Origin of the sequence: Citrobacter sp. RHBSTW-00524, assembly GCF_013747755.1 — a bacterium.
GTDB classification, from domain to species: domain Bacteria; phylum Pseudomonadota; class Gammaproteobacteria; order Enterobacterales; family Enterobacteriaceae; genus Citrobacter; species Citrobacter braakii.
The window spans coordinates 4,139,183-4,254,525 of sequence record NZ_CP056421.1 but is presented as its reverse complement, the minus strand read 5'-3'; the positions used below and the strand labels follow the sequence as shown (position 1 = coordinate 4,254,525).

112 protein-coding genes, 3 tRNA genes and 3 rRNA genes (1 of these 118 cut by a window edge) are annotated in these 115,343 nt (G+C 51.3%); 80 read left to right on the top strand and 38 right to left on the bottom strand.

All coding sequences use genetic code 11. The features are described 5' to 3' along the window. From rnhB to tilS, 6 genes are all read left to right on the top strand, one after another. Window positions 1-407, top strand: the 3' portion of a protein-coding gene (gene rnhB / locus HV229_RS20560; protein ID WP_181546260.1) for a ribonuclease HII. The gene continues 190 nt to the left of window position 1, outside the view; 407 of the gene's 597 nt are visible here — the last part of the coding sequence; its start codon lies off the left edge, out of view; its stop codon occupies window positions 405-407. A gap of 24 nt (window positions 408-431) precedes the next feature. Then, window positions 432-3,914, top strand: coding sequence for a DNA polymerase III subunit alpha (gene dnaE, locus HV229_RS20555; protein WP_047358503.1), 3,483 nt, complete (start codon window positions 432-434; stop codon window positions 3,912-3,914). 12 nt (window positions 3,915-3,926) lie between these two features. Beyond that, a complete protein-coding gene (gene accA / locus HV229_RS20550; RefSeq protein ID WP_003018513.1) occupies window positions 3,927-4,886 on the top strand; it encodes an acetyl-CoA carboxylase carboxyl transferase subunit alpha in 960 nt (319 codons plus the stop codon). 99 nt (window positions 4,887-4,985) lie between these two features. Continuing rightward, window positions 4,986-7,124 carry a lysine decarboxylase LdcC gene (gene ldcC, locus HV229_RS20545; protein WP_046275340.1) on the top strand — a complete coding sequence of 713 codons (2,139 nt, stop codon included), beginning with the start codon at window positions 4,986-4,988 and terminating at the stop codon, window positions 7,122-7,124. Window positions 7,125-7,190: 66 nt separating this feature from the next. Next, window positions 7,191-7,580: a VOC family protein gene (locus tag HV229_RS20540; RefSeq protein WP_016151771.1), complete on the top strand. Its 390-nt coding sequence runs from the start codon at window positions 7,191-7,193 to the stop codon at window positions 7,578-7,580. Between the two features lie 61 nt (window positions 7,581-7,641). Next, window positions 7,642-8,934: a tRNA lysidine(34) synthetase TilS gene (gene tilS / locus HV229_RS20535; RefSeq protein WP_181546258.1), complete on the top strand. Its 1,293-nt coding sequence runs from the start codon at window positions 7,642-7,644 to the stop codon at window positions 8,932-8,934. Window positions 8,935-8,988: 54 nt separating this feature from the next. Here the strand turns inward: tilS and rof are convergent, their stop codons facing one another. Both rof and HV229_RS20525 read right to left on the bottom strand, forming a co-directional pair. Then, window positions 8,989-9,249: a Rho-binding antiterminator gene (gene rof / locus HV229_RS20530; RefSeq protein ID WP_016151773.1), complete on the bottom strand. Its 261-nt coding sequence runs from the start codon at window positions 9,247-9,249 to the stop codon at window positions 8,989-8,991. Further along, a complete protein-coding gene (locus tag HV229_RS20525; RefSeq protein WP_003018499.1) occupies window positions 9,236-9,436 on the bottom strand; it encodes a YaeP family protein in 201 nt (66 codons plus the stop codon). Before HV229_RS20525 ends, rof begins: the two co-directional genes overlap by 14 nt. A gap of 188 nt (window positions 9,437-9,624) precedes the next feature. Here HV229_RS20525 and HV229_RS20520 point away from each other — a divergent pair, with 188 nt between their 5' ends. The 3 genes from HV229_RS20520 to nlpE are packed head-to-tail and all read left to right on the top strand — an operon-like array spanning window position 9,625 to window position 11,321. Beyond that, window positions 9,625-10,167 (top strand): YaeQ family protein, encoded by a 543-nt coding sequence (locus HV229_RS20520; protein ID WP_016151774.1) that lies wholly within the window; start codon window positions 9,625-9,627, stop codon window positions 10,165-10,167. Beyond that, window positions 10,167-10,589 (top strand): alternative ribosome rescue aminoacyl-tRNA hydrolase ArfB, encoded by a 423-nt coding sequence (arfB, locus tag HV229_RS20515; RefSeq protein WP_016151775.1) that lies wholly within the window; start codon window positions 10,167-10,169, stop codon window positions 10,587-10,589. The genes HV229_RS20520 and arfB overlap by 1 nt, the downstream gene beginning before the upstream one ends. A 30-nt stretch (window positions 10,590-10,619) precedes the next feature. Beyond that, on the top strand, window positions 10,620-11,321 hold the full coding sequence (gene nlpE, locus HV229_RS20510) for an envelope stress response activation lipoprotein NlpE (protein WP_087121852.1): 702 nt from the start codon (window positions 10,620-10,622) through the stop codon (window positions 11,319-11,321). Between the two features lie 47 nt (window positions 11,322-11,368). On the opposite strand, the gene HV229_RS20505 is transcribed toward nlpE, so the two are convergent. The 7 genes from HV229_RS20505 to metN form a co-directional block, all read right to left on the bottom strand. Beyond that, a complete protein-coding gene (locus HV229_RS20505) occupies window positions 11,369-12,193 on the bottom strand; it encodes a YaeF family permuted papain-like enzyme (protein WP_053389214.1) in 825 nt (274 codons plus the stop codon). Between the two features lie 52 nt (window positions 12,194-12,245). Further along, window positions 12,246-13,964 (bottom strand): proline--tRNA ligase, encoded by a 1,719-nt coding sequence (gene proS, locus HV229_RS20500; protein WP_016151778.1) that lies wholly within the window; start codon window positions 13,962-13,964, stop codon window positions 12,246-12,248. A 113-nt stretch (window positions 13,965-14,077) separates the two neighbouring features. Continuing rightward, window positions 14,078-14,785, bottom strand: coding sequence for a tRNA (N6-threonylcarbamoyladenosine(37)-N6)-methyltransferase TrmO (gene tsaA, locus HV229_RS20495; RefSeq protein WP_019078410.1), 708 nt, complete (start codon window positions 14,783-14,785; stop codon window positions 14,078-14,080). Next, on the bottom strand, window positions 14,782-15,186 hold the full coding sequence (rcsF, locus tag HV229_RS20490; protein WP_016151780.1) for an Rcs stress response system protein RcsF: 405 nt from the start codon (window positions 15,184-15,186) through the stop codon (window positions 14,782-14,784). Before rcsF ends, tsaA begins: the two co-directional genes overlap by 4 nt. Window positions 15,187-15,302: 116 nt before the next feature. Next, window positions 15,303-16,118, bottom strand: coding sequence for a methionine ABC transporter substrate-binding lipoprotein MetQ (metQ, locus tag HV229_RS20485; protein ID WP_047417107.1), 816 nt, complete (start codon window positions 16,116-16,118; stop codon window positions 15,303-15,305). A 44-nt stretch (window positions 16,119-16,162) separates the two neighbouring features. Further along, window positions 16,163-16,816 carry a methionine ABC transporter permease MetI gene (locus HV229_RS20480; protein ID WP_016151781.1) on the bottom strand — a complete coding sequence of 218 codons (654 nt, stop codon included), beginning with the start codon at window positions 16,814-16,816 and terminating at the stop codon, window positions 16,163-16,165. Then, complete coding sequence (gene metN / locus HV229_RS20475) at window positions 16,809-17,840, bottom strand: methionine ABC transporter ATP-binding protein MetN (protein WP_142418032.1); 1,032 nt, start codon at window positions 17,838-17,840, stop codon at window positions 16,809-16,811. The genes HV229_RS20480 and metN overlap by 8 nt, the downstream gene beginning before the upstream one ends. 189 nt (window positions 17,841-18,029) lie before the next feature. Here metN and gmhB point away from each other — a divergent pair, with 189 nt between their 5' ends. The 7 genes from gmhB (at window position 18,030) to dkgB (ending at window position 25,104) form a co-directional block, all read left to right on the top strand. Further along, entirely contained in the window at window positions 18,030-18,596 is a 567-nt protein-coding gene (gmhB, locus tag HV229_RS20470; protein ID WP_016151783.1) for a D-glycero-beta-D-manno-heptose 1,7-bisphosphate 7-phosphatase, read from the top strand. Between the two features lie 364 nt (window positions 18,597-18,960). Next, a 16S ribosomal RNA gene (locus tag HV229_RS20465) occupies window positions 18,961-20,502 on the top strand. A gap of 85 nt (window positions 20,503-20,587) precedes the next feature. Further along, window positions 20,588-20,663: transfer RNA gene (locus HV229_RS20460), tRNA-Glu, on the top strand. A gap of 220 nt (window positions 20,664-20,883) precedes the next feature. Continuing rightward, window positions 20,884-23,790: ribosomal RNA gene (locus HV229_RS20455) — 23S ribosomal RNA — on the top strand. Between the two features lie 98 nt (window positions 23,791-23,888). Then, window positions 23,889-24,004, top strand: a 5S ribosomal RNA gene (gene rrf, locus HV229_RS20450). The 16S, 23S and 5S rRNA genes sit together here with 2 tRNA genes alongside, the layout of an rRNA operon. A 55-nt stretch (window positions 24,005-24,059) precedes the next feature. Further along, a tRNA-Asp gene (locus HV229_RS20445) sits at window positions 24,060-24,136 on the top strand. A gap of 164 nt (window positions 24,137-24,300) precedes the next feature. Further along, window positions 24,301-25,104, top strand: coding sequence for a 2,5-didehydrogluconate reductase DkgB (dkgB, locus tag HV229_RS20440; RefSeq protein WP_019076057.1), 804 nt, complete (start codon window positions 24,301-24,303; stop codon window positions 25,102-25,104). A 20-nt stretch (window positions 25,105-25,124) separates the two neighbouring features. Here the strand turns inward: dkgB and yafC are convergent, their stop codons facing one another. Further along, complete coding sequence (gene yafC, locus HV229_RS20435; RefSeq protein ID WP_016155740.1) at window positions 25,125-26,039, bottom strand: DNA-binding transcriptional regulator YafC; 915 nt, start codon at window positions 26,037-26,039, stop codon at window positions 25,125-25,127. A 104-nt stretch (window positions 26,040-26,143) separates the two neighbouring features. Between yafC and HV229_RS20430 the strand changes: the two genes are divergently transcribed. The 3 genes from HV229_RS20430 (at window position 26,144) to HV229_RS20420 (ending at window position 29,098) form a co-directional block, all read left to right on the top strand. Further along, window positions 26,144-27,319, top strand: a complete 1,176-nt coding sequence (locus HV229_RS20430) for an MFS transporter (RefSeq protein WP_103284442.1) — start codon at window positions 26,144-26,146, stop codon at window positions 27,317-27,319. A 131-nt stretch (window positions 27,320-27,450) separates the two neighbouring features. Next, window positions 27,451-28,251 carry an endonuclease/exonuclease/phosphatase family protein gene (locus HV229_RS20425; RefSeq protein ID WP_029139415.1) on the top strand — a complete coding sequence of 267 codons (801 nt, stop codon included), beginning with the start codon at window positions 27,451-27,453 and terminating at the stop codon, window positions 28,249-28,251. A 76-nt stretch (window positions 28,252-28,327) separates the two neighbouring features. Next, window positions 28,328-29,098 (top strand): class I SAM-dependent methyltransferase, encoded by a 771-nt coding sequence (locus tag HV229_RS20420; RefSeq protein WP_181546257.1) that lies wholly within the window; start codon window positions 28,328-28,330, stop codon window positions 29,096-29,098. 49 nt (window positions 29,099-29,147) lie between these two features. Here the strand turns inward: HV229_RS20420 and mltD are convergent, their stop codons facing one another. Together mltD and gloB are read right to left on the bottom strand one after the other, a co-directional pair. Further along, a complete protein-coding gene (gene mltD / locus HV229_RS20415) occupies window positions 29,148-30,506 on the bottom strand; it encodes a murein transglycosylase D (protein ID WP_029139416.1) in 1,359 nt (452 codons plus the stop codon). Window positions 30,507-30,577: 71 nt separating this feature from the next. Beyond that, the gene (gloB, locus tag HV229_RS20410) at window positions 30,578-31,333 is read right to left on the bottom strand and encodes a hydroxyacylglutathione hydrolase (RefSeq protein ID WP_046274999.1); all 756 of its coding nucleotides are present in this window, start codon (window positions 31,331-31,333) and stop codon (window positions 30,578-30,580) included. A gap of 33 nt (window positions 31,334-31,366) precedes the next feature. Here gloB and HV229_RS20405 point away from each other — a divergent pair, with 33 nt between their 5' ends. Next, entirely contained in the window at window positions 31,367-32,089 is a 723-nt protein-coding gene (locus tag HV229_RS20405; protein WP_181546255.1) for a class I SAM-dependent methyltransferase, read from the top strand. Here the strand turns inward: HV229_RS20405 and rnhA are convergent. After that, window positions 32,086-32,553, bottom strand: coding sequence for a ribonuclease HI (gene rnhA, locus HV229_RS20400; protein WP_016151805.1), 468 nt, complete (start codon window positions 32,551-32,553; stop codon window positions 32,086-32,088). The genes HV229_RS20405 and rnhA overlap by 4 nt on opposite strands. A gap of 64 nt (window positions 32,554-32,617) precedes the next feature. Between rnhA and dnaQ the strand changes: the two genes are divergently transcribed. Beyond that, complete coding sequence (gene dnaQ / locus HV229_RS20395; protein ID WP_029139417.1) at window positions 32,618-33,346, top strand: DNA polymerase III subunit epsilon; 729 nt, start codon at window positions 32,618-32,620, stop codon at window positions 33,344-33,346. 134 nt (window positions 33,347-33,480) lie between these two features. After that, a tRNA-Asp gene (locus HV229_RS20390) sits at window positions 33,481-33,557 on the top strand. 156 nt (window positions 33,558-33,713) lie between these two features. Here HV229_RS20390 and HV229_RS20385 read toward each other — a convergent pair. The 4 genes from HV229_RS20385 to HV229_RS20375 are packed head-to-tail and all read right to left on the bottom strand — an operon-like array spanning window position 33,714 to window position 36,096. Then, a complete protein-coding gene (locus HV229_RS20385; RefSeq protein WP_016155747.1) occupies window positions 33,714-34,232 on the bottom strand; it encodes a hypothetical protein in 519 nt (172 codons plus the stop codon). A gap of 1 nt (window position 34,233) precedes the next feature. Beyond that, entirely contained in the window at window positions 34,234-34,992 is a 759-nt protein-coding gene (locus HV229_RS20380; RefSeq protein WP_181547744.1) for a winged helix-turn-helix domain-containing protein, read from the bottom strand. Next, window positions 34,949-35,134 carry a hypothetical protein gene (locus HV229_RS26530; RefSeq protein WP_327003680.1) on the bottom strand — a complete coding sequence of 62 codons (186 nt, stop codon included), beginning with the start codon at window positions 35,132-35,134 and terminating at the stop codon, window positions 34,949-34,951. Before HV229_RS26530 ends, HV229_RS20380 begins: the two co-directional genes overlap by 44 nt. Further along, on the bottom strand, window positions 35,116-36,096 hold the full coding sequence (locus HV229_RS20375) for an IS5-like element ISKpn26 family transposase (protein WP_000019445.1): 981 nt from the start codon (window positions 36,094-36,096) through the stop codon (window positions 35,116-35,118). The genes HV229_RS26530 and HV229_RS20375 overlap by 19 nt, the downstream gene beginning before the upstream one ends. Window positions 36,097-36,867: 771 nt before the next feature. On the opposite strand from HV229_RS20375, the gene HV229_RS20370 reads away from it, so the two are divergent. The 9 genes from HV229_RS20370 (at window position 36,868) to HV229_RS20330 (ending at window position 45,971) form a co-directional block, all read left to right on the top strand. Beyond that, window positions 36,868-37,416, top strand: a complete 549-nt coding sequence (locus HV229_RS20370; RefSeq protein WP_016155749.1) for a fimbrial protein — start codon at window positions 36,868-36,870, stop codon at window positions 37,414-37,416. Window positions 37,417-37,485: 69 nt separating this feature from the next. Next, window positions 37,486-38,034, top strand: a complete 549-nt coding sequence (locus tag HV229_RS20365; protein WP_019076063.1) for a fimbrial protein — start codon at window positions 37,486-37,488, stop codon at window positions 38,032-38,034. 41 nt (window positions 38,035-38,075) lie between these two features. Continuing rightward, window positions 38,076-40,547 carry a fimbria/pilus outer membrane usher protein gene (locus HV229_RS20360; protein ID WP_181546253.1) on the top strand — a complete coding sequence of 824 codons (2,472 nt, stop codon included), beginning with the start codon at window positions 38,076-38,078 and terminating at the stop codon, window positions 40,545-40,547. Window positions 40,548-40,573: 26 nt separating this feature from the next. After that, window positions 40,574-41,350, top strand: coding sequence for a fimbria/pilus periplasmic chaperone (locus HV229_RS20355; RefSeq protein ID WP_019076064.1), 777 nt, complete (start codon window positions 40,574-40,576; stop codon window positions 41,348-41,350). Between the two features lie 12 nt (window positions 41,351-41,362). Further along, window positions 41,363-41,968, top strand: a complete 606-nt coding sequence (locus HV229_RS20350) for a fimbrial protein (RefSeq protein ID WP_019076065.1) — start codon at window positions 41,363-41,365, stop codon at window positions 41,966-41,968. Next, window positions 41,965-43,029, top strand: coding sequence for a fimbrial protein (locus tag HV229_RS20345; protein WP_016155754.1), 1,065 nt, complete (start codon window positions 41,965-41,967; stop codon window positions 43,027-43,029). Before HV229_RS20350 ends, HV229_RS20345 begins: the two co-directional genes overlap by 4 nt. Window positions 43,030-43,038: 9 nt before the next feature. Beyond that, window positions 43,039-43,581 (top strand): fimbrial protein, encoded by a 543-nt coding sequence (locus tag HV229_RS20340; protein WP_047357614.1) that lies wholly within the window; start codon window positions 43,039-43,041, stop codon window positions 43,579-43,581. Between the two features lies 1 nt (window position 43,582). Beyond that, the gene (locus HV229_RS20335; protein WP_181546251.1) at window positions 43,583-45,250 is read left to right on the top strand and encodes an O-antigen ligase family protein; all 1,668 of its coding nucleotides are present in this window, start codon (window positions 43,583-43,585) and stop codon (window positions 45,248-45,250) included. 1 nt (window position 45,251) lies between these two features. Next, on the top strand, window positions 45,252-45,971 hold the full coding sequence (locus HV229_RS20330) for an EAL domain-containing protein (protein WP_065554276.1): 720 nt from the start codon (window positions 45,252-45,254) through the stop codon (window positions 45,969-45,971). Window positions 45,972-45,986: 15 nt separating this feature from the next. On the opposite strand, the gene HV229_RS20325 is transcribed toward HV229_RS20330, so the two are convergent. The 3 genes from HV229_RS20325 to fadE all read right to left on the bottom strand — a co-directional run bounded on the left by HV229_RS20325 (window position 45,987) and on the right by fadE (window position 49,897). Further along, on the bottom strand, window positions 45,987-46,397 hold the full coding sequence (locus HV229_RS20325) for a Spy/CpxP family protein refolding chaperone (protein WP_016155758.1): 411 nt from the start codon (window positions 46,395-46,397) through the stop codon (window positions 45,987-45,989). A gap of 177 nt (window positions 46,398-46,574) precedes the next feature. Further along, entirely contained in the window at window positions 46,575-47,342 is a 768-nt protein-coding gene (locus HV229_RS20320; protein WP_016151813.1) for an amidohydrolase, read from the bottom strand. 110 nt (window positions 47,343-47,452) lie between these two features. Next, complete coding sequence (gene fadE, locus HV229_RS20315; protein WP_016151814.1) at window positions 47,453-49,897, bottom strand: acyl-CoA dehydrogenase FadE; 2,445 nt, start codon at window positions 49,895-49,897, stop codon at window positions 47,453-47,455. Between the two features lie 239 nt (window positions 49,898-50,136). Between fadE and lpcA the strand changes: the two genes are divergently transcribed. Then, the gene (lpcA, locus tag HV229_RS20310; protein ID WP_016151815.1) at window positions 50,137-50,715 is read left to right on the top strand and encodes a D-sedoheptulose 7-phosphate isomerase; all 579 of its coding nucleotides are present in this window, start codon (window positions 50,137-50,139) and stop codon (window positions 50,713-50,715) included. Window positions 50,716-50,864: 149 nt separating this feature from the next. Next, entirely contained in the window at window positions 50,865-51,632 is a 768-nt protein-coding gene (locus tag HV229_RS20305) for a class II glutamine amidotransferase (protein WP_016151816.1), read from the top strand. Here HV229_RS20305 and dpaA read toward each other — a convergent pair. Further along, window positions 51,603-52,343 carry a peptidoglycan meso-diaminopimelic acid protein amidase gene (dpaA, locus tag HV229_RS20300; protein ID WP_016151817.1) on the bottom strand — a complete coding sequence of 247 codons (741 nt, stop codon included), beginning with the start codon at window positions 52,341-52,343 and terminating at the stop codon, window positions 51,603-51,605. The two genes, HV229_RS20305 and dpaA, sit on opposite strands and share 30 nt — an antisense overlap. Before the next feature lie 349 nt (window positions 52,344-52,692). Here dpaA and HV229_RS20295 point away from each other — a divergent pair, with 349 nt between their 5' ends. Further along, on the top strand, window positions 52,693-53,454 hold the full coding sequence (locus HV229_RS20295; protein WP_016155761.1) for a C40 family peptidase: 762 nt from the start codon (window positions 52,693-52,695) through the stop codon (window positions 53,452-53,454). Between the two features lie 38 nt (window positions 53,455-53,492). On the opposite strand, the gene HV229_RS20290 is transcribed toward HV229_RS20295, so the two are convergent. From HV229_RS20290 to HV229_RS20260, 7 genes are read right to left on the bottom strand one after another with little or no spacing between them, the layout of a single operon-like run. Further along, window positions 53,493-55,586: a flagellar biosynthesis protein FlhA gene (locus HV229_RS20290; RefSeq protein WP_016151819.1), complete on the bottom strand. Its 2,094-nt coding sequence runs from the start codon at window positions 55,584-55,586 to the stop codon at window positions 53,493-53,495. Then, window positions 55,570-56,709: a flagellar type III secretion system protein FlhB gene (locus HV229_RS20285; protein ID WP_046275395.1), complete on the bottom strand. Its 1,140-nt coding sequence runs from the start codon at window positions 56,707-56,709 to the stop codon at window positions 55,570-55,572. Before HV229_RS20285 ends, HV229_RS20290 begins: the two co-directional genes overlap by 17 nt. Next, entirely contained in the window at window positions 56,699-57,481 is a 783-nt protein-coding gene (fliR, locus tag HV229_RS20280) for a flagellar biosynthetic protein FliR (protein WP_046275396.1), read from the bottom strand. Before fliR ends, HV229_RS20285 begins: the two co-directional genes overlap by 11 nt. A gap of 1 nt (window position 57,482) precedes the next feature. Beyond that, on the bottom strand, window positions 57,483-57,755 hold the full coding sequence (locus HV229_RS20275; RefSeq protein ID WP_016151822.1) for a flagellar biosynthetic protein FliQ: 273 nt from the start codon (window positions 57,753-57,755) through the stop codon (window positions 57,483-57,485). A gap of 12 nt (window positions 57,756-57,767) precedes the next feature. Beyond that, window positions 57,768-58,526, bottom strand: a complete 759-nt coding sequence (gene fliP, locus HV229_RS20270) for a flagellar type III secretion system pore protein FliP (protein ID WP_016151823.1) — start codon at window positions 58,524-58,526, stop codon at window positions 57,768-57,770. Further along, the gene (locus HV229_RS20265; RefSeq protein ID WP_016151824.1) at window positions 58,523-58,894 is read right to left on the bottom strand and encodes a FliM/FliN family flagellar motor switch protein; all 372 of its coding nucleotides are present in this window, start codon (window positions 58,892-58,894) and stop codon (window positions 58,523-58,525) included. Before HV229_RS20265 ends, fliP begins: the two co-directional genes overlap by 4 nt. Next, complete coding sequence (locus tag HV229_RS20260) at window positions 58,887-59,750, bottom strand: FliM/FliN family flagellar motor switch protein (protein WP_019076071.1); 864 nt, start codon at window positions 59,748-59,750, stop codon at window positions 58,887-58,889. The genes HV229_RS20265 and HV229_RS20260 overlap by 8 nt, the downstream gene beginning before the upstream one ends. 594 nt (window positions 59,751-60,344) lie before the next feature. Between HV229_RS20260 and HV229_RS20255 the strand changes: the two genes are divergently transcribed. Genes HV229_RS20255 through HV229_RS20210 form a run of 10 tightly spaced genes read left to right on the top strand, consistent with a single transcriptional unit; the run spans window position 60,345 to window position 70,703 of the window. Next, window positions 60,345-61,331: a sigma-54 dependent transcriptional regulator gene (locus HV229_RS20255; RefSeq protein WP_016151826.1), complete on the top strand. Its 987-nt coding sequence runs from the start codon at window positions 60,345-60,347 to the stop codon at window positions 61,329-61,331. A gap of 47 nt (window positions 61,332-61,378) precedes the next feature. Next, complete coding sequence (locus tag HV229_RS20250) at window positions 61,379-61,741, top strand: flagellar hook-basal body complex protein FliE (RefSeq protein WP_029139418.1); 363 nt, start codon at window positions 61,379-61,381, stop codon at window positions 61,739-61,741. 4 nt (window positions 61,742-61,745) lie between these two features. Next, window positions 61,746-63,425, top strand: a complete 1,680-nt coding sequence (fliF, locus tag HV229_RS20245) for a flagellar basal-body MS-ring/collar protein FliF (protein ID WP_181546249.1) — start codon at window positions 61,746-61,748, stop codon at window positions 63,423-63,425. Beyond that, on the top strand, window positions 63,403-64,419 hold the full coding sequence (locus HV229_RS20240; protein WP_003838846.1) for a flagellar motor switch protein FliG: 1,017 nt from the start codon (window positions 63,403-63,405) through the stop codon (window positions 64,417-64,419). Before fliF ends, HV229_RS20240 begins: the two co-directional genes overlap by 23 nt. A 3-nt stretch (window positions 64,420-64,422) precedes the next feature. After that, window positions 64,423-65,133, top strand: a complete 711-nt coding sequence (fliH, locus tag HV229_RS20235) for a flagellar assembly protein FliH (RefSeq protein WP_181546248.1) — start codon at window positions 64,423-64,425, stop codon at window positions 65,131-65,133. Then, window positions 65,126-66,466 carry a flagellar protein export ATPase FliI gene (fliI, locus tag HV229_RS20230; protein ID WP_019076075.1) on the top strand — a complete coding sequence of 447 codons (1,341 nt, stop codon included), beginning with the start codon at window positions 65,126-65,128 and terminating at the stop codon, window positions 66,464-66,466. Before fliH ends, fliI begins: the two co-directional genes overlap by 8 nt. 2 nt (window positions 66,467-66,468) lie before the next feature. Next, window positions 66,469-66,912, top strand: a complete 444-nt coding sequence (locus tag HV229_RS20225; protein WP_019076076.1) for a flagellar FliJ family protein — start codon at window positions 66,469-66,471, stop codon at window positions 66,910-66,912. Further along, entirely contained in the window at window positions 66,909-67,313 is a 405-nt protein-coding gene (locus HV229_RS20220; protein WP_016151832.1) for an adenylyltransferase/cytidyltransferase family protein, read from the top strand. Before HV229_RS20225 ends, HV229_RS20220 begins: the two co-directional genes overlap by 4 nt. 6 nt (window positions 67,314-67,319) lie before the next feature. Beyond that, a complete protein-coding gene (locus HV229_RS20215; protein WP_249417774.1) occupies window positions 67,320-69,410 on the top strand; it encodes a glycosyltransferase family 9 protein in 2,091 nt (696 codons plus the stop codon). 36 nt (window positions 69,411-69,446) lie between these two features. Next, window positions 69,447-70,703, top strand: coding sequence for a class I SAM-dependent methyltransferase (locus tag HV229_RS20210; protein ID WP_181546246.1), 1,257 nt, complete (start codon window positions 69,447-69,449; stop codon window positions 70,701-70,703). Between the two features lie 52 nt (window positions 70,704-70,755). On the opposite strand, the gene HV229_RS20205 is transcribed toward HV229_RS20210, so the two are convergent. The 5 genes from HV229_RS20205 to flgA all read right to left on the bottom strand — a co-directional run bounded on the left by HV229_RS20205 (window position 70,756) and on the right by flgA (window position 76,049). Continuing rightward, window positions 70,756-73,317 carry a glycosyltransferase gene (locus HV229_RS20205; protein WP_181546244.1) on the bottom strand — a complete coding sequence of 854 codons (2,562 nt, stop codon included), beginning with the start codon at window positions 73,315-73,317 and terminating at the stop codon, window positions 70,756-70,758. A 56-nt stretch (window positions 73,318-73,373) separates the two neighbouring features. After that, a complete protein-coding gene (locus HV229_RS20200) occupies window positions 73,374-74,318 on the bottom strand; it encodes a lysine-N-methylase (RefSeq protein ID WP_080859967.1) in 945 nt (314 codons plus the stop codon). 135 nt (window positions 74,319-74,453) lie between these two features. Further along, a complete protein-coding gene (locus tag HV229_RS20195) occupies window positions 74,454-74,882 on the bottom strand; it encodes a flagellar protein FlgN (RefSeq protein ID WP_181546242.1) in 429 nt (142 codons plus the stop codon). Window positions 74,883-74,894: 12 nt separating this feature from the next. Continuing rightward, window positions 74,895-75,182 carry a flagellar biosynthesis anti-sigma factor FlgM gene (flgM, locus tag HV229_RS20190; protein WP_016151838.1) on the bottom strand — a complete coding sequence of 96 codons (288 nt, stop codon included), beginning with the start codon at window positions 75,180-75,182 and terminating at the stop codon, window positions 74,895-74,897. A gap of 96 nt (window positions 75,183-75,278) precedes the next feature. Then, the gene (gene flgA / locus HV229_RS20185; RefSeq protein WP_095715135.1) at window positions 75,279-76,049 is read right to left on the bottom strand and encodes a flagellar basal body P-ring formation chaperone FlgA; all 771 of its coding nucleotides are present in this window, start codon (window positions 76,047-76,049) and stop codon (window positions 75,279-75,281) included. 82 nt (window positions 76,050-76,131) lie between these two features. On the opposite strand from flgA, the gene flgB reads away from it, so the two are divergent. The 12 genes from flgB to HV229_RS20125 all read left to right on the top strand — a co-directional run bounded on the left by flgB (window position 76,132) and on the right by HV229_RS20125 (window position 86,201). Beyond that, window positions 76,132-76,479: a flagellar basal body rod protein FlgB gene (flgB, locus tag HV229_RS20180; protein WP_016151840.1), complete on the top strand. Its 348-nt coding sequence runs from the start codon at window positions 76,132-76,134 to the stop codon at window positions 76,477-76,479. A 2-nt stretch (window positions 76,480-76,481) separates the two neighbouring features. Next, the gene (gene flgC, locus HV229_RS20175) at window positions 76,482-76,913 is read left to right on the top strand and encodes a flagellar basal body rod protein FlgC (protein WP_016151841.1); all 432 of its coding nucleotides are present in this window, start codon (window positions 76,482-76,484) and stop codon (window positions 76,911-76,913) included. Continuing rightward, window positions 76,913-77,779 carry a flagellar hook capping FlgD N-terminal domain-containing protein gene (locus HV229_RS20170; RefSeq protein ID WP_046275407.1) on the top strand — a complete coding sequence of 289 codons (867 nt, stop codon included), beginning with the start codon at window positions 76,913-76,915 and terminating at the stop codon, window positions 77,777-77,779. The genes flgC and HV229_RS20170 overlap by 1 nt, the downstream gene beginning before the upstream one ends. Window positions 77,780-77,805: 26 nt before the next feature. After that, window positions 77,806-79,008 (top strand): flagellar hook protein FlgE, encoded by a 1,203-nt coding sequence (flgE, locus tag HV229_RS20165; RefSeq protein ID WP_181546240.1) that lies wholly within the window; start codon window positions 77,806-77,808, stop codon window positions 79,006-79,008. Window positions 79,009-79,017: 9 nt separating this feature from the next. Further along, window positions 79,018-79,755 (top strand): flagellar basal body rod protein FlgF, encoded by a 738-nt coding sequence (locus HV229_RS20160; protein ID WP_049040782.1) that lies wholly within the window; start codon window positions 79,018-79,020, stop codon window positions 79,753-79,755. A 30-nt stretch (window positions 79,756-79,785) separates the two neighbouring features. Continuing rightward, window positions 79,786-80,571 carry a flagellar basal-body rod protein FlgG gene (flgG, locus tag HV229_RS20155; RefSeq protein WP_016151845.1) on the top strand — a complete coding sequence of 262 codons (786 nt, stop codon included), beginning with the start codon at window positions 79,786-79,788 and terminating at the stop codon, window positions 80,569-80,571. A gap of 68 nt (window positions 80,572-80,639) precedes the next feature. Continuing rightward, a complete protein-coding gene (gene flgH, locus HV229_RS20150; protein WP_049040809.1) occupies window positions 80,640-81,305 on the top strand; it encodes a flagellar basal body L-ring protein FlgH in 666 nt (221 codons plus the stop codon). Window positions 81,306-81,319: 14 nt separating this feature from the next. After that, on the top strand, window positions 81,320-82,441 hold the full coding sequence (locus HV229_RS20145) for a flagellar basal body P-ring protein FlgI (protein WP_016151847.1): 1,122 nt from the start codon (window positions 81,320-81,322) through the stop codon (window positions 82,439-82,441). Window positions 82,442-82,449: 8 nt separating this feature from the next. Beyond that, complete coding sequence (locus tag HV229_RS20140) at window positions 82,450-82,752, top strand: rod-binding protein (protein ID WP_181547740.1); 303 nt, start codon at window positions 82,450-82,452, stop codon at window positions 82,750-82,752. Window positions 82,753-82,850: 98 nt separating this feature from the next. After that, window positions 82,851-84,227, top strand: a complete 1,377-nt coding sequence (gene flgK, locus HV229_RS20135; protein ID WP_181546238.1) for a flagellar hook-associated protein FlgK — start codon at window positions 82,851-82,853, stop codon at window positions 84,225-84,227. Window positions 84,228-84,244: 17 nt separating this feature from the next. Continuing rightward, complete coding sequence (gene flgL, locus HV229_RS20130; RefSeq protein WP_049281661.1) at window positions 84,245-85,174, top strand: flagellar hook-associated protein FlgL; 930 nt, start codon at window positions 84,245-84,247, stop codon at window positions 85,172-85,174. 25 nt (window positions 85,175-85,199) lie between these two features. Beyond that, entirely contained in the window at window positions 85,200-86,201 is a 1,002-nt protein-coding gene (locus HV229_RS20125) for a hypothetical protein (RefSeq protein ID WP_016151850.1), read from the top strand. Here HV229_RS20125 and HV229_RS20120 read toward each other — a convergent pair. Next, a complete protein-coding gene (locus HV229_RS20120; protein ID WP_181546236.1) occupies window positions 86,198-86,677 on the bottom strand; it encodes a hypothetical protein in 480 nt (159 codons plus the stop codon). The two genes, HV229_RS20125 and HV229_RS20120, sit on opposite strands and share 4 nt — an antisense overlap. Then, the gene (locus HV229_RS20115) at window positions 86,655-87,605 is read right to left on the bottom strand and encodes a winged helix-turn-helix domain-containing protein (protein WP_181546234.1); all 951 of its coding nucleotides are present in this window, start codon (window positions 87,603-87,605) and stop codon (window positions 86,655-86,657) included. The genes HV229_RS20120 and HV229_RS20115 overlap by 23 nt, the downstream gene beginning before the upstream one ends. 555 nt (window positions 87,606-88,160) lie before the next feature. Between HV229_RS20115 and lafA the strand changes: the two genes are divergently transcribed. The 11 genes from lafA to dinB all read left to right on the top strand — a co-directional run bounded on the left by lafA (window position 88,161) and on the right by dinB (window position 97,445). After that, a complete protein-coding gene (gene lafA / locus HV229_RS20110) occupies window positions 88,161-89,075 on the top strand; it encodes a lateral flagellin LafA (RefSeq protein WP_049040787.1) in 915 nt (304 codons plus the stop codon). Window positions 89,076-89,271: 196 nt separating this feature from the next. Beyond that, on the top strand, window positions 89,272-90,597 hold the full coding sequence (gene fliD / locus HV229_RS20105; protein WP_181546232.1) for a flagellar filament capping protein FliD: 1,326 nt from the start codon (window positions 89,272-89,274) through the stop codon (window positions 90,595-90,597). A 33-nt stretch (window positions 90,598-90,630) separates the two neighbouring features. Continuing rightward, window positions 90,631-91,023 (top strand): flagellar export chaperone FliS, encoded by a 393-nt coding sequence (gene fliS / locus HV229_RS20100; protein ID WP_003843794.1) that lies wholly within the window; start codon window positions 90,631-90,633, stop codon window positions 91,021-91,023. Between the two features lie 4 nt (window positions 91,024-91,027). Next, on the top strand, window positions 91,028-91,345 hold the full coding sequence (locus tag HV229_RS20095; RefSeq protein WP_046275414.1) for a hypothetical protein: 318 nt from the start codon (window positions 91,028-91,030) through the stop codon (window positions 91,343-91,345). Beyond that, complete coding sequence (locus tag HV229_RS20090; RefSeq protein ID WP_142417620.1) at window positions 91,342-92,517, top strand: flagellar hook-length control protein FliK; 1,176 nt, start codon at window positions 91,342-91,344, stop codon at window positions 92,515-92,517. Before HV229_RS20095 ends, HV229_RS20090 begins: the two co-directional genes overlap by 4 nt. Window positions 92,518-92,524: 7 nt before the next feature. Further along, the gene (locus HV229_RS20085) at window positions 92,525-92,995 is read left to right on the top strand and encodes a flagellar basal body-associated FliL family protein (RefSeq protein ID WP_047357630.1); all 471 of its coding nucleotides are present in this window, start codon (window positions 92,525-92,527) and stop codon (window positions 92,993-92,995) included. Window positions 92,996-93,015: 20 nt separating this feature from the next. Next, complete coding sequence (locus HV229_RS20080) at window positions 93,016-93,732, top strand: FliA/WhiG family RNA polymerase sigma factor (protein WP_046275416.1); 717 nt, start codon at window positions 93,016-93,018, stop codon at window positions 93,730-93,732. A gap of 29 nt (window positions 93,733-93,761) precedes the next feature. Further along, on the top strand, window positions 93,762-94,625 hold the full coding sequence (gene motA, locus HV229_RS20075; protein ID WP_016151859.1) for a flagellar motor stator protein MotA: 864 nt from the start codon (window positions 93,762-93,764) through the stop codon (window positions 94,623-94,625). 2 nt (window positions 94,626-94,627) lie between these two features. Next, window positions 94,628-95,626, top strand: a complete 999-nt coding sequence (gene lafU / locus HV229_RS20070; RefSeq protein ID WP_049040798.1) for a putative lateral flagellar export/assembly protein LafU — start codon at window positions 94,628-94,630, stop codon at window positions 95,624-95,626. 55 nt (window positions 95,627-95,681) lie between these two features. After that, on the top strand, window positions 95,682-96,323 hold the full coding sequence (locus HV229_RS20065; RefSeq protein ID WP_046275419.1) for a hypothetical protein: 642 nt from the start codon (window positions 95,682-95,684) through the stop codon (window positions 96,321-96,323). A 66-nt stretch (window positions 96,324-96,389) separates the two neighbouring features. Next, window positions 96,390-97,445, top strand: a complete 1,056-nt coding sequence (gene dinB / locus HV229_RS20060; RefSeq protein ID WP_016155765.1) for a DNA polymerase IV — start codon at window positions 96,390-96,392, stop codon at window positions 97,443-97,445. Window positions 97,446-97,498: 53 nt separating this feature from the next. On the opposite strand, the gene pepD is transcribed toward dinB, so the two are convergent. Continuing rightward, window positions 97,499-98,956 (bottom strand): cytosol nonspecific dipeptidase, encoded by a 1,458-nt coding sequence (pepD, locus tag HV229_RS20055; protein WP_016151863.1) that lies wholly within the window; start codon window positions 98,954-98,956, stop codon window positions 97,499-97,501. A 261-nt stretch (window positions 98,957-99,217) separates the two neighbouring features. Here pepD and gpt point away from each other — a divergent pair, with 261 nt between their 5' ends. The 3 genes from gpt (at window position 99,218) to crl (ending at window position 101,478) form a co-directional block, all read left to right on the top strand. Beyond that, window positions 99,218-99,676 (top strand): xanthine phosphoribosyltransferase, encoded by a 459-nt coding sequence (gpt, locus tag HV229_RS20050; RefSeq protein WP_003031380.1) that lies wholly within the window; start codon window positions 99,218-99,220, stop codon window positions 99,674-99,676. A gap of 98 nt (window positions 99,677-99,774) precedes the next feature. Continuing rightward, entirely contained in the window at window positions 99,775-101,019 is a 1,245-nt protein-coding gene (gene frsA / locus HV229_RS20045; RefSeq protein WP_016155767.1) for an esterase FrsA, read from the top strand. Window positions 101,020-101,076: 57 nt separating this feature from the next. After that, on the top strand, window positions 101,077-101,478 hold the full coding sequence (gene crl / locus HV229_RS20040; RefSeq protein ID WP_016151866.1) for a sigma factor-binding protein Crl: 402 nt from the start codon (window positions 101,077-101,079) through the stop codon (window positions 101,476-101,478). 56 nt (window positions 101,479-101,534) lie between these two features. On the opposite strand, the gene phoE is transcribed toward crl, so the two are convergent. After that, window positions 101,535-102,590: a phosphoporin PhoE gene (gene phoE / locus HV229_RS20035; protein ID WP_016151867.1), complete on the bottom strand. Its 1,056-nt coding sequence runs from the start codon at window positions 102,588-102,590 to the stop codon at window positions 101,535-101,537. A 289-nt stretch (window positions 102,591-102,879) separates the two neighbouring features. Here phoE and proB point away from each other — a divergent pair, with 289 nt between their 5' ends. From proB to HV229_RS19990, 9 genes are all read left to right on the top strand, one after another. Continuing rightward, complete coding sequence (proB, locus tag HV229_RS20030) at window positions 102,880-103,983, top strand: glutamate 5-kinase (RefSeq protein ID WP_003031373.1); 1,104 nt, start codon at window positions 102,880-102,882, stop codon at window positions 103,981-103,983. Between the two features lie 11 nt (window positions 103,984-103,994). Beyond that, on the top strand, window positions 103,995-105,248 hold the full coding sequence (proA, locus tag HV229_RS20025) for a glutamate-5-semialdehyde dehydrogenase (protein WP_181546230.1): 1,254 nt from the start codon (window positions 103,995-103,997) through the stop codon (window positions 105,246-105,248). Between the two features lie 281 nt (window positions 105,249-105,529). After that, window positions 105,530-106,249 carry a Crp/Fnr family transcriptional regulator gene (locus HV229_RS20020; RefSeq protein ID WP_181546228.1) on the top strand — a complete coding sequence of 240 codons (720 nt, stop codon included), beginning with the start codon at window positions 105,530-105,532 and terminating at the stop codon, window positions 106,247-106,249. A gap of 594 nt (window positions 106,250-106,843) precedes the next feature. Beyond that, a complete protein-coding gene (locus tag HV229_RS20015) occupies window positions 106,844-107,431 on the top strand; it encodes a common pilus major fimbrillin subunit EcpA (protein ID WP_046276283.1) in 588 nt (195 codons plus the stop codon). A 53-nt stretch (window positions 107,432-107,484) separates the two neighbouring features. Continuing rightward, entirely contained in the window at window positions 107,485-108,162 is a 678-nt protein-coding gene (locus HV229_RS20010) for a hypothetical protein (protein WP_046276284.1), read from the top strand. 47 nt (window positions 108,163-108,209) lie between these two features. After that, window positions 108,210-110,702: a CS1-pili formation C-terminal domain-containing protein gene (locus HV229_RS20005; RefSeq protein ID WP_181546226.1), complete on the top strand. Its 2,493-nt coding sequence runs from the start codon at window positions 108,210-108,212 to the stop codon at window positions 110,700-110,702. A gap of 4 nt (window positions 110,703-110,706) precedes the next feature. Further along, window positions 110,707-112,323 carry a fimbrial protein gene (locus tag HV229_RS20000; RefSeq protein ID WP_181546225.1) on the top strand — a complete coding sequence of 539 codons (1,617 nt, stop codon included), beginning with the start codon at window positions 110,707-110,709 and terminating at the stop codon, window positions 112,321-112,323. Beyond that, window positions 112,320-113,015, top strand: a complete 696-nt coding sequence (locus tag HV229_RS19995; RefSeq protein WP_047417050.1) for a fimbria/pilus periplasmic chaperone — start codon at window positions 112,320-112,322, stop codon at window positions 113,013-113,015. Before HV229_RS20000 ends, HV229_RS19995 begins: the two co-directional genes overlap by 4 nt. Window positions 113,016-113,159: 144 nt before the next feature. Then, window positions 113,160-113,891, top strand: a complete 732-nt coding sequence (locus tag HV229_RS19990; RefSeq protein ID WP_049042188.1) for a winged helix-turn-helix domain-containing protein — start codon at window positions 113,160-113,162, stop codon at window positions 113,889-113,891. 29 nt (window positions 113,892-113,920) lie between these two features. On the opposite strand, the gene HV229_RS19985 is transcribed toward HV229_RS19990, so the two are convergent. After that, a protein-coding gene (locus HV229_RS19985; RefSeq protein ID WP_223335778.1) for an IS1 family transposase occupies window positions 113,921-114,618 on the bottom strand; the annotation gives its coding sequence in 2 pieces (ribosomal slippage) (window positions 113,921-114,369 and window positions 114,369-114,618; 699 coding nt in all). A 57-nt stretch (window positions 114,619-114,675) separates the two neighbouring features. On the opposite strand from HV229_RS19985, the gene HV229_RS26525 reads away from it, so the two are divergent. Next, on the top strand, window positions 114,676-115,116 hold the full coding sequence (locus tag HV229_RS26525) for a hypothetical protein (RefSeq protein ID WP_346655017.1): 441 nt from the start codon (window positions 114,676-114,678) through the stop codon (window positions 115,114-115,116). Window positions 115,117-115,343: the final 227 nt, after the last annotated feature.

The following is a 115,343-nucleotide window of genomic DNA, read 5'->3' as shown; positions in this document are numbered from 1 at the left end:
AAGCGTTAAGCTGGAGCCTGGGGCGTGCTGAACCACATGAAATCGACGAGTTGAATATTTTACATGCCACTATGCTGGCCATGCAGCGTGCGGTTGCGGGTCTGCATATAGCGCCGGAATACGTACTGATCGACGGCAATCGTTGCCCGGCATTACCGGTGCCATCGCTGGCGGTGGTAAAAGGTGATAGCTGTGTGGCGGAGATTAGCGCGGCGTCGATACTGGCAAAAGTCACTCGTGATGCTGAAATGGCGGCCCTGGATACGGTGTTCCCGCAGTATGGCTTTGCACAGCACAAAGGCTATCCAACCGCTTTTCATCTGGAAAAGTTGGCAATGCATGGCGCAACAGAGCACCATCGCCGTAGTTTTGGCCCCGTCAAACGCGCACTGGGACTCACGTCCTGATTCTTGTGTCGAAGGAATCTGAAGATGTCTGAACCTCGTTTCGTCCACCTGCGGGTGCACAGCGACTATTCCATGATCGATGGGCTGGCGAAAACCGGGCCGCTGGTGAAAAAGGCGGCCGCGTTAGGCATGCCTGCGCTGGCGATCACCGATTTTACCAACCTGTGTGGTCTGGTGAAGTTTTACGGAGCGGGTCACGGTGCGGGTATCAAGCCGATAGTTGGCGCAGATTTTCATGTCCGTAGCGATCTGCTGGGCGATGAACTCACGCAGCTCACCGTGCTGGCCGCAAACAATACCGGCTATCAGAACCTGACGTTGTTGATATCGAAAGCCTATCAGCGTGGTTATGGCGCAGAAGGGCCGGTCATTGACCGGGATTGGTTGGCCGAGTTAAAAGAAGGTTTGATTTTGCTCTCCGGCGGCCGCATGGGCGACGTTGGGCGCAGCCTGCTGCGCGGTAATAGCGCACTGGTTGATGAGTGCGTAGCGTTTTACGAAGAACATTTTCCAAATTGCTACTTCCTCGAGCTTATCCGCACCGGCAGGCAAGATGAAGAAAATTATCTGCATGCAGCGGTAGAACTGGCGGAAAGGCGTGGTCTTCCGGTGGTGGCGACCAACGATGTTCGTTTCCTTGAAACCGGTGATTTTGACGCGCATGAAATCCGCGTGGCAATCCATGACGGGTTCACCCTTGACGACCCGAAACGCCCGCGTAATTATTCGCCGCAGCAGTACATGCGTAGCGAAGATGAGATGTGCGAGCTGTTTTCCGATATTCCGGAAGCGCTGCAAAACACCGTTGAGATAGCTAAGCGCTGTAACGTGACGGTACGTCTGGGTGAGTATTTCCTGCCACAGTTCCCGACCGGTGATATGACCACCGAGGATTTCCTCGTGGCGAAATCGCGCGAAGGTCTGGAAGAACGTCTGGCGTTTTTGTTCCCGGACCCTGAAGTTCGCGCGCAGAAGCGCCCGCCTTATGACGAACGTCTGGAAGTTGAACTTAAAGTTATCAACCAGATGGGATTTCCTGGCTACTTCCTGATCGTGATGGAATTTATCCAGTGGTCGAAAGATAACGGCGTACCGGTAGGCCCTGGACGTGGTTCCGGTGCCGGCTCGCTTGTCGCCTATGCGCTGAAAATTACCGACCTGGATCCGCTGGAATTTGACCTGCTGTTCGAACGATTCCTGAACCCGGAACGTGTCTCAATGCCCGACTTCGACGTTGACTTCTGTATGGAGAAACGCGACCAGGTAATTGAACACGTGGCGGAAATGTACGGTCGTGATGCTGTTTCGCAGATTATTACCTTCGGTACGATGGCGGCCAAAGCGGTTATCCGTGACGTGGGGCGCGTGCTGGGACACCCGTACGGCTTCGTTGACCGTATTTCGAAACTGGTGCCACCCGATCCGGGCATGACGCTGGCAAAAGCCTTTGAAGCCGAACCCCAACTGCCGGAAATCTATGAGGCAGATGAAGAGGTTAAAGCGCTGATCGATATGGCGCGTAAGCTGGAAGGCGTCACGCGTAACGCCGGTAAACACGCCGGTGGTGTAGTTATCGCGCCGACCAAAATTACCGATTTTGCGCCGCTGTACTGCGATGAACAGGGGCTGCACCCGGTTACTCAGTTTGATAAGAACGACGTGGAATATGCCGGCCTTGTGAAGTTCGACTTCCTCGGCCTGCGTACGCTCACCATCATCAACTGGGCGCTGGAAATGATTAACGCGCGCCGTGAAAAGAACGGCGAGCCGCCGCTGGATATCGCCGCTATCCCGCTGGATGACAAGAAAAGCTTCGACATGCTGCAACGCTCGGAGACCACGGCGGTCTTCCAGCTTGAATCCCGCGGCATGAAAGATCTTATCAAACGTCTGCAGCCTGACTGCTTCGAAGATATGATCGCCCTGGTGGCCCTGTTCCGTCCCGGTCCGCTACAGTCGGGGATGGTAGATAACTTTATCGACCGTAAGCATGGTCGCGAAGAGATTTCCTACCCGGACGTACAATGGCAGCATGAGTGTCTGAAACCGGTACTGGAGCCGACCTACGGCATTATCCTGTATCAGGAACAGGTTATGCAGATTGCCCAGGAGTTGTCCGGATATACCCTTGGCGGTGCGGACATGTTGCGTCGTGCGATGGGTAAGAAAAAGCCGGAAGAGATGGCTAAGCAGCGCGGCACCTTTGAAGAAGGGGCGAAAAAGCGCGGCGTCGACGGCGAACTGGCGATGAAAATCTTTGACCTGGTGGAGAAATTCGCCGGTTACGGATTTAACAAATCGCACTCCGCTGCCTATGCGCTGGTCTCTTACCAGACGCTATGGCTGAAGGCGCATTACCCCGCCGAGTTTATGGCGGCGGTAATGACCGCCGATATGGATAACACCGAGAAAGTGGTCGGGCTGGTGGATGAATGCTGGCGTATGGGGCTCAAAATCCTGCCGCCGGATATCAACTCCGGGCTTTATCATTTTCACGTGAATGATGATGGCGAAATTGTCTATGGCATCGGCGCGATAAAAGGCGTGGGTGAAGGGCCAATTGAAGCTATTATTGAGGCGCGCAACGAAGGCGGTTACTTCCGCGAGCTGTTTGATCTCTGTGCGCGCACGGACATCAAAAAACTCAACCGCCGGGTGCTGGAAAAGTTAATCATGTCCGGGGCGTTTGACCGCCTTGGTCCGCATCGTGCGGCGCTGATGAATTCGCTCAACGATGCGCTAAAAGCCGCCGATCAGCATGCGAAAGCCGAGGCAACGGGCCAGGCGGACATGTTTGGCGTGCTGGCTGAAGAGCCGGAACAAATTGAACAGTCTTATGCTAACTGTACACCGTGGCCGGAGCAGGTGGTATTAGAAGGGGAACGTGAAACGTTAGGGCTTTACCTGACGGGACACCCCATCAACCAGTATTTAAAAGAAATTGAGCGCTATGTTGGAGGCCACAGGCTGAAAGACATGCATCCGACAGAACGTGGTAAAGTCACCACGGCTGCGGGGCTCGTCATTGCTGCGCGGGTAATGGTCACCAAGCGCGGCAATCGTATCGGCATCTGTACCCTGGATGACCGTTCCGGGCGTCTGGAAGTTATGTTGTTTACCGACGCCCTGGATAAATACCAGCAATTGCTGGAAAAAGACCGCATACTTATCGTCAGCGGACAGGTCAGCTTTGATGACTTCAGCGGCGGGCTTAAAATGATGGCCCGTGAAGTCATGGATATTGACGAAGCCCGGGAAAAATATGCTCGCGGGCTTGCTATCTCGCTGACGGACAGGCAAATTGATGACCAGCTTTTAAACCGACTCCGTCAGTCTCTGGAACCCCACCGCTCGGGGACAATTCCAGTACATCTCTACTATCAGAGGGCGGATGCACGTGCGCGATTGCGTTTTGGCGCAACGTGGCGTGTCTCTCCGAGCGATCGTTTGCTAAACGATCTCCGTGGCCTTATTGGTTCGGAGCAGGTGGAACTGGAGTTTGACTAATACAGGAATACTATGAGTCTGAATTTCCTTGATTTTGAACAGCCGATTGCAGAGCTGGAAGCAAAAATCGATTCTCTGACTGCGGTTAGCCGTCAGGATGAGAAACTGGATATTAACATCGATGAAGAAGTGCATCGTCTGCGTGAAAAAAGCGTAGAGCTGACGCGTAAAATCTTCGCCGATCTTGGCGCATGGCAGGTAGCCCAGCTGGCGCGCCATCCACAGCGTCCGTACACCCTGGATTATGTCCGCCTGGCATTTGATGAATTTGATGAGCTGGCGGGCGATCGTGCCTATGCGGATGATAAAGCTATTGTCGGCGGCATCGCGCGTCTGGATGGCCGTCCGGTGATGATCATTGGTCATCAGAAAGGCCGTGAGACCAAAGAAAAAATTCGTCGTAATTTCGGCATGCCGGCACCGGAAGGCTATCGCAAAGCGCTGCGTCTGATGGAAATGGCCGAGCGTTTCAATATGCCGATCATTACTTTCATCGACACCCCAGGGGCTTATCCGGGCGTGGGCGCGGAAGAACGTGGTCAGTCTGAAGCGATTGCGCGCAACCTGCGTGAAATGTCGCGTCTGAGCGTACCGGTAATCTGCACCGTTATTGGTGAAGGTGGTTCCGGCGGCGCGCTGGCGATCGGCGTAGGCGATAAAGTGAATATGCTGCAATACAGCACCTATTCCGTTATCTCCCCGGAAGGTTGTGCCTCCATTCTGTGGAAAAGCGCCGACAAAGCGCCGCTGGCCGCAGAAGCGATGGGGATTATCGCGCCGCGTCTGAAAGAGCTGAAGCTTATCGACTCTATCATCCCGGAACCGCTGGGCGGCGCGCACCGCAACCCGGAAGTGATGGCTGCGTCCCTGAAAGCACAACTGCTGGCCGATCTCGCCGACCTCGACGTGTTAAGCAAAGATGATTTGAAAAACCGTCGTTACCAGCGTCTGATGAGCTACGGTTACGCGTAAACTGCATTAATTCTGAAAAGGGCCACAACGCTGTGGCCCTTTTTTTTACCTGTGGTTTCACCAGGCTATGATTAACTAAGGTTTTTCCAGGAGGAACGCATGAATATCATTGCCATCATGGGACCGCATGGCGTCTTTTATAAAGATGAGCCCATCAAGGAACTTGAGCGTGCGCTGCAACAGCAGGGGTTTCAGATTATCTGGCCGCAGAATAGCGTCGACCTGCTTAAGTTTATCGAACATAACCCACGAATTTGCGGTGTCATTTTTGACTGGGATGAATACAGCCTGGATCTGTGCAGTGACATCAACCAGCTCAACGAGTATCTCCCGCTCTACGCCTTTATTAATACTCATTCGACGATGGATGTCAGCGCGCACGACCTGCGCATGGCGCTGTGGTTTTTTGAGTATGCGCTGGGCCAGTCTGAAGATATTGCAACCCGCATCCGTCAGTACACCAGCGAATACCTCGATAATATCACGCCTCCTTTCACCAAGGCGCTGTTTACCTATGTGAAGGAAGGAAAGTACACCTTCTGCACGCCCGGACATATGGCGGGAACGGCGTATCAGAAAAGCCCGGTAGGCTGCCTGTTCTATGATTTCTTTGGCGGCAATACGCTGAAGGCCGACGTGTCTATTTCCGTGACTGAACTGGGTTCGCTGCTGGATCATACCGGCCCGCATCTGGAAGCGGAGGAGTATATCGCGCGCACCTTTGGCGCCGAGCAGAGCTATATGGTGACCAACGGCACCTCGACGTCGAACAAGATTGTCGGCATGTATGCCGCGCCTTCAGGCAGTACGCTACTGATTGATCGCAACTGTCATAAGTCGCTGGCGCATTTGCTAATGATGAGCGATGTGGTGCCAATCTGGCTGAAGCCTACGCGCAATGCGCTGGGGATCCTCGGCGGTATACCTCGTCGGGAATTCACCCGCGCAAGCATTGAACGCAAGGTAGAAGAGACCCCTCAGGCACTATGGCCGGTACACGCGGTGATCACCAATTCCACCTATGACGGCCTGTTGTATAACACCAACTGGATCAAGCAAACCCTGGATGTGCCCTCCATTCATTTTGATTCTGCCTGGGTGCCGTATACCCATTTTCACCCGATCTATCAGGGGAAAAGCGGGATGAGCGGCGAACGGGTGCCAGGGAAAGTGATTTTTGAAACCCAGTCAACCCACAAGATGCTGGCGGCACTATCACAGGCTTCTCTGATCCACATTAAGGGCGACTACGACGAAGAGACGTTCAACGAAGCCTTTATGATGCACACCTCCACTTCTCCGAGCTACCCGATTGTCGCGTCGATAGAAACGGCGGCGGCAATGCTGCGTGGCAATTCAGGCAAGCGGTTAATCAATCGTTCGGTGGAGCGGGCGCTGCATTTCCGTAAAGAAGTGCAGCGGCTACGCGAAGAGTCGGATGGCTGGTTCTTTGATATCTGGCAGCCGGAAAGGGTAGATGAGGCGGAGTGCTGGCCGGTAGCGCCTGGTGAAGACTGGCACGGATTTGTTGATGCTGACGCCGACCATATGTTCCTCGACCCGGTGAAGGTCACCATTCTTACGCCGGGAATGGATGAACAGGGAAATATGAGTGAAGAGGGGATCCCTGCGGCGCTGGTGGCGAAATTCCTTGATGAGCGCGGCGTCGTTGTCGAGAAAACGGGACCGTATAATCTCTTGTTCCTGTTCAGTATTGGCATTGATAAAACCCGGGCGATGGGACTACTGCGCGGCCTGACGGAATTTAAACGCTCGTACGATCTGAATTTACGCGTGAAAAATATACTGCCGGATCTGTATGCCGAAGATCCCGATTTCTATCGTAATATGCGTATTCAGGATCTGGCGCAGGGGATCCATAAGCTGATCCGCCAGCACGATCTCTCCGGGCTGATGCTGCGGGCATTTGATACCTTACCGGAAATGAAAATGACCCCGCACCAGGCCTGGCAGCGGCAGATCAAAGGTGAGGTCGAAACGGTGGCGCTCGACCAACTGGTGGGGCGCATTTCTGCCAATATGATTCTGCCTTATCCTCCCGGTGTGCCGCTCTTGATGCCCGGGGAAATGATCACGGCCAAAAGCCGGGCTGTACTCGATTTTCTGCTGATGTTGTGTTCAGTGGGCCATCACTATCCTGGATTTGAAACCGATATCCATGGCGCTAAACTGGGTGAAGATGGCGTGTATCGCGTGCGAGTCCTAAAAATGGCATGACGACTTGCGTGAACCCATTACGCACGAGTAATGTGCTGGCAGAAAAACGAAAGAGGCGATGACGCTATGCTGGGATTAAAACAGGTTCACCATATTGCCATTATTGCGACGGACTACGCGGCGAGTAAGGCATTTTACTGTGATGTGCTTGGCTTTACGCTAATCAGCGAAGCCTACCGGGAAGAACGTGACTCGTGGAAAGGTGATCTGGCATTGAACGGTCAGTATGTGATTGAGCTTTTTTCTTTTCCATTTCCGCCTTGCCGTCCGAGCCGACCGGAAGCCTGCGGTTTACGCCATCTGGCGTTCAGCGTAGATGACGTGGAAAAAGCGATCGCGCATCTGGAAGCTCACCACGTGAAGTGCGAATCCGTGCGTATCGATCCGTTTACCGGCAAACGCTTTACGTTTTTTAACGATCCGGACGGATTACCGCTCGAACTGTACGAGCTGTAAGTCTTATCATTGTGGCATTAGCCTGGCAATGTGCCGGGCAATGCCCTTGTAAGTAACCATCATGACGACACTCACGCTGAACACTTCACTGCTAAATTCTCAATCGATTCTGGTCGCCTTTAGCGGCGGGCTGGACTCCACCGTGCTGCTGCATCAGCTGGTACTGTGGCGAGCGCAAAATCCTGAGGTTGCCTTGCGTGCAATCCATATTCATCACGGATTAAGCCCGCAGGCAGACAGTTGGGTGCAACACTGTGAGTCGGTATGCGCACAGTGGCAGGTGCCGCTGGTGGTTGAACGGGTCCAACTTGAGGATGATGGTCTGGGCATCGAAGCTCAGGCGCGACGCGCGCGCTATCAGGCATTTGCGCAGACCTTACTACCGGGTGAAGTGCTGATGACCGCCCAGCATCTCGACGACCAGTGTGAAACCTTTCTACTGGCGCTTAAGCGCGGCAGTGGTCCTGCCGGGCTTTCCGCCATGGGCGAAAGCTCACCATTTGCCGGAACCCAACTGATTCGACCGCTGCTGGCGCAAACGCGAGAGGCGCTTGAAGTATGGGCGCGACAGCATGAATTATGCTGGATCGAAGATGAAAGTAATCAGGATGATGCCTACGATCGCAATTTTCTCAGATTGCGCGTTACCCCGTTGCTCCAACAACGATGGCCGCACTTCGCGCAAGCCGCAGCCCGTAGCGCCGCGCTGTGCGCCGAGCAGGAGAGTTTACTGGATGAACTGCTGGCCAATGATTTAGCCGACTGCGTGACTGCCCAAGGCACGCTGTTACTGGCACCGTTAATGATGATGAGTGGCGTGCGGCGTGCCGCTCTGCTGCGTCGCTGGCTGGCGGGGTTAAATGCGCCGATGCCTTCCCGGGACGGGCTGGAACGTATCTGGCAGGAAGTGGCGTTGGCGCGAGAAGATGCTTCCCCCTGTTTTCGTCTAGGAGAATATGAGGTCCGTCGCTATCAGTCACAGCTATGGTGGGTTAAATCGGTCGACGGGCAAAGCGAAACAGTCATCCCGTGGTCATGCCGGGAAACGCCGTTGACGCTGCCAGCCGGGTTAGGCTCGGTGCAGCTAATCTCTGCTGGCGAATTGCGCATGCCGCAAGCAGGTGAAGCCGTCAGTATTCGTTTTAAAGCGCCAGGCGTATTGCATATTGTCGGGCGTAACGGTGGACGTAAATTAAAGAAAATCTGGCAGGAGCAGGGGATCCCGCCTTGGAGACGAGATACCACGCCGTTGTTGTTTTACGGTGAAACGTTGATTGCGGCTGCGGGTGTTTTTGTGACGCGTGAGGGTGCGGCGGTAGATGAAGAAGGTATTAGTCTGATTTGGCATGCCTGATGGCGGTGCGATTATCAGGCCTGGTCATTTAGGCCTGATAAGGTGCAAGAAAAGTTAAGATTCGCTGACGACCACGGTACCGATTTGCGGGTGGCTGAAGCTGGCAATTTTATCGAGACGAAGCTCCCGGATTTCACCTGCGACATCTGCGACCAGATACTCCACGTTTTTGCGTGAAACCAGGTCATTCGCTTTCGCCTGCAAAACTTCGCCATCTTTTAGCGCCAGCGTCAGTAACAAATGGTTCTGGCAGGCGAGTTCAAGATTGTCGTAATCATCACAATTGATGGGTTGATACGTTTCATTCATTGACATAATCGCTCACCAGTAAGTTGGCGGCAGCATAGGCCGCTTTTTCCCTGACCGACTCTGGAAGGGCGCTGTCTGCCGCCACTTCATTAAGCACCTTCAATACGCAACCCAGCGCATCCGGGATATACCCTAAGTCTCCGCTGGCGATTTCCGCGTACCGCTTGCGTATTAACTCACAATATTTTTCCACATGCCCTCCTGTCAGCACTCTGACTTAACCGTGGATGCAAGTCTAAGCCTACGAAGATAAACTCTGTTTAGCAAGGTGACTATACCATACTCATTCAAGCAATATCAGCGCCTTGATTGAGGAGCTGTTAGCAGCCTTTTGCCGCGGTTTTCGCTACAATGAGCGCCTGATTCGAAAGGAGTTCTCTCATGGCGCTTAAAGCGACAATTTATAAAGCCGTCGTCAACGTAGCGGATCTCGACCGCAACCAGTTCCTTGACGCGGCCTTGACGCTGGCGCGTCATCCCTCTGAAACCCAGGAGCGCATGATGCTGCGCCTGCTGGCCTGGATTAAATATGCCGATGAACGGCTGCAGTTCACGCGTGGCCTGAGTGCTGAAGACGAGCCTGAAGCATGGCTGCGTAACGACCATCTGGGCATCGATCTCTGGATTGAACTGGGTCTGCCGGATGAGCGTCGTATTAAAAAAGCCTGTACCCAGTCTGGTGAGGTTGCTCTGTTTACTTACAACAGCCGTGCGGCCCAGATCTGGTGGCAGCAAAACCAGAACAAGTGTGCGCAGTTTAAAAATCTCACCGTGTGGTATCTGGATGATGAACAGCTGGCGCAACTGAGTGATTTTGCTGGTCGTACAATGGCGCTGCAGGCAACTATCCAGGATGGCGCTATCTGGCTGTCTGATTCTCAGAACAATCTGGAAATTCATCTGACCGCGTGGCAGCCGCGTTGATGATTGTTATCTCCCGAAACGTCTCTATCCCTGACAGTGAGCTGGAAATCACGGCGATTCGGGCACAGGGCGCGGGCGGTCAGCACGTTAACAAGACCTCCACGGCTATCCATTTGCGCTTTGACATTCGGGCCTCAGGCCTGCCAGAGTATTACAAGGAACGTCTGCTGGCCGCCAGCCATCATCTGATTAGCAGCGATGGCGTTATTATCATAAAGGCGCAGGAATACCGTAGCCAGGAGCTAAATCGGGAAGCGGCAATCTCCCGACTGGTGGCGGTGATAAAAGAATTAACCGCGGTGCAAAAAAGCCGACAGGCAACACGTCCTACGCGCGCCTCGAAAGAGCGCAGGTTGTCATCGAAGGCGCAAAAATCCACAGTGAAAGCACTGCGTGGGAGAGTTCGTCGAACGCAAGACTGACGAGCGGGAATAAAAAATTATAAGGAATTCATAGTGAAAACAGCAATATTGTCCGTGGTCGCTGCATGCACGCTTTTTTCCTTGATCGGCTGTAACAACCGTACTGAAGTCGATGTACTACAGCCGACGCGGGCGGCAGAATTAAAACCGATGCAGCAAAGCTGGCGTGGCATTTTGCCTTGCGCGGACTGCGAAGGAATTGAAACCTCTCTGTTCCTGGAAAAAGACGGCACATGGGTGATGAATGAACGCTATCAGGGCGTGCGAGATGAACCGTCCTCCTTTGCTTCTTATGGTACATGGGCGCGCACTGCCGATAAGCTGGTGCTGACTGACAGCAAAGGTGAGAAGTCGTACTACCGGGCAAAAGGTGAAGCGCTGGAGATGCTCGATCGTGAAGGTAACCCGATTGAGTCACAGTTCAACTACACGCTTGAGCCAGTTTCCGCCAGCTTACCGGTGACGCCAATGCCGATGCGGGGCATGTACTTCTATATGGCTGACGCGGCAACCTTCACTGATTGTGCGACGGGTAAAAGAGTCTCTGTCGCGAACAATGCACAACTGGAGCGAGATTATCTGACTGCGCGTGGTGCAACGGATAAGGCAGTTCTGCTTACTGTGGAAGGGCACTTCACGATGGAAGAAAATCCTGATACAGGCACGCCAGTGAAAACCTTAAGAGCGGATAAAGAAATTAAGTTTATCCCTGGCCAGAGTTGCGATGATTAATCTGCAGCTTATAAAAACTGTCCGGCGATCGCCCGGACAGTTTTTTCTTATCGGATCAATCCAACAAAACGGCTGGTTTTGATATAAATCCCTAACTTCAGGTGGCCGATATACTGTAGCTGCGTTTCAGACTTAAACGCGGAAATGTCACCTTCGCGCATATGCATCAGGTCGGAAGGGCTAATCCAACCCGGCTGCGCCATTGTTAGCGGATGCCCGGCTGTGGCAAACGCATCGGTTACGAATTCGGAGCAAAACCACGCCTTCTTTTCTCCTTCGCTGGTATTGTTCAACTGTGCTTTTGCCAGCCCGCTGACGCATTGCTGGCGAAAATCCTCTGAGAAAGGATTCAATGAACATATTTGCCGGGTCACCATAAACGGAATAAATTCGACGATGCCGCGGTAGTTATAGCCGCTATCTTTGATTTTATAAGCGAATGTTTTGATTTCTTCGGCCTGCTGCGGTGTGAGGTTGGGGACCCGCAGAGCAAAAAGCTTATCGCTGTGATTTTCAGCCTTTTTAAGCGAAATGATTTGTACTCCCGCCCCGGTCGCTTCGGCAACTTCATTATCGCCAAGGTAAACGGCGACATGGCTGACAGAAGAGGTGCTGAACGCGCGAATACCAAATGAGGTCACCCCAAGACTAGAGGAAAACAGCAGGTCGCCCGGCCTGAGGTCGGTATCCGTAATTTCATGCAGCGCTTGATCGGTAAATGAGCTTTGATGCTGGAGTTTTATCTCCCATTTCTTTGCCTGGGCATCAACAGCGGTTGCTGATGAATTTTGCTGACTGACGTCAATCGTGCAGGCTGAAAGCAGAAGAACGAAGGGGAGGAGCAGGCGGTAATACGCCGTTGGTTTAGCCATTTTATACAATCCATGTAAAAAAGGCCCTGATCCTCAGGGCCTTGTGCTGGTATTAGCCTTTAATAGCTTTGACCAGGTAGTCGACGATGTCGCCGGTTTTAATCAGCTCTTTCTCGCCGTTACGACGGTATTTGTATTCGATATCGTCGTTGTCGAGGTTACGGTCGCCCAGCACGATGGTATGCGGAATACCGATGAGCTCCATATCAGCAAACATCACGCCTGGACGCTCTTTACGATCGTCCATCAGCACTTCAATACCCTGCGCGCGCAGCTCCGCGTACAGCTTTTCAGCCAGCTCCTGCACACGGTAGGATTTGTGCATGTTCATCGGCAGAATAGCAACCTGGAACGGGGCAATGGCGTCTGGCCATACAATGCCGCGATCGTCGTAGTTCTGTTCAATCGCAGCAGCCACAACGCGAGTGACCCCGATACCGTAGCAGCCCATGGTCAGCGTCTGGTTACGACCATCTTCTCCCTGAACGGCGGCTTTCATCGCTTCAGAGTACTTGGTACCCAACTGGAAGATGTGGCCCACTTCGATACCGCGTTTGATCATCAGCGTACCTTTGCCATCCGGGCTTGGATCGCCGGCGACCACGTTACGAATGTCAGCCACTTCCGGGGTGGCCACATCGCGATCCCAGTTGATACCGAAATAGTGTTTACCGTCGATGTTGGCACCGGCAGCAAAATCGCTCATTACCGCAACGGTACGGTCGATAACCACCGGAATAGGCATGTTCACCGGACCCAGAGATCCTGGACCTGCTTTAACCAGCGCACGAATTTCTTCTTCGGTGGCGAAGGTCAGCGGGCTGGCAACCTGCGGCAGTTTTTCCGCCTTGACTTCGTTCAGCTCGTGATCGCCACGAACCAGCAGCGCAACCAGCGGGTAGCTGCTGCCTTCAACCGCTTTCACCAGCAGGGTTTTCACGGTTTTCTCGATAGGCAGGTTGAATTGTTCAACCAGCTCGGCGATGGTTTTAGCGTTCGGCGTATCAACCAGCGTCATTTCCTGCGTTGCAGCGGCGCGCGGTTCTTTCGGTGCAACAGCTTCGGCAAACTCGATGTTTGCCGCATAGTCGGAAGAGTCAGAGAAGATCACATCGTCTTCACCGCTCTGCGCCAGCACCTGGAATTCGTGAGAGGCGCTGCCGCCGATAGAACCGGTATCCGCTTGTACCGCACGGAAATCCAGCCCCATACGGCTGAAGATTTTGCTGTACGCAGCGTACATCGCGTCGTAGGTTTCCTGCAGAGATTCCTGAGAGGTGTGGAAAGAGTAGGCATCTTTCATCAGGAATTCGCGGGAACGCATCACGCCGAAGCGCGGACGCACTTCGTCACGGAATTTGGTCTGGATCTGATAGAAGTTCAGCGGCAGCTGTTTGTAAGAGCTCAGCTCATTACGGATCAGGTCGGTGATCACTTCTTCATGCGTTGGGCCGAGTACGAACGAACGATCGCCACGGTCAGCAATACGCAGCAGTTCCGGGCCGTATTGTTCCCAACGGCCGCTCTCTTCCCACAGTTCAGAAGGCTGAACGACCGGCATCAACACCTCGATCGCACCGGCGTTGTTCATCTCTTCACGCACGATGTTTTCGACTTTTTTCAGGACGCGCACGCCGGTCGGCAGCCAGGTATATAACCCAGAGGCCAGCTTGCGGATCATCCCGGCGCGCAGCATCAGCTGGTGGCTGATAACCTCGGCGTCGGCAGGTGTCTCCTTCAGAGTGGAGAGCAGATATTGGCTAGTACGCATGTTGTTACGGTTCCAGTTGAACGATCGAACAGGCTCAAAATGAGCCTGGCACAAAACAAAAGTGGTTTAGTTTACCAGCGAGAAGGGGATGTCAAAAGAGTACGCGATGCAAATTAGCGGGCTTCCAGAGCAAAGACCTCAAATCCTGACGGCGTCACGCGCCAGCGGACGTTAAAGTCCAGCAACCAGACGGCATAGGTTTTGCCTTCTTCCTCGTTTTTACGGTAGGCAGGACGCGGATCCTGCGCCAGCACTTCGGCAATAAACTGACGAAGATGCGGGTAACGCTGTTCGAGCTTTGGGAGTTGCTCAGCGAGCTCTTCACTGAACGTCACGTCTACACTGGCCTGCGGCGCGTCCTGAGCATAGCTGGCGCGAGCATCAGGCAGCGATTCGGCAAACGGCAGATACGGTTTTATATCCACTACCGGCGTGCCATCAACAAGATCCAGCCCGCCGAGCTCAAGGATTACGTGCTCTTTATGGCAACGGATGCCCCGCAGCTCAACCAACGACATGCCAACAGGGTTCGGACGAAACGTTGAACGCGTGGCAAAGACGCCCATTCTGGCATTGCCGCCAAGACGGGGAGGGCGCACGGTTGGACGCCATCCGCCATCCATTGTCTGGTGAAAAACAAAAATCACCCACAAATGGCTGAAGGCTTCCAGGCCGCGAACGGCATCGGCCTGGTTATAAGGTGCGAGCAAATGCAGTTCACCGCTGGCACTTTTCACCAGACCTGGCTGGCGTGGAACGGCGAACTTTTCTTTATAAGGTGAGCGGATAACGCCTATTTGCTCGAACTGAAAATGGCTCATTTCGCCGAAATGTTCAGTGCAGAACCGATGCAAACCGCCTGGCGATAGCAACCCGGCGTTCCGCTGGTTACTTCGCAACTGTGCAGCAATACCGCATTTGCTTTCATTTTAGATGCGTTAATCTGCATGCGTTTGCGTGCGGTTGGAATGCTCGGTGGAGAATCCTGGTTGGATGCCTGGCAGGATTCGCCGCTGACTTCGCCGAGATCGCGGAACGGTTTGCCAACTAAATCTTCAGCGTTAGTAATGATTCTTACCGGCGCCGCGCGCGGTGCTTTGGGTTTTTCCGGCTCCGCTTTAGGCGGGGTAGCGGTGCTTTGAACGGGTTCAACAGGGGATCTGCTTAACATAGAACAGCCGCTCAGCATGAGTGCTACTAAACAGATCGGTAAAGCACGCATAATATTTCCTCAATGAATGATCTAAACGTCAGATATTGAATCAGGTGCTTGCATAAATGACAAGACGGGCAAGCGCCCGTCCTGATGATATTACAGATTCTGGAAACAGCCTAAAATTACCAGCCCTTAACAGCACCGCCGTTGAAGACTTTGTTTGCTGCTTCGTACACTTCGTCAGACTGGTATGCCTGAACGAATTTCTTCACATTCTCAGCATCTTTATTGTCTTCACGAGTCACGATCAGGTTTACGTACGGAGAATCTTTATCTTCAACAAAGATACCGTCTTTAGCCGGGGTCAGGCCGATCTGGCTGGCGTAGGTCGTGTTGATGACCGCCAGTGCGATTTGCGCATCGTCCAGGGAACGCGGCAGCTGCGGCGCTTCCAGTTCAACCAGCTTCAGGTTTTTCGGGTTTTCAATCACGTCCAGCGCGGTCGGCAGCAGACCAACACCCTCTTTCAGTTTGATTAAGCCCACTTTTTGCAGCAGCAGCAGGGAGCGGCCAAGGTTAGTCGGATCGTTTGGAATCGCGACCTGAGAACCTTCTTGCAACTCATCCAGTGATTTGATTTTTTTAGAGTAGCCCGCAATCGGGTAAACAAAAGTATTACCTGCAGCAACCAGTTTGTAGCCGCGATCTTTGATCTGTTGATCCAGGTACGGTTTGTGCTGGAAGGCGTTAGCATCAATATCGCCTTTGCTCAGTGCTTCGTTAGGCAGGACGTAATCGTTAAACGTGACCAGCTCAACGTCCAGACCGTATTTTTCTTTAGCCACTTTCTGCGCGACTTCTGCGACCTGCTGCTCTGCGCCAACAATAACGCCCACTTTGATGTGGTTAGGATCTTTTTCATCCTGACCGCAACCCACAAGTGCCAGAGAACCGATCAGGGCTCCAACTGCCGCAAAGGTTTTGAATTTGAACGCCATGCTTATTTCCTTTTCTTAATGAGTTTTTAGTGTTGTGTGCAACGTTATTTGTGCGTGACAGCCCGGACGATGCGATCACCGGATAACTGAATTAAATAAACCAGAATGACGAGCAATACCAGCACTGTATTCATGACGGTAGCGTTGTAGCCAATATAACCGTACTGATAACCAATCTGGCCAAGGCCACCGGCACCGACGGCACCGCCCATCGCGGAATACCCCACCAGCGTGATAAGGGTGATGGTGGCCGCATTGACCAGTCCAGGCAGTGCTTCTGGAAGTAATACCTTACGTACAATTTGCAGCGGCGTGGCGCCCATTGCACGGGAGGCTTCAATCAGCCCGGTCGGGATTTCGAGCAGCGCGTTTTCCACCATACGGGCGATAAACGGCGCGGCGCCGACGGTCAGCGGGACGATAGCGGCCTGCAGCCCAATAGAGGTGCCAACGATCATGCGGGTGAACGGAATCATCCACACCAGCAAGATAATGAACGGGATGGAACGGAAAATATTCACCAGTGCAGAGAGCGTGCGGTAGAGCTTCGCGTTCTCAATGATTTGCCCCGGCCGCGTTACGTACAGCAACACGCCAACCGGCAGGCCAATCACAAAACCAAAAAAACCGGACACAAAGGTCATTGCCAGCGTTTCCCATACGCCGCGAACCAGCAGCCACATCATCGGCTCAGACATAACCCAGTACCTCTACTTTTACATGGTGTTCCTGCAACCAGTTAATGGCTGCTTGCGTATCTTCCTGTGTGCCGTGCATTTCAGTCAGCATGATGCCGAACTTCACGCCGCCGGCGTAATCCATCTGCGCGCTAATAATGTTGTTATTCACGTTAAAGCGACGGGCCGTCTCAGAAAGTAATGGCGCATCAACCGAATGACCGGTGAATTCCATGCGCAGCATTGGCACGCTGTCGGCTTCTGGCTTTGCTTTTAAACGTTCCAGATAATCTTCCGGGATATCCAGGTGTAGCGTGGACTGGATAAATTTCTGTGCCAGCGGCGTTTTCGGGTGGGAGAACACTTCGCTGACGGTGTCCTGCTCAATCAGCTCACCATTACTGATGACCGCTACGCAGTCACAAATGCGTTTTACAACGTCCATCTCATGGGTGATCAGCAGAATGGTGAGTCCCAAACGACGGTTAATGTCTTTCAATAATTCCAGAATCGAGCGGGTTGTTGCCGGATCAAGTGCGCTGGTGGCTTCATCACACAGCAACACTTTTGGATTGCTGGCCAGCGCACGCGCAATCGCCACTCGCTGTTTTTGTCCACCGGAAAGGTTGGCCGGGTAGCTGTCGTGCTTGTCGCCAAGGCCGACTAAATCCAGCAGTTCTGTTACACGGCGTTTGAGCTCTTCCTTTGGCGTGTTATCCAGTTCCAGCGGCAGCGCGACGTTGCCAAACACGGTACGGGAAGAGAGCAGGTTAAAGTGTTGGAAAATCATGCCGATTTGACGGCGAGCTTTGGTCAGCTCGGATTCAGAAAGCGTCGTCAGCTCCTGACCGCCAACCTGAACACTGCCTTCGGTTGGGCGTTCAAGTAAGTTAACGCAGCGAATGAGCGTACTTTTACCGGCACCGGAGGCGCCAATGACGCCATAAATCTGCCCGGCAGGAACGTGCAGGCTGACTTTATTTAGCGCCTGAATGGTGCGAGTCCCCTGCTGGAACACTTTGGTGATATTCGAAAGTTTAATCATTGGTTATTTATTATCGTAATTAAGTTAGCCGTGGCATTTTCGTCTGTCTGGGACGGTCGAAGCCGTCAACAAGATGGATGTTAAGGCATCCAGACGTCTAAATCAATCTAGCTTTGCACGATGAGCACTTTCTTGCCCGCCGAAACATGCGATACTAGAGCCACATGCCTTATTCAGGAGCTATAAAAGGTGGCAAAATCTGTACCCGCAATTTTTCTCGACCGCGACGGCACCATTAATGTGGACCACGGTTACGTACATGAGATTGACGAGTTCGAGTTTATCGACGGCGTTATTGATGCCATGCGTGAACTTAAAAATATGGGTTACGCGCTCATTATCGTGACAAACCAGTCTGGTATCGCTCGTGGCAAATTTACTGAGGCACAGTTTGAAACGTTGACCGAATGGATGGACTGGTCGCTGGCCGATCGCGACGTTGATTTGGATGGTATCTACTATTGCCCGCATCATCCGCAGGGCACAGTAGAAGAGTATCGTCAGGTCTGCGACTGTCGTAAACCGCATCCTGGAATGTTGATCTCCGCCCGAGACTTCCTGCATATCGATATGGCCGCTTCCTATATGGTAGGCGACAAGATAGAAGATATGCAGGCAGCAGCAGCGGCGAATGTTGGAACGAAGGTTCTGGTGCGCACGGGTAAACCTGTTACGCCGGAAGCAGAAAATGCGGCAGATTTGGTCATAAACAGTCTGGCAGACCTGCCAATGGCGATAAAAAAGCAGCAAAAGTAAGCGCAATGGATAAAAGGTGAGCGGTTGAAACAAAAATGCATTTTTCCGCTTGTCTTCCTGAGTCGACTCCCTATAATGCGCCTCCATCGACACGGCGGATGTGAATCACTTCACACAAACAGCCGGTTCGGTTGAAGAGAAAAACCTGAAAATGAGGGTTGACTCTGAAAGAGGAAAGCGTAATATACGCCACCTCGCGACAGAGCGCTAAAGCGCGTCGCAACTGCTCTTTAACAATTTATCAGACAATCTGTGTGGGCACTCGAAGATACGGATTCTTAACGTCGCAAGACGAAAAATGAATACCAAGTCTCTGAGTGAACACGTAATTCATTACGAAGTTTAATTCACGAGCATCAAACTTAAATTGAAGAGTTTGATCATGGCTCAGATTGAACGCTGGCGGCAGGCCTAACACATGCAAGTCGAACGGTAGCACAGAGGAGCTTGCTCCTTGGGTGACGAGTGGCGGACGGGTGAGTAATGTCTGGGAAACTGCCCGATGGAGGGGGATAACTACTGGAAACGGTAGCTAATACCGCATAACGTCGCAAGACCAAAGAGGGGGACCTTCGGGCCTCTTGCCATCGGATGTGCCCAGATGGGATTAGCTAGTAGGTGGGGTAACGGCTCACCTAGGCGACGATCCCTAGCTGGTCTGAGAGGATGACCAGCCACACTGGAACTGAGACACGGTCCAGACTCCTACGGGAGGCAGCAGTGGGGAATATTGCACAATGGGCGCAAGCCTGATGCAGCCATGCCGCGTGTATGAAGAAGGCCTTCGGGTTGTAAAGTACTTTCAGCGAGGAGGAAGGTGTTGTGGTTAATAACCGCAGCAATTGACGTTACTCGCAGAAGAAGCACCGGCTAACTCCGTGCCAGCAGCCGCGGTAATACGGAGGGTGCAAGCGTTAATCGGAATTACTGGGCGTAAAGCGCACGCAGGCGGTCTGTCAAGTCGGATGTGAAATCCCCGGGCTCAACCTGGGAACTGCATCCGAAACTGGCAGGCTAGAGTCTTGTAGAGGGGGGTAGAATTCCAGGTGTAGCGGTGAAATGCGTAGAGATCTGGAGGAATACCGGTGGCGAAGGCGGCCCCCTGGACAAAGACTGACGCTCAGGTGCGAAAGCGTGGGGAGCAAACAGGATTAGATACCCTGGTAGTCCACGCCGTAAACGATGTCGACTTGGAGGTTGTGCCCTTGAGGCGTGGCTTCCGGAGCTAACGCGTTAAGTCGACCGCCTGGGGAGTACGGCCGCAAGGTTAAAACTCAAATGAATTGACGGGGGCCCGCACAAGCGGTGGAGCATGTGGTTTAATTCGATGCAACGCGAAGAACCTTACCTACTCTTGACATCCAGAGAACTTAGCAGAGATGCTTTGGTGCCTTCGGGAACTCTGAGACAGGTGCTGCATGGCTGTCGTCAGCTCGTGTTGTGAAATGTTGGGTTAAGTCCCGCAACGAGCGCAACCCTTATCCTTTGTTGCCAGCGGTTCGGCCGGGAACTCAAAGGAGACTGCCAGTGATAAACTGGAGGAAGGTGGGGATGACGTCAAGTCATCATGGCCCTTACGAGTAGGGCTACACACGTGCTACAATGGCATATACAAAGAGAAGCGACCTCGCGAGAGCAAGCGGACCTCATAAAGTATGTCGTAGTCCGGATTGGAGTCTGCAACTCGACTCCATGAAGTCGGAATCGCTAGTAATCGTGGATCAGAATGCCACGGTGAATACGTTCCCGGGCCTTGTACACACCGCCCGTCACACCATGGGAGTGGGTTGCAAAAGAAGTAGGTAGCTTAACCTTCGGGAGGGCGCTTACCACTTTGTGATTCATGACTGGGGTGAAGTCGTAACAAGGTAACCGTAGGGGAACCTGCGGTTGGATCACCTCCTTACCTTAAAGAAACGTTCTTTGTAGTGCTCACACAGATTGTCTGATGAAAAGTAAATAGCAAGGCGTCTTGCGATTGAGACTTCAGTGTCCCCTTCGTCTAGAGGCCCAGGACACCGCCCTTTCACGGCGGTAACAGGGGTTCGAATCCCCTAGGGGACGCCACTTGCTGGTATGTGTGAGTGAAAGTCGCCGACCGAAGTATCTCAAAACAGACTTTCGAGTCTCGTTTGAGATATTTGCTCTTTAAAAATCTGGATCAAGCTGAAAATTGAAACGACACACTGTTTCATTTCTCCGTAAACAAGAAATGAAAAGCGGTGTGTCCGAGTCTCTCAAATTTTCGCAACACTGAAGTGTTTTACGAAACATCTTCGGGTTGTGAGGTTAAGCGACTAAGCGTACACGGTGGATGCCCTGGCAGTCAGAGGCGATGAAGGACGTGCTAATCTGCGATAAGCGTCGGTAAGGTGATATGAACCGTTATAACCGGCGATTTCCGAATGGGGAAACCCAGTGTGATTCGTCACACTATCATTACGTGAATACATAGCGTAATGAAGCGAACCGGGGGAACTGAAACATCTAAGTACCCCGAGGAAAAGAAATCAACCGAGATTCCCCCAGTAGCGGCGAGCGAACGGGGAGCAGCCCAGAGTCTGAATCAGCATGTGTGGTAGTGGAACGGTCTGGAAAGTCCGACGGTACAGGGTGATAGTCCCGTACACAAAAGTGCATGTGTTGTGAACTCGAAGAGTAGGGCGGGACACGTGGTATCCTGTCTGAATATGGGGGGACCATCCTCCAAGGCTAAATACTCCTGACTGACCGATAGTGAACCAGTACCGTGAGGGAAAGGCGAAAAGAACCCCGGCGAGGGGAGTGAAAAAGAACCTGAAACCGTGTACGTACAAGCAGTGGGAGCCTCTTTATGGGGTGACTGCGTACCTTTTGTATAATGGGTCAGCGACTTATATTCTGTAGCAAGGTTAACCGAATAGGGGAGCCGAAGGGAAACCGAGTCTTAACTGGGCGTTAAGTTGCAGGGTATAGACCCGAAACCCGGTGATCTAGCCATGGGCAGGTTGAAGGTTGGGTAACACTAACTGGAGGACCGAACCGACTAATGTTGAAAAATTAGCGGATGACTTGTGGCTGGGGGTGAAAGGCCAATCAAACCGGGAGATAGCTGGTTCTCCCCGAAAGCTATTTAGGTAGCGCCTCGTGAACTCATCTTCGGGGGTAGAGCACTGTTTCGGCTAGGGGGTCATCCCGACTTACCAACCCGATGCAAACTGCGAATACCGAAGAATGTTATCACGGGAGACACACGGCGGGTGCTAACGTCCGTCGTGAAGAGGGAAACAACCCAGACCGCCAGCTAAGGTCCCAAAGTCATGGTTAAGTGGGAAACGATGTGGGAAGGCACAGACAGCCAGGATGTTGGCTTAGAAGCAGCCATCATTTAAAGAAAGCGTAATAGCTCACTGGTCGAGTCGGCCTGCGCGGAAGATGTAACGGGGCTAAACCATGCACCGAAGCTGCGGCAGCGACACTATGTGTTGTTGGGTAGGGGAGCGTTCTGTAAGCCGTTGAAGGTGTGCTGTGAGGCATGCTGGAGGTATCAGAAGTGCGAATGCTGACATAAGTAACGATAATGCGGGTGAAAAACCCGCACGCCGGAAGACCAAGGGTTCCTGTCCAACGTTAATCGGGGCAGGGTGAGTCGACCCCTAAGGCGAGGCCGAAAGGCGTAGTCGATGGGAAACAGGTTAATATTCCTGTACTTGGTGTTACTGCGAGGGGGGGACGGAGAAGGCTATGTTAGCCGGGCGACGGTTGTCCCGGTTTAAGCATGTAGGCGGAGATTCCAGGTAAATCCGGAGTCTTGCTAACGCTGAGGTGTGATGACGAGGCACTACGGTGCTGAAGTAACAAATGCCCTGCTTCCAGGAAAAGCCTCTAAGCATCAGGTAACACGAAATCGTACCCCAAACCGACACAGGTGGTCAGGTAGAGAATACCAAGGCGCTTGAGAGAACTCGGGTGAAGGAACTAGGCAAAATGGTGCCGTAACTTCGGGAGAAGGCACGCTGATATGTAGGTGAAGTGATTTACTCATGGAGCTGAAATCAGTCGAAGATACCAGCTGGCTGCAACTGTTTATTAAAAACACAGCACTGTGCAAACACGAAAGTGGACGTATACGGTGTGACGCCTGCCCGGTGCCGGAAGGTTAATTGATGGGGTTATCCGTAAGGAGAAGCTCTTGATCGAAGCCCCGGTAAACGGCGGCCGTAACTATAACGGTCCTAAGGTAGCGAAATTCCTTGTCGGGTAAGTTCCGACCTGCACGAATGGCGTAATGATGGCCAGGCTGTCTCCACCCGAGACTCAGTGAAATTGAACTCGCTGTGAAGATGCAGTGTACCCGCGGCAAGACGGAAAGACCCCGTGAACCTTTACTATAGCTTGACACTGAACACTGGTCCTTGATGTGTAGGATAGGTGGGAGGCTTTGAAGTGTGGACGCCAGTCTGCATGGAGCCAACCTTGAAATACCACCCTTTAATGGCTGGTGTTCTAACGTAGACCCGTGATCCGGGTTGCGGACAGTGTCTGGTGGGTAGTTTGACTGGGGCGGTCTCCTCCTAAAGAGTAACGGAGGAGCACGAAGGTTAGCTAATCCTGGTCGGACATCAGGAGGTTAGTGCAAAGGCATAAGCTAGCTTGACTGCGAGAGTGACGGCTCGAGCAGGTGCGAAAGCAGGTCTTAGTGATCCGGTGGTTCTGAATGGAAGGGCCATCGCTCAACGGATAAAAGGTACTCCGGGGATAACAGGCTGATACCGCCCAAGAGTTCATATCGACGGCGGTGTTTGGCACCTCGATGTCGGCTCATCACATCCTGGGGCTGAAGTAGGTCCCAAGGGTATGGCTGTTCGCCATTTAAAGTGGTACGCGAGCTGGGTTTAGAACGTCGTGAGACAGTTCGGTCCCTATCTGCCGTGGGCGCTGGAGAATTGAGGGGGGCTGCTCCTAGTACGAGAGGACCGGAGTGGACGCATCACTGGTGTTCGGGTTGTCATGCCAATGGCATTGCCCGGTAGCTAAATGCGGAAGAGATAAGTGCTGAAAGCATCTAAGCACGAAACTTGCCCCGAGATGAGTTCTCCCTGACCCTTTAAGGGTCCTGAAGGAACGTTGAAGACGACGACGTTGATAGGTCGGGTGTGTAAGCGTAGCGATACGTTGAGCTAACCGATACTAATGAACCGTGAGGCTTAACCTTACAACGCCGAAGGTGTTTTGGCGAAAGAGACATCGAAATTCAGCTTGATTACAGATTACATCGACAGACCTGAGAGGTGTGTTGATAAACAGAATTTGTCTGGCGGCTGTAGCGCGGTGGTCCCACCTGACCCCATGCCGAACTCAGAAGTGAAACGCCGTAGCGCCGATGGTAGTGTGGGGTCTCCCCATGCGAGAGTAGGGAACTGCCAGGCATCAAATTGCAGTAAACCGGGATGAATAATCCGGGTAGTGACAAAGAAATTCGGTGGAGCGGTAGTTCAGTTGGTTAGAATACCTGCCTGTCACGCAGGGGGTCGCGGGTTCGAGTCCCGTCCGTTCCGCCACTTATTAAAAGCCCTGAGCTAACGCTCAGGGCTTTTTCTTTTCCAGCGATTTAATTATTGCTGAATCCGCAAAAATCCTCTGCATTTTTCACTCTTTTTCGGCAAAGAACTGATGGTCATAATCCTCTCAGTTAACGAACATAGTGATTAAAAAGAGGAATTCTATGACTATCCCTGCATTTGGTTTAGGTACGTTTCGCCTGAAAGACGACGTGGTTATCGCTTCTGTCAAAACGGCGCTTGAGCTGGGCTACCGTGCTGTCGACACTGCGCAAATCTATGAAAATGAAGCGGCTGTTGGTCAGGCAATTGCCGAAAGTGGCGTACCGCGTAACGAGTTGTACATCACCACCAAGATCTGGATTGAAAATCTCAGCAAAGACAAACTGATCCCAAGTCTGAAAGAAAGTCTGAAGAAACTGCGTACGGATTATGTTGATTTGACGCTGATCCACTGGCCATCTCCGGGCGATGCGGTATCCGTTGAAGAGTTTATGCAGGCGCTGCTTGAAGCGAAAGAGCAGGGGCTGACTCGCGAAATTGGTATCTCAAACTTCACTATTCCGCTGATGGAAAAAGCCATTGCTACAGTCGGTGCAGACAATATCGCGACCAACCAGATTGAGCTGTCTCCGTATCTGCAGAGTCGTAAGGTGGTTGACTGGGCTAAAGCGCACGGTATCCACATCACCTCTTACATGACGCTGGCTTACGGTAAGGCGCTAAAAGATGAAGTGATTGCACGCATTGCCGCTAAACATAACGCGACCCCGGCGCAGGTTATTCTGGCATGGGCAATGGATGAAGGTTACTCCGTGATCCCTTCATCTACCAAGCGTGAAAACCTGGCAAGCAACCTGCTGGCGCTGGACCTGCATCTGGATACTGAAGATAAAAAAGCGATCGCGGCACTGGACTGCAACGATCGTCTGGTCAGCCCGGAAGGTCTGGCCCCTGATTGGGATTAATTGCCCGACCCTCTGTACCTTTAACCCTCTTTCACAGCTCCTTCGGGAGCTGTTCTTATATACTCACTTAAAAAGTCTATAAATGCCCGAATGCGTGTACTGACCGCACGATCGCTGTAGTAAACGGCGCTGAAAGGCATTTCTACCGGCAGACGTTTATCGGCCAGCAGCTCCACCAGTTCTCCCCGCGCGATCTCTTTATCAATCATATAATCTGAAAGACATGCGATACCATTGCCGCTCAGGCAAAGCTGTTTTAACGTTTCCCCGCTGTTGGAAGAAATCCCACATTCGACCTCATGGAGCTGTCCGTCGCTACGGGCAATCGGCCAGGTATTGAGTGAAACGGGTTCGGAAAACCCCAGACACAGATGCTGCTTTAACTGTTCGACAGTCTCAGGCTTGCCAAAACGGGCAATATAGTCCGGTGAGGCAATAATCTTACGATAGCTGGTAAACAACGGACGCGCACGCAGGCTTGAGTCAGTCAGCGTACCTGCTCGTATCGCGACATCCACTTTTCGTTCAATAAGATTGATGAACGTTTCTGAGGAGACAAGAGACAACGTCATCTCAGGATATCGCTCACGGAACGGTTTGATTAGCGGCATCAGGAAATGCAGCATCACCGGCGTTGCCGCGTCGATACGCAACAGGCCGCGCGGGGTATTGCGTGACTCCATGATTTCCGTTTCTGCTGCTGCCATCTCTTGCAGTATCTGCTGCACACGCCTGAAGTAGCGTTCTCCTTCTTCTGTCAGGCTTAGCTGTCGGGTCGTTCGATTAAGCAGACTCACACCCAATTTCATCTCCAGCTTTTTTACTGCCCGACTGACTGCGGAATTAGCCTGACCGAGTTGTTCTGCCGCCCGGCTGAAGCTGCCGCTTTCCACAACGGCCACAAAAATCGCAAGTTCTTCAGAGGTTGCTTTCATTTTTGCACCTGACGCAAAATTATATTGAGATTTTGAATGTTTTTGTTATTAAAACATCCCGGCATACTGCGTGTCATCTGATTACTGATGTTACGGAGTTATTTATGCCTCTCGCATTATTTGCACTAACAATAAGTGCCTTCGCTATTGGCACGACTGAGTTTGTGATTGTTGGCCTGGTGCCGACCATTGCTCAACAACTGGCAATCTCGTTACCTTCAGCTGGGATGCTGGTTTCAATCTATGCGCTGGGTGTGGCGATTGGCGCACCAGTGCTGACCGCTCTGACCGGAAGCCTGCCACGTAAAAAGTTGCTTGTCGCGCTGATGGTCCTGTTTACGGCGGGGAATTTACTGGCATGGCAGGCACCCGGGTATATGACACTTATTGTCGCCCGTCTGCTGACGGGGCTGGCTCACGGCGTATTCTTCTCGATTGGTTCCACTATCGCGACAAGTCTGGTGCCAAAAGAAAAAGCGGCTTCCGCTATCGCTATTATGTTCGGTGGCTTAACCGTTGCGTTGGTCACGGGCGTGCCGCTGGGTACGTTTATCGGCCAGCACTTTGGCTGGCGTGAGACTTTCCTGGCAGTATCAATGTTAGGCGTGATTGCGCTGATTAGTAGTCAACTGCTGATCCCGGCTAACATTCCTGGTCGAGCGGCCGCCAGCATTCGCGACCAGGTGAAAGTGCTGACTCATCCTCGTCTGTTGCTGATTTACGCCGTTACGGCATTGGGCTACGGTGGTGTGTTCACAGCTTTCACCTTCCTGGCACCGATGATGCAGGATCTGGCGGGCTTCTCCCCGGCAGCGGTAAGCTGGATCTTACTGGGTTACGGGGTATCAGTTGCTATCGGCAATATCTGGGGTGGTAAGCTGGCGGATAAGCATGGTGCGGTTCCTGCATTGAAATTCATTTTTGCCGCGCTGTTTGTTCTGCTGATGGTCTTCCAACTGACGGCTTCCACGCAGTACGCCGCGCTGGCTACCATTCTGGTGATGGGGATCTTTGCCTTCGGTAACGTACCAGGATTGCAGGTCTACGTGGTACAGAAAGCGGAACAATTTACGCCCAATGCTGTTGATGTGGCGTCAGGGCTGAACATTGCAGCGTTTAACATTGGTATTGCACTGGGTTCCGTGATTGGCGGACAAACGGTCGAGCATTATGGGTTGGCGCAGACACCATGGATTGGCGCACTTATTGTTCTGGTGGCTTTCCTGCTGATGGGGCTGAGCGGCCGTCTTGATAAGCCCACGCACGTTGCTCTGGGGTAAATCATTGATGTAAGCGCCCACTTACAAAACAAACTGCAATTGTTCGTTGAAAGTGAGTGCTAAAATCCCTATAACAGAAGAACCAGTCCGGCTGCGGACTGGTTGACGTTACAGAGGTTTGAAAGTCTAAAGTGCGAAAAAACACCTATGCCATGCGTTATGTTGCCGGTCAACCCGCCGAGCGGATTTTACCGCCGGGCTCGTTTGCGCATATTGGCCAGGCATTACCCGCAGGCGTACCGTTGAGCAGTGAAGATCGCATTCGCGTGCTGGTATGGAATATTTTTAAACAGCAGCGAGCAGAGTGGCAGTCGGTGCTGAAGAATTTTGGCAAAGACGCGCATCTGGTGTTATTGCAGGAAGCGCAAACCACACCAGAACTGGTGCAGTTTGCGACCACTAACTATCTCGCTGCCGACCAGGTTCCCGCATTTGTGCTGCCTCAGCACCCCTCTGGCGTTATGACACTCTCCTCCGCCCATCCTGTTTACTGCTGCCCATTGCGCGAGCGTGAGCCTATTTTACGGCTGGCGAAATCGGCGCTGGTGACGGTGTACCCGTTGCCTGACACTCGGTTGTTAATGGTGGTGAATATCCACGCGGTTAACTTTAGCCTTGGCGTTGATGTCTATAGTAAGCAGTTACTTCCCATTGGCGATCAGATTGCTCATCACAGCGGTCCGGTGATTATGGCCGGCGATTTTAATGCCTGGAGCCGTCGACGGATGAATGCGCTGTACCGCTTTGCGCGTGAAATGTCGCTGCGCCAGGTGCGCTTTACCGACGATCAGCGCCGCCGCGCGTTTGGTCGTCCTCTCGATTTTGTGTTCTATCGCGGTCTGAACGTGAGTGAGGCCTCTGTGCTGGTCACACGCGCCTCCGACCACAATCCGCTACTCGTTGAATTCAGTCCCGGCAAACCTGAACAATAACGGTGTGTCAGGTCTGCCGTAGGGCAGGCCTGTGATGGTTGCCCTTCATATTTCACAACAACCGAAGGACAACACAATGACAACACGCTCTCATCATGACAACGTCGAAAAACAGTTTGGCTCTCAGGCTAATGCCTACTTAACCAGTGCGGTGCACGCCTCTGGTCGTGACTTGCAACGTCTGGGGGAAAGGTTGCAGGCATTTCCGCAGGCCCGCGTGTTGGATATGGGATGCGGAGCGGGGCATGCCAGCTTTGTGGCCGCGCAATACGCAAAGCAGGTAGTGGCATATGATTTATCGTCGCAGATGCTTGACGTGGTCACTGAAGCGGCAAAGGACAGAGGTCTGGAGAATATCGCCACACGACAGGGTTATGCTGAAAGCCTGCCGTTTGAAGATAACGTATTTGACGTGGTGATTAGCCGCTATTCCGCGCATCACTGGCATGATGTCGGGCGTGCGTTGCGAGAAGTGAACCGCGTTCTGAAGCCCGGCGGCGTGCTGATTGTGATGGATGTGATGTCGCCAGGCCATCCTGTACGTGACATCTGGTTGCAAACTGTGGAGGCGTTACGCGATACCTCGCACGTACGCAACTATTCCAGCGGAGAATGGCTGTCGTTAATCAATGACGCCAATCTGATTGCCGATACCTTGTTAACCGATCGTCTGCCGCTGGAGTTCAGTTCGTGGGTGGCGCGGATGCGCACGCCTGCAGCATTGAGCGACGCGATCCGTGTATACCAACAAAGTGCTTCTGCGGAAGTGAAAGCCTATTTTGCGTTACAGGAAGATGGCTCGTTTACCAGCGATACGATAATGGTTGAAGCACATAAAGCGGGATAAATAAAAAAGGCACTGGGGGGAAACCAGTGCCTTCATTTCTACAATGCTATCAGGAGTCCGGCATACCGCTGTTTTTCACAAACAACGTTAGCTGATCGCCTGGCTGCAGATTGTTCGTATCGCTGTTCCAGCGCATCACATCCTTGATGTTAACCCCGTGGCGTTTGGCAATGCTCGAGAGCGAGTCGCCTTTACGCACACGATAGGTGATGCTATCGCTGTTGTTCGCCAGTCGCTGTGCGCTGGTACCAGCGCCCACCGTCAGATTTTGGCCTACTTTCAGCGATGACCCGCGCAGATTATTCCACTGCTTAAGGTCATTGGTGCTCACGCCAAGACGTGAAGCGACACCAGAAAGCGTATCGCCAGAGCGAACTTTGTAGCTACGGCTGTTCAGCGGCGTGTTATCCGCAACCAACGTTGACTGCACGGCTGCAATTTCGCCTGAGGCCAGAGACTCACGCAGCTTCTCTGCATGCTTCTTTGGCACCATCACATATTGCGGACCGCTGGCACCCAACGTGGAGCCTTTCACGCCTGCATTGAAGGTTTTCAGCTTGCTGACGGAAATACCCGCCATATCGGCAACCTGAGCCATTTCAACCGGGCTACTCAGGCGAACACGTGCCAACGCGCGGCTTTCGTCTGTTGTTGGCAGACGCACGCCATAGCGTTTGCTGTTTTTGAGTATATCGCTCAATGCCAGCATTTTTGGCACATATAGCTTCGTTTCCTGAGGCAATGGCAACGACCAGAAGTCAGTGGGTTTACCACGGGCTTTGTTCGTTTTAATTGCCTTCATGACACGACCTTCACCGCTATTATAAGCAGCAACGGTCAGCAGCCAGTCGCCATCAAACATTTTGTTCAGACGCTGCATCATGTCCAGTGCGGCGGTGGTGGAAGCCACAACGTCGCGACGTGCATCATAATTGCGGGTCTGTTTTAAACCATAATTGCGCCCCGTGCTCGGAATGATCTGCCAAATACCTGCGGCATTGGCGCCAGACGTTGCGTGAGGATCAAAAGCGCTCTCCACTATGGGTAGTAGTACCAGTTCCATTGGCATGTTACGTTTCTTAACCTGCCCGGCTATCCAGTACATATACGGCTCTGCCCGTAAAGTTACATCGTGGAGATAGCTCTTATTGCGTAAATACTTCTGTTTCTGTTCGCGAATCCGGTTGTTTTCCGGAATTCCCATCTTTAGCTCGTCACCAATGAAAGCCCACAAATCTTGATCAGCAGCGATAGATGTTCCGTCGTCCATCCATCGCGCCTGACTTGTAAACTTTCCTGCTTCCCCTTGACCAGCTGCAGAAAGGCTCTGTGCGTGTTGTTGGACGTTACCAGTATTCTGGCACCCAACAAGCAGGACAGAGGCGAGTAATATCGCTTTTGCCTTCATGTGTGTGTCAATAGTTGCTTAAAAGACGACCGATCATAACGGCGAAGTTTTCAAAAGGCAACCCGCAATTGTCAGAACGTATCTTTCTTTGACCTTAACCAGGCAAAACGCTCTTCAGGTTGTTGCAATATTGTTTTTTTATTTATTTCATTAATTAAATCAATATCTTCTGTTCTTAAAAAAAGATTATTTCGTCGCTCATTTTTCAGAATTACGGGGAGTGTCATTTGTTTTTTTACGCGTAACTCATTAACTTTACGATAATATTCATTTATGAACGGATCGTGCGGAAGAATGCTTAAGGCAAACTTCATGTTTGCTAATGTGTACTCATGTGCGCAACAAATCAATGTATCGTCAGGAAGTGCGTTTAGTTTTTTAAGTGATTGATACATTTGAGATGCTGTGCCTTCAAAAAGCCGACCGCAGCCACCGGAGAAGAGCGTGTCGCCGCAAAACAGGTAAGGGTGGCTAAAGTAACAGATATGTCCTAAAGTGTGACCCGGCGTAGCAATTACCGTAAATTCATGCCCCAAAACGAGTGCAATATCGCCATCTTCGACTATATGCGTCGTTCCCTTATCTTGCGTTTCAGCCGGTCCGTATACCGCTATTTGTGGGAAATGTTGCAGAAGTTCTTTCACGCCGCCCACGTGATCCTGATGATGATGTGTCAGCAGAATGGCCTCGGGAACCCAGTTATGTTCTGCAATAGCTTTCAGAACAGGTTCTGCTTCACCCGGGTCCACAATCAGACAATGTTTGTCATTATTCGACAGGACCCAGATGTAATTGTCCTGAAATGCAGGAATACTGTTAAGATTCATAGATTATCTCTCAATGCGTAACGGAAGGTTGTGATGAAACCGGCAAGGATCCCTCAAACTGTCGTAGCGCCCGTTAGTTGGGATGATTTGCCCTGGGGCGAACACTATCGTCAGGCGCTGGAGCATCAGCTTAACCCGTGGTTCGCAAAAATGTACGGATTTCATCTGCTTAAGATTGGTAATTTAAGCGCAGAAATCAATTCCGAAGCGTGCGCGGTTTCTCATCAGGTAAATGTTTCTTTGCAAGGCGCTCCCATGCAGGTGACTGCCGATCCTTTACATCTGCCCTTTGCCGATAAGTCCGTGGATGTTTGTTTGTTGGCTCATACGCTGCCGTGGTGTTCCGATCCACATCGCTTATTGCATGAAGCCGATCGCGTGCTTATTGATGACGGTTGGTTGATTCTGAGCGGCTTTAACCCGGTAAGTCTGATGGGATTGCGTAAACTGGTGCCCGTATTGCGTAAAACATCGCCCTACAACAGCCGGATGTTTACCCTCATGCGGCAGTTGGACTGGCTCTCATTGTTGAATTTTGAAGTACCGCACTATAGCCGTTTTCATGTCCTGCCCTGGAACAAGAAGGGCGGGAAAATGTTAAGCGCCCATATCCCTGCGCTGGGCTGTTTGCAACTGGTGGTTGCGCGTAAGCGAACCATTCCGCTTACGCTCAACCCGATGAAACAAAATAAAAGCAAAACGCCTATCCGCCAGGCCGTTGGCGCAACCCGGCAATACCGTAAACCGGACGCTTAAGCCTCCGCCTGATACCCAATATCATCCTGAGTGGGACGCATTGCAGCAGCGCGCGCAAGCTCATCACAGCGTTCGTTTTCCGGATGGCCCGCATGGCCTTTAACCCATTCCCATTTGATTTGATGCGGCCCCAGCGCGGTATCCAGACGTTTCCACAGATCGACGTTCTTCACTGGTTTTTTATCTGCTGTTTTCCAGCCGCGCTTCTTCCAGTTGTGGATCCACTGCGTAATGCCCTGGCGCACATACTGGCTGTCCGTGCTGAGTATCACTTCACACTGTTCTTTCAGGGCTTCCAGCGCAACGATTGCCGCCATCAGCTCCATGCGATTATTGGTGGTGAGGTTGTAGCCTTCGCTAAAGGTTTTTTCGCGCCCGCGATAGCGTAAAATCGCCCCATAACCACCTGGCCCTGGATTTCCCAGGCAAGAACCATCGGTGAAAATCTCTACCTGTTTAAGCATCTCTGGTAGACTTCCTGTTTTAGCAAATCGAAATCAAACGATAAGTCTGACATAAATGACCGTTATGAGCACTGGAATTACACGACAGATCGTCCTCGATACCGAAACCACCGGTATGAACCAGATTGGCGCCCACTACGAAGGCCACAAGATCATTGAGATCGGTGCGGTTGAAGTGGTGAACCGCCGCCTGACCGGGAATAACTTCCACGTTTACCTGAAACCGGATCGGCTGGTGGACCCGGAAGCGTTTGGTGTACACGGAATCGCAGACGAATTCCTGCTTGATAAACCTACGTTTGCCGATGTGGCCGATGAGTTTCTCGACTACATCCGCGGTGCAGAGCTGGTCATCCATAACGCATCGTTTGATATCGGCTTTATGGATTACGAATTTGCTAAGCTCAGGCGGGATATTCCAAAGACAAACGAATTCTGCAAAATTACCGATAGCCTGGCGCTGGCGAGGAAAATGTTTCCTGGCAAGCGCAACAGCCTTGATGCGTTATGCTCACGCTATGAAATAGACAACAGTAAGCGAACCCTGCACGGCGCATTGCTCGATGCCCAGATTCTGGCCGACGTTTATCTGATGATGACCGGTGGGCAGACCACGATGGCGTTCTCAATGGAAGGTGACAGCCAGCAGCAGAATGACACGGGGATCCAGCGTATTGTGCGACAGTCCAGCAAACTACGCGTTGTTTTCGCCACTGATGAAGAGTTAGCGGCCCATGAGTCGCGCCTTGACCTGGTGCAGAAGAAAGGCGGAAGTTGCCTCTGGCGGGCATAGTTTGTACGTTTTCCGTATGGAAATGACCATTCGGGTGATTTTTGCAGCAAACGATTAAAAAACGTGAGAAAAAGCGTTGACGAGGCGTGAGGCAATCCGTAATATTCGCTTCGTTCCCAAGCGGAACACAACGCGGAGTGGTAGTTCAGTTGGTTAGAATACCTGCCTGTCACGCAGGGGGTCGCGGGTTCGAGTCCCGTCCATTCCGCCACTATTCAGAAAGCCTGAATCAGAAATGATTCAGGCTTTCGTCGTTTTGGCCCGCCAACAATAATAATCTCCTCATCACACTTTATCGACCACGTCCGTGCTATCGGGCAGGCAACACATCAGGTCATCCTTAACCCGACGCATATCCAGGGGCAGATCAACCTGCGAAGTGATTCATCACGCAGGCGAAGCGGGGGGAAAAGTTATCGCCGATAAGCACCGTTTCTTCATTCAAGTGCTTTAGCATATACAGCTTGTCGGCACGTTCGTAAGCGTCGAAGAAGAGATAATCGACAGCATCCGTTGCTTCATCATCGGGAGATTTTTCACGTCCGTTGGGAGTGAGCATGAAAACACCGGCGGTATGGCCGAGTGGTCGGGCATAGCGAAAGAACAGTTTTCGGTTCACAGCAAACTCGCCATCATCACTTTTGAGTTTCCCTTGTACTGACAATGAAAGGTGTCCGGAGTTGTAGCTGGTAATCAGCATTATTCCATGGAGTACCTTTTTTGTATCCTGGATGTCGAGTATCGACGTGAATTCCGAGGAGCAGGAAAAACTGATTTCTTGTTTTTTCGCATTCCCGGCGATAATAAAAAAAGCGATAGCCGCCAGCCCAAAAATGGCAATCACGACTGACCATAGTAAAGGAGAGTGATCGCTTTCTTGCTTCATATCATTCCTCATGATGGCGATACTGGCTGATGCAATGGTAATAGCCGAGGTTCAGCCCGCATTCAGCGGCAAACGACCACTCAACCAGATTATGGTTGCTCGCCCAGGTATTGAGATACAGATCTTTTGGGTACGAACAGTCGGGGTTAATGCCCACGGACTTGAAAATATCCAGCGCTTTCTTTTCGGTTATGGTGTCGGTGAGGGCGTTTCCTAATATATGTACACGGCATTGTTCATAGTCGATAGTCCGCAGGATAGTCGCGTCCGTCATGGCGATTTCATTGGGAATCCATGTTAACCACGCTGTCGCCAGCACGGCGATACCAGTAATTAACGCGGTTATCGCCACAGGCCAACGGCTTTGTTTCTTTTTGTTGAGCGTCGATGCAACATTGGCAATTCTGGCGGGAGCTTGCGCTTCTTCCAGTTGCTGAATATTGATATTAGCGTCGCCCATCCGAAATCCCATCCGCGGAATTGTGACGATGAGTTCTGCAGGATGACCCGTAGACGTTATTGCTTTGCGCAGAAATGAAATGTGCTGATTGAGATTCGCATCCGTCGCTCTGGCGCCATTATGCTGAAAAACATTCAGCAGAATTTCATCACGCGAGGATATCTCTTTACCATTTTGCAACAAATAGAGCAGTAATTGTGTTGCCACATTATTCAATGTGGCCATTTCACCAGATGCCAGGTCTTTTAGGGTATTTTTATGTGGTCTGAAAACTAAGGAAGGTGCGAATAAGCAGGTCATTTCTTCCCAAGCTGACTCGCTGATTAAAATTTCGCGGATCTGGGCCGATTTTTTTCCCGCAAACACATCGAATCAGCCTATTTAGGCTATTTTTTCCACCATTTCTGGCGTTATTTCCGGTTTTTACTGAGATCTCTCCCACTGACGTATCATTTGGTCCACCCGAAACAGGTTGGCCAGGGTGAATAACATCGCCAGTTGGTTATCGTTTTTCAGCAGCCCCTTGTATCTGGCTTTCACGAAGCCGAACTGCCGCTTGATGATGCGAAACGGGTGCTCCACCCTGGCACGGATGCTGGCTTTCATGTATTCGATGTTGATGGCCGTTTTGTTCTTGCGCGGATGCTGCTTCAAGGTTTTTACCTTGCCGGGACGCTCGGCGATCAGCCAGTCCACATCCACCTCGGCCAGCTCCTCGCGCTGTGGCGCTCCTTGGTAGCCGGCATCGGCTGAGACAAATTGCTCCTCTCCATGAAGCAGATTACCCAGCTGATTGAGGTCATGCTCGTTGGCCGCGGTGGTGACCAGGCTGTGGGTCAGGCCACTCTTGGCATCGACACCAATGTGGGCCTTCATGCCAAAGTGCCACTGATTGCCTTTCTTGGTCTGATGCATCTCCGGATCGCGTTGCTGCTCTTTGTTCTTGGTCGAGCTGGGTGCCTCAATGATGGTGGCATCCACCAAAGTGCCTTGGGTCATCATGACGCCTGCTTCGGCCAGCCAGCGATTGATGGTCTTGAACAATTGACGGGCCAGTTGATGCTGCTCGAGCAGGTGGCGGAAATTCATGATGGTGGTGCGATCCGGCAGGGCGCTATCCAGGGATAATCGGGCAAACAGGCGCATGGAGGCGATTTCGTACAGGGCATCTTCCATGGCACCGTCGCTCAGGTTGTACCAATGCTGCATGCAGTGAATACGCAGCATGGTCTCCAGCGGATAGGGCCGTCGGCCATTGCCCGCCTTGGGATAAAACGGCTCGATGACAGCGGTCATATTCTGCCATGGCAGAATCTGCTCCATGCGGGAGAGGAAAATCTCTTTTCGGGTCTGACGGCGCTTAGTGCTGAATTCACTATCGGCGAAGGTGAGTTGATGGCTCATGATGTCCCTCTGGGATGCGCTCCGGATGAATATGATGATCTCATATCAGGAACTTGTTCGCACCTTCCCTAAGCCATCACCAATAATTACGGATTTAATTTTGTTTATTGGTATATGAGAAATCACTGATGTCTCCTTTAAAGCAGGATATCTCGCATTCGAGTGGGTGAAGCAATAGCATAACATAATTCATTTATAAAAAATGGTTGTACCATAGATCGCTTTATTAATATTTATATAACAATATTTTAATATCTCTTATAGAATCCTCTTTTCTCCTTCCTCTCTTTCACTATCTTATTGTCATTACTCGTTTTTGATATCCAATTTCATTTTTACAAAAATTTCATAAATACATTTTGCCTGTTGTTCTGGCTAAATAAAAAAATAGTTGATAGATAAAAACTCTATAAAAATGCTGAATAATAGATATTAACACTGATTATGTCGTGATTATTGGCGGTTTTTTAGGTAAACGATCGCTGTGCAGACAGTGTGACAACATGATTCCCTGAGTTTGATTAATACCGGATTTTTGCATTGTGTCATTTTCCCGTCGACTTAATATAAGCCCCGAAACAGCGTAAACAACTGTGGACGGTATTTCGGATGGAATACCAATGAAGTTCAAAATACGGGGCGGCTTGAGATGGATTGTTTGCAAGGATATGCGCTACCGCCACCTGCAGATCAGGATTTTCCGGACATAAATTATCTGCGGAAATAGATCTTCGGAATAACTAAAAAACAGATATAAGGTTAAGTAGTAATATGAAAATGAAAAACGTGGCTGTGGCCTGTGCGCTGATGGCGGGAATGACTTTTACTGCCTCTTCTGCTTTTGCTGCAAAAAATGTCGAACCGACTAACGGTAAAATTCACTTCACCGGTTCTCTGGTTAATTCCGCATGTGGTCTGGCACCAGAATCCAGCCCGGTACAGGTTAATTTTGGTGAGATCCCAACTTCTCAGTTAAAAGACAACCAACGTGCTGGCGTTAAGCATGCCAAAATCGTTCTGCAGGGCTGTGATACGACCGTCGCGAAAACGGCCACTGTGACCTATACCCCGGCAACGATTGATACAGACAACAACGCGCTGGCTGCATTCACCTCTGGTACTGCAAAGGGCGCGGGCATCGGTATGATTGACAGTGGCAACCAGGACGTGGAATGGGGTCAAGCCGCCTCTCAGGTCAACATTACCGATGGTGAAACCGACATTGATTTCGTCGCTTACCTGCAGGCAAACAACGCATCTGCGGCGGTAACCCCAGGTGATTTCGAATCTACCGTTAATTTCCAGATCGACTACCAGTAACGATCTGCAGCAGGCGCATTAACGCGCCTGCTTAACCCTTCCTGCGAATAACTGAAAGGAAATGCGGTGATGCCTGGATGGCGAATTTTACTGCTTTTTATCTTCATATCGCCTGCATGGGTTTTGGCTGACACCAATCGTCTTGTCAGTACGCCCGGCAAAATGCGCATGCGCGGAAATATTATTGAGGCTGCCTGTTATGTCGACCCACGCGACCGGTCGCTACTGGTTGAATTTGATGATCTCTCAGCCAGAGATATTTCCGGAAAACCAGAGAAAGTATCAGCGCATGATTTCAGCATTCATTTGTTGGGATGTTCATTAGGGGATTCTCAACACCCCGGGAATCTGTTTCAACGCGCCAATATTACCTTTTCTGGCGCACCGGATAGTGACAATCCTGATTATCTAAGCGTGCAATCGGAAACTGAAAATTTAGCGATAGAAATATATGACAGCAACGGACAGCAAATTCATCTGGGAGAGCCATCACCGGACTATGTGCTTAATCCAGGGAAAAACACGCTCAATTTTACGGCTTATTTGATCTCCCGCGACGGAAGAATGACATCTGGCGAATTTACTGCGGTCACGCATTTTGTTGTGAATTATCTCTGAGCTGCACTGCAATTCGGGTATCTGAAGGTTTGCGAACGAAAATGATCACGCTGAAAACAGATAAAAAACGTCTGGCGCTTTTTATTGCTCTGGTCTGTGCCTCTTCATGGGCTGAAGCGGATGAGGCCATTGAATTTAATACCGACGTACTGGATGCCAGCGACAGGCACAATGTCGATTTGCAGCGTTTTTCCGAAGGCAACTTTGTGACTCCCGGAGAATATCTGCTGGATGTTCGTATTAACAGCCAGGAGATTCCACAGCAGTCGATCCGTTATATCGTCGATCCTGCCAACCTGCATAAATCCATGGCATGTCTGACCCCGCAACAACTCGAATTACTGGCGCTCAAAGAAGAGGCGCTGGCCTATATTCATCCGATTAGCGCGACCTGCTATGACATTTCCCGCCTGCCGGGTGTGGCGCTGAATAATAGCGCAGGCGTACTGGACATTATCGTGCCTCAGGCGTGGATGAAATATACCGATCCAGACTGGACGCCACCGGAACGCTGGGATAACGGCGTCGCGGGGCTGATTTTTGACTACAGCGTCTCGGGCCAGGCCACACATTATGAACAGGGCGGCGATCGTTATCGCTCTCTGTCTGGCTATGGGCAGACAGGTTTTAACCTCGGCGCGTGGCGATTTCGTGGCCAGTATCAGGCCAATTACGCTTCGGATGATAATCGCGGCCGTATCGACTGGGATCAGATCTATGCCTATCGACCGTTGCCGATGCAGGCTGCAAAACTGACGGTCGGCGAAATCTACCTGAATTCTCAGGTTTTTGATTCGGTACGTTTCACCGGGGCTAACCTCGGCAGCGACGAGCGTATGTTGCCACCGAATTTGCAGGGCTACGCGCCTGAAGTGCACGGCATCGCCCGCAGCAATGCGAAGGTTACCGTCAGTCAGCAGGGCCGTGTTATCTATCAAACCACCGTTCCTGCAGGGCCATTTAATATTCAGGATCTGCACGGTTCGGTACGCGGCACGCTGGATGTTCGCGTCGAGGAGCAGGATGGCAGCGTACACACTTTTCAGGTCAATACGGCCGATATTCCTTACCTGACGCGACCAGGCTATGTGCGCTACAACGCCGCGGTCGGGAAGCCATCACGTTATAACCATGACGTTCAGGGGCCTGCGTTTTATAGCAGTGATTTTTCATGGGGGGTCAGCAATGCATGGTCGCTGTACGGCGGCGCGCTGCTGACTGGCGATCGCTATAACGCCTGGTCGATGGGGATTGGGCGGGACTTGAGCTGGCTGGGGGCGCTGTCGGCTGATGCGACGCAATCCGTGAGTCGGGTAAAGCATCAGGCTGAACAAAAAGGCATGTCCTTTAAGCTCAGCTACGCCAAAACTTTTGATGAGTACAACAGCGCCATCACCTTTGCCGGTTACCGCTTCTCACAGCGTAACTTCCGCACTTTCTCGCAGTTTCTCGACGAGCAGTATGAAAATAACAACAGTGCCGGCAACGAAAAAGAGATGTACACCATCACCGGCAACAAAACCTTCTTTGCTGACGATCCACTATTAGCGACCACGCTGTACCTGACCTATACCCACCAGAACTATTGGGATCGCGGTTCCCAGGATCGTTACGGATTATCGATGGGGCACAGCTTTTCATTTGCTGGCATCCAGGGGATCAGCGCCAACGTTGCGGCTTACCGCTCTGAGTATCAGGGCAAACGAGACGACAGTCTTTCGCTTTCAATCTCGGTGCCATGGAGCGATGGCCGCTCTATGGATTACGAATTACAGAACAGCGGCAACCAGACCAGCCAGATGGTTTCGTATTCCGATAACCGCGACCGTAACAATCCGTGGCGTTTGCGCACAGGGGTTTCCGGTGAAGGGCGTACGGCGTTTGATGGCTATTACAAGCACCGCAGCATGATGGCGGAACTGGAATCTAACGTCAGCTGGCAGCAATCACGTTATTTCTCCGTTGGCGGCACGATGCGCGGCGGTTTTACCGCGACGCGTCACGGTGCGGCGCTGCACAACAGCCAGGCGTCGATGAATACCGCCAGAGTGATGGTTGATACCGACGGGGTGGCGAACGTGCCGCTGAACGGCGAACAGGCGCACTCAAACCGCTTCGGTATTGCCGTCGTACCGGACGTCGTTAGCTATCACAGCTTTGATACCCGTATCGATGTGGACGCAATGGACGAGGACATTTCCGCAACCAAAGCCATCGTGACCAACACCCTGACGGAAGGTGCGATTGGCTACCAGCATTTTGCCGTGGCGCAGGGGCAAAAAATGATGGCGCTGCTGCGCCTGAAGGATGGTTCGGTACCGCCGTTTGGCGCCGAAGTGTTTAACGCTAACGGCGTTAGCGTCGCCATGGTAATGGAAAACGGTATGGCCTGGATTGCGGGTGTGAATCCGGCTGAGCGTCTTTCCGTTGCCTGGGCTGGCCGTGCGCAGTGCCACTTACAGGTGCCACAACAAATCAACCCGGAAGGTAACGTGCTGTTGCCTTGTGAATAATTTCAATAACCTGAATGAATTTTGTCATGAATAATCAAGCTTTTTACTCCGTGCAGCGTTGGCTTAAACCCGTGGCCTGTGGCCTGCTTTTGATTGCAGAGATCAACACCTCATGGGCGGGTATTGCGCTCGACCGTACCCGCATGATCATCACTGGTGATGCGCGCTCAGTCAGTGCGAACTTAACCAATACCAGCCCGAGCATTCCGTTTCTGGCTCAGTCGTGGGTGGAAGATGCCAACGGAACAAAAATTACCTCGCCGCTGATGGTCTTACCGCCGCTGCAACGAATTAACGGCGGGCAAAAGGGAATTGCCCGCGTGACGAAAACCAGCGGGATCAACGCCCTGCCGCAGGATCGCGAGAGCTTGTTCTACCTGAACGTACGTGAAATTCCGCCTAAACCGGATAAGCCGAACGTGCTGCAACTGGCGATGCAGTCGCGCATCAAATTGTTCTACCGTCCGGCCGCCATTGTGCCGGAAACGCCGGGCGCCGTGTGGCAAAACCAACTGGTCTTTCACAAGCAGGGCCAGCGCTGGCGTGTGGATAACCCAACGCCTTACTTCGTCACCTTAATCGGCTTAAGCCGCAAGCCAGAAGCGCAGGGAGGCGGCAGATTGACCGACTTCCCCGGCGTTATGGTCTCACCAAAATCCTCTCTCGATTTTAGCGTCACGGACGGCAGCGTCAGCCAGTTCAGCATGATGTACGTGAACGATTTTGGCGGTCATCCCGAACTGAAATTCAGCTGCACAGGCAATGTATGTAAAGCATTGCCGATGGAGCAACAGCCCCGGTAACAGGAATCGTAAATGAAAAAGATGCTTTGCGCCCTGCTGATGGCGGGCATGGCCTGGCAGGTTCAGGCCACCAGCGGCCGCCAGGATATGAGCAACGTGTCCGGTGAGTATGGCAACGTCCGCTTTCACGGCCGGGTCTACGTGTCGCCGTGCGTGCTGGATATGGCCTCACGCGATCAGACCATCAATCTTGGTGATATTTCCGCCAGTCGGTTTCGCCAGGGCGGCGATCGCAGCGAACCGGTGTTGGTCACGCTGTACCTGAACGGCTGCTTAAAGGGCTCTGGTCATACCCTGAGGGATTTCCCCGGGCAGACCAGCGAAATGCCTGAGCTGGCGCACAGCACGGTGGAACGTGGCGTTTCGATGACGCTGATGGCCGAAGGCGCGCCGGAAAACAGTGACCTGGGGCGTATTCGTGGTGATGTGCGCGGCGCGGGCATTCGGCTACTGACCGAGCGTAATCAGCTGATCCATCTGAACCAACCGCAACGTATGTGGATCCTCAAACCAGGCGATAACGCCATTCACTTTCTGGCCACGCTGGAATCTTTTGGGCCAGAGGTGACTGCCGGAGAATTTAACGGCCTGGTGAGACTTAAGCTGGAGTATCTATGAGCGTATTACGCAAAGCGCTGTTGTGGGTTGCCCTGGCTGGCTGTCCACTGGCCGGGCAGGCATTTACACAGGGGGAAGGTGAGCCGGAGGGCGGGTCGCCGCATCAGTACGATATCGAATTGAGCTCGCTGGATGTCAGTAAAAACCACGTGGGTGGCAGAACGGATCCGTTTACCTGGAATCTGGGCAGTTGGTATGTGGTGAATTTCTATTGCGAGCAGGCTGACATCTCCCGGTCGCCGATTTACTACACCACCACGACTACGATGCCGCCTTCAAATCAGGGGGCGAACCGTTTTCGGCTAAATGAGTATCTGGATGTGGAAGTGCAGGTGTGGGTTGCCGGGGGCTATAAACAGTATGTTCAGGCGCCTTTTACCAACGTTTCAAACCGCAACAGCAATAACACTTGCAAAAAGCGCAAGGGCTACACGCGCGCCACTAACGTTGAAAGTGGTTCAAAAGGGAAAGTGACGTTTATTGTCACTAAACCCATTATCAACGGCATCAATATCACTTCCCAATCGCTGGTGGAGGTAGCCGGGCGCATGGGGAGCGCGGGACCTACGCCCACTACGGCGATTTCCCGTGTGGTGATTAAATCCGGGCTGATTACCGTACCGGACAAATGCACCTTCAACCGGGGAGACAAAATCAGTATTGAGTTTGGCGATCTGCCAGGATCCGCTGCCCGGCTCAATGGCACTAACTACAGCAAGTCGATCCCCATTCATGTTGTTTGTGAAGGCGGCAGCTTCGATCAGGGCGCGCTGAACATTAATCTTGGCGTACAAACTACCACGGCGTCAGGCACGGCGGGGTTCAACGATCATCTCCTCGGCACGCTGAGCGGCGGACAAAAGCGCGACGATCTCGGCATTATGCTTAAAGACGAGAGCGGTGGCACCGTCGTGCCCAATCAATTCTATAACGTGAAAGGTTTTTACCAGAATCAGGGCGACTGGAATCTCACCGCTGCACCGGTGGCAAAGCCGGGCGTGGGAAGCGTTAAGGAAGGTGAGTTTGAAGCCTCTGCCACCGTTGTTGCGCAGTTTCAGTAGGGGGATGCCATGAGATTTTCGGCGTTATTCGCGATCGGCGTGTTACTGCTTGGCGGCATGGCGCAGGCCGACACCAAACTGGTCGGCGGCGATATGTATTTTCACGGCACTATCAGAGCGCTGGCCTGCAGCCTGGCACCTGGAGGCGACAAAATCGAGGTCGATTTCGGGCAAATCGCGACGCAGGATCTCTATCTCTCTGGGCGCAGTAAGCCGGAAAAATTCAGCATTCAGCTACGCGACTGCAACCCTGAGGTTTTTCGCGGGATCTCGGTCACTTTCAGTGGTAGTGAGGATGCTGAACTGGACGATCATCTGGCGCTGGATAGCAGTGAACAGGGCGGCGCGACAGGGATCGGTATTGGGATGAGCGAAGAGGACGGCACGGCAATCCGCCTTGATGAGAGCACGTCAGTCAAAGAGATAACTGCAGGCTCGATGACGCTAAATTTTTGGGCGTGGGTCGCAGCAGAGCCGTCGGCGATAAAAAATCAGTCTCTCGAATACGGTCCATTCAGCGCCAGCGGGACCTGGACACTGAGCTACCAGTAGCATGATGAACGCTCTGAATCGTATTGCCCCGCTGCCTGCGCAGAAATTATTGCTCTTTATTAGTCTGTTTTTCTGGTGTGGGGTAATGCATCTCTACTGGCCGAATAACGGCGGCAGCGGTCTGTCGTTGCCGCTTAATATTACGAGCTGGATTTATGCCGTTGTGCTGGCTGCAAGCGCATCAGTGCTGGTGCCTCGTCAACGCTGGCGTATCACTGTCCCCGCCACGGTTTTTTCGATGGGGGCGCTCATCCTGACGCTGCTTTGTCTGCTGACGCCTGGCGTCTGGCAGTTCGAGGCGCAGCTGGTCGCAGGGGCGCTGCTGGGAGGCGTGCTCGTCTATCTGGTGACATTGCAGATTCCGCTTGCGGCAAACACCCTGACGGTACTGCTGACCCTGCTATGGGGCGCGTGCGTCATCGAATGTCTGGCGTTTTTGTATCAGTACTGGCATTTGCCGGGTGTTGATTACTGGGAGTTTGCCTGGCGACGCGGTACGCGGCCCTACGGTATTTTTCAGCAGGTCAATCTGATGGCCAGCTTCACTGCATCTGGTGTGCTGCTGTCAGCTCCGCTCTTTTTACGGCTACGCGACAGATATCGAATTGTCATCGGGGTTGCTCTGGTGATGATGGGCTTTGTGCTGCATGAATCCCAGTCGCAAACCGGCTATGTGTCTGTGGTGGTAGGTGAAGTCTTGCTGCTGGTGGTTTTCCCGGCGCAACGCCGTATGTTGTTGCTACTTCTGCTGCCGCTAGCGTTAGGCATGGTGGCGGGCACGCTCGCTCGCCATTTTTTGTCCGTTGCTACAGTCGATCACCTGACCACTTCCCAGGTGCGCTGGACGGTGCTTAAAACGTCACTGGCATTATTTGCCGAACGCCCGTGGACGGGGTGGGGCGTGGGCAGTTTTGCCGCCGTGTTTCTCGAACGCGCGGGGCCGTTGGGGCTGAGCAGCATCTCGCATCCGCACAATGAGCTGGTGCTGTGGCTGGTGGAGGGCGGCCTGGTTGGGCTGGCGGGGGCGCTGTGCTTTATTACGGGAGGCTTCTGGCTGTGGATGCACGGAAATCGCTGGCGTCGCGCCTGTCTGGTGGCGGCGCTGCCGGTGGTCATTCATATGTTGACGGAATACCCCGTCAGGCAGTCAACACCACATTGGTTACTGCTGATCCTGCTGCTTCGTTGTGCAGATAGCCCGCTAAAAGGGGTTCGCCTGACGCTTACGTCGACGTCGCTGATTCGTGCGCTGGCATTGATCTCGTTTTTAACCTTCACGCCATTGTTGCTTCTCTCACTGCACACGCAACAGCAGTTGACGCTGGCGGAGCGACAGTCAGCGCAGTGGCGTCTGGCCGAGTCGCTCCCGGTAGGAGGCTGGCTCCTTGCCCCTCGCTACCGGTTTGATGTTCAGATGGGGTATCTGCAACGGTATCAGCGTACCCGGGACGCTCGCTGGCTGGAAGCGGTTCGCCGCTGGGCACCTGACTATGTGCGTGTTCACCCAGACCCGAATGTCTCCTTCACGCAAATCTTGCTGGCGTTACAGCAGCGCGACCTACCTGAGGCGCATCGTCTGGCGACGCGCTTTTACCTGACATACCCGAACGATCGCCGTATCCCGTGGCTGCAGGATGCACGACGTCCTTTCAATCAAAAAATGGAATGATATGAACAGATTCAGCGAACAGACCCGCCATGTGCCAGAGCTTCCCCGCAACGCCGAGCTGCTGCGGATCACCGGGATCCGTTTGCAGCGCATCCATTTTTTTGATGATGCATCGCTGGATGTCTGCGAGGTGTTAAGTCAGGTACGCACGCCGCTACCGCTCGATCTTTTTTTCAAGCACATTTCCATCACCGCAAAACAGCAGCTATTTCTGTGGCAAATGCGGCAGGTACTGGCACTCTCAGGAAGTTATTCGCTGAATTTATCCGTCAGGATGCTGACCTGTCTGTCGTGGATTGCGCAGCTCGCCCGCCAGGCGCATCAGGGGCGGATTGTTATCGAAATACAGGATCCTGGCACCATGATGCGACTGGAAAAGGCAGAACAGCAGGCTGTTTGCATTGCCGTCAAAACCCTGGTGCGTCACGGGTTTCGCGTGTGGCTGGATGATGTTTCGCCTGAGCTATTTTTTGTCTGGCGACTGTCTGGCATCCGTTTCGATGCCATCAAAATTGAAAGCGGAATGTTTCATCAGTTCAGGACGTCGGAGTGGCAGTTGAGGGTACTGGTCAATCAATTTCGCGGGTTGGGAGAACGGGTTGTGATCGAGGGGGTGGAAACGCCGCAGGATTACGCGATTTGCCGTATGAGCGGCGCAGATGCTGTGCAGGGATTTTTGTTCGAGCAGGAAGTATTACCGAAAGGCCTGAATCATTGCTGATTCAGGCCATGGTCATTATTCGCTCAGCGTCTGTGCGATATCTTTTTGCACCTGCTGGCGCTGTTCTGGGGTCAATACTTTGTTCAGGTCGAAATAGTATTTCACGCGGTAATAACGTGCCTGCTGTTCAATATTGCTGAACGCGGAAAGCTGTTTTTTGACGGCGGCTTCATCCCATTTCCCGGACTTGATGACGTCAATCAACGCGCCGTCTTTAACATCCTTCACCGATATCTGGCTAACGTTGGTTTCAAGCTGCTGGTGCAGTTTTTTAATCTGCGCAACCTGGTCAGTGCTCAGTTTAAGGTGCTGAACTACCGGGTCCTGAGCTGGTGCGGGTACATTGGATACGTTTGCTGCAAGCGTGCTAAAAGAAGCGCCAGCCACGGTTGCCGCCAGCAAAGTCATGCGTACGAAGTTCTTCATTTCGGGATCCTGATAAGGGAATTATTAACATTGTCTGTCACTCGCTGAAGACGAGTGATTATCCTTTGCAGAATACGATGCCCGAAGCACGTCGCCACGCGAATTTGTTTTGCGGTTGGTTACGGAGTGAAACAATCCCGCTACGGAAAACGTTGTGCAGCGGGAAGAAGGCGATATCTACAGCGTGAACGGGTCAGCGTCCTGCCAGGCGGGGAATTTCTCGCGGTACTCGCGCAGCGCCGAGAGTGACAGTTCAGCGTCAATGCGCGTAGCCTGATGTGGCTCGGCGGTGGCAATAATCTCCCCCTGCGGATTAATCACCCGGCTGTCACCGCGATAATGATGGCCGTTACCGTCAGTACCCACGCGGTTACATCCTGCTACATAAGCCTGGTTCTCAATTGCCCGCGCGGTGAGCAGAACCTGCCAGTGTAGCGAACGCGGCGCTGGCCAGTTGGCGACATACAATGCCAGGTCGTAATCGTTGCGGTTGCGCGACCATACCGGAAAACGCAGGTCATAACAGACCAACGGCAGAATGCGCCAGCCGCGCCATTCAAAAATAACCCGCGCGTCACCCGCCTGATAATGTTGATGTTCATCCGCCATGCGGAACAGGTGGCGCTTGTCATAGAAATGGACATTACCTTCGGGTTCGACCAGCAAAAAGCGGTTTACCGGGCCACGTTCAGACAGGAGAGCGGCGCTGCCTGCAATAAGGGCGTTCGTCTGTTGCGCCTTAGTGCGCATCCAACTGACAACCTCTTCCTGCGGCAGCGATTTGCTTGCCGCTTCCATGGCAAATCCGCTGGTAAACATTTCAGGTAACACAATGACATCACGTCCGGTGACGGTTTCCAGTTGGCGGTCGAAATGGCGCAGGTTGGCCGGGCCATCCATCCAGATCAGCGGTTGTTGCAGCAGAGTAATTTTCAAACCGGGCACGATCGAGGCTCCTCATTGAACAACATTTTGACACTGTAGCATGAGCTCTAACTGAAATGTGGCAATAAAAAGCCCCGCATTAAGCGGGGCTAAACGTTGTGCGTGTGTCGTTACGCGGCTTCGACTTTACGCACCTTCTCTGGCAGCTTTACCGGCTGAGTCGCCAGCGCCTCGGGTTCAAAGTCATCCACGTTGATGCTACGCAGACGACTTGCTTCGGCTTTCACCAGAATTGCGGCTTCGTCTTTATCAATCAGCCCTTTAGCCAGCGCATTGTGCGCCAGTTCATCCAGGCGGGTAAACGGCAGGTTTTTACCCAGCTCTTTGCAGATCCGCTGGTGGATAGGGTCGGCTGCAATCACATCCAGCAAAGCCTCTTCCAGCAAACCTACCGGGTTATGCTCGCTCGGCGTCAGGTATTGACCGCGGCCAAGGCGAGAACGAGTGGCGCTCGGAACCTGCAGAATCTTCGCGACTTTATGATCCAGCTTGTCAGACGGTGCATGGTAGTGGCGACCGGTAGGGAAGATAACCACATTCAGCAGGCCCGCGACCAGTCGGTTCGGGAAGTTTTTCAGCAGGTCGTCCATCGCCTGTTCCGCTTTGTACAACGCATCCTGAACGCCCCAGTGCACCAACGGCAGGTCTGCTTCATTACGGCCTTCATCGTCATAACGCTTCAGTACCGCAGAGGCCAGATACAGCTGACTTAATACATCGCCCAGACGCGCGGAGATACGTTCACGGCGCTTCAGGCTACCGCCCAGTACGGCCATGGAGACATCCGAAAGCAGTGCCAGGTTAGCGCTCAGACGGTTCAGATGCTGGTAGTAACGTTTGGTCGCATCGCCGGTTGGCGTGCTGCTGGTTAAGCCGCGCGTCAGGCCCAACCAGAAGCTGCGCACTTTGTTACTGCCGACGTGGCCGATGTGTTTGAACAGCAGCTTGTCGAACGCATTCACATCGTTACTCTGTGCCGCGGCCATCTCTTCCAGAACGTACGGATGGCAGCGAATCGCCCCCTGACCGAAGATCATCATGCTCCGGGTCAGAATGTTGGCACCTTCAACGGTAATGGCGATAGGCGCGCCCTGATAAGCTCGGGCGAGGAAGTTGCTTTCGCCAAGCATAATGCCTTTACCGCCAGTAATATCCATTGCATCGATGATTGACTGCTGTCCACGGTGGGTACAGTGATACTTCACGATGGCCGACAGCACCGCCGGTTTTTCACCCAGCATAATACCGTAGGTAATCAGCGACGCCGCTGCATCCATCACGTACGCGTTACCCGCAATACGTGCCAACGGCTCTTCAATACCTTCCATCTTACCGATAGAGATTTTGAACTGGCGACGAATGTGCGCATACGCGCCGGTTGCCATTGCGACCGATTTCACGCCGCCCGTCGAGTTAGACGGCAGGGTAATACCGCGTCCCACGGACAGACATTCCACCAGCATGCGCCAGCCCTGACCGGCCATTTTTGGGCCACCGATGATGTAATCAATCGGCACGAAGACATCTTTGCCCAGCGTCGGACCGTTCTGGAACGGCACGTTCAGCGGGAAGTGTCGACGCCCAATTTGTACGCCTGGCGTTGACGTTGGGATCAGCGCACAGGTAATGCCGAGATCTTCTTCACCACCCAGCAGTTTTTCCGGGTCGGAGAGTTTAAATGCCAGACCCAGTACGGTAGCGATAGGCGCCAGCGTGATATAACGCTTATTCCAGGTCAGGCGCATACCCAGCACCTGCTGGCCCTGCCAGTCGCCCATACAAACCACGCCGGTATCAGGGATCGCGCCTGCGTCGGAACCCGCTTCCGGGCTGGTCAGAGCAAAGCAGGGGATCTCCTGACCGCGTGCCAGACGCGGCAGGTAATGATTCTTCTGCTCTTCGGTGCCGTAATGCTGCAGCAGTTCGCCAGGGCCTAAGGAGTTAGGTACGCCAACGGTGATCGCCAGGATCCCGGAAACGCCGGAGAGTTTCTGCAGAACGCGAGCCTGAGCATACGCGGAGAATTCCAGCCCGCCGTACTCTTTCTTAATGATCATCGCGAAGAAGCGGTGCTCTTTCAGATACGCCCACAGTTCCGGCGGCAGATCCGCGAGTTCATGGGTGATCTGGAAGTCGTTCGCCATGCGGCAGGCTTCTTCCACCGGGCCGTCAATAAACGCTTGTTCTTCAGCTGTCAGATGCGGCTGAGGATAGTTATGCAGTTTTTTCCAGTCTGGCTTGCCCTGGAACAGGTCGCCTTCCCACCAGGTTGTACCGGCATCAATCGCCTCTTTCTCAGTACGCGACATTGGCGGCATGACTTTACGGAAACCGCGGAACACTGGCGCAGAGATCATGGATTTGCGCATTGGCGTAAAGTTAAACGGTACGAGGAGAATGGCCAGAGGAACCAGCAGCCAGATTGACCACAGGCCAACCACGCCAAGCGCAGCTGTCCAGGCGAGCAAAATTAAGCTGCTGAGGAATAAGCTCACGCGGTGATAAAACAGAACGCTGAGCAGAACAACCGTAGCGATAATACTCAAAATCATCATAACGAAAAGCTCCCTTGCTTGTAGGAGGTCTGACCACTTGTGATGATATGGTTGTAGTGGATGTAAATTCTTTTAGCAATGTGTTTACAAAATAATTACAACAAAGCTCACATTGTTGCTGTTTTAACCGGCACAAAAAATCAAAAGCCGCAGCCATTCCTGTGGCTTGTACTTCTCGCTGGTAGCGCTATCCGGTACACTGCATCTTGTCATTTACATTCATGCTGAAGGATATCCTCATGTACCAGGATCTTATTCGTAACGAACTGAGCGAAGCGGCGGAAACGCTGGCTAATTTTCTTAAAGATGACGCCAATATTCACGCCATTCAGCGCGCGGCGGTCCTGTTGGCAGACAGCTTTAAAGCTGGCGGTAAGGTACTTTCTTGCGGTAACGGCGGTTCCCATTGCGACGCGATGCACTTCGCCGAAGAGCTGACCGGACGTTATCGCGAAAACCGCCCAGGCTACCCGGCGATCGCTATCTCTGATGTCAGCCATATCTCCTGCGTCAGCAACGATTTCGGTTACGATTATGTGTTCTCCCGCTACGTTGAAGCCGTGGGTCGCGAAGGCGATGTCCTGTTAGGCATCTCTACTTCGGGTAACTCCGGTAACGTGATTAAAGCGATTGCCGCAGCGCGTGAGAAAGGGATGAAAGTCATCACCCTGACTGGTAAAGATGGCGGCAAAATGGCGGGCAGTGCGGATATCGAAATTCGCGTACCACACTTTGGCTATGCTGACCGCATTCAGGAAATTCATATCAAAGTGATCCATATCCTGATCCAGTTGATCGAAAAAGAGATGGTGAAGTAAGAAGGCTATTTTATTTGCCATTTTGAATCCGGGCAGTGCCCGAAATCCTCACGTACTACGTGTACGCTCCGGTTTCTGCGCGCTGTCCGAATCTAAACTGGCTGCAACAATTACGCCTTCCCGCTTAAAGGCGTTTGTGGAGGTGATGTATGTGCGAACTGCTCGGGATGAGCGCCAATGTGCCAACCGATATCTGCTTTAGCTTCACCGGGCTGGTTCAGCGCGGCGGAGGTACCGGGCCGCACAAAGACGGCTGGGGTATTACGTTTTATGAAGGTAAGGGTTGCCGTACGTTTAAAGATCCGCAACCCAGCTTTAATTCGCCTATCGCCAAACTGGTACAAGACTATCCCATCAAATCCTGTTCCGTGATTGCCCATATTCGTCAGGCGAATCGTGGCGAAGTGGCATTGGAAAACACCCATCCATTTACGCGTGAACTGTGGGGACGTAACTGGACGTACGCTCATAATGGACAGCTCAGCGGCTATAAATCGCTGGAAACCGGTAATTTCCGCCCGGTCGGGGAAACCGACAGCGAAAAAGCTTTCTGCTGGCTGCTCCACAAGCTGACTGAACGGTATCCGCGTACGCCTGGCAATATGACGGCAGTGTTTAAATATATCGCGATGCTGGCAGGAGAATTGCGTGAGAAGGGCGTCTTCAACATGCTGTTGTCTGACGGGCGTTATGTGATGGCTTTCTGCTCGACCAACCTGTTTTGGATCACCCGTCGTGCGCCGTTTGGCGTGGCGACACTGCTGGATCAGGATGTGGAAATCGATTTTAGCTCAGAGACCACACCCAATGATGTGGTCACCGTGATTGCCACTCAGCCGCTAACCGGCAATGAAACCTGGCAAAAGATTATGCCTGGCGAGTGGGCGTTATTTTGTCTCGGGGAGCGTATAGTTTGATGCCAGTTGCGGCTGAACCACTTCGTGACTCAACGGCTTGCTGATAACGTAACGGCCATCGACGACGGAAACGGTCGGTGGCTTACGCGTTTGTTCAAAGTAATCGTAGCCAGGCTTTAGCTGCGCCCAGAATTCTTTGTAATACGAGAACTTATGGCGCTGCATGTTGGCGTCGGTCATGCGGAATGGATAAATGCTAACCTGCACGCTGGACTGCCCAAACACCAGTGCGCCGGTGACAAACTGGAAAATCTCATCAATGCCGTTGTCGGTCATTGCGTAGCAGCCGACGGAAACGCAGGCACCGTGGATCATCAGGTATTTACCTTCATAACCGTGTGCGCGGTCGTAGGCGTTAGGGAAACCAATGTTAATCGCTTTATAAAAGCGGCTATCCGGTTTCAGCTGTCCGCGCTGTACGCTGTAAAACCCTTCCGGGCTTTTGAAATCGCCCTGACGCTGTTTCGGACCTAAGCCGCCGGAATAATTGCAGATCTTATAGCTGTCGAGCAATTGATACTGTTCGCCCATCTTGACGTACAGATCCAGCGTTCGCTCTTCTTTGAAGATCTGGATATAGACGGGGGAGCCCATTAATTGCTGCTTATATTCTTTGCTGACAGGCGTAGTCGGGCTGCTGCTGCTCAGCAAACCGGCAAATGAAACGCACGGCAATAAAAGCATCGCAAGAAAAAATGCGATTTTACGCATACTGCTTATTCCTTGATAAAACGATTACACACGCCAGGACGGCAAAAAGAGTTCCCAAATCGGATAAATCTGGATCTGGAGCGCTCACATTATCACCCAGAGAGTTTTTCGCAAGTCTCTCGTGCGGCGTTTACACTTTAGATTTTCTTTATACGGAAAATTGTGCTTAAAGGCAGTCAGACACTGACGTATTTTGTGGGTTAGCGCACGTCATTAAGTCTTCTGAGTGCAGAATTCCTAATATATTGAATTTAAAAAATTAATAATTTAATAATCGAATATTAAAATGGAATGCCCGGCAATAGCGGTAGACTGCGGCGAACGTGTTTGATTAGGTAGTGTTGTTTTCATGTCTTTTGTCTCTGCGCCCCGACGCTTTTTGCCGGGTCTGCTGTCTTTGTGTGTTGTGTTGTCCTCGCCGTCTGTCGCCAAAGTTCAGCCCCTCTTATCTGACGCCCATTTAAGCTATGCGGCGCAATTACGCATGCGTAACCGCGCCCGGCTGCTGAAGCAGTACCACGCGCAGGTAAAAAAGCAGGCAAGTTATGTGGTGGAAGGTAATGCGCAAAGTAAAAGCGCGCTGCGCCAGCAAAACAGGACGCTGATTAAACAGCACCCGGAGTGGTTCCCGGGGCCACTAAAAGCGAGCGATCAACGCTGGCAGGAGCTGGCTGAGAATGACCATTTTCTCAGTAGCGATCATCTGCACAACATAACCGAAGTGGCAATCCACCGTCTTGAGCAGCAGTTAGGTAAACCCTATTTGTGGGGCGGGACCAGCCCGGAACAAGGCTTTGACTGTAGCGGGCTGATCTTTTATGCCTACAACAAAATTCTGGCAGCAAAATTGCCACGTACGGCGAATGAAATGTATCACTATCGGCGGGCGACCATCGTCGCTAATCGCGACCTTCGTCGTGGTGATTTATTGTTCTTTCATATTCACAGTCGGGATATTGCCGATCATATGGGCGTCTATTTGGGGCAGGGACAATTTATTGAATCGCCGCGTACGGGAGAAACGATTCGGGTGAGCAATTTATCCGATGACTTCTGGCAGGATCATTATCTCGGCGCTCGTCGTATTCTGACGGAAAATACCATTCTGTAATCAAAAAGGCGGTGCGAATGGCACCGCCTCGTCAGGGGTTAACTCAACGCCCCCATGATCTTTAATTCCAGCTCATCCGGAACTTCGTTATATGACAACACCTGTAAGCCTGGTGCAAACAGGCGCGCATAGCGCGCAAGCAGAGGACGTAGCTGCGGTGCGACCAGCAGTACCGGCTCTTTACCCGCGGCTTTCATCTGTTCTTTAATCTGCGGCATATTGGTCTGGAACTGATTCAGCATATTAGGATCGACCGGTACGCTATCGAGCACCACTTTGCCGCTTTGCTGAGCCTGATTCACTACATTAGCCAGCAGATTCTCCAGCTCATTATTCAGCGTGTAGACCGCCAGCTCATCTTTGCGCACAAACGGATGGGTAATGCTGCGACGGAGCGCCAGACGCACATCTGCCGTCAACAGAATATGATCTTTAGTGACGGCGCTACTGGCGACCAGTACGGTGGCAATGGTAACGATATCGCGCAGCGGCACGCCTTCGACCAGCAGCGCCCGATAAACCTTCAAGAGCTGGCTATAATTCAGCGCCGCGCTCAGATCTTCCGCCAGACGGGGGGCCATCGAAGAGAGGCGGTTATGCAGTTGGGTAATATCATCGTAGTTAAACAGGTCGGGAATAAAGTTGCGAATGACCTTATTCACATGTGTCGCAATGACGCTGGCACTATCAATGACCTGATACCCCATATTTAGCGCTTTGGCTTTTTGCGCCGGGACAATCCACGTCACCGGCATACCATAGGCCGGATCGTGGCCTAAAACACCATCGATCTCGCCATACGTTTCACTGGAGGGCAGCGCCATCAGTTTATCTGAGGGAATATCGGCCTCATCAGCCTTGATCCCATTGATAAAAATGGCGTACTGGGTCGGTTTTAGACGGAAGTTTTCGCGGATGCGAATTTCCGGGAGCAGCACGCCGTTAGTGTCTGAGATAACCTGCCGTACACCGCGAATACGTTGGGTGAGCGGATTCCCTTTGGATTTGTCTACCAGCGATACCAGCTTGTACCCCAGGCTCAGGCTGATTGGCTCAATCAAAGGGATAGTTTCCCAACTGACCTGTTGCTCGGTGGTTTCAACGATAGTTTTGGTCAGCGTCTCAAGATTTTTCTCTTCAGTTTCAGCCACCTTCGGGCGCTTGCTCATACGCCAGGCGGTGAACCCCATCAGGGCGCTGAACACCAGGAACGGGAAGTGCGGCATTCCCGGTACCACCGCCAGTACAAACATAATGCTGGTGGCGGTATAGAGTACGGAGGGGCTGGCCAGCAGTTGGCTACGCACGTCTGTGGCGATATCACCGCTGTCGCTCACGCGTGTAACGATAATCGCCGCCGCCGTCGACAGCAGCAGAGACGGGATCTGGGCGACCAGACCGTCGCCGATGGTCATCAGTACGTATTGCTGGAAGGCGGCTTCGGCGCTTAAATCGTATTTAAAAATACCGATACAGACGCCGCCTATCAGGTTGATGGCCAGGATCATCATCCCGGCGATGGCATCACCGCGCACGAACTTCGACGCACCGTCCATTGCGCCATAGAAGTCCGCTTCGCCCGCCACATCTTTACGTCGTGCCTGCGCCTGGGCCTGATTAATCAGGCCTGCGTTCAGATCGGCATCGATCGCCATCTGCTTCCCGGGCATGGCGTCCAGCGTAAAGCGGGCCGAAACCTCGGAGATACGCTCGGCACCCTTGGTAACCACGATAAAGTTGATGATCATCAGGATGATGAACACCACAAAACCGACGACAAAGTTACCGCCGATCACCACCTGACCAAAGGACTCAATCACCTTACCGGCAGCGCCTGCGCCCATATGGCCGTGCAGTAACACCACGCGCGTTGATGCTACGTTCAGCGTCAAGCGCATTAAGGTGGTGATCAGCAAAATGGTCGGGAACAGGCTGAATTCGAGCGGGCGTTTCGCGGAAACGGCCACCAACAGCACCATCACCGCCAGCACGATGTTAAAGGTGAACAGAATATCCAGCACGGCCGGTGGTAATGGCAGGATCACCATCGCCAGGATAGACAGTATGACCAGCGGAATGCCGATGTTACCGTTACGCAGCAGCGCGAGGAATTGTTTAGTTGTTTTCGGCATCCAGTTTAAGAACCTCTTTTGGAATGGAAATATGTCTGTTCAGCGAAGGGCGTGCTTGTGAACCGTCACGCCAGTGCTTCATTTGCAGTACATAGGTCAGGACGTGTGCTATAGCCCGATAAAGTTGAAATGGGATCTGTTGATTGACCTGGGTGGTGTAATAAACGGAGCGCGCCAGCTTAGGAAATTCAACAATCTCAATATTGCTCTCCGCCGCCACCTGACGGATATACAGCGCAATTTCATCGGTGCCTTTGGCGACAACGAAGGGCGCGGCGGCGCGCGACTGGTCATACTGCAGCGCCACGGCATAGTGGGTTGGGTTGGTGATCACCACATTGGCTTTTGGCACCACCTTGCGGATTTGCCCCATCGCCATTTGCCGTTGCAGGCGACGGATCCTGGCCCGTACCTCCGGCTTACCTTCCTGATTTTTATACTCTTCCTTCACTTCCTGTTTGGTCATCTTCAACCCTTTGGTGAACATTTTTTTCGCCAGAGGAACATCAATCAGAGCGAAAAAAATAAACAGGATGACAAAGTTGCGCATGATGCTGCTGTACAGCGCCAGGCCATCGCTGACGGCCTGTTTGAAATACAGCTCCTGTAGCCCCAGAAAGGCGGCAACGTTATTGCGTACGCTAATCCACAGCATCACCAGCAGTACCATCGCTTTGAGCGTCATCTTGCCGGTGTCCACCAGATGGTCGGTGGAAAACAGACGGCCAATCCCTTTGAGCGGGCTTAATTTGCTAAAGTCCGGCAAAATTTTCTTCGGCAGGAACAGCCAGCCTCCGGGAATCAGCGAGGCAAACAGCGCGGCAACCGGCATGGGTAACAGCGTCAGGATGAACTTGGCTAAAATCAGCAGATGGTGCTCAAGGAACTGGCCGATAATGTCCGGATCATTAATGTTCTGCGCATACTGATGCACACTGATAAAGCTTTCGCGGACAAAATCTTCATACCAGGGGAAGCTGCTGGAGATCACCATAAACGCGGCAAACAGACTGGCGGCAAGCCCCATATCTTTTGAGCGCGGAATTTGCCCCTCTTGCCTGGCTTTGCGAAGTTTTTGCGCCGAGGGTTTTTCTGTTTTTTCTTCGCTGCTGCTATCCGCCATAGTGCCCCTTGAGCGCGTCAAGTTGCTGCAAAACGAAATTTGCCAGGTGCAAATAGTGGTCGGGCAGGTTGTAAAGCAGAGTCGCAAAGCAGACAAGACCCGCCAGCATGTTGATCGGAAAACCTAACGAGTACAGGTTGAGCGGAGGCGCAATGCGGTTCAACAGGCCAAAGCAGCCCTGGACAATCAACATGATAAAGGTTGTCGGTAGCGCCAGCAGGGTGGCCGCGGCAAACACCCAGCCCAGCCCCAAGGAAATGGTGCGCAAAGATTGTGGATGCAGCGCATTACCAATCGGCCAGTAAGTAAAGCCTTTGAATAAAATGCTCACCAGCAGCAAATGCCCATCCATCGCAAAGAACAGGATCACCGCGTAGATGTTGATCATCTCCGCCAGTACCGTCGTTGATGCGCCGCTGCTGGGGTCATTCATCACCGCCATGCTCATCCCCATATTGAAAGAGAGGATCTGGCCCGCCAGCTGCAGCGCTAAAAATAAAAACTGCAGCATCAGGCCGAAAAGCATGCCCCACAGAAACTGCTCTGCGGTCAAAATAATGCTGTTGATCGACAGCAGGCTGTCAGGAACCGGATGGGGAATAAGCGGCGTAATGATAAAGGCCAGCGCCAGGGACAAAATAATGCGTATTCGCACCGTGAGCGCCGCGTTATCCAGTACCGGCGCGTAGTGAATAAACGCCATAATGCGCACGAATGGAAACCACATGCCCAGTATCAGGTTACTTAACTGTGTAACGTCTGTTTCGCGCATGTCAGTGCACCAGAATGGCGGCCTGAGTGAACAGATGCACGCAGAGATCGCTTAACTGGACGATCATCCATTTTCCGCTAATGCCCAAAACTGCGAGGGTGACGATAAGCCTGGGCAAAAAGCTGAGCGTTTGTTCGTTAATCTGCGTAACGGCCTGAAAAATGCTGACCAGCATCCCCACCAGCAGGCTGGGAACGACCAACACGCAGACTAAAATGATCACGACTTTTATGCCGCTGGCGACGATATCTGCGGCTACATCAATGGTTAACATATCCGATCTCCGTTAGCCCAGTCCCAGACCGCGAATACTGGAGGTCAGCGTACCGACGGTCAGCGCCCAGCCGTCAATAAGCACAAACAGCATCAGCTTAAAGGGGAGGGAAACGATCAGCGGGGACAGCATCATCATCCCCATCGCCATCAGCACGCTGGCGACGATCAGGTCGATCACCAGGAACGGGATGTAAATCATGAAGCCTATCTGGAAGGCGGTTTTAAGTTCGCTCAGCACATACGCCGGGACGATAATGGAGAGATCCTGATCGGCTGCATTACCTTTCGCGTTGGCGATCGTCATGATCTGCGCAATCGCTTTTTTGTTAGTCTGCGCCAGCATAAAGCGCTTCAGGGGCGAGGCGGCAGTACTCAGGGCGTCAGGGAGTGTGATTTGATCGTTTTCAAAAGGCACAACCGCGTGGTCGTAAATGTTGATCCAGACCGGACGCATCACCAGCATGGTTAACGACAGCGCAATGCCTATCAGTATGCGGTTGGGTGGCGTTTGCTGTAGCCCCAACGCCTGGCGCAGCAGGGAGAGAACAATAATAAAACGCGTAAAGCAGGTCATCATCAGCACCAGGGTTGGCAGAATGCCCACCAGGGTCATCAGGATCAGGACCTGGATTTTTACGCTGTATTCCTGGCTATTACCGTGTGAAATCACATTCAGCAACGGGATATCTCCCCCTTGCGCGCAGGCAAAGGGAGAAAGGATGAGTAATGAGATACCCAGTATGAGCGTGAGGGTTGGTGCGCGTTTCATGGTGCCAGGTCGTTGATTTCATGCGTGTTGAATTCAAGGACGCGCAGGCCATATTTTTCATTGACCACCACCACTTCAGCCTTGCCCAGCAGGATGTTATTAACCTTAATATCCAGCGGTTCACCGGCAAGCTTGTCCATCTCAATGACGGTATCGTCATCAATGTTCAGCAGATCGGACAGCATCACTTCCACGGATGACACTTCCAGCGTTAGCGTGACCGGAATACGTTTGAGTAATGACATCGACTCGGAAAAGCGGTCTTCTAAACGCGCCACCAACGTTTCTGTTGCCGACGGTGCCGTTGGCGTGGTTGTTTCGGGCGCTAACTCGAAACCTTGCTCTAAAATATCTTCTGGCTTACTCATAGGATTTCTCCGTCTTGCTCGTTAATTCGGATAAAAACAGTTTGTCTTTGTCCTCTACGATCAGGGCATTAAATAATTCGGATTTCCCAATATAAACAGGGAAAGTTTCAGGCATTGCGATAGGTAAAATATCCCCGGGTTTAATTGTCGTCAGGTCGGCGACATTGAGGGGAATTTCTGCAATCTTGACGTTCATGGTCAGCGGCAGCGTATGAATGATTTCTTTAATCAGCGTTTTTTTACGCATCTCAACGTTAGCTTTATCAACCTGCTTTTTCTTCTCGCCGTGCTCGCTACGGCGGATTAAATTCAGAATGTAATCGGTATGGGAATCGTCCAGTAAGATGCGGAAACTGCAATTCTCCTCATCACCTAAAACAAAAGTGAGCTGATAAGCCCAATGTGTTTGTACAGTACTGCTGTCAGGTTTAAGCGTCAGCGGAATGCCTGATATGTTTTTATTAAAGATGATATTGCTAATATCCAGCGCCAGCCTGCTTCTCAGCCGGGTTTCCGTCTTGGTTGGTAAATCATCTTCTGAATTTTCGTCCGCAAGCGATGAAGTCAGGCCATAAAAGTTACCTAATAACATTAACAATAATGCGCGATCGATATCAAAAGCCAAATGTCCAACCTGCGAGACTAATAACTCAGCGCTTTTATTGATAACGTCCATCTCACATTGTATTTTTCTGAGTGTTATATTTGTGCGATGTTTTTTCAGAAAATAGTTTCCGAGATGTGATTCAATTGTATCAAAATTACCCGTAAACATAGTCGGCAGACGATGATAAGGACGCCCAAGCCGGTTGCCTTCAAGTTTAAATATTCCGGGCGTTTGACTATATTTCAGCATGGTACGCTTTCTCAGCTGTAATTTCTGGGGCGGATGAGTTGATATCAAATCCCGCGGTTATAAAAGAAAATACTACTCCATTTAATTTATGGTTCATCCTTGACGCTTTCTCATATTGTTGAAGTCCATTAGATATGAAATGCAGTACCTACTCTCGTCTCTGATGTAGGGCTGGACATTAGATATTTTACCTCTCTCCTCTGCAAGTTATTAATGGTGTCAGGTTATAATTAAAAAATAATTAATTACGTATACGTGATGCTCCCCGCTAATCCTCTTACCTTGGTAAGGCACGTCTTGTGTGCCTTGGTTTCATACCTCTAAATCCATAACTTGTTGTTTTTTATGAAATAATAATTTTATTATCTTTTAATTTAAGATTGTTAAAGGCACCGGTGTTACTATTTTTTTAGGAAAAACCCTATTTTGAAATAGTCTTCGATAGGGCTGCCCTTTGATGGGGCGGTAAAACATGAGCAAGGATGGGATTAAAACATGGCACGGGCGATATCTATTATTCGATGATTGTGCTTTGGAATGATTTGTATATTTCTCGTAACGGATGTTAACTTTACTTCTAAGTGTAAAATAATCATGTTTGAACTTATTGCCGAAGCAGCCTCCAGTATCAATGTTTTTTCAATGGCAAGGCGTATTGCTGCGTTTAATGTTCCAGTGCTTATCCATGGTGAAACCGGTACTGGTAAAGAATGTATCGCCAAATTTATCCATTCAATTACGTTTGCGCAGGAGCCACAGGCCCCCTATATCGGGGTGAACTGTGCCGCTATCCCTGAAAATATGCTCGAAGCCACGTTGTTTGGTTATGACAAAGGGGCATTCACCGGAGCAGTGGCGACCGTGCCGGGGAAAATGGAATTAGCCAATAACGGTACATTATTACTGGATGAGATTGGCGATATGCCTTTAGCGCTACAGGCTAAAATATTGCGTGTATTGCAGGAGCAACAGGTTGAGCGCTTAGGCAGTAATCGTTTAATCAAACTGAACTTCCGTTTAATTGCCTGTACCAATAAAAATCTTGAAGAAGAAGTGGCTGCAGGACGCTTCAGAGAAGATCTCTATTATCGGTTGTCAGTTATTCCGTTGACGATGCCGCCGCTGCGCGAGCGTATGGAAGACATTATTCCGCTGGCGGAGTCGTTTATCAAAAAATACTCCACGGTACTGGTTAAAAATATCAAGCTTTCTGAATCGTCACGCCGGGCGTTACTCAGCTACGAATGGCCGGGGAACGTGCGTCAACTTGAGAACGCTATCCAACGGGGAATGATCCTGAATCGTGATGGTGTCATTTATCCCGATACCTTAGGTCTGCCATCCATTGAATCTGATTCCTGGAGCGAACCGCAATGGCAGCCAAAGCCCAGTATGCCAATAACGACCAGCGATAATCTGGGGCAGCATGGCCGTAGCGCGCAGTATCAATATATCGCTGACCTGATGCGTAAATATCAGGGTAATAAAACCAAAATTGCTGATTTATTAGGCATTACCCCACGCGCGCTTCGTTATCGTCTGGCGTCAATGCGAAAACAGGGAATAGAGATCTTTTCCTGAATCAGTTTGTGGTAGCGAGAACGCTTTTTTAATTTTAAGAGTAGGTCATGAGCATAAATACGATAGCCCCAGCCAGTACGATGCAGACGCAAATGATGCAGGACATGCAGCAGATGAAAGCGGTCGCTCAGGCGCCTGTCCTTTCGCCGATGCAGATTAACGCCGTGGGCGCCCAGTCGGCATCATCTCCGGTCTCGTTCGACCACGTCATGCAAGGCGCGCTGAATCATGTTGATCAATTTCAGCAGGTCGCAGAGCAAAAACAAACGGCCATTGAGATGGGGAAAAGCGACGACCTGGCGGGGGCCATGATTGCCAGTCAGCAGGCATCGTTATCGTTTTCTGCTCTGGTTCAGGTCAGAAATAAAGTCGCTTCCGGATTCAATGACCTGATGAGCATGTCAGTCTAACGCTATGAATGAATTAATAAAAAAACTCACTCAGTTTTTACCCTCGTTCTCTTTTCGCCTGGATGGTAATAAACGTCTGGCGTTACTGGCGGCAGCGGCCATTGCGGCGACTGCCATTATTGTCAGCGTGCTGTGGAACAGCAATCACGGCTATGTTTCGCTGTACGGTAGTCAGGAACATCTCCCGGTTTCACAAATCGTCACCGTGCTGGATGGTGAAAAGCTGGAATATCGTATCGACCCGCAAAGCGGGCAAATTCTGGTTCCGGAAGAGGCGCTGTCGAAAACGCGGATGACGCTGGCGGCGAAAGGCGTGCAAGCCATGCTGCCCAGCGGCTACGAGCTGATGGACAAAGACGAAGTGCTGGGCGCCAGTCAGTTTGTGCAGAACGTCCGCTATAAGCGGAGCCTGGAAGGTGAACTGGCGCAGAGCATCATGACGCTGGACGCCGTCGAGAGCGCCCGCGTGCATCTGGCGCTGAATGAAGAGAGTTCATTTGTCGTCAGCGATGAGCCGCAAAACAGCGCTTCAGTAGTGGTGCGTCTGCATTATGGCAGCAAGCTGGATATGGACCAGGTAAATGCCATTGTGCATCTGGTGTCCGGCAGTGTGCCCAATTTGAATGCCTCGAAGGTTAGCGTTGTCGACCAGGCGGGGAATTTACTGTCCGACGGCATTGGCGCGGGAGAAGCTGTTTCTGCGGCGACGCGTAAGCGCGACCAGATCCTCAAAGATATTCAGGATAAGACCCGCGCCAGTCTCGCCAATGTCCTCGACTCACTGGTCGGAACCGGCAACTACCGCGTGAGCGTGATGCCGGATCTCGATCTGAGCAATATCGATGAAACCCAGGAGCATTACGGTGACACGCCGAAGGTTAATCGTGAAGAAACGGTACTCGATAGTGATACCAACCAAATCGCCATAGGGATCCCCGGCTCGCTGAGCAATCGTCCACCGTTGGCGGCAAACCCGGTGGGAAATGGCGCCACAGGGACGACGCCTGAGGATTCTCGCCAGCCAGCCGCGCTGTCAAAACATAGCGAGAACAAACGCGACTACTCCTGGGACCGTAGCGTTGAACATATCCAGCACCCTGGATTCGATATCAAACGTTTAAATGTGGCCATAGTCCTCAACCAGAGCGCGCCGGCATTAAAGAACTGGAAACCGGAACAAACCACGCAGCTGACGACGCTGTTGAATAACGCTGCCGGGATTGATGCAAAGCGTGGCGACAATCTGTCCTTATCCCTGCTCAACTTTGTGCCGCAGTCGATCCCCGTCGAGCCGACGCTGCCTTTATGGAAGGATGACAGCATTCTGGCCTGGGTTCGCTTAATTGGCTGTGGCCTGCTGGCGTTACTGCTGCTGCTGTTTATCGTGCGCCCGGTCATGAAACGTTTGACTGTCGAGCGCCGCCGGACCTCTACGCCTGAACTGGCGCTGGACGCCGCACCGATCGCGATCCCTGCGGACAAGCCCCATTTTGCGGCTGCTGAAGATGAACGCAAAAATATCGAACTGCCTTCTTTCCCTGGTGACGACAGCCTGCCTTCGCAGAGTTCCGGCCTGGAAGTGAAGCTGGAGTTCCTGCAAAAACTGGCGATGAGCGACACCGATCGCGTAGCTGAAGTTCTCAGACAATGGATTACCAGCAATGAGCGAATTGACAATAAATAACGGCAGTAACAACAGCTACCTGGAACAGGCCGCAATTTTATTGCTGTGTCTGGGCGAGGAGGCGGCAGCCACGGTGATGCAAAAGCTCAGCCGTGAAGAGGTGGTTCGTCTGAGTGAAAATATGGCACGTCTGTCTGGCGTGAAAACCAGCATGGCGAAAAAAGTGATCAATAACTTTTTTGATGAGTTCCGCGAGCAGAGCGGCATCAACGGTGCCTCGCGTTCCATGCTGCAAGGGATCCTCAATAAAGCGCTGGGAACAGAAATCGCCAGCAGCGTGATCAACGGCATTTATGGTGATGAGATTCGCTCGCGGATGGCGCGTTTGCAATGGGTGGAACCGCGCCAGCTGGCGATACTGATCTCAGAAGAACATTTGCAATTGCAGGCCGTCTTCCTTGCCTTCCTGACGCCGGAGATCTCGGCCACGGTACTGTCTTACATGAATGAGTCGGTGCAAAACGAGATCCTCTATCGGGTTGCCAAGCTCAACGATGTGAATCGCGATGTTGTGGATGAGCTGGATCGGTTGATCGAACGTGGGCTGTCGGTGCTGTCCGAACATGGTTCGAAAGTGAAGGGGATCAAGCAGGCCGCGGATATCGTTAACCGCTTCCAGGGTAACCAACAGGTGATCCTCGATCAGCTTCGTGAACGCGATGAAGATGTTCTTGAGCAGTTGCAGGACGAAATGTACGACTTCTTTATTCTGAGCCGCCAAAGTGATGAGGTGCGCCGTCGTCTCCTTGATGAAGTGCCGATGGAAGATTGGGCTGTGGCGCTGAAAGGTACCGAAGCGCTGTTGCGCCGGTCGATTTATGCCGTGATGCCTAAGCGTCAGGTACAACAGCTGGAGGCGATAACGTCGCGCCTGGGTCCGGTTCCGGTGAGCCGTATTGAACAGATCCGCCGAGAAATCATGGGGATTGCCCGCGAGCTTGAGGAAGCGGGTGAAATTCAGCTACAGCTGTTTGCTGAACAGACGGCGGAGTAACACATGGCGATTGAAACCATTCGTGGTCGTTACCGACTGCACCGCTTTCCTCCTCGCCAGCGCCATTTGCAGGCTGAACAGCTCACGCCGGGGATCACGCCTGCGGATTATCAGCGCCAACTGATGGACGGCTTCCAGGAAGGCCTGCAAAAAGGCTTTGAACAGGGGATGACGGAAGGTCAGGAGCAGGGCTTTCAGGAAGGTCATCAGAAGGGGCACGATGAAGGCCGTCGTCAGGGATACACTGAAGGCAGCCTGGCCGGGCAACAGGAAGGGCGTAAGCAGTTTGAGCAAGCAGCGCAACCGCTGGAAGCCATCACTGGCAAAGTGAACGACTACCTGGCGCACATTCAGCGTAAACAGCGGGAAGACCTGCTGCAACTGGTTGAAAAGGTCACTCGCCAGGTGATTCGTTGCGAGCTGGCGCTGCAACCGACGCAGTTACTGTCGCTGGTTGAAGAGGCGATTTCGGCCTTTCCTGCGATGCCTGAGTCGCTACAGGTCCTGCTAAGTCATGAAGAATTTAACCGTATCAAAGATGCTGCCCCGGAGAAGGTCACTGAATGGGGGCTGACCCCAACACCCGAACTACAGGCGGGCGAGTGTCGGGTGATTACCGATAAATCCGAGCTGGATATTGGCTGCGAACATCGACTCGACCAGTGTATGTCGGCGCTCAAAGAGTCGCTTCTGCCGGAGCCGACGGGTGAGTGACCTGTCCAGCGTTGACAACGCGCTGCGTTCCATTGAGTCGATCCCTTTAGCCCGGGTTGCCGGGCGACTGGTGCGCGTAAACGGCATTTTGCTGGAGAGCGTGGGCTGTCCGCTGGCGACCGGCCAGTTGTGCCGCGTCGAAAGCGCCGACCATACGTTGATCGACGCGCAGGCGGTGGGGTTTAACCGCGATATCACCTACCTGATGCCCTTCAAGCATCCCGTCGGACTGATGGCGGGGGCGCGCGTTTTCCCCGAAGAAAAAACCCAGGAGATCCTGATCAGCGAAAGCTGGCTGGGGCGAGTAGTTAATGGCCTGGGCGAACCGCTGGATGCCAAAGGGCGTCTGACGGGCAATGACGTATTGCCGCCTCAGGCACCTTCCATTAACCCCCTCACGCGTCGGTCGGTGAACCAACCGCTGGATGTTGGCGTTAAAGCAATCAACGGTCTGCTAACTATCGGCAAAGGCCAGCGCGTGGGCTTGATGGCCGGCAGCGGCGTGGGAAAAAGCGTACTGCTGGGGATGATCACCCGCCAGACCAAGGCCGACATCGTGGTGGTGGGGTTAATTGGCGAGCGTGGCCGCGAGGTGAAGGAGTTTATCGATCACGCTCTGGGCGCGGAAGGGTTGGCAAAATCAATTATCGTGGCGGCGCCTGCGGATGAGTCGCCGTTAATGCGTTTGAAAGCCACCGAGCTTTGCCACTCTATTGCCGCCTGGTTTCGCGATCGCGGACATCACGTTTTGCTGCTGGTGGATTCGTTAACCCGTTATGCCATGGCGCAGCGCGAGATTGCGTTATCACTGGGTGAACCTCCGGCGACGAAAGGCTATCCACCGTCGGCGTTCGGCATGATCCCAAAGCTTGTGGAAAGCGCTGGCAACAGTGAAAGCGATGGGTCAATGACCGCCATTTATACGGTGTTGGCGGAAGGAGACGATCAGCAGGATCCGATCGTCGACTGCGCGCGTGCGGTGCTGGACGGGCACATTGTTCTGACCCGTAAGCTGGCGGAGGCCGGACATTATCCGGCTATTGATATCGGGCAGTCGATCAGTCGATGCATGACCCAGGTAACGCCCCACGCGCACCAGCAGTCGGCCCGCCTGCTCAAACAGAACTATGCCGCCTATATGGAAATTAAGCCGCTGATCCCGTTGGGCGGATATGTTGCAGGAGCTGATCCCGGCGTGGATAAGGCCGTCAAAGTGTTCCCCGCCATTGAGCGTTTTCTGCGCCAGGAAGTCAGTGAACCGGCCTCTCTGGAGCTGGTGCAAAGCCGCTTACAGACCCTTTTCCCGCAGGCAAAGAAAACGGAAGGTAAATAATCATGCGGCAAATTATCGATACCCTGGCGCAACTGCAGCGCCTGCGGGATAAATCAGTCAAAGATATGACGGTACAGCTGGCTAAACAGCAACAAGTTTGCATCGGTTTTGACAATAATATCAAAGCGCTGGGCTACCTGATTCAAAAAACCGGCACCGGCGTGGAGGTGCCTTGCGTTGAATCGCTCAAAAATGTGACCGGATATAAAGGCACGCTGCGCACGGTTATTGCCTGGCAAGAGCAGGAGAAAACGCTGGCTAAAATCAAAGAGCAGCGTATTCAGAAAAACCTGGTGTCAGCGGCATGTGAAGAGAAAATTGTCGCCATGACGCTCGATGATAAGCGCGATGAACTGAGCAATGAGGCACTGGTTAAAGAGCAAAAAGCCGTAGATGAAATTGCCGCACAATGCTGGCTAAGACAGAAGACGCTGGGAGTAGTATGAAAACGATCATTACTTTCGGCACCTTTGATGTTTTTCATATCGGGCATTTGCGTATTCTGCAACGTGCCGGACAGTTGGGGGAGCGACTGATCGTCGGTATCTCTTCAGATGCGCTAAATATGCAGAAAAAAGGCCGGATGCCGGTTTACAGCCAAAGCGATCGCATGGGGATTGTTGCCGGGCTGAAATGTGTGGACAGCGTGTTTCTCGAAGAGTCGCTGGAGAAAAAAGCGGACTATATTCGTCAGTTTAACGCCGATACGCTGGTGATGGGCGATGACTGGGCAGGGCGCTTTGATAGTTTGTCGTACCTGTGCGAAGTGGTCTATTTTCCCAGAACGCCATCGATATCCACCACCTCGATTATTGAGGTAATTACCAACCAAAATCAAAACCTGTAAAATAATATGAAAATAAGACTATTCATTGAAACTAAAGAAGTTACGCTGCCGCTTCAAATGTCTAATTTTATTCAAGATATGGATGGAGTAGTTAATATATTATTTATTTGTTCTGATAAATTGAGTGAAAAATGGCTGGAAAAGAATTCAAATATTGTTTTTAAATATAATGAATCCACACTACTGCCTGCGCTGGATAAAATATCACATGTACTAACTAAGCTCTCGCCAACAGCACTAGATATCCATGCGGCGCTGGCTGAAAGCTATGACTTACTTATTCCGTTGTTGATGAGATTAAACTCTCTTCGGTCGCTAATCCATCTTCATGTTTATGAAGGAGAGATAGCCGAGCTAGTTGCTGCTTCTGCACTTGAAAAAATCCCTGTAAATTTATTTAATAAATTGGTCACTGGATATGGTAATGCCATAAGTATGGCATTAAATAATAATCATAATATGCCAAAAGATGAGTGGAATATTGCCGCCGGATATGCCTGGCATAAAGTGTTAACAACAACTTATTATCTACAAGAGAATAGCTCATTCAAAAATTCAAAGAAATTGCCTTGTGGTAATGTACCGGCAATCGATGAAAATAAAATAACGGATTTTCTGGAACTATTCAAGATACCAAATGGTATTTATTCTCAATTACGAAAGATAAGCTCGTCATCTCTACTATTACTCAGCACCTCACCTCGCTTTCCCTCGCTGAAAAAACAACATCAAGAAGCGCTTGTGGACGTTATTCAGCATGCAATCAATGAATTTGCAATTTCTGAAGATAAAATCCTTCTCTTCCGCGAAAAGAAAGAGGGTGAAGTCGATGGTGAAATATTACGTCAGTTGGGATGCAAGGCTATCAAACTCCCTGAGTTAATCACTCTTAATTTTTTAAAGGTTCTACAAATATTACCTTTAGCCATTGCCGGATATTTTTCAGATGAACTATATCAAGCGCCAGAGAAAAGTATTCTATTTTTTCTAACAACAGAGTTACCAGAAGATACTGATAAGTACGCTGGTCACATCAACTTTAGCAATAAGAAAATTTATCATGTAAATGAGTTAGTTGGTGTTAAACCCGGTTCGTTTAAGAAAAGGGTATTTTATTGTCCTGGGTCGATGGGGGACGCGATCTACGCGTTGGGTTGCCTCACTGCATTTAGAGAATGTCATGATGAGGATTTTATCTTTATTGCACACAAATTGTATCATGACCTTATCGCTTCAAGTCCTGTGGTGGCACAGTATTGGGATATCAATGCGCTGACAGAAGATGCTTATATTGATATTGCGATTGCGCGTCAGGAAAATAAATTTCATTTCCTTGGCCACTGGGAGGATATAGTAGCATCTGAACATATGACGGATGCTTTTATCGGTGATAGTATTCATAATCATTCCTTGTGTAATAAGCAGCCTATGATTTCATTGGCGTCATTGGATAAGAAAAACGTCAATGATTTTATTCATAATCATTATTTGCAGAAAGAAAAAACAGTCTTATTACATCCCAATATAGGCTCTCCAAACCGGACGTGGACCGAAAAGGGATGGAATCAACTCGCGAAATACTTTATTGCTGCAGGCTGGAAAGTTGTCATTATTGGCAGCGATAATAATAAGTATCAAGAGAAGAAGATGATGGATATAGATATCCCGGAGGCTATCAATTGCATTAATCAGTTCTCTATGCTTGAGATGATTTATTTGATGGAGCGGTGTCAGCTACTGGTTGCTTGTGATTCTGGTCCTGTCGCACTTGCTGGACTCACTTCAATTGCTATTTGCGCGTTGTACTCTATTATTCCGGCCAGTTACCGATTGCCCTACAGGAATGGTCGGTATGGGTGGAATGCTATGGGTATTGATACAGAATGTCAGTTTGGTCAATGCGGTCACCTTATCATGAGTCCGCAATTCGTTAAAAACAAACTGGGCAAAGAATTTACACGTCCACGAGGTGATGAATTTTCTGTCTGGTGTCCGAATGATAAAAAATATCGGTGCATGAAGAAGGTTACCGCCGAATATTTTTGGCATCAGATTCAATTATTTTTGAGTTCTGATGATTATGTGAAAAATTCTTAAGTATTTCTATGATTAAATATTCTAAATGGAGTGGTTATGGGGTTTTTAGGTCGTTTTCCTTTACGCAAAATAGTTGAAAAATACCAGGTGACGCATTTGGTTGAAACTGGGTATGGTATTGGTAACTCATGTCGTATGGCATTGTCGGCAGGTTTTCACTATGCGTTGTCCTGTGAGATATATCAGCCATTGTATGAAAAAGCACTACAAGAAAAAAATGAAAATATTACAGTTTGTCCGGATGATAGCTTATCATTTCTGAACTCGGAAGCGGTCAATGATATTTTGAGGAGCCGCCGTAGTCTCATTTTTCTGGATGCTCATTATCCTGGTTCAGATTACTGCAATGAACACTATCGCAGTGACGAATGGGATAAAGATATTCGCTTGCCACTAATTAACGAGTTGCGAATTCTGGAAGGCAAAATTGATAATGCGATCGTTATTATTGATGATTGCAGAATATATTTGAAAGACTTTGCCGTGACAAGTGGTACTTTACCAGAATATGCCGATCATGGGTTTGATCGTGCTAATGAATTTATTGGACTATTAGAGAGTTTTGCCGATACACACTCCTTGCACTGGTATCCTGAAGATACTGGATACGCAGTTTTATGGCCTCATAGTTTAGCTGGTGAAGCGATTAAACCACTCATTTTACCTGGGGATGTTACCAGTAAGTTTCTGATTAACCGGGGCGTTGTGGGGACGACCAGTATGTCTGTAAATCGTCGACTTATGGATGCACGGTTTACTTCTCGTTGGTTTGTTGGCGCTGGTTTGGATATAGGTGGAGGACCGGACAGTATTGGGATTTACCACTCGCTTTTCCCTCTAATGAGAACGGTGACGGTCTATGACTTACCGCAAGGTGATGCCCAATACTTAGATAATGTTAGTGATGATAGTTTTGATTTTGTGTATTCTGCACACTGTCTGGAACATGTGGTTGACCCGTTCATTGCTATCAATAACTGGATGCGAGTGCTTAAACCAAATGGTCATCTCATTATTACTGTTCCTGACGAAGATATGTATGAACAAAAAGTATGGCCATCGACTTTTAATACCGATCACAAGCATACTTTCAGTATCTTCAAGAAAAGTAGTTGGTCACCGGTATCGATAAATGTATTGGAATTGATTCAGACGATAACCGCAAATCATGACGTTCAGAAAATTGAATTACTAAATCATAGCTATTTGTCTGGTCTCCCTCGGTTTGATCAAACTCGCACACCATTTGCGGAAAGTGGTATCGAGATTGTTATAAAAAAACGACCACAATAAAATTAAAACCACCGGTTTAACGGTGGTTTTATCGCCAATTCATATCAGAAATTTAGCTAAAAAGTTTTCTCTGTAGACTATGTAATAGCGTATTACTGTGGGCATTCTCTGTTTCCGTAAGCAAAGCGGCGATCTCCTGAGCCGCCCGTTTCCCCGCCTGACCATCCCTAAACGCATCGCAATAATGGTGGCGAATCTCCTCCAATGGCGCTTCCAGACCAGCCCAGTCAAATGCGGATGACAGGGCGTGGCGCAACGTCTGTATATCCTGTGCCACCGGGAGAACATCGCGAATACGCTGATCGGCGCTGTCAGGAGTAGAGAAACTTTGTTGACCATCGAGCAGCAAGGGCATCTCTGGCCAGCTCAGTAAAATGACGCGTTTATTCATATGAATGGCGTCAAAAATAAAGCCGCTGCTGTCTGTCAGGACGTAATCCGCCTGCGCGATAAGCGCCAGCAGATGCTGTGGATCGTCAATTCGGTTTTTTAAATAGCGCTGCGCCAGCGCCAGAGAGGCGGCTTCTTCCGGTCTGTGCAGGGTGCCATGATGTAGTTTGGTGACGACATTGTATTCATGACTTAACCGGCTGAGCTGTTCCGCCCAGTGAGGGAGAGAGCTTAGCGCGCCATAGGTTGGCGCATACAGGATGGTCTGCTTTTTCGCATTCAGCTTCAGGCTTTTTGGCAGCGCAGTATCGTAAGTGTGATTATGCCACTCATCGAAACGGGGATTGCCCACCACTTTGGCGCTGCCACCGATATCAAGCGCGTGCTGGCTATAGTGGCTGTAACACAGGATGCGGTGATAAAAGGCGTTCCACCAGGCATGATTCCACTCTTCTTTCGCCAGGCCATACAGGGTGCGTACATGGGTATCCGCCAGCCCGTTCAGCAGTGGCGTGTAGTAAGGGCTGACCAGGCACCGGAAGCGCTGACGGTTCTCAATGACCGCTGAAAGACGCGTACCGCCGAGCGCAGGATCGTTGATGGCTTTAATCGTCGCGGTCATCTCATCCAGAAACGATTTAGGTATTTTGTCACTGACCAGCAGCGAGCAGGTATGGCCCATCGCCTGAAGCGCGGTAATGATAGGGCGATAGACCGCGTAGTGCAGCGAGGTTTCCATATAGAAGCCAATGGCATCTATCTGCGTGGATGTCGTAGGAAGCGGGTTGCTTACCAGCGTGTTGACGGTGGCGGGTTTCTTATTGATTTTGTTGAAGTAGTAACCGATGTTATCGGTTTCTTTTTTCTCAATATCGCTGTATCCCGCGCGCTGATAGCAGATGCTCGGATAACAGGAGAGCCATTTCCCTTCACGCAGCAGCGGCTGCCATTGCCCTTCGAGCGTATCTGAGAGGTCATGCTCCATCTGCTGAGCCAGCACCGGGTAATAGCTGCTGTTGACCAGATAGGCGCAAACCTTATTGCAGTCGCGGGCATGGATCATGCCATTGAGGCTTTTGAGTTCGCGGCCCTGTTTAATTTCTCCGCCGAGGATAACCACTTCCCATGGGAAGCCAGGCAGCGCGTTCAGAAGCGAGTTGAGTACCCGAATATGCTTTTCCTGCTTCAGGATCACGCTATCGTCTTCAAGTAGCAGGTAGTTTTTCCAGCCGTTACGCTGTGCCAGTTGCAGCGCCTGCAGATGGGACTGGCGGCGACCAGCCTGGCCGTTAGTGGCAACGGACGCCGCAAGGCGGGTGATCTTTTGCGCCGGGAAATTGAGAAACGCCAGCTCTTGCTGGATGTGGGCTAAACGATCCGGGCGTGAGTCCAGATTCACGATCACCACCTGATCGATGTAATCCCACTGGATCGGCTGATGATGGGTGGCGTTATGCAGGCTTTGATACCAGTTTTTCAGCATCGGGTCGGTAATCGCCTGTGCCAGCGAGGTTTCCAGCGGCTCGCTGCTGCCCAGCACAAAGTCTTTATCGAACGTATTTTGACTGTGCGAGATACAAATAATGGTGCGCTCGCCCGGCAATTGCAGCGGGTTTGCGGTGAATTGATTAGTGAATCCTTCCTCTTCGCCTAAGTTACATTCATCATCGTAACGGTGCTTTTTTAAATAATTGCGGTGGTAGCAAAAGGTGCCGTTGAGAATGTTCTGCGGGCCAAAGCTGCGGCTTTTGAACACGCGGTTGATATGGCTATACCAGATGGGGATCTGATCGGAACCTGAAATCAACGCCCGGTGGCGCTGCATCATGTCGATGGTGTAGGAGATCTTATCCGCCGGATAATAATCATCGTCATCCATACAGAGAATATATTCGCCTAACGCCAGCGCATTGAGCATGTTGCGCTTTTTTCCCAGCGTCAGTTTTTCCGCATGGTAGATATAACGAATATTGAATTTCTCCGGATGATTCTGCGTCAGCCTGTCAATGATTGACTGATGGCTTTGTGGGGAATCATCTAGGATCACCAGCTCCCGGCGGTCGGCAGGGTAGTCCTGATAGCGGAACATATACAGCAAATAGGGTAAGAAAGCGCCGCGGTTCCACGTGGGGGTAATGACGCTGACAAACGGTTTTTCGCGGCCAGTGTCGAGCGTTTTAACGATGCCGGTCAGGGCGGAACGTGCTTTGGAGGATTCAGACATGGTGATGTGTATTCGCGATTCGAAAAAGGACCGGGTATGTACCCGGCCAACAGGCGCTAACGTGTAATCAGGGAGAACGCCGAGAGCAGAGGATCTCCCGGCAACATATCCAGAATATGCTGACGCAACGAGCGGGCATTCTCGCTGTTGCGCCACGCTTCAAACAGCGCGAAAAGGGCGTAGATTTCGTCATGGCTCAGCGTGGAATCATCCATTGTCCACAGGCAAAATAGGGTGCGAAGCATAAAGATGTCAGCCACCAGCCAGAAGAAGCGCTGCAGCGCGCTTTCACTCTCGTGCTGCGGGAAGGTATCGTGATACAGGCGATAAATCAGATAGTTACTGAATATCCATGCGTCATGGGCAAAGTAGCGCTCATAGGTATTTAACCACTGATCCTGCAACTGCTGCTGAAGCATAGCCTCACTGTTTGCATCCTGGAGCATCAGCAGACTTACCTGCAGAGGTAAGGTCAGCTTGCGCGTGCTTTCCGGCAACCGATCCCAATTGAACTCACAACTGCCCATTTGGGTGATCAGCTCCCGCTGCAGTTGGGGCAGGCTGGGCAGTTGCACGAACTGCTCCTGCAGTTTTCCGCTTTGCGCGTGGGCGGCCAGAACCTGCGGCAGCGAGGCCAGTTTCTCAAGCATAGGATCGCTGTCGCCAGGGCATTTCTCGGAAAAAGAGAGCATGATGCCCAGCGCATACAAGCGCAGTTCCGGTGACAAACCGGGGAGCGTGATGGTATGCAGAGCAGATTGATTAAGTACCTGATCGCGTGGAGATAACGCCGGGCTGTCCGCATCGGCTGCACATTGCGAGGTATGCAGCACAAAGGCGTTGGGATCGCCTAATGCAGCCTGACAGCTGGCCGGATCGGTTAATACCAGACTCTGACGTACTTCCGTTTTCCAGCGCATTTCGGCCAGCAAAGCGGAATCCGGATGGTGGGATAAAAACAACCGGACAAAGTCAGGTTCATAACAATCAATCATACTCATAATGTGTTCTCAGCAATCCCTAAATTCAAAATCTGGCTACATCATTGCAATATCCATGCCTGAATTTTTATTGTATTTATATCAATTAGTTAGGGTGTGCGCGGAAAGTCGTTTTCCGCGTCAGGGAAGGAAGGTTTAGCGCTGGTAAATAAAATCCGGCTCAGTGCCTAAAAAAGTCTGAATAAATTCATACTGGCGGATCAGCAACTCGCCGTTTTTTTCGTTGTACGCCTTGCAGCGTTTCGCTTTTTGCTCAAGGCTCTGCCACCAACCCTCTGCGGCACTTTTTTGTAAGCCTGGCAACCAGCTAAATACCTGTTCCATCCCTGCACGATCAACGCTTACGCCCAGCAATTGCAGGATTGAGCGGCGCTGCTGGCTGCTGTTATTCAACTGCTCATAATGCTGTTGAATCGTCTCATTGACCGCCAACAGCTCTTCACTGGCGCGACGGATCATGCACAGACGTTGTTGTTCTAACTGATGTCTGAGCGCGTCATATCGCGTCCCGTCCTCCCGGATACCCTGAAGCAGCGTTTTCACCTGCTGTAGCTTGGTACTCACAATTTTGGCCTCTTATTTCTGGAAAAAGCTGAGCATGTCACCAGCCAGTTGCTGGGTATCAACCTGCATGTCGCCTGCGGCCAGCATGGCCTGCATTTGCGCCACTTTGTCGTAATCAACGTCGCTTTGCGGATCGCTGTTCAGCGTTTGCTGCGCCGTTTGCAATCCCGCCTGAGTAATATCGTCGGCGGAAAGTGTCGCGGCGCTGGAGGTAGTGGTCTGCGTGCTGCTCTTGTCTGAACGCGTCTGCCCGGTTGTAGATGCAGGGCGATCGCCTGGCAGAGTCGGGGTAATTTTCATAGCAACCTCGTACATATTTCGTTGGGTTGGTTATCTGTTATTGGCTAAAAGCGACGGTAAGAGAGGAAAACTTTAATCCCATCACAAAAAATCCCTTCACTGCTCAGCCGTCAGCGTGGTGACCACGCCGATATCGTCCACCATCCCGCTAATGATCCGCTGGCTGCTGCTGTTGCGAATTTTTATCACATCCCCTTTGCGCCCGTTCTTCAACGCCACGCCCGGCATCGAGGCGGTAATTCCGGCCGTATGGGAGACGATCATCACCGGTTGGTCGCGTTTGACCAGCACCGGTTGAACCAGTTCGCTCCGGGTAATCGGTTTGCCCGGTTGCAGGGCGCGCTTGCTGGTGAGACCAATCGCCTCATCCATATTTGTCATTAACCCTTCCCGCTGGTTGCTGATATTGAATTTTTTAAGCTGCAGGTCGTTGACCGTAATTACCGTATCTCGGGCAATCAACGACTTTGGCATCACTACCGGCACCGACACGTCGGGGCGTACCGCAACGTTAAATTGCCAGCCCGCGCTGCCCGGACAACTCACCACAAAGTTCATTCGCGTCAGGGCCATTCCTGGGGATGTGCTGGAGGTGATCTGGGGCGCTGTTGCGCATAGCGCGCTGGTGCTCACCGTTGAGGGAATATAGACGTTGAACGTGTAGCGATAGTCCTGCCACTGCTGTTTTTTCGCCAGCGCGTCAATTTCATGACCGGCGGCAGTTATGACCCGCGCGTTGATCTGTTCCCGGGCGCTGTGCTGAATGGGATGGACGGCGGCATGTGCGGGTAAGACACAGCATAACGCCAGCATTATTTCCGCGGCAAAGGGGAAAGAAGGCTTCCTTATGTCGAAGGGGAATTTCATAAAGTCATTTCTCATCAATCACTTAAAAGTTGGCATACATATTGCTAATAACAGCGATATCTACGCAGGAGTGATGCAAGAAATGGGAATCAGTTTTCAGCAGGCATTGGGTGTACATCCGCAGGCAGTGAAGTTACGTCTTGAGAGGACCGAGCTACTGACTGCGAATCTGGCAAACGTCGATACACCAAATTTCAAAGCTAAAGATATTGATTTTGCCGCTGAGATGCAACGGGCAAGTCGCACAAATGTGCTGCCCGAGGCTGACGTGAAATACCGTGTGCCGATGCAGCCCTCAGAGGATGGCAATACCGTAGAGCTGAATACCGAGCAGGCCCGGTTTTCACAAAATAGTATGGATTATCAAAGCAGTCTGACCTTTTTGAACCTGCAACTTAGCGGTATCAAAGAGGCCATCGAAGGGAAATAACCATGTCGTTTACTGATATTTACCAGATTTCCGGCTCGGCAATGACGGCGCAAACCATCCGTCTGAATACCGTCGCCAGCAACATGGCGAATGCGGAATCTCCCGCCAGCAGCGAGGCGCAGGCCTATAAGGCGCGCAGCCCGGTTTTTGCCGCGGTTTACCACAATAGCCTGATGGGTGGGCATAACCGCCATGCCATTGATGGTGCCAGCGTACAGGTACAGGACGTCATGCAAAGCGGCGGGGCGGTGAAGCGTTATGAGCCACACCATCCGATGGCGGACCAGAACGGTTTCGTCTGGTATCCGGATGTCAATGTGGTCGAGCAAATGGCCGACATGATGTCCGCCTCACGTGATTTTGAAACTGACGTTGATGTGCTGAATAACGTCAAAAGTATGCAGCAAAGCTTACTCAAACTGGGAGAAGTGTAATGAATACCCTGACTCTGTATGCCCAATCTCAGGCGCAGGCTCCTTCTTCGGAGAATACGGCGGTGGCTGAAAATAACGTCGGCGCCACGGCGCAAAGCAGCAATCTGGGAGACAGCAGTTCTTCCTCAACGTCGTCAACAACGAATACCAGCGGGACAAGCGGTACTCCAACCACGACAACGTCCACCGAAACGTCCGCGGTTGATACGTTTTTGACGCTGTTCGTGGCTGAAATTGAAAACCAGGACCCGACCGATCCAACCGATCCTACGGCCTATATCGATCAGCTCGCCTCCATGGCGCAGGTTGCCATGATGGAAGAGATGAGCGTTGAGGCAAACACTAACGCCGTACTGATGAGCAACATTCAGGTGATGGCGCTGGGGAATATGGTCGGCGACGACATCATGGTGCAAACCACCTCGCTGGATATCGAAGACAACAGCAAAGAAATCCAGGGGCGCGTGACGCTGGATGACAGTTGTACCGATGTGGATCTGCACTTTACCGATGAAGCCGGTGATGACTACACCGTGTCGCTGATCCCGCAAGGTGAAACCTCCGTCGGGCCCGGCCAGGTGGATTTCGACATCAATCCTGCGGATTACGGCATCCCGCCGGGCGATTACAGCGTATCCGTGGTGACCAATACCGGAGAAGAGGAAGTGCCGATTGAGGTGACCGGAACGGTGGAAGATGTGCGTATTCCGCTCGATGGCAGCACGCCAGTGCTCAACGTTGACGGCGTTGGCGAAGTGCCTTTCACCATGATCACCCAGTTTGGCGTTCCGGACAGCACTGATGACATCACGCCGCCGGATACTGACGACGGCGGCGATAACGCCGACAGCAACACCGTGATCTGATCTCGTTTACATTACAGGAAGAAACAATGAGTTATGAAATTGCAGCGACGGGACTGAACGCCGTCAACGAACAGCTTGATGGCATCAGTAACAACATCGCAAACTCCGGGACGGTCGGGTATAAATCGATGACCACCCAGTTCTCCGCCATGTATGCCGGAACGCAGGCGATGGGCGTGAGCGTGGCGGGTTCGGCACAAAGCATCTCCACCGGCGGCTCTATGGTTTCAACCGGTAATGCGCTGGATCTGGCGATCAACGACGATGGTTTTTTTGTGATGTGCGACAGCGCCGGGAACATCTCCTATACCCGCGCGGGTTCCTTCGTGACGGACAAAAACGGCTATATCGTCAATGCGTCCGGCGATTACCTGCAGGGCTATCCGGTTGATGACAGCGGCACGCTGCAAACCGGTACCGTTACCGATATCCAGATTAAAACCGGCAACATCCCGGCGCAGGCCACGGACAGCATGACCTTCACGGCAAACTTTGACGCCAGTGATGAAACAATCGATCGCGCAAGCGTGCCGTTTGATGCCAACAACAGCGATACCTACACCGACAGCTACACCACCACCGTGTATGACTCGCTGGGTAATGAGCACTCGGTTAGCCAGTACTTTACTAAAACGGCGGATAACACCTGGGAAGTGCAATACACCTTTGATGGTGAAGCGCAGAGCGGTGTACCGCCGACTACGCTGACCTTCGACCCAAATACCGGCAAGCTGACGGCTCCAACCACGCCGCAAACCATCACCTTCACCACCGATGAAGCCGCACCGATTTCAATGACGATTGACTACTCCGATTGTACTCAGTACGGCTCTGACTTCTCGGTTACCACCAATTCCGCGACCGGATACGCATCGGCAACGCAAAACGGCGTGCAGGTCGATGACGACGGTAAAGTGTATGCCACCTACAGCAACGGTGAGCGCATGCTGCAGGGCCAGGTTGTACTCGCCACCTTCCCGGATGAGAACGGACTGGAAGCAGTGAGCGGTACTGCCTGGGTACAGACGGGCGAATCCGGTACGCCGCTGATAGGCACACCTGGCTCCGGCTCCTGCGGCACGCTCTCCTCCGGCATGCTCGAAAGCTCCAACGTGGATATCACCAACGAACTGGTCAATCTCATGACCGCCCAGCGTAACTACCAGGCGAACACCAAGGTGATTTCCACCAGTACGCAGTTGGATCAGGCTCTCTTCCAGGCGATGTAAGGCTAAGAAATGGATCGGTTGATTTATACCGCGCTGAGCGGCGCCACCCAGACGTTACAAGAGCAGCAAATTAGCGCCAACAACCTCGCCAACGTCAACACCAATGGTTTTCGCGCGGATATGGCGATGGCGAGTAATGACAAAGTGAAGGGCGGTGGTTTTGATACGCGTTTTATGGCGAAGGAAAGTCCCAGCGGCGTCAATGACAGCACCGGCGTGGCGGAAAAAACCGAGCGCCCGCTGGACGTCGCCATTCAGGGGACGGGCTATATCGCCGTGCAGGATAAAGCCGGAAACGAGGTCTATACCCGCAACGGCAATATTCAGCAAGACGATCAGGGTCAGCTGACCATCGACGGTAACGTGGTGCTCGGGGATAACGGCCCGATTATTTTGCCGCCGAACGCGATTGCCTCTTTCGGCAGCGACGGCACGCTCTCGATTACGCCTGACGACGGTGATGTTACCGCCACGATGGATATCGATCGGCTGAAGCTGGTGGATATCCCGGTCGCTAATCTGGCGAAAAACAGCGAGGGGATGCTGGTGACGGCGGATGGCGTACCAGCCCAGCGCGATGAAAACATCAAAGTAAGCGGCGGCTTTCTGGAAGGCAGTAACGTGTCTGCGGTGAGCGAAATGATGTCGTCCATTGCGATGAACCGCCAGTTTGAAGCGCAAATCAAGATGATGAAAACCGCTGAAGATCTCAGCGACTCCGGCAACAGGCTGCTACGCGGCTCCTGAGTCGTAGCCTTTAATCAGGGATAAAGTTTTATGAACGCAGCGTTATGGATCAGTAAAACCGGCCTGTCGGCGCAGGATGCTGAGATGAGTGCGATTGCCAACAACATCGCCAACGTCAACACCACGGGCTTTAAGCGTGACCGCGTGATGTTTGCTGATCTGTTCTATCAGACTCAGGAAGCACCGGGCGCCATGCTCGATCAAAACAACATCATGCCGACCGGAATGCAGTTCGGTAGCGGTGTGCGCATCGTTGGAACCCAAAAAACCTTCACCGAAGGGAATGTGGAAACCACCGACAATGCGATGAACGTGGCCATCATGGGGCAGGGGTTCTGGCAGGTGCAAAAGGCCAACGGGGATATTGCGTATACCCGTGACGGCAATATGCAGATTAACGCCGACGGCGTGCTAACCAACGCCCAGGGCTTGCCTCTGCAACCGGAAATTGATGTTCCCGCAGGCGCGACCAACGTGGCATTTGGCGAAGATGGCACCGTGACGGCGATCCTGCCCGGCGACAGCGATCCGACCGAACTGGGGCAACTAACGCTGGTGAACTTCGCCAACCCGGCGGGGCTTTCAGCCGAAGGCGACAACCTGTATCTGGAAACGGCAGCCAGCGGTCAACCGACGGAAGGTATTCCGGGGGAAGATGGTCTGGGCACCTTGCAGGACAGCGCGCTGGAAGGCTCGAATGTGGATATTGTCAACGAAATGGTGGCGATGATTAACGTGCAGCGCGCCTATGAGATGAACGCCAAAATGGTCTCTGCGGCAGACGATATGCTGCAGTTTATTAGTCAGACGCTGTAATTCAAGAATGTGAAATGCCGGATAGCGGTTTCGCCTTATCCGGCAAATTTAAAGTAAACAGGCAGAACGTGAAAAATTATCTCTGGCTGGTGGTACTGCTGTCCCTGTTAAGCGGGTGCGAATCGCAGGCCCTCCTGGTCAAAAAAAATGACGAATTCTTTGCTCCTCCCAAAACCGAGTTGCCGCCAACGGCGGATGGTCGCGCGGGAGGAGTGTTCGAAACGGGTTACAAGTGGTCGCTGACGGCAGACCGCCGCGCCTATCGGGTGGGCGACATCCTGACCGTGATGCTGGAAGAATCCACCCAGTCGAGCAAACAGGCGAAAACCAATTTCGGCAAGAACAATACCGTTGATATCGGCGCACCGACTCTTTTTGGGCATACCAAAGATAATCTTTCCGCTTCCGTGGACGCCAATCGCGACTTCAACGGGACGGCGACCTCGCAGCAGCAAAACAGTTTGCGTGGCGAAATTACGGTGTCGGTGCACTCGGTACAATCGAACGGCATTCTGGAAATTCGCGGTGAAAAATGGCTCACCCTCAACCAGGGGGATGAGTACATTCGCCTGAGTGGTCTGGTGCGCGCTGATGATATTCAAAACGACAACTCCGTCTCATCGCAGCGCATTGCCGATGCGCGTATCTCCTATGCAGGCCGTGGCGCATTGAGCGATGCCAATGCGGCGGGCTGGCTGACGCGTCTGTTTAACCATCCTCTCTTCCCGATCTAATGCAGGATTTTAATATGCAACACATAAGCGGGCGCTGGATGAAGGCGTTAAACGGCATCGTTATCGCCCTGAGCCTGGTGCTGCCCGGCACTACGCAGGCGCAATCTCTGGAGTCGCTGGTCAACGTCCAGGGGATCAGGGAAAACCAACTTGTTGGCTACAGCCTGGTGGTGGGGCTGGACGGAACCGGGGATAAAAACCAGGTTAAATTCACGAACCAAACTATTACCAACATGCTGCGCCAGTTCGGGGTACAACTGCCGGGTAAAATCGATCCGAAGGTGAAAAACGTCGCGGCGGTAGCGGTCAGCGCGATGCTGCCGCCAATGTACTCGCGTGGGCAGACCATTGATGTCACGGTCTCGTCGATTGGCGATGCCAAAAGCCTGCGCGGCGGTACGTTATTGCTCACCCAGCTACATGGCGCAGATGGGGAGGTTTATGCCCTCGCACAAGGGAGCGTGGTGGTGGGAGGGATGAACGCGACCGGGGCTAGCGGCTCCAGCGTGACCGTGAATACCCCCACAGCCGGACTGATACCGAATGGCGCGTCAGTCGAACGTGAAATTCCCAGCGATTTCCAGATGGGTGACACCATTACGCTTAATCTGAAACGTCCCTCCTTTAAAGATGCCAATAATATTGCGGCGGCGATCAACGCCTCGTTTGGCGGCATTGCTACGGCACAAAGCTCGACCAACGTCAGCGTTCGTGCGCCAACCAGCCCAGGGGCGCGCGTTGCCTTTATGTCTCAGTTAGATGACGTCCAGGTTCAGGCAGAAAAAGTACGCGCCCGCGTGGTGTTTAACTCGCGTACCGGCACGGTGGTGATGGGGGATGGTATTGCCCTGCACGCGGCGGCGGTATCGCATGGCAGCCTGACGGTTTCCATCAATGAAAGCAGCAACGTCAGCCAGCCGAATGCCTTTGCCGGTGGTCGTACGGCGGTGACGCCGCAGAGCAATATTTCGGTGAATCACGCCCGACCGGGGATGATTACGCTGCCTGAATCCAGCAGCCTGAAAACGCTGGTTAATGCGCTCAACAGTCTCGGGGCCACGCCGGACGACATTATGTCCATTTTACAGGCCCTGCATGAAGCCGGGGCACTGGATGCCGATCTGGAGGTCATTTAATGGCCGACATCAAAGTGAATCATAGCGGGGGCATTGACGGTAGCGATGCGTTAATGGGCCCGAAAATTAAAGATAACGATTTGCAGAAAGCCGCCCAGCAGTTTGAAGCCATTTTCTTACGCAACATGCTGAAAGAGATGCGTAAAACCAATGAGATCTTCGACTCCAAAGATAACCCGTTTAACAGCGACTCGGTGCGCATGATGCAGGGATTTTACGACGATCAGTTATGTGACAGCCTGGCCCAGCAGCACGGTATTGGGATTGCGGCGATGATCGTTAAACAGCTCTCCCCGCATCACAAAGGATAAAGGTTGCGCGGCGGCTTAAGAACTGAGGTTTTTTCGCCGCTTTTAATCGGCAAGGTTGTTAACGACAGACCGGGGAACTGACCGGCGAGGACTCTTTGATGGACATGATTAACATTGGCTACAGCGGCGCATCAACTGCGCAGGTGGAGCTTAACGTAACCGCGCAAAACACGGCGAACGCCATGACCGACGGTTATACCCGGCAGGTGGCCATCACCAGTACCATTGGCGCCAGCTCAGGCTCGGCGAACAGCGCGGGTAACGGTGTGCAGGTGGACAGTATTCGCCGGGTATCCAACCAGTATCAGGTGAACCAGGTCTGGTATGCCGCCAGCGATTACGGCTATTACAACACCCAGCAGACGTATTTAACTCAACTGGAAACCGTGCTCAGTGATGATAACAGCAGCCTGAGCGGCGGCTTTGACAACTTTTTTGCCGCGCTAAACGAAGCCACCACCAGCCCGGATGACTCCGCTCTGCGTGAGCAGGTGATCAGCGAGTCCGGCGCGCTGGCGCTGCGCGTGGATAACACCCTCGATTATATCGATTCGCAAAGCAGTGAAATCGTTAGTCAGGAGCAGGCGATGGTGGCGCAGGTGAATACGCTTACCAGCGGTATTGCCAGCTATAACCAGCAGATCACTGAAGCCGAAGCCAACGGGGATAACGCGTCTGCGCTCTACGATGCCCGCGACCAGATGGTGGAAGAACTGAGCGGCATCATGGATGTTCAGGTCAATATTGATGATGAAGGTAACTACAACGTCACGCTGCAAAACGGTCAGCCGTTGGTGAGCGGGCAAGAGAGTTCCACCATCGAACTGGAGACCAACGCCGACGGCACGCAGAGCATGTCGCTGACGTTCGCCGGAACCACGTCATCCATGAACACCGATACCGGCGGCTCGCTGGGCGCGCTGTTTGATTATCAGAATGAGGTACTGACGCCACTGACGGGGACGATTAACAGTATGGCAGAGCAGTTTGCCGATGCGGTTAACACCCAACTGGCGCAGGGCTACGACCTGAACGGAAATCCCGGCGAGCCGCTGTTTATTTATGACGAAAACTCCTCGGATGGCCCGCTGGAAGTGAACCCCGATATCACCGCCGATGAGCTGGCGTTTTCCAGTTCGCCGGATGAAAGCGGCAACAGCGATAACCTGCAGGCGCTGATCAACCTCTCAACCGAACCGTTGGATATCGAGGGGCTTGGTAGCGTAACCGTGGGCGAAGCCTGTTCATCAATCATCAGTAACATCGGTATTTACAGCCAGCAAAACCAGACGGAAGCGCAAGCGGCAGCGAACGTGTACTCCGAAGCACAAAACCAGCAGAGCAGCGTCAGCGGCGTCAGCATGGATGAAGAAGCGGTGAACCTCATTACCTACCAGCAAATTTACGAGGCCAACCTCAAAGTTATCTCAACGGGCGCAGATATTTTCGACTCTGTGCTGGAAATGTGTAGTTAATCTGGAGGGCTATTATCATGCGTGTGTCTACCCAACAATCCTATGTGTCTATGACGCAGAGTTTTAACGACCTTTCCAGCGATCTTTCCCACGTTGTCACGCAGATGGCGACAGGGAAAAGTATTCTGCTGCCGTCAGACGATCCTATCGCTGCGACACGAATCACCCAGCTTAACCGCCAGCAATCGGCTCTCGATCAGTATCAAACCAATATTGATTCCGCCTCGGCGGGGATGAGCCAACAGGAGTCTATTCTGGATGGAGTGAATAACGATCTGTTAGCGATTCGCGACGATCTGCTGGAGGCCGCCAACGGCACCAACACCGCCGAGTCGTTATCCAGCCTGGGGCAGGATATTCAGTCGATGACCGAAGCGATGGTCTCGGCGCTGAATTATCAGGATGAAGACGGTCACTATGTGTTTGGCGGGACGGTGAACGATCAACCGCCCATTGTCGCGGTAGATGAGGACGGTGACGGGGTGACCGACAGTTATACCTATCAGGGTAACGACGATCATCGCCAGACCACGGTGTCCAATGGCGTTGAGGTTGATACCAATGTGGCAGTCAGCGATTTCTTCGGCGATAGCCTCGACGTTCTGAACACTCTGACGTCGCTGTCGAAAGAGTTACAGGATCCGTCGGTTGACCCTGCCGATCCGCAGGTGCAAAGCGATATTCAAAATGCCATTGATACGGTGGATGTGGCCTCTGACGCGCTCAACGCCTCTATAGCCACCATTGGTGAAACGCAAAATACGATGACCATGCTGAGCAGTGCTCAGACGGATATCACTACCTCCAACGATCAGCTTATCAGTCAGCTGAGCGATCTGGATTATGGCCCAGCCTCCATTACCTTTACCGGTCTGGAAATGGCGATGGAAGCCACCTTAAAAACCTACTCCAAAGTGAGTGAGTTAAACCTTTTCAGTGTGATTTAACAGTTAGCAGTAGCTCAGGAATAGTATGCAGGTCGGTTTAAATACAACATCACTCTCCGGTAGCGGAGCGCTTAATCCTTCTGTGCAGCAGCATACCGTTGCGCAGAATGCCCCTGTCCGTCAAAAGTTACCCGCAACGGCGAGTGATTACCCGGCCTCACCCCTTATTACTACCCGGCCTCAGCGCTACAGCGTGCAGCTTAACGATCAGCTCACCACGCTGCAGCAGGCTGACCACTACCTGGGGCAACTGGAGCAGCATTTGCTGGACTTTCGTCACGCCTCTCGCCGCGGCGGACAGACGCTGCAGCAGAAGGGGGCTGAACTTACCCAGTGGCTGGAAAAACGGCCAACATTGTCCGGTGATGCGGTCGACAGGCAGTTGCGTCCGGTTTTACAGGGCGAGGCACGCGTCACTTTTCACTCGCCTGAACTGGCGCAGATGCTGCAAAAAAACGCGATAAGTTCACGCATGTTCAGTGTTTCTGACGGGCGGCAGACGCAGCACTCTGCGGTGGTGGTAGGCGAGGACCTGGATCCTGGTCAATACAAAATGATGATGAGCAACGCGCTGCGCCGTGTCGGTGTACAGGTGCACGATCAGCAGGGGGCGCTGAGCTTTTCCACGACGGAGAAGCAATGGCAGCAGATCCAACAAACTCTGAGCGTACGTGATGTTGACGCGAAGTCCTCGGCGTTTACTCTGCTAAAGACATTTGCCGATCCCTCTCGTTCAGATGAGCTTCTGCAACATATCGCGCAGGGCAGTTCCCGCACTCAGGATGGATTGCAGCAGGCGCTGGATGCGATTGGCGATCAGCGCGCGCAAATGGCCGCGCAGCAGGAGAAGGCCCGGCAGCTGATTGACGGTATGGCGCGTTTTCCGCAGGCAGAAAGTGCGGTTAAAGCATCTGAATCACTGGGCGGGGTACTGGATCATGCTAATCACAATTATCAGGTTTTAGCCCAGGCGGTCAACGGACAAGCCCGGCTTTCCAGCCAGACTGTCCGTAGCTTATTAAGTTAATTCTGCTGACAAGATGTTGTCGAAAAGGTAAATGCCGAGGGGTCTGTGATTAACAGGCCTCCTACATCCTGAGTGAAGAGCAAATTTTGCTGCGGGTTTAAATGAATCCACCACGTATGTAGGTTATGCTCAACAATAAAGGAACTGAAATTGGATAAGCGGAGATCGTTATTATCCGTTTTCGCATCGCTAAAATGAAGCTCACCTTGTTGAGATGATTCTGTAGAACGATTAAGGCAAGTGGAGATCTCGAATACTGAAGGAACCTGGTTATTATGTTCCAAAGGGATGAGCGTAAGGGCCGTATCCTTGTGTTGTGGGCTCAGAATAAGTTGGTAATGTGCATTCCTTCCGGCGTTAAGATCATAATAGGCAATAACCGTATGCTCAATGTGGGCATGGGCCAGAAAACTAAAAAATAGGGAGGAAATAGCCAGGATATAAAAAGCGTAATTATTTGCATTTTGGCATTTCATTTAACATTTTCTCCACTTCTTTAATTAAAATACCATTCATTTCGTTATCTTTATTTAGCCAGTTATCAAAGCTTAGTGCTAACTGCCAGCTATCATTGCATTGGTTGCTCATCACAATATCAAGTGCGAGTTTGTTCAACGAGACCCGATAATAAAGGGTCATCGAGGCGCTATGCGCGACCAACAGTTGATTGATTTGCTCTATACCAGGAAGAATATGTTTTGAAACAAGCGATAACGATTTCCTATTCTCACCTGGATCGTAAAGTTGATAGACCGTAATACGGTTGGCACTTTCAAGCGTTTCTTTAACCAGTTGTGGAGTTTCTTCCGTTTTAGTGGCTGAAGGCGCTTTAAAATAAGAGATCAGTGCAAACAGCGACAGAGCGACAACGATAACGGGCAAGGTAATCAGAATAGCCCGATAAGGATGATGTTTGGTTGCCAGTTTTTTCTTACTGAATTCATGTAATGAACTGTTATTTAAAGGTATTTTTTCTGTTGTTGTTGATGGCAGTTGCTCCTCAGACGCGAGGGTTTCAACTACCTCAGCATTCTCTTCGGTTACCTGACTGGCGTGGTCATCAACCCTATTTTCATTAGGAGCAATGATTTCAGTTAGATAGAGTTTATTAAACAAATACCCTTTTTTTGGTATGGTTTTTATAATTTCTTGTTGTTTACCATCATCATCAATAGCGACGCGCAAGGCATGAACGGCTGTCGGCAGACTATTTCCACCGACGATGCGATTCTTCCAGACAGCGGTCATTAAAAATGAACGAGATAAAACAACATCGGCATTTTTAGCTAATGTCTCTAACAGAATAAAATGGTATTCGCCCAAGCGACGTATCTCACCTGTTTCACAGTGGATTAACGCATTAAGCGAAGCGTCCATCCGCCAATTGTTGACTACAATACTCATGGTTTATTATACCCGCGCAAGATTTTTATATCCCTGGTGTCACACCGTTAAAAATCAGTGCATTAAAATTCTGGAGAAATTGAGATGCCTTCTGCCTGAGAAACAGCAGGTAAATCGGTATTGAGTGTTTTTTATGCTGTGCAAAAGAGGATTGGAAATGTAGCGAAAGTGTCTGAGACTCACAATATAAAAATACATGGCATTTGCAACCAAATGTAAAATAAAGTTATAACCAGGCTCTTTAAAACATTTTTATCTAAGCATAATCTTATTTTTATCATAAGGTTAACATAGCAGGTGCGTAATAGATCGGGTCGTTATTAGATATTTCTAATAATCTTTTAATTAAATCTTGATTGAGATCTTCCTTATGCAGTGATTGTTTTGGTGAGGAGCACGGAAAGCTAAAATAGAGGTGGGAGACGTTTTATCTCTCGCGTTAACGATGTTGTGCAAGGCGTAAAAAATTTTTCTGCAGCGCTTTAAGTTTTCCGAAGGGGTGGTCGTTTTTACAGAGTATCGAAACGAAAACGATTATTCCCAAGGAGCAGTACCATGTTATCGATTAATACTAATACCGCATCAATGTCCGCTGTTAACGCTATCAACAAAAGCAGCGCATCACTGTCTACTTCTATGGAACGTCTGGCGACAGGTAACCGTATTAACTCTTCTGCAGATGATGCTGCGGGCAAACAGATTGCCAACCGTCTGACTGCGCAGTCCAGCGGTATGGGCGTTGCGCTGAGCAACATTCAGGACGCGACTGCGATGCTGCAAACTGCAGACAGCATGTTTGACGAAATGACCGACGTACTGGGCCGTATGAAAGACCTGTCCACTCAGGCAGCGAACGGAACCTACAGCGACGAAGATTTGCAGGCGATGCAGGACGAATACGACGAACTGGGTCAGCAGATGTCCGATATGCTGCAGAACACCACTTACGGCGGCACCAACCTGTTCGGTGTTTCCGGTACCAGCAACACCGGCAAAGACGGTCTGTTCCAGGGGGCGGTAACCTTCCAGGTTGGTGCTGAATCTTCTGACACCATGACCGTTGATATCTCCAGCCAACTGGACTCTCTGGTTACCGATTTAAAAAGCGTTAGCAACTCTTTCGAAGCTGATCAGTTAGATGCGACCGGTACTGCAGGCATTTCCGGTGGTACTGAGCTGACCGCTTCTGGTTCTGCAAACCAGATGATCACTACTATCCAGACTGCAATGGACGACGTGTCTAAGATCCAGTCCAAACTGGGTGCATCTATCAACCGTCTGAACGATACCGCCGCTAACCTGACCAGCATGCAGGACAACACTGAAGTGGCGATCGGTAACATTATGGATACCGACTACGCGACGGAAGCGTCCAACATGACCCAGCAACAGGTGCTGATGCAAACCGGCATCACCATGCTGAAGCAGTCCAACAGCATGTCCAGCATGGTTTCCAGCCTGCTGCAGTAATTCCTGACTTAACGTCATTTACAACACCGCCACCCGGCGGTGTTGTGCTTTCAGCGACCTGACTTTTACCTGGAAACCTTCCTGGGGAAGGGAAAAATCATTTCCGCCATTAAGTTAACTTACTGAATTTTAATTATAAAAATTATTGGCATGTATTTTGCTTTTACATAAATAACGTTGCACGGAGTCATTGATCATGAGCTATACGAGTCCGATCCAAAAATTAGCCCAACAATTTGCCTACGCCGATATTGCCACCCAGGCGACGAATCTGCAGAACCAACAGAACGAGTTGAATGCTGAGAGCAGCGGTCTGGACTCGCTAAGTACCGCGCTGACTGATTTTCAGACGGCAATCGATGCGCTGAACAGCGACACCGACGGCCCACTGACGTTTTCCGCCACCACAAATAATGAGTCGAATACGGTGTCGGCTAACTCGCAGGCACAGGCGGGGACCTATTCATTTTATGTTTCGCAGTTAGCACAGGGGCAACAAACCACGTTCAGCATGAGCGACGATACTTACGCCGCGATGGGTTCATTTGAGATAACCATGGATGACGGCACAACCATGGATATTGACCTGTCTACGGTCGATGAGGATGGCGATAACTGTGTTGATGCCAGTGAACTGGTTGATGCGATTAATAACTCGGACGATAACCCAGGCGTGTCGGCGGCATTGGTTAAGACCGACGGCACGACCACCATCATGCTGACCTCTGATACCACCGGTGAGCAAAGCGGTTTTTCGGTGAGCGTTTCGGGTAACACCGATCTGGCTACGGCGGAATCCTCCAGTGAACAACAGATAACGCAAGCGCAGGACGCCATTATTCACCTCGGTAACGAGGATGGCCCTGCGATCACCAGCAGCACCAATACCTTCGACGATGTGATCCCCGGCGTGACGATGACTTTTTCTGAGGTTAGCGATCCTGATGATCCTAACGATGTGACCACTTTTACCGTCGCGGAAGACTCCAGCGGATCGCAGGCCAAAGTACAGACCTTTGTTGATGCCTACAACACCTTGGTCGACACCATCGATTCACTGACCAGCTATGGCGATGATGACACGGCGTCCGGGGTTTTTGCGGGAGACGCCGGGATGAATTCGCTGGCAAATCAGATGGATGATATTGCTCACGCGTCTTACGGTGGCGTGTCGATTGTTGATTATGGCATCACGCTGGATTCCGACGGTCACTTACAAATTGACTCCACTCAGTTCAGCGAAGCAATGGAAGAAAACCCGGACGGTTTGACCGCTATTTTTGTCGGGGAGGACAGCATGGTCGCGCAGATGGACGACCTGATGGAAAGCTATCTGGATTCCAGCAACGGCATCATCGCCCTGCGCCAGGAAAACATTGATGACCAGCAGAGCAAAATTCAGGACGAAAGCGATCAGCTGACTGAAACCTATAACACCAACTACGAGCGCTATGTGGAAGAGTACACCAATACGCTGGTGGAAACGTACACCATGAAAATGAGTATGGCCGCGTTTATGTAACCGGCTGATTTAAGAGAAGGATTGAGAATCAACATGTACGACACGCAGGATGGTTATTCGCAATACAAAGAGATGGATCTTGCTGCGCGTACCGCAGCAGCATCGCCATTAGAGCTGGTGCTGGTGCTGTTTTCGGGGCTGATGGACGAGCTGGAACGCGCCAAAAGCCACATTGAGAACAAACGCTATGAGCGCAAGGCGCAAAGCATCAACAAATGCATCGATATTCTCAACGCCTTAACCAGCTCGCTGGAGTTTGAAACGGGCGGCGAGTTGGTGGTGAATTTGTCCCGGCTGTATGACCACTGCGTCTACCGCCTGTATGAAGCCAGCGGCGAATTGTCGCTGGAAAAAATTGATGAAGTGATCCTCATCCTGACCAATCTACGCACAGGCTGGGAAGGTCTGTCGGCAAAGCTGGGATAAGACGATGGAAAGAGAGCGTCAGCAACAGCAGCTTTATGCCCTGGTAAAAGAGATGAACGAGGCGCTGGATCGAAAGCGTTGGCGCCGATTACCCGGCCTGCATCAGCAGGTGATGCGCGTTTTTCATGACTATGCCGCCTGGGAAACCGATGCCACCGCGTTGCGAGAGGTCAAAGACATCCTGCATGCGGCGTTTGAGGTGCTGATTGCCCGACGAACACAGCGTGCGGAAGAACTCAAAGCGCGCATGGATCAACATCAGCAAAACCAGGAAGGAATGTTGGCGTACTCAATGGTTAATTTAATTTCGGAGAAGGCATGAATCCTGTATTACTGGCCTCGGCTAGTGCGTTGGCAGAGGCCACACCGGAAAAAGCGGCTATTTCGGCCCCAACAACGTCAACGAGCGGCAGCACGTTTTCTTTACCGCAGGCCGGGCTTAACGCGGTGGCTGAACGTTTGATCGGCGCAAAAATAAACCAACAGCAGGCGTCGTTGCCTGAGCATCAACGCGATGATGCAGATCCTGCGGCCATGCAGGCATTGCTGGCGATGTTACTGGCGCAACCGGCACAGCCGTTAACGCCTGCGGCGGCGCAGAAGCAGCCTGACGGTGAGATGCTGAAAATGCTGACGCAGGCGCAAACTACGGGGGCGGGGTCTGCGCTTTTGCGTCAACTGGCGAGCGCGATGGCCGGGCAAGAAAAACAATCCATGCCGTCGGCTGAGCAGCACGCCACGGATTTATCGTCACTGTCGCCAAAGCTGCAAACGTTACTGGCATCGATCACCGAGAATTTGCCCCAGGCAACCCCGGATCAGCAGGCCAAACTGGCGACATTCTCCGCCCAGGATCTGCGCGCGATCGCGCCTGAACCTGTCTCGCTTTCGACCTCACAGCAAATTTCCGCCCGGGTGAAGTCAGCGGATCACGCCGTTTCTCGCCCGATGGCGGTGAGAAAAACGGATAGCGTAACGGTTAACCCATCGCTTGCGTCGCAAAGTTTACTCAATACGGCGGCGCAGGGAACTCAGCCGGTAAATGCCCTGAGCGACCACAACGTGGTGTCGACGCAAGTTTCCGCGCCTACCACGCTGTCAACAGAGGAGCTCGGCGAGAAGCTCACCGCGCTGCTCAAAGACAGAATTCAGTTCCAGTTGGGTCAGCAACAGCAGGTGTCGACCATTCGTCTAGACCCGCCATCGCTGGGCAAACTGGAAATTGCCGTGCAGCTGGACGCAGGAAAGCTGATGGTGCACATCGGCGCAAATCAGAGCGATGTCTGCCGCTCGTTGCAGCAATTTAGCGAGAACTTACGCCAGCACCTCACGGCGCAGAACTTCATGGAAGTGAATGTTCAGGTCTCTTCCGAGGGACAATCGCAACAGCAACAACAGCAGTCAGGCCATCAACAGGACGAGGTGACGTCGGCGCTAACGCTTAACGACGAACCTCAATTTCAACAGAACGAATCCGTTCTGATCAAAGTGTAAAAGCAAGATGAAGAAAATTGTTATTGCGTGTGTGATCAGCTCTGTCGTTGCTCTGGGTATTGCTGGTGGGGCTGGATGGGGTATTTATCATTTTATGAATAAAGGTGCGACAGCTAAGGCAGCAAAACCCGCTGAGATACCCGAAGAAAATCAGGATGAGAGCAGCAGCATATTTGTCTCTCTGCCGGAAACGGTGGTTACGCTTCATGATAGTGAAGGGACAGACCGATACATGGTGGCAGAGCTGGTAATGGTCGTTGATTCAGAGAAAGACGCTGAAAAAATTAAGAAAGACGAACCGCTCTATCAAAGTATTACGGTAGATGAACTCTCGAATATGAAATATGAAGAGATTCGGGCGCTGAAGATCTCCGATATCAGAAAGAAAGTTTTTGAAAATCTGAAAATTGAATTAGCGAAACGCAAAATGGCGACACCGTATAAGGACATATTGGTGAAAAAAGTCGTGTTTCAATAAGCGACAAGCCAGGAAATAACATGATCCAGGATGCTTACGAGTCAGAAGATTTTAATGCGACGCCCGTGCTAACGCCAAAGCAAGAGAGCCATTATTTACAGGCTTATCTTCCTTTGGTGCGCAAAGTGGTGCGTCAACTTGCGCCGCAATGTACCTGCGTTATGGACAGGCAGGATATGGAGCAAACGGCGCTGATGGGATTGCTGAATGCGATTCGCCGCTATGGTCAACCGGATGAGGGCTTTGCCGGTTATGCCGTCCATCGTATCCGCGGAGCCATTCTCGATGAGCTGCGCAGCCTCGACTGGCGGCCTCGTCAGCTACGACAAAAATACCATCAGATTAAAGATTTGATTCGTGATGCGCGTACTCAGCTCGGGCATGAACCCTCATGGGAAGAGCTTTCCCGGTTGGGTTTGTCGTCTGAAGATTATCAGGAATATCAACAGCTGGAAGGTGCCGAGTCGCTGGCCAGCCTGGATGAATTACTGAATGGCGATATACCGATTGCGCCGCTCGAAGGGCGGGGGCTTGAAGAACAATTCGTCACGCAGGAAATGCTGGGTTATGCCCTGAGCCAACTCAGCGAAAAGGAGGGGCTGGTGCTCTCAATGTATTACCAGCACGATATGAATTTAAAAGAAATCGCGCTGGTATTAGGGCTGACTGAAGCTCGAATTTGTCAAATGAATAAAAAAATCACGCACAAGATTCGTGATTGTTTATATCCAGATTAACAATTCCGAATCAACATGCGGAGGACGTAATGCAAAAGATTTTTGGTTTATTGGTGGTTTTAGGCTGCGTATTTGGTGGCTACTTTGAGGCTGGCGGACAGTTAATTGCTATCTGGCAGCCGGCAGAAATTATTATTATCGTGGGGGCCGGTCTGGGGGCGATGATTATCGGTAACCCAATGCATGTGCTTAAAGAGATTGCTCACCAGATCAAAGGCGTGGTCAGCAAAAAGAAAATGGGGCCGGAGTTCCAGCGTCAGCTGCTGATGTGCCTGTATGAACTGCTGGAAATGGTGCAAAACGGCGGTCTGCGTATGTTGGATCAGCATATCGAACAGCCGGAAGAGAGTACCATTTTCCAGAAATACCCGCTGGTACTGACCCAGAAACGACTGGTGACCTTTATCGCCGATAATTTCCGTCTGATGGCGATGGGGAAAATTGATGCCCACGAGCTGGAAGGGATCCTCGATCAGGAACTGGATACCGCGGAAGAATCGCTGTTAACCCCTTCGCGCTCCCTGCAGCGTACCGCCGAGGCGATGCCTGGCTTCGGCATTTGCGCGGCGGTGCTGGGTATCATCATCACCATGCAGTCAATCGATGGTTCCATTGCGCTTATCGGCCTGAAAGTGGCGGCGGCGCTGGTGGGGACATTCTTAGGGGTCTTCATCTGTTATTGCGTGATGGATCCGCTGGCAAACGCCATGGAACAGCAGGCGCGGGCGGAACATTCGCTGCTCGAATGTGTACGTACCGTGCTGGTGGCGCAAGCGGGCGGTAAGCCGACGCTGCTGGCGGTTGATGCGGGACGTAAACTTCTTCATCTGGCTTCCAAACCCACATTCGCCAATCTGGATGCGTGGGTGAATGCGATGCTGGAGCAAGAATAAGCATGAGGAAGGGGCCAAATCGTCGCGATCGCGGCGCGAAAACCACCATTATCCGCCGACAAATCAAAAAGAATCATGCAGGTCATCATGGGGGAGCGTGGAAGGTGGCATTTGCTGACTTTACGCTGGCGATGATGGCGTTGTTTATGACGTTGTGGATTGTGAACAGCGTCAGTAAAGCTGACCGCGAAAATATCGTGGCGGCGCTGCATGGTCAGTCAATCTTTAACGGTGGCGGTATGGCGCCGTTAAATAAGCTGGGCAAGCAGCCGATAGCGCCGGGAGCGCAGAAGAAAAACGTCACGCGCAACAAACTCGATAAAACCGTCAACCCGCAGGAGACGGCGAAAATTACGGAAGAGAACGCGAAAAAGGCGCTGGATGTGAATGAAAAAGCGGTGCTGCTGAAACAAAAATCAGCCCGCGAATTGGGCGAACTGGCGACCGACATTAACGTTATCGCCCGCAATGCGCATATGGAAACTAACCTCGAGATGGAGATTGTTCCTCAGGGGCTGCGCGTACTGATTAAAGATGACCAGAATCGCAATATGTTTGAGCGCGGTAGCGCCAGGATTATGCCGTTCTTTAAATCGCTGTTGGTTGAACTGACTCCCGTGTTTGACTCGCTGGATAACAAGATAATCATCACCGGGCATACAGATGCGATGAGCTATAAGAGTAACATTTACAACAACTGGAACCTCTCCGGCGACCGCGCTTTGTCGGCGCGACGCGTGCTGGAGGATGCCGGAATGCCGCAGAATAAAGTCATGCAGGTCAGCGCGATGGCGGACCAAATGCTGCTGGATGCGAAAAATCCGGAAAGTGCCGGGAACCGTCGCATTGAGATCATGGTGCTGACGCAAAGCGCTTCCGATACGTTGTATCAATATTTTGGCCAGCAGGGAGAGAAGGTTGTGCAACCGCTGGTGGATAAGCTGGACAAGCAAAAGCAGGTGACTTCTTTACGTCAACAATCTGCTCACGTCACTCATTAATTCTGTTCCCGTCCCCCACGCAACGTGGGGGCAATTTATTCCTCAGGAAGGCAATGTGATAGATGTAACCCATATTATTCCATTGGAGATTCATACTGATAACGTCACCGATGTAGCCTGTCAGGGGGCGCATTTCGACAAGGTCTCAGGTATCTGGTACACCGAACCCCACGAGCTAAACGGGGCGCTTCGTGACTATGTCTACGACACCGACAATTTTAATATTGTCGCGCCGTACTATCTGGTGATTACCTCGAAGATGCACTGCTGGAGTTGCCACCAAATTACCCGCATCCATGGCGTGATGTTTACCCGCTTTATTAAGAAAAATCAGGATGGTCAGGGCTGGCAGTCGGTCAGGCGTAACAGCTTTTTGTTCCACATTAATTCTCTGCCTGAAGAGATAAAAAAGAACATCAAAGCCAGCAATTACTACCTCGATAAAAGTAAAACCACCGGGCTACGTTACTGGATGAATCACTGTGAAATTTGTGGTGAACGTCTGGGCGACTACGAACTTTTCTGCGTTGAAAATGATGCCTTCCGGCTGATGACAATCGAAAAACTGCTGCGGGCAAATGTTCGCAAAGTGAATAAACTGTTTGTCAGTACGGCGGGTAATCCCGCAGAACATTCGAAAAAGGATATTGTGCGTTACCTGTGCGATGCCCGCTTCGTCATGAATGGTCCGGCGTAAGGAATAATCATACTTCTCACACTATAAAAATACTGTATACTTAAACAGTGTTGTGGGAGGCGAGTAATGCGCAAAATCATACATGTTGATATGGACTGCTTTTTCGCAGCGGTGGAAATGCGCGATAACCCCGCTCTGCGTGACATTCCCATTGCCATCGGCGGCAGCCGGGAGCGCCGGGGGGTTATCAGTACAGCCAATTACCCGGCGCGCAAATTTGGCGTGCGTAGCGCGATGCCAACGGGAATGGCGTTAAAGCTATGCCCGCATCTTACCTTATTACCCGGTCGCTACGAGGCCTACAAAGAAGCCTCCCGCCAGATTCAGGCGATTTTCTCCCGCTATACCTCGCTGATTGAACCCCTGTCGCTGGATGAAGCCTATCTGGATGTAACCGACAGCACCCACTGCCACGGTTCTGCCACGCTGATCGCCCAGGAGATCCGCCAGACGATTTTTAACGAGCTGCAGCTAACCGCCTCCGCCGGGATTGCGCCGGTTAAATTTCTGGCAAAAATAGCCTCCGATCTCAACAAGCCCAACGGGCAATATGTGATTACCCCTGCCGATGTTCCTGAATTTCTCAAAACGTTACCGCTCGGCAAAATTCCCGGCGTCGGCAAAGTCTCCGCCGCGAAGCTGGAATCAATGGGATTGCGTACCTGCGAGGATGTTCAAAAATACGACCTGGCAATGCTGCTCAAACGTTTTGGTAAGTTTGGTCGCGTGCTGTGGGAGCGAAGCCAGGGCATTGACGAGCGGGACGTTAACAACGACAGACTGCGCAAATCCGTCGGCGTGGAGCGCACGCTGGCGGAAGATATTCATGAGTGGTCAGAGTGTGAGGCGATTATTGAGCGGCTTTATCCCGAACTGGAACGGCGTCTGGCCAAGGTAAAGCCGGATCTCCTTATCGCTCGCCAGGGGATAAAACTCAAGTTTAATGATTTTCAGCAGACCACGCAGGAGCACGTCTGGCCGCGCTTAAATAAAGATGACTTAATTGCGACGGCGCGTAAAACCTGGGAAGAACGTCGGGGAGGGCGAGGCGTGAGGCTGGTGGGATTACACGTCACGCTGCTGGATCCCCAACTGGAAAGACAGCTGCTGTTGGGGCTGTGACTCTGATGGATTGCCGGATAAGCGCAGCGCTATCCGGCACTTAGCGCAGAATCTTACTTCGCCGGAATCGACTTCAGCAGTTCAGTCAGCAGCGTCCAGTAGTGACCAACGCTTTCGATATGAACCTGCTCATCCGGGGAGTGCGGACCGGTGATGGTTGGCCCGATGGAAACCATGTCCATTTCCGGATACGGTTTCTTGAACAGGCCACATTCCAGACCGGCGTGAATGATCTGGATGTTTGGCGTTTTGTTGAACAGACGCTGGTAGGTTTCGCGAACCAGGTGCATAACCGGAGAGTTAGCATCCGGCTGCCAGCCAGGGTATCCGCCTTTGGCCTGGGTTTTCGCGCCAGCCAGTTTACCCAGTGAATCCAGCATGCTTACCACGTAGTCTTTACCGCTGTCGATCAGGGAACGGATCAGGCAGTGAATTTCAACGTTGTCGTCAGTCATGGTTACAACGCCGACGTTCAGGGAGGTTTCAACCACGCCTTTGGCTACGTCGGAGTTGCGGATAACACCGTTCGGGGTGGCGTTCAGCAGACGTACGAAGCTGTCGCGAGACTGAGTGGTCAGCGCGGCTTTGTCGTGAGTAACGGCATCCAGCAGCAGAGCCAGGTTCTTCTCTTTGGCTTCCAGTTCGTTTTTCAGGATTTCCTGGTAGGTGTTGACCAGCGCTTTTAACGCATCAACTTTATCTGCCGCCACGGCGAGGGTGGCAAAGGCTTCACGCGGAATTGCGTTGCGCAGCGTACCGCCGTTGAAATCAACCAGACGCAGATCCAGCTCTTCAGCGTGACCCGCCAGGAAGCGTACCAGCAGCTTGTTAGCGTTACCGAGACCAACGTGGATTTCGCCACCGGAGTGACCGCCTTTCAGGCCTTTCAACGTCAGCTTAAAGCTCTGGAAGCCAGCCGGGATTGCTTCACGGGACAGCGGCAGGTTAGAGGTAAAGTCGATACCGCCTGCGCAACCCATATAGATCTCACCTTCTTCTTCAGAGTCGGTGTTGATCAGGATATCTGCCTGCAGCCAGTTAGCCTGCAGACCAAACGCGCCATCCATACCTGCTTCTTCGGTCATGGTCAGCAGCACTTCGAGCGGACCGTGCACCACGTTGTCATCAGCCAGAACGGCCAGTGCGGACGCCATGCCGATGCCGTTATCCGCACCCAGCGTGGTACCACGGGCTTTTACCCATTCGCCGTCAATATAAGGCTGGATAGGATCTTTAGTGAAGTCGTGCACGGTGTCGTTATTTTTCTGCGGGACCATATCCAGGTGCGCTTGCAGAACGACCGGCTTGCGGTTTTCCATTCCTGCGGTAGCGGGTTTGCGAATCAGGATATTACCGACCTGATCGCGCTCGACGTGGAAACCTTTCTCTTGGGCCCAGCTCAGAATGTGTTCAGCGAGCTGCTCTTCATGGTAGGACGGATGAGGAATAGAACAGATTTTGGCAAAAATATCCCACAGTGGTTGCGGGGATAACTGAGACAGTTCAGACACGTTGAGTCTCCTTGGCGATGTCCTACAAAACTTGCTTGCAGGCCACAGGGTTAGCAGAATTAAAAACATCACAAGTCAGGCTTGCGCGATGCGATTGAGAATACCACTTTCTCCGCTGACGGCTAGCATAAAGCATGCAAAAAGAGGCGCGGATTCCGCGAAACACTGGTTTTTAGTGCGTCAGATCTCTATAATCTCGCGCAACCTATTTCCCCCTCGAACACTTTTTAAGCCGTAGATAAACAGGCTGGGACACTTCACATGAGCGAAAAATACGTCGTCACCTGGGACATGTTGCAGATCCATGCACGTAAACTGGCAAGCCGCCTGATGCCTTCTGAACAATGGAAAGGCATTATTGCCGTTAGCCGTGGTGGTCTGGTGCCGGGCGCATTGCTGGCGCGTGAATTGGGTATTCGTCATGTCGATACCGTATGCATCTCCAGCTACGATCACGACAACCAGCGCGAACTGAAAGTGCTGAAGCGTGCCGAAGGCGACGGTGAAGGTTTCATCGTAATTGATGACCTGGTTGACACCGGTGGTACCGCCGTAGCGATCCGCGAAATGTACCCTAAAGCGCATTTCGTCACTATTTTCGCTAAGCCGGCAGGTCGCCCGCTGGTGAATGATTATGTTGTTGATATCCCTCAGGATACCTGGATTGAGCAGCCGTGGGATATGGGCGTAGTGTTCGTTCCGCCGATCTCGGGTCGCTAATCTAAAAAGTTTTCAACGCCCGCACTGTCGGGCGTTGTTCTTTTTGTGCTGTGTCAGGTTACACTATGCCTTAGTGAGTACTCATGGAGGCTGCAATCATGTCACAGGCTAACCTCAGCGAAGTCCTGTTTAAACCCCGCTTCAAACACCCTGAAACGTCAACGCTGGTTCGTCGTTTTAATCACGGCGCGCAGCCGTCCGTACAATCGACCCTGGATGGCAAAACCATCCCGCACTGGTACCGCATGGTGAACCGCCTGATGTGGATCTGGCGTGGCGTCGATCCGCGCGAAATCCTCGAAGTGCAGGCACGTATCGTCATGAGCGAAGCCGAACGCACCGATAAAGAGCTTTACGACACGGTTATCGGCTATCGCGGCGGAAACTGGATTTACGAGTGGGCGAAGCAGGCGATGGACTGGCAACAGAAAGCCTCTATGGAAGAGGATCCGCAGGTGAGCGGACGCCACTGGCTGCATGCTTCCACGCTCTACAACATCGCCGCTTATCCGCACTTAAAAGGCGATGAGCTGGCAGAGCAGGCGCAGGCTCTGGCCAATCGCGCCTATGAAGAGGCCGCACAGCGTCTGCCGGGCACGCTGCGTGAGATGGAATTTGCCGTTACCGGCGGCGCGCCGATTACCGGCTTCCTGCATATGCCAAAAGGCGACGGTCCGTTCCCTACGGTGCTGATGTGCGGTGGCCTCGATTCCATGCAAACGGATTATTACACTCTGTATGAGCGCTACTTTGCCCCGCGCGGTATTGCCATGCTGACGCTGGATATGCCGTCGGTCGGGTTCTCGTCAAAATGGAAACTGACCCAGGACTCCAGCCTGCTGCACCAGCACGTATTAAAAGCGCTGCCGAATGTTCCATGGGTGGATCACACCCGTGTGGCGGCCTTCGGCTTCCGCTTTGGCGCCAACGTAGCGGTACGCCTTGCGTATCTGGAATCATCACGTCTGAAGGCGGTGGCCTGTTTGGGGCCGGTGGTTCATGCGCTGCTTAGCGACCCGCAGCGCCAGGCAAGCGTCCCGGAAATGTACCTTGACGTTCTGGCCAGTCGTTTAGGGATGCACGACGCATCCGATGAAGCGTTGCGCGTTGAGCTTAATCGCTATTCATTAAAAGTGCAGGGTCTGCTGGGCCGACGCTGCCCGACGCCAATGCTGTCGGGGTTCTGGAAAAACGATCCGTTTAGCCCGGAAGAGGAGTCGCGTTTAATCACATCTTCATCTTCTGACGGTAAGTTGCTGGAGATTCCATTCAACCCGGTGTATCGCAATTTTGACAAAGGGCTGCAGGAAATAACCGGTTGGATCAATCAGAGATTGTGTTAAAAGTTTGCTAAATTTTATCGATTTGGTAAAACAGGTGCTTCACCTAAGGAGATCGTAATGACGTTACCGAGTGGGCATCCGAAAAGTAGATTGATCAAGAAATTCACCGCGCTTGGCCCGTACATCCGGGAAGGGCAGTGCGAAGATAATCGGTTTTTTTTCGATTGTCTGGCTGTTTGCGTCAATGTGAAACCCGCCCCAGAGAAACGCGAGTTTTGGGGCTGGTGGATGGAACTGGAGGCGCAGGAAAAACGCTTCACGTACAGCTACCAGTTTGGCTTGTTCGATAAAGACGGGAACTGGACTGCGGTGCCGGTGAAAGAGACTGAAGTGGTAGAGCGACTGGAATACACCTTACGTGAATTTCATGAAAAATTACGTGGGTTGTTAACGTCGCTGAATCTGGCGCTGGAGCCTGCTGACGATTTTAACGATGAACCGGTTAAATTAACGGCATAATGAACAGTAAAATGCCGGATGGCGGCGCAACCCATCCGGCATTTTTTTATGCTACATCAGAACTGATAAACCATACCGACAGCAACGATATCATCATTGTTGATGCCCAGTTTATTGTCGCTATCGAGCTGGTTGATTTTATAATCGACAAACGCGGACATATTTTTGTTGAAATAGTATGTTGCGCCAACGTCGATATAATTCACCAGATCCTCATTGCCTACGCCTTCAATATCTTTCCCTTTTGACAGCACATAACCCAGTGACGGACGCAGACCAAAGTCAAACTGGTACTGAACTACCGCTTCGAAGTTCTGTGTTTTATTGGCGAAGCCGCCGGAAATTGGCGTCATATTGCGCGTTTCAGAATAGAACGTCGCAATATAAATATCGTTAGCATCATATTTTAAACCGGTCGCCCAGGCTTCTGCTTTATCGCCAGTCCCGCGCGTTTGCAGATTCTGCTGGTTGGTACGATCGGAGTTGGTATACGCACCGCTCACCGCGAAATCGCTGCCGCCAAAGTCATAGGTAACGGAAGTACCAAAACCGTCGCCGTTTTGTTTTTTCACATCACGGTCCTGATTTTTCCCCTGGTATTGCAGGGTGAGATCCAGACCATCCACGACGCCGAAGAAGTCGGTGTTACGGTAGGTCGCCAGGCCGCTGGCGCGTTTGGTCATAAAGTTATCGGTCTGCGCGGAGGAGTCGCCGCCGAATTCCGGGAACATATCGGTCCACGCTTCCACGTCGTACAGCGCGCCGAGGTTACGACCGTAATCAAACGAGCCAAGGTTTTTTAATTTCAGACCGGCAAAGGCCAGACGGGTTTTTTGCTGGTTTGAGTCGCTTTCGGCTTTATTGCCGGCGAACTCTGCTTCCCAGCGGCCATATCCCGTCAGTTCATCGTTAATTTGCGTTTCGCCTTTAAAACCTAAACGGATATAGCTCTGGTCGCCGTCTTTGCTGTCATAATCCGTCATGTAATGCATGGCTTTTACTTTGCCGTACAGGTCCAGTTTATTACCGTTCTTGTTATACACTTCCGCTGCCTGTACGGATGCCGACGCAGTAATACCCATCACCACTAATGCCAGAGTGCTCTTTTTCATTTTCATTCCTGATTAAAAGTACGCGCTAATATTCACTGGGTGTGATCCCCGTTAAAAGACAGGAGGGTTTTTAACGTCTGGTAATGAACGTTTTATGACAAAGTAAGAATATTTTTAAAAAAGGATGTTTTTTTGTTTCTGTAATAAATGCGTCAAAATCTGCCGCTACGCTTGCTGATCCTGCGCAATAAAATTTCATGCTTTGTGCGCTGGTTGTTGGCAACCGGGGCCAGTCCTGCTAAAACGTTCGTTTGATATCATTTTCCCCAATTTTGAATGGCAGAGAATCATGAGTGACAGCCAGACGCTGGTGGTAAAACTTGGCACCAGTGTGTTAACGGGCGGATCGCGCCGCCTGAACCGCGCCCACATCGTAGAACTGGTTCGCCAGTGCGCGCAGCTCCATGCCGCAGGGCATCGTATTGTTATCGTTACCTCGGGCGCGATTGCCGCCGGACGTGAGCATCTGGGATACCCTGAGCTCCCGGCAACGATAGCCTCGAAACAGCTGTTGGCGGCGGTAGGGCAGAGCCGATTGATTCAACTGTGGGAACAGTTGTTCTCGATTTACGGTATTCACATCGGACAGATGCTGCTAACGCGTGCGGATATGGAAGACAGAGAGCGCTTCCTTAACGCCCGCGATACGCTACGCGCGCTGCTGGATAACAACATCGTTCCTGTCATTAATGAGAACGACGCCGTAGCGACCGCCGAAATTAAAGTCGGTGATAACGACAACCTTTCAGCGCTGGCGGCGATTCTGGCCGGGGCCGATAAGCTGCTGCTGCTGACCGATCAGCAAGGGCTGTTTACCGCCGATCCGCGCACCAACCCGCAGGCTGAGCTGATCAAAGACGTTCACGGTATTGATGATGCGCTGCGCGCCATTGCCGGTGATAGCGTCTCGGGTCTGGGAACCGGTGGTATGGGGACTAAACTGCAGGCCGCTGATGTTGCATGCCGTGCCGGGATTGACACCATTATTGCCGCAGGCAGCAAGCCGGGCGTAATTGGCGACGTGATGGAAGGGGTTTCCGTTGGGACGCGTTTCCATGCACAGGCCTCTCCGCTGGAGAACCGTAAACGCTGGATCTTCGGCGCACCGCCTGCCGGGGAAATTACCGTTGATGAGGGTGCGACCGCAGCGATTCTGGAGCGTGGCAGTTCATTACTGCCAAAAGGCATTAAAAGCGTGACAGGCAACTTCTCTCGTGGTGAAGTGATCCGCATCTGCAATCTCGAAGGGCGCGATATTGCCCACGGCGTTACCCGCTATAACAGCGATGCGCTGCGCCGTATTGCCGGACATCACTCACAACAGATCGACACCATCCTGGGCTACGAATACGGTCCGGTTGCTGTCCATCGCGACGACATGATTACCCGTTAAGGAACAGGCATATGCTGGAACAAATGGGCATTGCTGCCAAAGCTGCGTCATACAAGCTGGCGCTGCTCTCCAGTCGCGAAAAAAACCGCGTACTGGAAACGATAGCTGATGAGCTGGAAGCGCAAACGGAAAGCATCCTCAGCGCGAACGTACAAGATGTTGAGCAAGCGCGAGCCAACGGCCTGAGCGAAGCAATGCTCGACCGCCTGGCGCTGACTCCGGCGCGTCTGAAAGCGATTGCCGACGATGTGCGTCAGGTATGTAATCTCGCCGACCCGGTCGGGCTGGTGATTGACGGCGGTCTGCTGGATAGCGGCCTGCGTCTCGAACGTCGTCGCGTTCCGCTGGGCGTGATTGGCGTGATTTATGAAGCGCGTCCAAATGTCACCGTTGACGTGGCTTCCCTGTGCCTGAAAACCGGTAATGCGGCGATCCTGCGCGGTGGGAAAGAGACGTACCGGACGAATGCTGCAACCGTGGCGGTTATCCAAAAGGCGCTGGAAGCCTGTGGTTTACCCGCTGCAGCCGTGCAGTCGATAGATAACCCGGACCGCGCGCTGGTCGCTGAAATGCTGCGTATGGATAAGTACATTGATATGCTGATCCCTCGCGGTGGCGCGGGTCTGCATAAGCTGTGCCGTGAGCAGTCGACTATCCCGGTCATCACCGGCGGCATTGGGGTCTGTCATATTTATGTTGATGATAGCGCGGAGATCGACCCGGCGCTGAAGATTATCGTCAACGCCAAAACCCAGCGTCCGAGCACCTGTAACACCGTAGAAACCCTGCTGGTGCATCAGGATATCGCTGCGCGTTTTCTGCCTGCGCTGAGCCAGCAGATGGCACAAAGCGGCGTCACGCTGCATGCCGACGACACCGCGCTGGCCACATTGCAGGCAGGGCCCGCTAACGTGGTTGCGGTGAAAGCCGAAGAGTATGACGACGAGTTTCTGTCGTTGGATCTGAACGTGAAAATCGTTACCGATCTGGACGATGCTATCACCCACATTCGCGAGCATGGGACCCAGCATTCCGATGCCATCCTGACGCGCACCCTGCGTAATGCCGATCGTTTCGTGAATGAAGTGGACTCTTCTGCCGTGTACGTTAACGCCTCTACTCGTTTTACCGATGGCGGCCAGTTCGGACTGGGGGCGGAAGTGGCTGTGAGTACGCAAAAACTGCACGCGCGTGGCCCAATGGGTCTGGAAGCACTGACCACCTATAAGTGGGTTGGCTTCGGTGACGACACGATTCGTGCGTAATTGAAAACGGGCGATGCCATAATAGGTCTATGCTTTTCAGGTCTGTTAAGGCATTGCCCGGTTAATTCTACTCTTTACCCCGCTACCGCATTTGTTTTCTATCCTGTGTTTTATCATCATCCGCATCAGTCTGGTTTTTAGCCATGTGCTCCCCGGCGTCGAAAAGGCGACGTATCACAGAATTTTCCCTACCAGCATGAATTTTCTGGGTCTGCGGCTCACGTATTGTTCCTATGGTCCAATCTATTAGAATCAGTCTCATTTTTATGAGGAGTAGTTGCGTGAAATCGGATATTCACAAACATAGCATTCCTGTTGTGCCACTCGGCAACCCGTTTCCCCCCCGCCATTGTTCACTGTGTCCAAAGGGAGCGGCGATTGATCGTGATAATCAATACCGATTAATAGACAAAAGAAGGAAGTTTAAAGCGGGGGAGATACTCGCCCGGCAGGATGAAGCCGCAGACATGCTTTTTGTTATTCACGAGGGGTACTGCACGTCCAGCGTGGAATGTGGTGAGAACGATTTTATCAGTCGCTTTTATGTTCCGGGAGACATCATGGCGCTGGATGCTGTTGAAGGGGGTAAGTATCTGACAACGATCAAGGCTGCAACGGCTGCGGAGGTATGTCATATCGATATTGCGCGGTTGTTCAAGGCAGCAGAAAACGAGCCGTCGGTTGCAGCGGCAGTCATCAAGTTTCTCTGCAGGGACAATGGATTCATTGTTGAAAAACTACGGCGTTATGCGAATAAACATGCTGAGGCCAGAATCGCTGCTTTCCTCGTGGAGTTTTACGAAATGCATTTACGTATTGGCAGGCCTGAAACGACGCTTCGCTTGCCATTCTCGCGGGAGGAAATTGCCAGTTATCTCGATCTTAAAATTGAAACCGTTAGCCGCTCATTAAAATCCCTCGAACATCAAAAGTTGATTAGCTTACATCGGGTCCGTACGGTAACAATTAATAGTTATTTGGGATTAAAAGGTTTCAGCTAACCCTATCTTTGCCGTGCGTTATTTATCTCTTGATATTCCAGGAATATTCATTTTATATGGAAAATTCCTGGTTTTATTTATGTGGAATAATTATCAATTCGAATGATAATCCTACAGGTCAGCGCTATTTTTATAAGAATATTCCCCCTTAAATAAATATTTCATGAGAATTTTCTTGTGAAGTTAAAAAATTAGCATAATTGCAACAAATAATAAGCATTATAGAGGGAGTATGTGGGTGTTAATTATCTTTATGTTTTTTAAGGGTTTTACTTCTGGGCTATTTGTATGATCTTTTTGATATTTATCAAAAACATAAAAAAGATGAATTGTTTGGTTTTTATTGTTCGTGTGGATAATAATTCTAAAAATGTACGTATTTTAAGTAATTATATCTTAGGAAACTTCTTAGATAATGTTTTTTATAGGAAAATTCTTAGTTTTTTGTAATTTTTACGTTTCAGGGTTTGTTGAGATGTTACTTAATCCAAATGATAATTTTTGGCGCGGCAATTCTGGCTCGCAATTAATGGAACCGCTGGAGTGACTTAATAATAAGACTCGGTGGTGAGTTTGTTCTTAGGAGAAGATAAAATGAAAAAAATATTATTAGTAACATCTCTGGCTTCTGTATTTGTTGCAGCAAATGCAATGGCAGATGTTACTGCTTCTGCAACAGCCTCGTGGGACGCGACGGCAACGAAAGATACCACCAGCATGTTGGTTGTCACCCCGCTGAACTCTTTAACTTTCCAGTATGCTGAAGGGCTGAATGCCTTCAACTCTCAGGACGGTGCTTTTGATGTGACGATTCAGGGTCAGGAGACGGCTACTGATTTTGAACTGACTGCTCAGATTATTAGTAACACTCTGATCAACGCCAGTGGTGATGCTTCTACCCTGAACGTAGGGGTGGCATGGAATGGCACTGCGCTGACTAATTCATCAGATACTGTCCTTGTTAACTCCAGCTCCACTTCTGGTCTTGAAAGCTTGATGGCTGATGGCGCTTATAACGGTGCCGATCGTGTCAGCGATCAATCCAACTTCAAATTCACCATCGCGTCAGCGACTTCTGATGGTAGTCAGACAGTAGCAGATTACTCTGCACTGCCAGACGGCTATTGGACTGGCGATGTAAAAGTACAGTTCAATGCAACCTGGACGACTCCGTCTGCCTAAGTAATAAAAAATTCGGGAGAATTTTTTCTCCCGAATTTATCAGGAATGGTGTCATGAAAAAATATTTACCGGCAGCGATGTTGGTAGGGTTAGTAGCATCTTTTCCCGGATGGGCAATTAATGTTGGTGAAATCACATCGATCATGACTTCTGCTGAGAGTTCATTATCGAAAGAAATTATCAATACGACAGATGCGGCGCGTTATGTCAGTGTTTCGGTAAAACAATTGTCATCACCTTTGGCGGGGGGAATCGAAATAAAGCCCGTTAATTCCGGAGAATTACTCTCTACACCTGCCAATCTTATTCTTCCTGGCCAGGCGAAGGATGTATTTCGTTTCTTTTATAAAGGACCTGCAGATGATGTCGAGCGTTATTATCGTCTGCAATGGATAGATGAGCCGGTCACCGAGAGCGCGGAAACCCGGGCGAATAAAATGGCTGTTGCAACAGCGTCGGCTGAAATTGGCACTATCCTGGTAGTCGCACCGCGCAAGGAGCGTTTTGAATATAGCCGAAATGGCGATGTTATTACTAATACCGGCAATGTATCGTTTCGTGTGATCGCCTATGGGGCTTGTAAAGATAAGGCTCGCGATCGGGGACGAGGCTGTCGCGAACGTTATTACATTATGCCGGGTACAAAAATAAAATTACAGTTTACCGACATTAGTAATAGCCGTTCACGCATCGGTATCTGGCACGGTAAGCAGTTTATTACAGTGAAGTGATGGTCAATAGCAGGGATAAATAAAATTACCGGAATGTAAGGATGCAGATGACAACAACAAATATTGTCGGCGGTAGCATTTGTCTTTTTCTTGCGCTGACACCAGGATTTTCACATGCAGCCCCAGTAAAAGTGGGTAATTATGTTATCCCCAGCGCTTTCGCCCGTTCACTGGAGCAGGGAATGACGGTGCCGGTATATATTCGTTACAACGAGACTGATGAGAAAAGTCAGCAAAAAGTTGCCGATGCGGTGATTTCCCTTGTTGATGGCAATATTACGGTTAAAGCCCTGACTCTTGCTGAATTGCCCAATAATGCCGTGTTATCTGGAAAAACCCGCGCGTTGGTGGAAAAAATTCGTGATGTGAAGTTTCACGATAACACCAACATCGAGCTATCGAATGATGCACGTCTGCAACTCAACGTCTCTTCATTTCACCTGGAGATGATTGTCAGCAAAGATGCGTTAACTGAAGCGATTGTCGCACGCAGCAGCCTGCTTGGACCTTCCAGCGTGGAGACTCTCTCTAACGTCCTGAACTATAACTTTGGCACCTACTACAACGATTATCATAACGGCAGCAGTACCCGCAGCTATCTGACGATGGACAATACAACATCGCTGCGTGAACACCATGTCAACATTAACGGTTCGTTTTACGGCATAGGCGACAGCAACAGCACCAGTAAACTCTATCGCGCGATGTATGAGCGTGATTATGACGGATATCGACTGGCGCTCGGGATGCTCGACACCTGGAATGTCCAGTCTATTGCCAGCCTGAATGCGCTGAATGGTGGGAAAATTTACGGCGTAAGCTACGGAAACAAAGGAAGTACGGTTGTTGAGAATACCTCGCTTTCGCTCACGCCAATTACCGTATTTTTGCCAGCCGCTGGCGAGGTTCATGTATTTCGTGACGGGCGTTTGCTCAGCGTACAGAACTTTAATATGGGCAGTTATGAAATTGATACCAGTCGTTTCCCGTATGGTGTTTATGATGTCACGGTAGATATCGTGGTCAATGGCCGGACAATTAATAGTCGTATCAGTCGGGTTAGTAAAATCTTTGCCCGCCAGCAGGCAGCTGGAATTGATCAGCTCTCATGGCAACTGTTTGGTGGCTCACTGGATTATGACCGTGTGAGCTATAAGCGAAACCACTATCAGGATTTAGGCAATGAGCAGACCTGGATTGCCGGCGGTGCCGCATCGGTGACGCTGGCGATATTGTCGGGGCTGGGCCTGAAATCTACGCTCTACGGTTTTGGCAACAATGCGGTTAATGAAACGGATGTCACACTCAATGTGAACGAATACGTAAGCATTGGCAATCAGACGCTGGTAGCGAACGATTCGTCATGGCGAAACATCAGTAATATCAATCTCAATATCCCCGAGGGATATGGTTCCCTTTGGGCATCTCGTGAAGACAGTAAAATTGGCGACCGTCTGCCCATGCAGGAGCGTGACAATTATTCCATTGGTGGCACTCTTAACCTCGGAAAGTTTATTCCTCATGGCGGCTCGCTTACCGTGAGTCAGACGGAGAATCGCTACTCGGGAAATAAATACCGTAACCTGGACTACAGCACGAACCTTTATTCAGGCAAGTATGCCACGGTTGGGTTGCGCGCAGGTATTCAGCGTTATTACTACAACAACCGGAATGACGATGGGCGACAGGAACGTTATGTCAGCCTGGATTTATCGTTGCCGTTGGCGTCCTGGATGAGCATGGGCGTCTCCCGGGATCGCTATGGCAGCACTCAGGGTAATCTCAGCGCGCGCAAGCAGTATGCTGAAGGCCCCATTAAATCGGTCGGATTGTCGGCTTCGACACGCCTGAGTGGCGAGCAGTATTACGACAATAATTATTCGGTAAACGGCAATCTGAGTTATGACACGAAATATAACACCGGCACCGTATCGGTAACGCGTTCCGCGGACAACTCCACCAATATGAACTTCTCTTCTCAAGGTTCCCTGGCGTGGGCAGGAAAAGATTTCGGTCTGAGTAAAGAGAGGCAAAGGTCAGGCATTATTGTGAAAACCGATTTGACCGGCGAAGGGAAACTGGCTGCGAAGATTAATAACCGAAATTATCTTCTCAGCGGTAAATCAAATTTCATTGCACTGCCGCCTTATGCTCAGTACAAGCTGGAGATCCTCAATGATAAAAACTCTGAAGACAGCTTTGATATTGTTTCAGGGCGCAAACAGGAACTGACGCTATATCCGGGTAACGTGGGTGTTATCAACCCTGAAGTGAAAAGTATGGTCACCGTATTCGGGCGTATTCGTTATCCCGATGGGCAGTTGGCTGCAAACACCGATATTCATAATCACATCGGTAAAACGCGTACGGATGAAAAAGGGGAGTTTGCTATCGATATCGATAAGAAATATCCGGTCATCACGTTAATTTCAGCCAATGGCAGCCTATGCGAAGCCGATCTCGATTTGGAAAAAGCACGCGGCGCAGCGTGGGTTGGTGATGTGAAATGTTCCACGCAAACCACGATGGCGCAGAGGTAATAAAATGAAAGTATTAATTAAAGTAGCTACTGTAATCTGTGCCGTGGGGAGTTTCACGCCTGCGCCTGCTTTGGCTTTAAATGCAGTATCTTCCGGCTCAGTCAGTAATAACTATTTGTTTATTGAAAATGCCATTGATAGTGAATACTTTATCACCCCCTCCGCACTCGACCCTCGTTTCAGCGGTTCAAACACGTGGATAAAATACGGTACCTCTCAGGTAAGTCTCGGGTATTTAGGTTTTGTCATCTGGACTGCGCCAGGAAATTATTATCAGGACATGTGGATTGATAATTCCCCGATTAACGGGCCTTTTCGGGGGATCCGTTGTTATAGCGGCAGCCAGTGTCCATCAACTGGATTTATTGCCGGGCAAGGCACTGATAAAAACGGTTTTTATCATGCGCAGGTGGGATCTATCGCAGGTGTTATTGGTGGCGCCTACGGATTCGCTTCCCTGACGGATACTGCCTATGAGTACTTTCGCAATGTGCCTACCGGTAGCAGCGAAACCTATGTGTTCAACCGTTGTTATACTTCCGTGGATTATGATTATTCTTCCGGGCAACGTTGCAAAGATCAATCGAAAGGATTATGGAATTACGTCAATTATACGTTAACCAAACGTGGTCATCTGTCACTGGTATCGACTAATGCATTTCAGGAGCTTTGGGTTGCCAGCGACGGTACGCCGAGCATCACCAAAGACACTGGTTATTGCGAGCTTGGCGTGGTTAACGGCGAAGACGGCGTGATTTGCAAAATGGTAAATTATAACCTGCAACAAACCGCCAATCTGACCGCCTCTCTGACGTTTCGCGCTTATGTCGACACGGCGATGCTTGGTTTTACGCCTGGACCGGCCACCGTGAAATACTCCGGGAATGGTTCAAACTGGTATAACTATGGTACTTCAACTGCTTATTACAACGTTTTCACGACCTCTGGAGAGTACATATATATTTTTCTGTCAAAAGTGTTCCTGAAAAAACTCGTCGATTCAGGAATCAGCATTACTAACACTCAACCGTTTACTTTCGGTTTTTATAATGGCTTAACACCTGAGTCAGGGCACTACCAGTTTACGCCTTCGCTACAGATCAATATTGTGCCGAAGGAGTATGGGATCAGTATCGTCTCTTCAGACAACACCGCTTCTGCGAGCGGCAGTGGCACGATTGGCGACGCCGCTCCTATAGAAATAGATTACACCGTGACAGTCTCCGGTCCTCGTCAGGCTGATAGCATTACCGCGCAAGTTATCGGAGAAAGTACGACGATAAACAGTGTGCCTTACTGTCTGTTTACCTCCCCTCAAGGCGGGCTGTCAGTCCCAATCCCCGCCTTTCTGCAGTACAACAGTCAGTCGGGGGGCGTGGTGAAGAAACGAAATAGCTGTAGTGAAGCAGCAATCAATATGAGCGATGCGCAGTGGCAACAGACGCCCTGGGACGCAAATAACAATGATGATGGAAGCTATTATGCTACTGATTTGAAATTGCTTTTCCCAATGAATGATTCACGTTCGATGTTAACTGTTTCCGGAACAGATTGGGAAGGTGTCGTCAGTGCCAGTGGAGAGATAATAGTCACGGCGAATTGGGTGGGAGTGACGCCATGAACCGCTGCCGTTTGGTGTTTAGATGGGTATTTATCTTACTTTCCGGGTTGACTATATTCTCCGCACAGGCTGTCTACCTGGAGTCGACCATTTATGAGATGCCATCGGATAAATCATTTATCAGCAAACGGATCTATAACGATAGCCAGAAACAGAATTTGTACAGTATTGGCGCAGTAAAAATTGATAAGCCTGGACCGGGAGGTGAAAACAGAAGTGCCATTGCTGAAGGCGAACTTCTGTTTACGCCGCTGAATTTTTCACTGGCTCCGCAGGCGAGTGAGTTTTTTAAGATTTTCTACCGTGGACCGCAGGATGATAAAGAACGCTATTACCGAATTCTGTTTCGTGAAATGCCGATAACGCTGTTTACCGAGCGTAATCAAGGGAAAGGAGGGCAGGCTCTCCCGGTGATCGCTATGGACACCATATTGGTTGTTCGCCCGAGAAAAATGAATCTGGCCTACACCATTGATGAGGCAAACGGAACACTGAAAAACACAGGGAATACTTTTTTTAAAATCATCGTACATCTGGGGTGCAACTCAACTGATGATGAAGCCACCATGCGTTATGTGTTGCCGGGTGAAACCTGGCGTAGTAGCGAATTGAAATCAAAAAACCGGAAATTTATCGTTGCATTGCAGAAATACATACCAGTAGGTCAGGGGTGCTTCAAACTCAATCAATAGTAAGCATTAAGTCTGATCCGATATGTCATGGTTAGATATCGAACCTATACTGTAACTATCTTTATACAATGCAGTGATCAGCTCGGCACAGATGAAATTTTAGTCATTTGCACTCAACGTCACGGTAATTAAGAGTCAGGTAGTATGAACAGTATAATTAATGAACAGGTTGAGTATGATTCCACCAGAAAAAGCCTGAAACATCGCGATACGACAATAATTCTTTCGGCGTCTACCGCGAGACTACTTGAGCTATTCATTGCCCATAAAAATCAACAAGTCCACCGCGAGTTTATCATTGAAGAAGTGTGGAAAAAGCATGGCATGGCCCCATCGGGTCATAGTCTTAATAAAAGCATCAGTATTTTGCGAAAAGCATTTAGTGAGCTGGGGGCGGGTAATCCCATTGAAACGCTGCCCCGGCAGGGATTTTTGTTCCATGCTTCGATCAGCGATGAATCGTCATCTTCCTGTGAAGATGAAACTGTGCGTTCGGTAACTGAGACGGTGAACTCATCCGTAAGACCAAAACGTAAAAACATTATTCTGTTCATTTTATTATTTGCATTTCTTGGAAGCGCTATTTTTATATTTTTAGCACTTAATTCAAGTTCCAAAAATTTTATCTATATCAGGGCAATAGATGATTGTGAACTTTATACTGCCGATGACAATAATGCTGATAAAACGAAAGCATTTTTATCTTCTGATATGTGGCGAAAAGTAAATGCGGCTTGTCATGATGGCAAGAAAACAATTGTTTTTTATGACGATAATAATTTATCAGCCGGCAATGATCTTAGAGTGAATTTGCTTGGGATTTGTACGTTAGAGAAAGGAGGGGTTGTCCGTGAATGTGAAAATTTTGTTTATTAGTGGGGCAATCTTTCGGTAATGACTCCAACTTAATGATAGTGTTTTATGTTCAGATAATGCCCGATGACCTTGTCATGCAGCTCCACCGATTTTGAGAACGACAGTGACTTCCGTCCCAGCCTTGCCAGATGTTGTCTCAGATTCAGGTTATGTCGCTCAATGCGCTGAGTGTAACGCTTGCTGATAACGTGCAGCTTTCCCTTCAGGCGGGATTCATACAGCGGCCAGCCATCCGTCATCCATACCACGACCTCAAAGGCCGACAGCAGGCTCAGAAGACGCTCCAGTGTGGCCAGAGTGCGTTCACCGAATACGTGCGCCACAACCGTCTTCCGGAGCCTGTCATACGCGTAAAACAGCCAGCGCTGGCGCGATTTAGCCCCGACGTATCCCCACTGTTCGTCCATTTCCGCGCAGACGATGACGTCACTGCCCGGCTGTATGCGCGAGGTTACCGACTGCGGCCTGAGTTTTTTAAATGGCGGAAAATCGTGTTGAGGCCAACGCCCATAATGCGGGCGGTTGCCCGGCATCCAACGCCATTCATGGCCATATCAATGATTTTCTGGTGCGTACCGGGTTGAGAAGCGGTGTAAGTGAACTGCAGTTGCCATGTTTTACGGCAGTGAGAGCAGAGATAGCGCTGATGTCCGGCGGTGCTTTTGCCGTTACGCACCACCCCGTCAGTAGCTGAACAGGAGGGACAGCTGATAGAAACAGAAGCCACTGGAGCACCTCAAAAACACCATCATACACTAAATCAGTAAGTTGGCAGCATCACCCAATCTTTCTTGCAGCGATAACAGCATATTTTTTATATCGCCATCAAGAACCTGAGACGCTGACCTGCTCGGCAAAAACTTACCTGCATCTGGAGGCGCAAACTCAGGGGGTAAAAATTGAAGGTGAAGTTCTGCTGGTTTTTCGTATTTCTTCTGCTACCGAAGGGCGGGTATCTCAGATAGGAAGCCTCAATATTCAGGGTAAAAATTATGCTGTAGATCGTAATGTTATCCTGAATTTTATTGGTAAAGATCGTGATGGTTACCTGCAGACCCGTCGTGTAGCTATTGTTAAAAATAAAAATGATAATGTTCCTGATGACGTTACCGAACAACTCATGTCACGACAGGAAATTTTTTATTATAAGATCATCCATATCGCCAAAAATGTCTATGCGATCAGAGATCTGCGACGTACGTTAATGGTTTGTCGGGCAGCATGAGTAACAATAATATGTTATCCTTATGGTTTTAGTAGTTTTATATTTTGTCGTTTTTAGTATTCGTGGTTTTTTGTTTTGTCTTGCAGTGAAAATGAGCAATAGGATTTGTATTGATGAAGAATTAGGATTTTTCCTTTTTCAATAATTAAAATGGCCTTAACATTTAATGGTAATATTCATATGGATAATCGTGATTATAAAATCTGAAACTGCGTGAGATGACTTAT

What these genes read in the sequence shown, in the direction of transcription:
- HV229_RS20345 (WP_016155754.1), top strand. Translation starts at nt 41,965, where the DNA reads ATGAGCGTATTACGCAAAGCGCTGTTGTGGGTTGCCCTGGCTGGCTGT.
- HV229_RS20215 (WP_249417774.1), top strand. Translation starts at nt 67,320, where the DNA reads ATGAAAATAAGACTATTCATTGAAACTAAAGAAGTTACGCTGCCGCTT.
- lpcA (WP_016151815.1), top strand. Translation starts at nt 50,137, where the DNA reads ATGTACCAGGATCTTATTCGTAACGAACTGAGCGAAGCGGCGGAAACG.
- HV229_RS20360 (WP_181546253.1), top strand. Translation starts at nt 38,076, where the DNA reads ATGATCACGCTGAAAACAGATAAAAAACGTCTGGCGCTTTTTATTGCT.
- proA (WP_181546230.1), top strand. Translation starts at nt 103,995, where the DNA reads ATGCTGGAACAAATGGGCATTGCTGCCAAAGCTGCGTCATACAAGCTG.
- tsaA (WP_019078410.1), bottom strand. Translation starts at nt 14,785, where the DNA reads ATGAGCCATTTTCAGTTCGAGCAAATAGGCGTTATCCGCTCACCTTAT.
- HV229_RS20365 (WP_019076063.1), top strand. Translation starts at nt 37,486, where the DNA reads ATGCCTGGATGGCGAATTTTACTGCTTTTTATCTTCATATCGCCTGCA.
- fliF (WP_181546249.1), top strand. Translation starts at nt 61,746, where the DNA reads ATGAATGAATTAATAAAAAAACTCACTCAGTTTTTACCCTCGTTCTCT.
- HV229_RS20255 (WP_016151826.1), top strand. Translation starts at nt 60,345, where the DNA reads ATGTTTGAACTTATTGCCGAAGCAGCCTCCAGTATCAATGTTTTTTCA.
- flgA (WP_095715135.1), bottom strand. Translation starts at nt 76,049, where the DNA reads ATGAAATTCCCCTTCGACATAAGGAAGCCTTCTTTCCCCTTTGCCGCG.
- HV229_RS20015 (WP_046276283.1), top strand. Translation starts at nt 106,844, where the DNA reads ATGAAAAAAATATTATTAGTAACATCTCTGGCTTCTGTATTTGTTGCA.
- HV229_RS20125 (WP_016151850.1), top strand. Translation starts at nt 85,200, where the DNA reads ATGCAGGTCGGTTTAAATACAACATCACTCTCCGGTAGCGGAGCGCTT.
- dnaE (WP_047358503.1), top strand. Translation starts at nt 432, where the DNA reads ATGTCTGAACCTCGTTTCGTCCACCTGCGGGTGCACAGCGACTATTCC.
- HV229_RS20540 (WP_016151771.1), top strand. Translation starts at nt 7,191, where the DNA reads ATGCTGGGATTAAAACAGGTTCACCATATTGCCATTATTGCGACGGAC.
- flgE (WP_181546240.1), top strand. Translation starts at nt 77,806, where the DNA reads ATGAGTTATGAAATTGCAGCGACGGGACTGAACGCCGTCAACGAACAG.
- fliH (WP_181546248.1), top strand. Translation starts at nt 64,423, where the DNA reads ATGGCGATTGAAACCATTCGTGGTCGTTACCGACTGCACCGCTTTCCT.
- HV229_RS20290 (WP_016151819.1), bottom strand. Translation starts at nt 55,586, where the DNA reads ATGCCGAAAACAACTAAACAATTCCTCGCGCTGCTGCGTAACGGTAAC.
- HV229_RS20085 (WP_047357630.1), top strand. Translation starts at nt 92,525, where the DNA reads ATGAAGAAAATTGTTATTGCGTGTGTGATCAGCTCTGTCGTTGCTCTG.
- HV229_RS20335 (WP_181546251.1), top strand. Translation starts at nt 43,583, where the DNA reads ATGATGAACGCTCTGAATCGTATTGCCCCGCTGCCTGCGCAGAAATTA.
- HV229_RS20285 (WP_046275395.1), bottom strand. Translation starts at nt 56,709, where the DNA reads ATGGCGGATAGCAGCAGCGAAGAAAAAACAGAAAAACCCTCGGCGCAA.
- gloB (WP_046274999.1), bottom strand. Translation starts at nt 31,333, where the DNA reads ATGAATCTTAACAGTATTCCTGCATTTCAGGACAATTACATCTGGGTC.
- HV229_RS20405 (WP_181546255.1), top strand. Translation starts at nt 31,367, where the DNA reads ATGAAACCGGCAAGGATCCCTCAAACTGTCGTAGCGCCCGTTAGTTGG.
- HV229_RS20210 (WP_181546246.1), top strand. Translation starts at nt 69,447, where the DNA reads ATGGGGTTTTTAGGTCGTTTTCCTTTACGCAAAATAGTTGAAAAATAC.
- HV229_RS20340 (WP_047357614.1), top strand. Translation starts at nt 43,039, where the DNA reads ATGAGATTTTCGGCGTTATTCGCGATCGGCGTGTTACTGCTTGGCGGC.
- HV229_RS20350 (WP_019076065.1), top strand. Translation starts at nt 41,363, where the DNA reads ATGAAAAAGATGCTTTGCGCCCTGCTGATGGCGGGCATGGCCTGGCAG.
- motA (WP_016151859.1), top strand. Translation starts at nt 93,762, where the DNA reads ATGCAAAAGATTTTTGGTTTATTGGTGGTTTTAGGCTGCGTATTTGGT.
- HV229_RS20430 (WP_103284442.1), top strand. Translation starts at nt 26,144, where the DNA reads ATGCCTCTCGCATTATTTGCACTAACAATAAGTGCCTTCGCTATTGGC.
- flgL (WP_049281661.1), top strand. Translation starts at nt 84,245, where the DNA reads ATGCGTGTGTCTACCCAACAATCCTATGTGTCTATGACGCAGAGTTTT.
- crl (WP_016151866.1), top strand. Translation starts at nt 101,077, where the DNA reads ATGACGTTACCGAGTGGGCATCCGAAAAGTAGATTGATCAAGAAATTC.
- fadE (WP_016151814.1), bottom strand. Translation starts at nt 49,897, where the DNA reads ATGATGATTTTGAGTATTATCGCTACGGTTGTTCTGCTCAGCGTTCTG.
- HV229_RS20260 (WP_019076071.1), bottom strand. Translation starts at nt 59,750, where the DNA reads ATGCTGAAATATAGTCAAACGCCCGGAATATTTAAACTTGAAGGCAAC.
- proB (WP_003031373.1), top strand. Translation starts at nt 102,880, where the DNA reads ATGAGTGACAGCCAGACGCTGGTGGTAAAACTTGGCACCAGTGTGTTA.
- lafA (WP_049040787.1), top strand. Translation starts at nt 88,161, where the DNA reads ATGTTATCGATTAATACTAATACCGCATCAATGTCCGCTGTTAACGCT.
- mltD (WP_029139416.1), bottom strand. Translation starts at nt 30,506, where the DNA reads ATGAAGGCAAAAGCGATATTACTCGCCTCTGTCCTGCTTGTTGGGTGC.
- HV229_RS20240 (WP_003838846.1), top strand. Translation starts at nt 63,403, where the DNA reads ATGAGCGAATTGACAATAAATAACGGCAGTAACAACAGCTACCTGGAA.
- dinB (WP_016155765.1), top strand. Translation starts at nt 96,390, where the DNA reads ATGCGCAAAATCATACATGTTGATATGGACTGCTTTTTCGCAGCGGTG.
- fliS (WP_003843794.1), top strand. Translation starts at nt 90,631, where the DNA reads ATGTACGACACGCAGGATGGTTATTCGCAATACAAAGAGATGGATCTT.
- rcsF (WP_016151780.1), bottom strand. Translation starts at nt 15,186, where the DNA reads ATGCGTGCTTTACCGATCTGTTTAGTAGCACTCATGCTGAGCGGCTGT.
- HV229_RS20225 (WP_019076076.1), top strand. Translation starts at nt 66,469, where the DNA reads ATGCGGCAAATTATCGATACCCTGGCGCAACTGCAGCGCCTGCGGGAT.
- HV229_RS20265 (WP_016151824.1), bottom strand. Translation starts at nt 58,894, where the DNA reads ATGAGTAAGCCAGAAGATATTTTAGAGCAAGGTTTCGAGTTAGCGCCC.
- HV229_RS20005 (WP_181546226.1), top strand. Translation starts at nt 108,210, where the DNA reads ATGACAACAACAAATATTGTCGGCGGTAGCATTTGTCTTTTTCTTGCG.
- flgM (WP_016151838.1), bottom strand. Translation starts at nt 75,182, where the DNA reads ATGAAAATTACCCCGACTCTGCCAGGCGATCGCCCTGCATCTACAACC.
- HV229_RS20095 (WP_046275414.1), top strand. Translation starts at nt 91,028, where the DNA reads ATGGAAAGAGAGCGTCAGCAACAGCAGCTTTATGCCCTGGTAAAAGAG.
- lafU (WP_049040798.1), top strand. Translation starts at nt 94,628, where the DNA reads ATGAGGAAGGGGCCAAATCGTCGCGATCGCGGCGCGAAAACCACCATT.
- HV229_RS20120 (WP_181546236.1), bottom strand. Translation starts at nt 86,677, where the DNA reads ATGAAATGCCAAAATGCAAATAATTACGCTTTTTATATCCTGGCTATT.
- HV229_RS20385 (WP_016155747.1), bottom strand. Translation starts at nt 34,232, where the DNA reads ATGAAGCAAGAAAGCGATCACTCTCCTTTACTATGGTCAGTCGTGATT.
- frsA (WP_016155767.1), top strand. Translation starts at nt 99,775, where the DNA reads ATGTCACAGGCTAACCTCAGCGAAGTCCTGTTTAAACCCCGCTTCAAA.
- HV229_RS20145 (WP_016151847.1), top strand. Translation starts at nt 81,320, where the DNA reads ATGCAACACATAAGCGGGCGCTGGATGAAGGCGTTAAACGGCATCGTT.
- dpaA (WP_016151817.1), bottom strand. Translation starts at nt 52,343, where the DNA reads ATGCGTAAAATCGCATTTTTTCTTGCGATGCTTTTATTGCCGTGCGTT.
- HV229_RS20520 (WP_016151774.1), top strand. Translation starts at nt 9,625, where the DNA reads ATGGCGCTTAAAGCGACAATTTATAAAGCCGTCGTCAACGTAGCGGAT.
- arfB (WP_016151775.1), top strand. Translation starts at nt 10,167, where the DNA reads ATGATTGTTATCTCCCGAAACGTCTCTATCCCTGACAGTGAGCTGGAA.
- flgK (WP_181546238.1), top strand. Translation starts at nt 82,851, where the DNA reads ATGGACATGATTAACATTGGCTACAGCGGCGCATCAACTGCGCAGGTG.
- HV229_RS20160 (WP_049040782.1), top strand. Translation starts at nt 79,018, where the DNA reads ATGGATCGGTTGATTTATACCGCGCTGAGCGGCGCCACCCAGACGTTA.
- metN (WP_142418032.1), bottom strand. Translation starts at nt 17,840, where the DNA reads ATGATTAAACTTTCGAATATCACCAAAGTGTTCCAGCAGGGGACTCGC.
- rnhA (WP_016151805.1), bottom strand. Translation starts at nt 32,553, where the DNA reads ATGCTTAAACAGGTAGAGATTTTCACCGATGGTTCTTGCCTGGGAAAT.
- flgC (WP_016151841.1), top strand. Translation starts at nt 76,482, where the DNA reads ATGTCGTTTACTGATATTTACCAGATTTCCGGCTCGGCAATGACGGCG.
- HV229_RS20115 (WP_181546234.1), bottom strand. Translation starts at nt 87,605, where the DNA reads ATGAGTATTGTAGTCAACAATTGGCGGATGGACGCTTCGCTTAATGCG.
- fliR (WP_046275396.1), bottom strand. Translation starts at nt 57,481, where the DNA reads ATGCGCGAAACAGACGTTACACAGTTAAGTAACCTGATACTGGGCATG.
- HV229_RS20375 (WP_000019445.1), bottom strand. Translation starts at nt 36,096, where the DNA reads ATGAGCCATCAACTCACCTTCGCCGATAGTGAATTCAGCACTAAGCGC.
- HV229_RS20380 (WP_181547744.1), bottom strand. Translation starts at nt 34,992, where the DNA reads ATGACCTGCTTATTCGCACCTTCCTTAGTTTTCAGACCACATAAAAAT.
- HV229_RS20330 (WP_065554276.1), top strand. Translation starts at nt 45,252, where the DNA reads ATGAACAGATTCAGCGAACAGACCCGCCATGTGCCAGAGCTTCCCCGC.
- HV229_RS20000 (WP_181546225.1), top strand. Translation starts at nt 110,707, where the DNA reads ATGAAAGTATTAATTAAAGTAGCTACTGTAATCTGTGCCGTGGGGAGT.
- HV229_RS20305 (WP_016151816.1), top strand. Translation starts at nt 50,865, where the DNA reads ATGTGCGAACTGCTCGGGATGAGCGCCAATGTGCCAACCGATATCTGC.
- HV229_RS20420 (WP_181546257.1), top strand. Translation starts at nt 28,328, where the DNA reads ATGACAACACGCTCTCATCATGACAACGTCGAAAAACAGTTTGGCTCT.
- fliD (WP_181546232.1), top strand. Translation starts at nt 89,272, where the DNA reads ATGAGCTATACGAGTCCGATCCAAAAATTAGCCCAACAATTTGCCTAC.
- dkgB (WP_019076057.1), top strand. Translation starts at nt 24,301, where the DNA reads ATGACTATCCCTGCATTTGGTTTAGGTACGTTTCGCCTGAAAGACGAC.
- HV229_RS20220 (WP_016151832.1), top strand. Translation starts at nt 66,909, where the DNA reads ATGAAAACGATCATTACTTTCGGCACCTTTGATGTTTTTCATATCGGG.
- HV229_RS20480 (WP_016151781.1), bottom strand. Translation starts at nt 16,816, where the DNA reads ATGTCTGAGCCGATGATGTGGCTGCTGGTTCGCGGCGTATGGGAAACG.
- HV229_RS20325 (WP_016155758.1), bottom strand. Translation starts at nt 46,397, where the DNA reads ATGAAGAACTTCGTACGCATGACTTTGCTGGCGGCAACCGTGGCTGGC.
- flgG (WP_016151845.1), top strand. Translation starts at nt 79,786, where the DNA reads ATGAACGCAGCGTTATGGATCAGTAAAACCGGCCTGTCGGCGCAGGAT.
- HV229_RS20275 (WP_016151822.1), bottom strand. Translation starts at nt 57,755, where the DNA reads ATGTTAACCATTGATGTAGCCGCAGATATCGTCGCCAGCGGCATAAAA.
- accA (WP_003018513.1), top strand. Translation starts at nt 3,927, where the DNA reads ATGAGTCTGAATTTCCTTGATTTTGAACAGCCGATTGCAGAGCTGGAA.
- HV229_RS19995 (WP_047417050.1), top strand. Translation starts at nt 112,320, where the DNA reads ATGAACCGCTGCCGTTTGGTGTTTAGATGGGTATTTATCTTACTTTCC.
- HV229_RS20295 (WP_016155761.1), top strand. Translation starts at nt 52,693, where the DNA reads ATGTCTTTTGTCTCTGCGCCCCGACGCTTTTTGCCGGGTCTGCTGTCT.
- metQ (WP_047417107.1), bottom strand. Translation starts at nt 16,118, where the DNA reads ATGGCGTTCAAATTCAAAACCTTTGCGGCAGTTGGAGCCCTGATCGGT.
- HV229_RS20090 (WP_142417620.1), top strand. Translation starts at nt 91,342, where the DNA reads ATGAATCCTGTATTACTGGCCTCGGCTAGTGCGTTGGCAGAGGCCACA.
- HV229_RS20505 (WP_053389214.1), bottom strand. Translation starts at nt 12,193, where the DNA reads ATGGCTAAACCAACGGCGTATTACCGCCTGCTCCTCCCCTTCGTTCTT.
- rof (WP_016151773.1), bottom strand. Translation starts at nt 9,249, where the DNA reads ATGTCAATGAATGAAACGTATCAACCCATCAATTGTGATGATTACGAC.
- HV229_RS20370 (WP_016155749.1), top strand. Translation starts at nt 36,868, where the DNA reads ATGAAAATGAAAAACGTGGCTGTGGCCTGTGCGCTGATGGCGGGAATG.
- gpt (WP_003031380.1), top strand. Translation starts at nt 99,218, where the DNA reads ATGAGCGAAAAATACGTCGTCACCTGGGACATGTTGCAGATCCATGCA.
- yafC (WP_016155740.1), bottom strand. Translation starts at nt 26,039, where the DNA reads ATGAAAGCAACCTCTGAAGAACTTGCGATTTTTGTGGCCGTTGTGGAA.
- fliP (WP_016151823.1), bottom strand. Translation starts at nt 58,526, where the DNA reads ATGAAACGCGCACCAACCCTCACGCTCATACTGGGTATCTCATTACTC.
- tilS (WP_181546258.1), top strand. Translation starts at nt 7,642, where the DNA reads ATGACGACACTCACGCTGAACACTTCACTGCTAAATTCTCAATCGATT.
- HV229_RS20205 (WP_181546244.1), bottom strand. Translation starts at nt 73,317, where the DNA reads ATGTCTGAATCCTCCAAAGCACGTTCCGCCCTGACCGGCATCGTTAAA.
- ldcC (WP_046275340.1), top strand. Translation starts at nt 4,986, where the DNA reads ATGAATATCATTGCCATCATGGGACCGCATGGCGTCTTTTATAAAGAT.
- HV229_RS19990 (WP_049042188.1), top strand. Translation starts at nt 113,160, where the DNA reads ATGAACAGTATAATTAATGAACAGGTTGAGTATGATTCCACCAGAAAA.
- flgB (WP_016151840.1), top strand. Translation starts at nt 76,132, where the DNA reads ATGGGAATCAGTTTTCAGCAGGCATTGGGTGTACATCCGCAGGCAGTG.
- HV229_RS20170 (WP_046275407.1), top strand. Translation starts at nt 76,913, where the DNA reads ATGAATACCCTGACTCTGTATGCCCAATCTCAGGCGCAGGCTCCTTCT.
- HV229_RS20010 (WP_046276284.1), top strand. Translation starts at nt 107,485, where the DNA reads ATGAAAAAATATTTACCGGCAGCGATGTTGGTAGGGTTAGTAGCATCT.
- dnaQ (WP_029139417.1), top strand. Translation starts at nt 32,618, where the DNA reads ATGAGCACTGGAATTACACGACAGATCGTCCTCGATACCGAAACCACC.
- proS (WP_016151778.1), bottom strand. Translation starts at nt 13,964, where the DNA reads ATGCGTACTAGCCAATATCTGCTCTCCACTCTGAAGGAGACACCTGCC.
- HV229_RS20355 (WP_019076064.1), top strand. Translation starts at nt 40,574, where the DNA reads ATGAATAATCAAGCTTTTTACTCCGTGCAGCGTTGGCTTAAACCCGTG.
- phoE (WP_016151867.1), bottom strand. Translation starts at nt 102,590, where the DNA reads ATGAAAAAGAGCACTCTGGCATTAGTGGTGATGGGTATTACTGCGTCG.
- HV229_RS20200 (WP_080859967.1), bottom strand. Translation starts at nt 74,318, where the DNA reads ATGAGTATGATTGATTGTTATGAACCTGACTTTGTCCGGTTGTTTTTA.
- HV229_RS20080 (WP_046275416.1), top strand. Translation starts at nt 93,016, where the DNA reads ATGATCCAGGATGCTTACGAGTCAGAAGATTTTAATGCGACGCCCGTG.
- HV229_RS20250 (WP_029139418.1), top strand. Translation starts at nt 61,379, where the DNA reads ATGAGCATAAATACGATAGCCCCAGCCAGTACGATGCAGACGCAAATG.